Origin of the sequence: Janthinobacterium amylolyticum (assembly GCF_051380655.1) — a bacterium.
Classification (GTDB): domain Bacteria; phylum Pseudomonadota; class Gammaproteobacteria; order Burkholderiales; family Burkholderiaceae_D; genus Janthinobacterium.
Map to the genome: position 1 here is coordinate 1 of NZ_JBNYXL010000011.1, position 114,896 is coordinate 114,896.

Sequence of the window (114,896 nt, forward strand, 5' to 3'; positions counted from 1 at the left end):
GCTAACAGCTTAGCCATATTTCCCCCAGGGGTATGGCGGAAAACAATCCGGAAATAAAAAAAGCCGCTCCAGGCGACTTTGATTATCATGTGATTTCTGCGCTGTTGGTGGAGGTAAGCGGGATCGAACCGCTGACCTCTTGCATGCCATGCAAGCGCTCTCCCAGCTGAGCTATACCCCCCGGGCGCAGAAACACTGCTACTTCTTCACTACAACAACACCAGACTTAACTGGCGTCCCCAAGGGGATTCGAACCCCTGTACTCACCGTGAAAGGGTGATGTCCTAGGCCTCTAGACGATGGGGACCTGGATACTACATTTTACTTCTACAGTTTGCTACTTTACTCCTGCGCTGTTGGTGGAGGTAAGCGGGATCGAACCGCTGACCTCTTGCATGCCATGCAAGCGCTCTCCCAGCTGAGCTATACCCCCCGGGCGCAGAAATAATAAAAGCCGCACTTGGCGACTTTGTTCCACTACTTGCTTTCCATCCAGATTCCGCTTTTTACGGACCTGAACTTACAACAATCAGTACAAACAACTGCCACTACTATACCACAACTACCTGGCGTCCCCAAGGGGATTCGAACCCCTGTACTCACCGTGAAAGGGTGATGTCCTAGGCCTCTAGACGATGGGGACCGCGGAACTTCCTAACAACAACTGCACCACTTCAACAACTAACAAAACCTGACTGCAATTTTGCTGCTGGTGGAGGTAAGCGGGATCGAACCGCTGACCTCTTGCATGCCATGCAAGCGCTCTCCCAGCTGAGCTATACCCCCGTTGGTGCAGAAACAAGAGTATAGCAAAGAAGTTTCACTCTGCAAATACCCTTTTTCGTCTATGAGCAACTTTTCATAGGGACGGTTTCCGCACGCTGTTTCTACGCTGATTTCTACGCGTATTCAATCGCGGCGATTACAGCCACTTTGCCAGGCGCGCCAGCACGGTCTCGCGACCAAATACCACCACCACCTGGTCGATGGCCGGCGTCTGCAGCTGCCCCGTCAGGATCAAACGCAAAGGCATGGCCAGCAGCGGCATCTTGATGGTGTTGGCGGCCAGCACTTCCTTGATCATGGCGGCGACTGCTTCCTTGCTCCACTCCACCGTGGCGATGCGCTCGGCGAACTGCGCCAGCACGGGCTTGATCGCGTCCGTGATGTGCTGCGCCACCAGATCGGCTTCCGGCTGAGGCTCGCGGAAGAACAGCATCGAAGCGGCAGCCAGTTCGTTGACGGTGTTCGCGCGCTCTTTCATCATGCCCAGCACCAGCGCCAGGTCCGGCGCGCCTTCGAAGACGGCGCCAGCTGCCAGCATCTGCGCTCTAGCCAGGTCGGCCAGGCGCGTATTGTCGGCCTGCTTGATGTAGTGGTTATTGAGCCACTTGAGCTTTTCCAGGTCGAACTGCGCGGCCGACTTGGTCAGGTGGTCGAGGTTGAACCACTCGCAGAACTGCTCCACCGAGAACACCTCATCGTCGCCATGGCTCCAGCCCAGGCGCGCCAGGTAGTTCAGCATCGACTCGGGCAGGAAGCCCTGCGCCGGGTAATCCATGACGCTGACGGCATCGCGGCGCTTGGACATCTTCTGGCCATCCGAACCGAGGATCATCGGCAGGTGGCCGTACAGCGGCAGCGGCGCGTTGATGGCGCGCAGGATGTTGATCTGGCGCGGCGTGTTGTTGACGTGATCATCGCCGCGCAGCACGTGCGTGATGCCCATATCCCAGTCGTCGACGGCGACGCAGAAGTTATAGGTTGGCGTGCCGTCCGGACGCGCGATCACCAGGTCGTCCAGTTCGCGGTTCGAAATCGTGATGGTGCCCTTGACAACATCGTCCCAGCTGACGTCGCCGTCGAGCGGATTCTTGAAGCGCACGACAGGCTTGCGATCAGAGGGAACGGTTGGCAGGGTCTTGCCCGGCTCCGGACGCCAGGTGCCGTCATAGCGCGGCTTTTCGCCGGCGGCGCGCATGCGCTCGCGCATCGCTTCGACTTCATCGGGCGACGAGTAGCAATGGTAAGCCGTGCCTTCGGCCAGCATCTGCGCCACCACTTCGCGGTAGCGGTCCATGCGCTGCATCTGGTAGAACGGGCCTTCGTCGTGGTCCAGACCCAGCCACTGCATGCCTTCGATGATGGCTTGCACCGCTTCCGGCGTCGAACGCTCCACGTCCGTGTCTTCAATGCGCAGCACGAAGGTGCCGCCGAAGTGACGGGCAAATGCCCAGCTGTACAAAGCGGTGCGGGCGCCGCCAAGGTGAAGGTAGCCGGTCGGGCTGGGAGCGAAACGGGTGCGGACGGGAGTGGCGGTTGTGGTCATCGAAGTAATCAGGCTTGAATAAGTAAAACGCCATTTTACTACCTAAGCAAAGCCCTAAGGCAAACCCCGGGGTCAGTCACTTCGTGATCAAAATGGGGCCCACTGGGTCCCATTTCCCCTGAGGGTCTGACCCCGGCCCTTCAAGGGGCTTGTCTTATAGTGCCAGCAGCCGCCTTTTCACCTCTTCCGCCTGCGCATGCAGCGCCTGCTCGAACAGGGCCACCAGCTGCGACAGGGGCCGGTGCAATGGCTTGACCAGGTTCACGGTAAACGGCAGCGACACACTGAAGCGGCGGATCTGCAAGCCCTGCCCCGCATAGTCGAGGGCCGTGAGCGGGTTGACGATGGCCAGGCCCACGCCTTCGCGCACCATGGCGCAGACGGAGGCGGCGCTGTGGGTGTCGAGCGCCATGCGCCGCTCCACGCCGGCCTGCGCGAAGATAGCGTCGATCTGCTGGCGATACGGGTCGACGGCGGCCAGGCTGATAAAAGGCTGGCCGGCGAAATCCTCCGGTTGCAGCACGGCCTTGGACGCCAGCGCATGGCCGTCCGGCAGCACGCACACTTCATCGACGGACATCAAGGTATCAAGCACGGTGCCCGGCGGCGCATTGCCCACTTCCGTCAGGCCGATGTCATGGCGCTGCGCCGACAGCCATTCTTCCAGCAGCGGCGACTCCTGCGGCGTAATGCTGATGCTCACCTTGGGGAAATCGGCGACGAACAGTTTGCAGGCCTGCGGCAGCAGCGACTGCGAAAACACGGGCAGGCAGGCAATCGACAGCTGCCCCTGGTCGAACTGGCGCAAAGCCGTCGCCGTGCTGACGATGCGTTCCAGTCCAAAATACGCGCGCTGCACTTCCTCGAACAGCTGCAGCGCCTGCGCCGTCGGGCGCAAGCGCCCCCGCTCGCGCTCGAACAGGGTCAGGCCCGTCAAATGCTCGAGGCGCGCCAACTCGCGGCTGACGGTGGGCTGCGAAGTATGCAGCATGGCGGCGGCGGCCGTCACGCTGCCCGTCGTCATGATGGCGCGGAAGACTTCGATATGGCGCAAAGAGATAGTCATGTCCATATCATAAATGAATAAGGTCAGCTTAAATGGATATTTTATGTTTACAAAGAAAACCCGCATCATGGTCAGCATCGCAGGTCGGATGAACGGGCAAAGCCCGCGTAATCCGACGCCACCCTAAACATGACAAAGACCACCACCATGAAGCCAGTGCCAGACGCCACCCTCGCCCAACTCGCCCAGGAACACGGCACTCCGCTGTGGGTCTACGACGCGGCCACCATCCGCGCGCGCATCAAGCAGTTGGCGCAGTTCGACACCGTGCGTTTCGCGCAAAAGGCCAATTCGAACATCCATTTGCTCACTCTGATGCGCGAAGCGGGCGTGCACGTGGACGCTGTGTCGCTGGGCGAGATCGAACGCGCGCTGCAGGCGGGCTTCACGCCGGCGCAGACCAACGGCGCCGCCGGCGTGGTCTTCACCTGCGACCTGTTCGACCGCGCCACCCTGGCGCGCGTGGCGGCAGCAAAAATTGAAGTCAATTGCGGTTCCGTCGACATGCTGCGCCAGCTGGGGCCAGTGTCGCCCGGCCACCGCGTCTGGCTGCGCATCAATCCCGGCTATGGCCACGGCCACAGCAACAAGACCAACACGGGCGGCGAAAACAGCAAGCACGGCATCTGGCATGAAGAACTGCCGGAAGCGCTGGCCGTCATCCGCGCCCATGGCCTGCACCTGGTGGGCCTGCATATGCACATCGGCTCCGGCGTCGACTACAGCCACCTGGAAACCGTCTGCGGCACCATGGTCGACCTGGTGAAAAACATGGGCCACGACATCGAAGCCATTTCCACGGGCGGCGGCCTGTCGGTGCCTTACCGCGAAGGCGAACAGCCCGTCGACACTGACCATTATTTCCAGCTGTGGGATGCGGCGCGCAAGCAGATCGAGGCGCACCTGGGCCACCCCGTGCACCTGGAAATCGAACCGGGCCGCTTCCTCGTCGCCGACAGCGGCCTGCTGGTGGCCGAAGTGCGCGCCACCAAGCAAATGGGCGGCAACCATTTCACTTTGCTCGACACGGGCTTCAATGAACTGATGCGCCCCGCCATGTACGGCAGCTACCACGCCATGTCGGTCATCGCGCATGATGGCCGCGCTCTGGACGCTAGCCCCGCATGCGCCACCGTGGTCGGCGGCCCCCTGTGCGAATCGGGCGACGTGTTTACCCAGCGCGATGGCGGCGTGGTCGAAACGCGACTGCTGCCTGCGGCGCAGGTCGGCGACTACGTGGTCTTCGAAGGCGCCGGCGCCTACGGCGCGTCGATGTCGTCGAACTACAACAGCCGTCCGCATGCGGCCGAATACCTGGTCGATGGCGAGCAGTCCCGCCTGATCCGCCGCCGCCAGACTGTGGCCGAGCTGATCGCCCTGGAACAGTTCTAAGCCGTTACCAGGCGGTTTCCAATCCGCGCCCGCGTGCGGGCATGCGCATCTGCTACCATCGGCACAACTCGATGAAAGCCCGCCATGCCCGCCACCACCCTCACCTTGCGCCGCAGCGCCAGCTTCGCGCTTCCACTGCTGCTCTCCCTTGTCCTTGCCGGCTGCGCCGCGCTGCCCTCGCTGGAGGGCCGCGTGGCGTCCAGCGTCATCACCGATACGGCCAACACGCAACTGGGTCTGGCCATCGCGCCACTGGCGGCGCAGCATCCGGGCGTGTCCGGCATCTATCCGCTGGCCGACGGGCGCGATGCGTTTGCCGCGCGCGCACTGCTGGCAGGCGCCGCCCAGCGCAGCCTGGACGTGCAGTACTACATCTGGCACAAGGATATTACCGGCACCCTGCTGTTCGACGCCCTGCGCCAGGCGGCGGAACGGGGCGTGCGCGTGCGCCTGCTGCTCGACGATAACAACACGGCGGGCCTGGACCAGACCCTGAGCATGCTGGGCAAGCAGGCGAATATCGAAATCCGCCTGTTCAACCCTTTCGTCCCCCGCTCTCCGCGGGCACTGGCCTTTGCCACGGATTTTTCTCGCCTGAACCGGCGCATGCACAATAAATCCTTCACGGCCGATAACCAGGCCACCATCGTCGGCGGGCGCAATGTGGGCGATGAATATTTCGGCGCGGCCGGCGATGTGCTGTTTGCCGACCTTGACGTACTGGCCGTCGGCCCCGTCGTCAACGACGTCTCGCAGGAATTCGACCGCTACTGGAACAGCCCATCGGCCTATCCGGCGCAGCTGCTGCTGACCAGGGCCGTCGATGGCGACGCGGCCACCATCGCCGCCGAGGCGGACCGCATCGACGATACCAAGGCAGCCGAAGAATATGTGCAGGCACTGCGCACTACGCCCTTCGTCAGGCAGATGATGGAACGCACCCTGCCGTTCGAATGGGCACGCACGCGCATGATCAGCGACGACCCGGCCAAGGTGCTGAACCAGGCAAAACCCGGCAGCAGCGTGGCGGAAAACCTGCAAGACCTGCTGGGGGTGCCGGAAAAGGAACTCGATCTGATTTCGCCGTATTTCGTGCCCGGCAAGTCAGGCACCCAGGCCTTTGCCGACCTGGCGCACAAGGGCGTCGGCGTGCGCGTGCTGACGAATGCGCTGGAAGCGACCGACGTGGCGGCCGTGCATGCCGGCTATGCGAAGTGGCGAAAACCGCTGCTCGAAGCAGGCGTGCTGCTGTATGAATCGCGCCGCTCGTGGGAAGCGGGCGACGCGCGCGAACAGCCAGGACGCTTCGGCAGTTCAGCATCAAGCCTGCACGCGAAGACCTTTTCCGTCGATGACCGGCGCATCTTTGTCGGCTCGTTCAACTTCGATCCCCGCTCCGTCGAATTGAATACGGAAATGGGCCTCGTCATCGACAGCCCGGTGCTGGCCAGCCAGCTGGGCCAGGCCATGCGCACCACCATCCCGCAGCGCGCCTACCAGGTCATGCTGGCAGCGGACGGTTCGCTGTACTGGATCGCCCGCAACGCCAACGGCAGCACCACGCGCTACGACACGGAGCCGGGCACCAGCATCTGGAAGCGCATGGGCGTGGCGATTTTGTCGGTGCTGCCGATCGACTGGCTGCTGTAAGCGGATTGGCCAGCGATGTAATCGGATGACACAGGGTTTTGCCCCGCTATGGCGGCGCCAGTCCAACGCAGGTCGGCTTAGCGCGCAGCGCGTAAGCCGACTGCATCACAGGATGGGCCAACACTGTTGTCGGATTACGCGGGGCGTTGCCCCGCTAAGCCGACCTACGCTCTTCGCCAGGCCAAGGGCGGTCGTATTGGCGGCGGTGCCGACACACAAACAACGGCGGTGGTGTTGGCGGCGGTGCCGACACGCAAACAATGCCGGTGGTGTTGGCGGCGGCGCTGCCGGCACACAAACCACGTAGGTCGGGTTAGCGCGCAGCGCGTAAGCCGACGACACTACAAACCTGGCCAACACTGTTGTCGGATTACGCGGGGCCTTGCCCCGCTAATCCGACCTACGCTCTTCGCCAGGCCAAGGGCCGTCGTATTGGTGGCGGGACCGACACGCAAACAATGCCGGTGGTGTTGGCGGCGCTGCCGGCACGCAAACCTCGTAGGTCGGCTTAGCGCGCAGCGCGTAAGCCGACAACACCACAAGCCGGGAAGCTTACCGCACCGCTTCCGTCAAAATTCGCCCTTCCGACGCCGACGGCTGGCGGATGCGCAGCAGGTGGGCCAGGGTCGGCGCGATGTCGACCACTTCCGCGTATTCGCCATACGCGCCCGGCTTGATCCAGCGCGGGCCGAAGACCATCAGCGGCACGTTGGTGTCATAGGTGTACGGCGTGCCGTGCGAAGTGCCGCCGCTACCCTTGCCGAAGTACCAGGCCGGCTTTGTGACGACCATCAGGTCGCCCGACAACTGGCGATTCCAGGCGCGGCGCATCAAGGTGTCCATGCGCGTGGCCACGGCGCCCGTCTCCATCTGCGTGCGGGTATACACTTGCGCCAGGCCGTCCTGCTGCAGCAGGAAGCGGGCCGCCGTGTCTTCCAGGGCCGTACGATTGACGCCGCGCTTTTCCGCCAGCGCGTAGTCGAGGTAAATGTTCGGCAGCGACGACGTGGTCACCAGCTTGTCGATACCCAGGCTTGCCGCCAGGTGCTGGTTCAGCGCATCGACCAGTTTGGCGCCATCGATGCGTTTGGCCGAGAAGCCGCGCGTTTCGGCGAATTCCGGCACATTGGCAAAGCCATGGTCGGCCGTCAGCACCACCAGCACATTGTCCATGCCGACTTTTTTATCCAGGTCGGAAAAGAAACCGGCCAGCATGCGGTCCAGGCGCTGCAGGTGGTCGTGCGACATCTTGCTTTCCGGACCGTAGGCATGGTTCACATAATCGTGCGCGGACAGGCTCACGCCCAGGATATCGGGCACGCCCGCCGGGTTGCGGCCCAGGTTTTCGCCATCGATGGCGGCACGGGCGAATTCCAGGGTCAGCTCGTCGAGGAAAGGGCCGGACTTCAGGCGGCTGTAGTACTCGCCATCGAGCTTGCCGCTGTCGCTGTAGTAGGCGAACGGGAAGGTGTTGCGCGTACCCGCCTTGGCGGGAACGATGTCGTCGCGCGCGTCATTGGCGTAGGCGCCATCCGCCAGCAGCGGCGTCCAGCTCTTGCCGTAATAGCGGTCCTGCGGCCTGGCCGCCTGGTAGCGCTGCACCCATTGCGGGTGCTGCTGCATATAGTATGTGCTGCTGGCGAAGTTGCCCGTCTTTTCCATGTACATATAGGCGGTGCCGGTTTTCCCGGCCAGCAGGATGGCACCGCGGTCCTTGCCCGACACCGTCACGACCTTGGCCTGGTTGCCCGTCGAGTAGCGCAGCTCGTCGCCCAGGGTGCTGACGCGCAGCTTGGTCGGCGCCGTGCCGTCGTCTGGCTGCGTTTCTTCGCCGATATAGTGGAAATTGCCGTCTTCGGTGCAGTACACGGATTTTTTCGTGACGGGATCGATCCAGTTATTGCCGATCACGCCATGCTGGTAAGGGTAGGCGCCCGACAGCACGGCCGAGTGGCCGATGGCGGTAACGGTGATGCCATGCGCCTGGTGCGCATCGCTGAACCACGCGCCCTGCTCCAGCAGCCGGCGGAAGCCGCCCTGGCCAAACTGGCCGCGGTAGCGCGTCACCTGCTCTTGCGGCAGGCCGTCGACCACCAGCACGACTACCAGCTTGGGCTGCGCCACGGCAGCCGACGCCACAGGAACGGCCTTGGCCGCATGCGCCTGGCATGCCGCCACGCTTGCCACCAGCAGCAGCGCCTGCGCCAGTTGCCGGGAAAGGGAGAAATTCTTCGTCATATCCGCTCGTTTATCAATACACATTATCGGGATGCTATCGGGTAGCCCTATGCTGGCCAGCGGGCAGCATACGCAGACTATATGACGCAATGATGACAATAAGCAACACTATGAAAAAAACAAGGCCGGAATCCCTTGGGAGTCCGGCCTGTCGAGGCGCTGCAAAACTGGCTGGTGGCTACTTGACCGTCACCTGGATGCTTTTGGCCCATTCCGGTCCGTACGACTGATGGGCGCCATTGGCAAATTGCATGGTCAGCGTGTACTGGCCCGGCGGCAACTTGACTTCCGTTTCCGTCTGCCCCTTGCCGAAATGCAGGTGCATATCGTCCATCGGGATCATCTCGCCCGCCTTCATGGCGCCCTTGTTGATCAGCAAATGATGGTGGCCCGTCTTGGCCGTCATGTCGCCGGCCGGCTTGACATCCATGCCCTTGACGGCGAATTTGACCTTGAACGGGCTGCTCACCGTGGCCCCGTCAAGGGGTTCGACGAATGACACGGACTGGGCAAAGGCGCTGGCGGCCAGCAGGCTGCCGGCAATCACGACGCCGGCCCGGCGCAGGAATACGGTAGTCAATTGCATGATGTCTCCTCTTGTTTAATAACAACACGGACTGCATGAAACCATATTCCTGGCGACCATGGCGCCGGGGAGCTGCTGGGGTCAGTCGCTTCGCGATCGGAGCGCATCCCATTGGGATGCACTCCCCCGGCGGGTCTGACCCCATGGTCGATCATCAATCGTTCTTGATCACGATGCTCGGGAACTTGCTCGTCATGTCCTTCGCCTTTTCCGCCACCTTGATGGCGATGGTGCGGGCGATCTGCTTGTAGATCACGGCGACAGGGCCTTCCGGCTCGGCCACGACGGTCGGCGTGCCCGAATCCGTCTGCTGGCGAATCGCCATGGTCAGCGGCAAGGCGCCGAGGAATTCCACGCCAAAATCCGCGCACATCTTCGCGCCGCCGCCGGCGCCGAAGATTTCTTCCGCATGGCCGCAGTTCGAGCAGATGTGCGTGCTCATGTTTTCCACCACGCCGAGGATAGGAATGCCGACTTTCTCGAACATTTTCAAGCCCTTGCGCGCGTCCAGCAGGGCAATGTCCTGCGGCGTCGTGACGATGACGGCGCCCGTGACAGGCACTTTTTGCGACAGGGTCAGCTGGATGTCGCCCGTGCCTGGCGGCATGTCGACGATCAGGTAATCGAGGTCGCGCCAGTTGGTCTGGTCCAGCAACTGCTGCAGGGCTTGGGTAACCATCGGGCCGCGCCACACCATCGGCTCGTCCGGATCGATCATGAAGCCGATCGACGACACTTGCAGGCCGTGGTTTTCCATCGGCTCCATGCTCTTGCCATCGAGGGTCTTCGGCTGGCCGCTGATGCCCAGCATCATCGGCTGCGACGGGCCATAGATGTCGGCGTCCAGCATGCCGACGGTGGCGCCTTCGGCCGCCAGGGCCAGGGCCAGGTTGACAGCCGTCGTCGATTTGCCCACGCCGCCCTTGCCGGAAGCGACGGCAATGATGTTTTTCACGTTGCTCATCGGCTTCAAGCCGCGCTGCACCGTGTGCGAAATGATCTTCGACGACACGCCAACGCTGACATTGCCCACGCCCGGCAGCACCCGCAGCGCGGCCAGCACGGATTTGCGGATCAGGTCGATCTGGCTTTTCGCCGGATAGCCAAGCTCGATATCGAGCGAAATATCATCGCCATCGACCTTCAGATTCTTGACGGTTTTACTGGAAACGAAATCTTTATGTGTATTTGGATCAATAACCTGGGCCAGTGCGGCCTTGACGTCTTCTACTGTGATGCTCATGACAATCTCCGTATGCAATACGCGCAGTCTAGCGTAAATTTGCATGGCGCGATGGAGACAAAAGCACTACTTGCCGGCCCGGCATCTGCTCATATTGCGTTTCCGCTGTTAAAATGCCCTATTATCCATCCCAAAAGTGCATCAATCATGACTCGCAAGCTGTTCGTCACCACTGCCCTGCCTTACGCAAACGCCGCTTTTCACATTGGCCATATCATGGAATACATCCAGGCCGATATCTGGGTCCGGTTCCAGCGAATGCAACGCGATGGCGCAGCCGGCCGTGAAGTGCACTTTGTGGGCGCCGACGATACGCATGGCACGCCCATCATGATCGCCGCCGAAAAGGAAGGCATCACGCCGCAGCAATTCGTCGCCAACATCGCCGCCGGCCGCGCCCAGTACCTGGACGGTTTCCATATCGCCTTTGATAACTGGTATTCGACCGACTCGCCGGAAAACGTCGACCTGTCGCAATCGATCTACCGCAAGCTGCGCGATACGGGCCTGATCGTCACGAAAACCGTCGACCGCTTCTTCGACCCTGTCAAAGGCATGTTCCTGGCCGACCGCAACATCAAGGGCGAATGCCCGAAATGCGGCGCCAAGAACCAGTACGGCGACAACTGCGAAGTGTGCGGCGCCGCCTACCAGCCGACCGACCTGGTCAATCCATTCTCCGTCTTCACCAACGCGACGCCCGTGATGAAGCCGTCGGAACAGTATTTCTTCAAGCTGTCCGACCCGCGCTGCTTCGAATTCCTGAAAAGCTGGCTGAATACACCCGGCCGCCTGCAGCCGGAAATGGTCAACAAGGTCAGCGAATGGCTGGGCGAAGCCGGTGAAAAGCTGGCCGACTGGGATATCTCGCGCGATGCGCCCTACTTCGGCATCCCGATCCCGGACGCGCCGGGCAAGTTCTTCTATGTGTGGATGGATGCGCCTGTCGGCTACCTGGCCAGCCTGAAAAACTATTGCGACAAGAAAGGCATCGATTTCGACGCCCTCCTGAATGACCCGTCGACGGAACAGATCCACTTCATCGGCAAGGACATCGTTTCCTTCCACCTGCTGTTCTGGCCCGCCATGCTGAAATTCGCCGGCCACCCGGTGATCGACAAACTGAAAGTCAATGTCCACGGCTTCCTGACGGTCAACAACGAGAAAATGTCGAAATCGCGCGGCACCGGCATTTCGCCGCTGCGCTACCTGGACCTGGGCATGAACCCGGAATGGCTGCGCTACTACATCGCCTTCAAGCTGAACTCGAAAGTGGAAGACCTGGACTTCAACGGCGAAGATTTTGTCGCCCGCGTGAACAGCGACCTGATCGGCAAATACGTCAACATCGCCAGCCGCTGCGCCGGCTTCATCGCCAAGAAATTCGACGGCAAGCTGGCGTCGACGCTGTCGGACAGCGCGCAAGGCTGGATCAACCGCGCACTGACGGTGGACGTCAACGGCGTCATCGTCGAGCGCCAGGCCAGCATCGCCGCGCACTTCGAGAACCGCGAATTCGGCAAGGCCTTGCGCGAAATCATGGAAATCGCCGACATCACCAACCAGTATGTCGATGAAAACAAACCGTGGATCCTGGCCAAGGATGCGGACAAGACCGCCGAGCTGCACGACGTGTGCACGACGGCCCTGATCCTGTTCCGCCAGCTGACGATTTTGCTGTCGCCGGTGCTGCCGGGCGTGGCGAAGAACGTGGCATCGTTCCTCAACGACGCAGAATTTACTTGGGCCGACACGCAGGTGTTCGGCGACGCCGTCTCGAACAGCATGCTGGGCCGCACCATCGGCGCCTACAGCCACCTGATGACGCGCATGGATGCGAAGATGATCGAAGCGCTGTTCGACGCGCCGCAAGCGGTCCCCGCCATTGCCGCACCGGCAGGCGACGCTGCGAATGACGCCGCTCCAGCACCCGCCGCGGCAGTACCGGCCACGGCCATCGAGGAACTGGCGCCCGAGATCAAGATCGACGATTTCCTCAAGGTCGACCTGCGCATCGCCAGGATCGTCAACTGCGAACTGGTCGACGGCTCCGACAAGCTGCTGCGCCTGACCCTCGATGCGGGCGAAGGCCGCTTGCGCAACGTGTTCTCGGGCATCCGCTCGGCCTACCAGCCGGAAGAACTGGTCGGCAAGCTGACGGTGCTGGTGGCCAACCTGGCGCCGCGCAAGATGAAGTTCGGCATTTCCGAAGGCATGGTCATGGCCGCATCGAGCGCCGACGAGAAGGCCAATCCGGGCATCTACATCCTGAACCCGTGGCCAGGCGCCGAACCTGGCATGCGCATCCGCTAAGCCCGCACAAGGACCGATGATGAATATCGTGGTGCGCGAAGCAACAGATGCCGATGCACAACTGATCGCCGAGCTGACCCGCGCAGCATGGGCCGGCAAGGTGGCCCCGTCGTCGAGCGGGCACCACGAAACAGCCGAACTGGTGGCGGAGCAGTTGCGCCACGGCGGTGGTTTCGTGCTGCTGATCGACGATGTGCCAGCTGGTTCGCTGCGCTGGATGCCACTCGACAGCGATCCCGCCATCTGGAAGATTTCACGCATGGGCGTGCTGCCCGCCTACCGGGGCGGCAACGTGTCGCAGCATTTGCTCGAAGCCATTATTCATCACGGCCTGTCGTGCCAGGCGGAAGAACTGCGCCTGGCCGTGCGGCGCGACCAGCGCAAGCTGATCGATTTTTACGCGGCCTTTGAATTCGACCTGGCCGAGGAACTGGAATATTCGCACGCCAACCCCGCCGAACCGGCGCCGATGGTGATGCGACGCCTGCTAAGGTATTGATTTTTAGCATTTTTGCCCCCGGCTTGCCCATACAACAACCCGCCAGTGCATCCGGCGCGGTAGAATACGGCCGGCTGACCTTACTTATAAGACACTCAGAAGACACTATGAAACTGCCTGCAAAACACAACAACTACGTATCCGACCACACCCTGTTCATCGCTGAACTGAAGGCCAAGAACCCTGGCATGGAAGCGGGCCAGCAAGCGGGCCGCGCCCTGCTGTGGGACAAGCCGCCCGTCAGCATGGATGAGCAGGAACGCCAGATGGCATCGGCCGTCAAGCAACAGGCTTACGTTTACCAGAACAAGAACTAAGAGCTGGAACCGGCACGATGTTGCCTGAAGAGTCTGCAGTCACGCCGGAAGCCGATGCTACCGGCGCCGGCGCAGTCATCGAGTTGCCCGAAGCCGCCGCTGACGGCGACGGCAGCGGCGACCCTGCAGCATCTGCAAGCACGGACGCGGCGCCCGCCGCCGATCCCATCGAAGCCGGCATTGCCCGCCTGTATGGCGAACCGCTGCTGCGCATGCCGACGGACTTGTACATTCCGCCGGACGCGCTGGAAATCTTCCTCGAAGCCTTCGAAGGCCCGCTCGACTTGCTGCTCTACCTGATCCGCAAGCAAAACTTCAACATTCTCGATATCCCGATGGCGCAGGTAACCCTGCAATATCTGAAATATGTCGACCAGATCCGCGTGCGCAACCTGGAACTGGCGGCCGAATATCTGTTGATGGCGGCCATGCTGATCGAAATCAAGTCGCGCATGCTCTTGCCTTCGCGCAAGAGCGACGTCGAGGAAGATGGCGGCGACCCCCGTGCCGAACTGGTGCGCCGCCTGCTCGAGTACGAGCAGATCAAGCTGGCCGCCTACGACCTGAACGCCATCCCGCAGTTCGAGCGCGATTTCGTGCGCACGCAGATCTTCATCGAGCAAAGCCTGACGCCCACCTGGCCCGACGTGGAACCGGTGGATTTGCAGCAGGCGTGGCTAGACGTGCTGAAGCGCGCCAAGCTGACCCAGCATCACCGCATCAGCCGCCAGGAACTGTCCGTGCGCGAGCACATGTCGAGCATCCTGCGCCACTTGCAATCGTCGCGCTTTGTCGAGTTCAGCGAACTGTTCGACATTGCCGGCGGCGTGCCCGTGGTGGTGGTCAATTTCGTTGCCCTGCTGGAACTGGCCAAGGAAACCCTGATCGAAATCACGCAAGCCGAACCGTTTGCACCCATCTACGTCCGGCTGGCCTATTCGCCTGCCTGACTCCCTCCCTTTGTCACTGACCACCGTACAACGGGGTTTTAGCGAAAGCAATCCATGAAAATTATTTCCGACATCGAAGAATTGCGCGACCAGCTCAGCGGACAGCTGCGCACGGCATTTGTCCCCACCATGGGCAACCTGCATGAAGGCCATCTGTCGCTGATGCGCCTGGCACGCAAGCATGGCGACCCCGTCGTCGCCTCGATCTTCGTCAACCGCCTGCAATTCGGCCCGAACGAAGACTTTGAAAAATATCCGCGCACCATGGCCGCCGATATCGCCAAGCTGGAAAAGGAAGGCGTGTACGTGCTGTTCGCGCCGACGGAAAAGGAACTGTATCCGGAACCGCAGGAATACCGCGTGCGCCCGCCCGATGACCTGGGCAATACGCTGGAAGGCGAATTCCGCCCGGGCTTCTTCGAAGGCGTGTGCACCGTCGTCACCAAGCTGTTTTCGTGCGTGGGCCCACGCGTGGCCGTGTTCGGCAAGAAGGATTACCAGCAGCTGATGATCATCCGCAACATGGCGCGCCAGTTCGCGCTGCCGACGGAAATCATCGCCGCCGAGACGTACCGTGCAGACGATGGCCTGGCCTTGTCGTCGCGCAATATGTACCTGTCTGAAAGTGAACGCGCGGAAGCGCCGGAACTGTTCAAGGGCCTTAATTTCGTCGCCGAGGAAGTACGCAAGGGCAACCTGGCCGTGGAAGAACTGGAACAGGCGGCCATGCGGCTGCTGGACGGCCGCGGCTGGAAATCGGACTACATCGCCGTGCGCAAGCGCGCCAACCTGCAAGCGCCGAACGCGGCAGAGCTGGCCGCCGGTGAACCGCTGGTGGTGCTGGCCGCCGCCAAGCTGGGACAGACGCGCCTGATCGACAACCTGGAGATTTGACAGGGTCTTTTCAGCATCACCACGACGGGGCCATACGGCCCCGTTCTCTTATGTGCGCTACTTTTCCAGCCCTACCAGCCTGAGCTCGGCGTACAACGCCTTGCCCCTGCCACGCGCCGCCTGCAGCATGTCATAGCTGGCCGCATCGAGCACGATTTCCTGGCCACCCCACAGCTTGCGCTGGTGCGCGGGCAACCTCAGGCTGCGCAGCATGGCGCGTGCCTGCGCCGGATCGGCAGCCAGCAGGCGGATGGCGCGCGCGTGGCGCCGCATCCCCGTCAGGATGGGCAAGCCGCCCTGCGGGCCGCTCTGGCTCAGGCTGACATAGTCGTGGCCACCCACGCGGTGCAGATAGGCATGCCTGCCATCGCCTTCACCGTCGTTGGCCGGCGGCACGGCGGCTTCCTGGGCATCGGACGGCGGCGCTTCATTGCCGACTGATGCAACAGACGCAACCGGCGCAACCGGCGCGACGGCGGCTTGTTCAAGGCTCACGCCGCAAGCGGCCAGCAAGGCCGTGCTCAGGGCAAAAAATAATACGGGTGCTCGGCGCATGCTGCGCTCCTTCTTGTCGGGGGCGGGGACAAAGGGGAAATACTGCAGCGATCATGGGCCAAATTATTTGACGTGTAAAGTTAACTTTGGGAAATATTTTATTCCTTTGCGCAATCTTGCAGTCGGCATCATATTGCCGGGTCTGCATCAGGCAGCGCAACAATGATTATTAACATAAATTGCACACTGAAGCCAGATACACCATCTTTATCCATCCGAAAATAAAGACCACAATGGCGCTACTGGCTCGTATCCCGGGCCTCCCACCACACAGGAGAAGCACCATGCACACCGCATCCACCCACGCCAAGGTTGCCATCGTCACGGGCGCGTCGCGCGGCATAGGCGCGGCCATCGCCCGCCGCCTGGCACGCGACGGCATGCAGGTCGTCGTCAATTACGCCAGCGGCAAGGTGGCGGCGGAGCAGCTGGTTGCCGCCATCGCCGCCGATGGCGGGCAAGCCATCGCCGTGCAAGCCAACGTGGCCGATGCGGCCGAGGTGCAAGCGCTGTTCGATGCGGCCGTGGCAGCCTTCGGCGGCGTCGACGTGCTGGTCAATAATGCGGGCATCATGCCGCCCACGCTGCCCACCCTGGCCGACACGGACGACGCCACCTTCGACAGCCTGTTCTCCATCAACGTCAAGGGCAGCTTCAACACCATGCGCCAGGCGGCGGCGCGCCTGCGCCACGGCGGCAGCGTGGTCAATTTCTCGACCAGCGTGATCGGCCTGGCCCTGCCCGGCTACGCCGTCTACGGTGCCACCAAGGCGGCCATCGAGACAATGACGAATATCTTCGCCAAGGAATTGCGCGGCAAGCACATCACCGTCAACGCCGTGGCCCCCGGCCCCACGGCCACGGCGCTATTCCTGAACGGCAAGACGCAAGAAACCATCGAACGCATGAGCAAGATGGCGCCGCTGGAACGCCTGGGCACGCCGGACGACATCGCCGCCGCCGTGGCTTTTCTGGCAGGACCGGATGGGCGGTGGGTGAATGGCCAGACTCTGCGCGCAAATGGCGGCCTGGTGTAAGCAAGACGCAAGCTGACGAAAAAAAACGCTGCCAGTTCGCACTGGCAGCGTTTTTCCTGATAACGGTCAGACCCGGATCAAGCGCCGGCTTTTTCCAGCTTCTCGAAAATCTTGTTCAGCTTTTCATCCAGGGTCGCGGCCGTGAACGGCTTGACCACATAACCGCTGGCGCCCGCTTGCGCGGCGGCGATGATGTTTTCCTTTTTCGCTTCAGCCGTCACCATCAGCACGGGCAGCTTGGCCAGTGCCGGATCGGCGCGGATATGCTGCAGCATCGTCAGGCCATCCATGTTCGGCATGTTCCAGTCCGAGACAACGAAATCGTAGGATTCCGCGCGCAGCTTGGCCAGGCCCATGACGCCGTCTTCCGCCTCGTCGACGTTGGCATAACCCAGTTCCTTCAACAGATTCCGGACAATGCGGCGCATCGTCGAAAAATCGTCAACGACTAAAAATTTCATCTTTGGATCAGCCATGAATAACTCCGTTGTTTCTGTAGCGGTTTGTTAATAATATCGACATGAATGCCGACATTATGGTCGACACTACGGCAGCAAGTTGTAGGATAGCATTTTCGTTGCTTTTAGGCGAACAAACTTGCCTCAGATCATATAAAACGTGGCTTACACGCGCAAAGCACGCATGCCATGTGCCGCCAGATGGCCCAGCACCATGCCGGGCAGCGCCGTCAGGGCGCCGACCTCATGTGCAGCACCGATGGCAATCGCCTCGCGCGGCATGCCAAACACCACGCAACTGGCTTCATCCTGGGCGAAATTATACGCTCCTGCGGCCTTCATCTCCAGCATGCCCTGCGCGCCATCCTTGCCCATGCCGGTAAGGATCACGCCGACGGCATTCTTGCCGGCCGATTGCGCGGCCGAGCGGAACAGCACGTCGACGGACGGGCGGTGGCGGTTCACCGGTTCGCCCTGGTCGATCTTGGTCATGTAGTTGGCGCCGCTGCGCGTCAGCGTCAGGTGCGAATGGCCGGGCGCGATGTAGGCGTGTCCCGGCAGCACGCGTTCACCGCCCGCCGCTTCCTGCACCGATATCTTGCACAGCGAATCAAGGCGGCGCGCGAACGAACGGGTAAACCCTTCGGGCATGTGCTGCGTGATCAGGATGCCGGGACAATCGGACGGCATCTGCATGAGGAATTCGCGGATCGCTTCCGTGCCGCCCGTCGAGGCACCCACGATGATCAGCTTTTCGCTCGACGTCAGCGGGCTGCGCAAGGCAGGCAGCGGCGCGGCCGTCTTGTCGCCGGCCGACGGCAGGGTGCGCGCGCGGATGCGTGCTTTCGAGGCGGCGCGGATTTTGTCGGCGATCATGTCCGTGTATTCGCGCATGCCGCTCTGGATCGAAATTTTCGGCTTGGTGACGAAATCGACGGCGCCCAGTTCCAGCGCGCGCATGGTGATTTCCGAACCGCGCTCCGTCAGCGACGACACCATCAGCACCGGCATCGGGCGCAAACGCATCAGCTTTTCCAGGAAATCGAGGCCATCCATCTTCGGCATCTCGACGTCCAGGGTCAGCACGTCGGGATTGGTCTGCTTGATCATCTCGCGCGCCACCAGCGGGTCGGGCGCCGCGCCCACCACTTCCATGTCGGGCTGGCTATTCACGATCTCCGTCATGACGCTGCGGATCAGCGCCGAGTCATCCACGATCAATACCTTGATCTTCATAGTTTTCCTTCCAGGCCTTGCGGCCCTTATTCTTTATTAAATTAGTACACCGGACAAACCGCCGCAAGCCGCACAGCGCGACGCGCAGCAGCTTTGGTCTGGCGTTATCAGAACAGCTCGACCTCGCCGCCGACCGGCGCCACCTTGAGGCGGCTGGCGTAATCGAGTTCGCGGCGGACCAGCGTATCGTTATGCGTCTGCATCAGCTTTTTCACCAGCACCTTGCCGCTGCGGGGGAAAAAATACACTTTTCGGGGGTGGATGTCGTTCAGGTCTTCCGCCACCACGCGCATTTTTTCCGCCTTCAGGTAGTTGATGACGAAGGCAGCATTGCGCTCGCCGACGTTGATCGCCGTGAAGCCGCGCAGCACGGCGCCGCCGCCGAATACCTTCGCTTCCATGTTTTCGCGCCGCGCACCCGCCTTCAGCAGATCATTGATCAGGATCTCCATGGCGTAGGTGCCATAGCGCATGGAGGCCGAGATCGGGCTGTTCGGATCGCTGCCGCCATCCGGCAGCATGAAATGGTTCATGCCGCCCAGGCCAGTCACGCGATCGCGGATGCAGGCCGATACGCAGGAGCCGAGCACGGTAACGATCAGCATGTCCTTGTTGGTGAAGTAGTACTCACCAGGCAGGATCTTGGCGGCGTCACAATTGAACGTCCTGTCGTAATAGACGTTAGTGGCAAATTGCTCTTTGGGTTCCAGGCTCATATTTCACTCTCATGTACGATGCGACGATGCCTTGGGTGCGCTGCCCCGTGGCTGGTCGAGCTCATAGACTGTTTTACCGCGCAGCTTCAATGAATCCGACACGTACAGAAAATTCTCCGAATGTCCCGCGAACAGCAGGGCATCGGGTTTCATCAATGGCACAAAGCGCGACAGGATCTTGCGCTGGGTCGCCTTGTCAAAATAAATCATCACGTTGCGGCAGAAGATGACGTCGAACTGCCCCGTCAACGGCCAGCTGTCGGCCAGCAGGTTGAGCGGCTTGAAGGTGATCATCTGGCGCAGTTCCGGGCGCACCCTGACCTGCCCCTCGCGGTCGCCCTTGCCGCGCAAGAAAAAGCGCCGCGCGCGGTCGGCCGGCATCTTGTCCAGGCGGTCCAGGTTGTAGACGCCATTGGCGGCCGTGGCCAGCACGTTCGTGTCGATATCCGTGGCGATGATGGTCACCGGCGGCGTAAGCGTATTGAACGCCTCGCACACCGTCATGGCGATCGAATACGGCTCTTCGCCGGTGGAACTGGCCGAACACCAGATGGTGATCGGCCCGCTCAGTTTCTTCACATGTTCGGCCAGCAGCGGGAAGTGGTGCGCCTCGCGGAAGAAGGACGTCAGGTTGGTCGTCAGCGCATTCGTGAACGCTTCCCACTCGTCGCCCATGCGGCCCGCTTCCAGGTCGTCCAGATAGCGGACGAACGAGGAAATGCCGGTCGCGCGCAGGCGCCGCGCCAGGCGGCTGTAGACCATCTCCTGCTTGCTGTCGGCCAGCGCGATGCCGGCCCGCTTGTAAATCATGGCGCGGACCCGCTCGAAGTCCTTGCCGGTGAAATCAAATTCCTTGACCGAATCCGTTTTAGTTTGCGGCATTTGTTTTTACCTCTCCATAACTACTCTGAACAATGCCTTTGCAGTATAACTAGCGGGACCGGGAATACCTTAAAACTCTTCCCAATCGTCGCCGCCGGCTGCCGCCAGCTTTTTTGCGGATGGCGGCGTGGCGGTCTTCACCGCCTGCGCCACCCGCTTGCCACTTGCCGCCTTGAGGGCCGGACGCGCCGCCACCGCCTTGACTTGCGCGGGGATGGCTGCCTGCACCTGCTGATGCCCGCTGCCAAGCTTGAAGATGCTGACGGCGTCGGCCAGCTTCTGCGCCTGGTCCTGCATGCTCTCGGCGGCGGCCGCCGCTTCCTCGACCAGCGCCGCGTTCTGCTGCGTCATCTGGTCCATCTGCGCGATGGCCTGGTTCACTTCCTCGATGCCATGGCTTTGCTCCTGCGTCGCCGCCGTGATCTCGCCCATGATATCGGCCACTTGCCGGATCGATGTGACGATCAGGCCCATGGTCTGTCCTGCCTCGTCCACCAGACGGCTGCCGGCGTCGACCTTGTCGACCGAGTCGCCGATCAGGCCCTTGATCTCTTTCGCCGCGCCGGCGGAGCGCTGTGCAAGATTACGCACTTCGGAGGCCACCACGGCAAAGCCGCGTCCCTGCTCACCCGCGCGCGCCGCCTCGACAGCCGCATTCAGGGCCAGGATATTCGTCTGGAAGGCGATACCGTCGATGACACCGATAATATCGACGATCTTGCGCGAACTGTCCTTGATGGAACCCATGGTATCGACCACTTGCGCCACCACCTTGCCGCCCTGCTGCGCCACCGACGACGCCGACACGGCCAGCTGGTTGGCCTGGCGCGCATTGTCCGCGTTCTGCTTCACGGTCGACGTCAGTTCTTCCATTGACGATGCCGTCTCTTCCAGCGAACTGGCCTGCGTTTCCGTGCGCGCCGACAGGTCGGCGTTGCCGCTGGCGATCTCGCGCGATGCCACGGTGATCGTCTGCGTGCCATTGCGCACGTCGCTGACCGTCTTCACCAGGCTCTCGTTCATGTCCTTGAGCGCCTGCTGCAGCGCGCTCGTTTCATCCTTGCCTTCGACCACCACGCGCGAAGTGAGTTCCCCCGCCGCCACTTTCTGCGCCACGGCCAGGGCGCCGGACAGCGGCACCGTGATCGAGCGGGTGATGAAGATGGCGCACCAGGCGCCGATCGCCACCGCCGCGCCGCCCAGGATGAACAGTACCAGCATCAGGCGCGCATCGGCCGCCAGCGAGCCATCCATGAAACTTTGCTGCGCCACGTGCTGCAAGTCGAGCAGCTTGTTGATATCGGCCAGAGTCTTCTTGTTCAAGGGATCGATGCGCGTGGCGATGACCTTGGCCGCGCCTTCGCTGTTAAACGCCAGCACCTGCCCCATCGCCTCCTTGAAGGCGGCATCGACTTCGCCGTCGACCTTGGCGATGTTGGCCAGCAGCGCCTTTTCGCTGTCGGACAGGCCCAGGCTGGCCAGCTTGCCGCGCGCGCCGTCATAGATCTTGCGGTGCTCGCGCACCTTGCCCTCTTCCACCTGCATCAGGCCCACGTCGCCCTGCAAGCCGATATTGCGCATGGCAATACCCGTTTCCAGCATGGCGCTTTTCATCAGCGAGGCCTGCGTATTCTTTTCTCCTGCCAGTGCCAAGCCAGTCAGCAACTCGGCCTTGTTGCGGTAATTCAGCGCATTCGCCGACACGATCACCACCACCAGGATGGCCAGGATGCTGCCAAAACCAATGCCCAACCGCGTACCAATCTTAAAATCGCGCAAACTCATTACAGTCTCCAATATTTATGTGAACGGCGCCCGTTCAACCGGACGGCGCCGTGTTATGGCCTGGTCTCTGACGGACCTTGCAGCCTGCCGGCGCGCCTCAGGCTGATGCCCGCGCCAGTACATGCATATCTGTAGTGATTCTTTGCGTGGCAAAACGGCGGCGCACCCGGCGCCGCCCGCCGGCGTTACGCTGCCAGCTTGTCGATCAGGCCCATCTCGCTGCTCGACATCAGCTTGTCGATGTCGACCAGGATCAGCATGCGCTCGTCGATGGTGCCCAGGCCGATCATGTAGTCGGTCGAGAAGGCGGTGCCCATTTCCGGCGCCGGCTTCACCTGCTCCGGCGTCAGGGTGGTGACGTCGGAAACGCTGTCGACCACCATGCCGACAATGCGCCCGCCGATGTTCAGGATGATCACCACCGTGAACTGGTCGTACACGGGCGTGCCCAGGTTGAACTTGATGCGCATGTCGACCACGGGAATGATGATGCCGCGCAGGTTGATCACGCCCTTGATGAATTCCGGCGCATTGGCGATGCGCGTGACGGCTTCGTAGCCGCGGATTTCCTGGACCTTCAGGATATCGATGCCGTATTCTTCGGAGCCCAGGGTAAAGGCCAGGAATTCACGGCCGGCGATATCCTTGCCGTCGCCCGGTTTGCTGCCGGATGCTTGTTGATTATCTGACATGGTGTGTTTTCCTATCTTGATCTATCGGTGTTACGAAAAAATGGACTCGTCCGCCAGCTGGCGGGAGGAGCGGATCAGTGCGGCGACGTCGAGAATCAGCGACACGCCGCCGTCGCCCAGGATGGTGGCGCCGGAAATGCCCACCACCTTGCGGTAATTCGATTCGAGGTTTTTCACCACGACTTGCTGCTGGCCCACCAGGTCGTCGACGAACAGCGCCGCCTTGCGCCCTTCCGTCTCGAGGATCACGCAGATCCCTTCCGACGGACTGGTAAAGCGCGGCGCGATGTCGAACATCTGGTACAGCGGGATCAGTGGCAGGTATTCGCCGCGCACCTTCACCACCTGGCCGCGGCCAGCGATGTCCTTGATGTCTTCAACGGCCGGCTGCAGCGATTCGATGACAAAGCCCAGCGGTAAAATATACACCTCGTCGCCCACGCGGATCGACATGCCGTCCAGGATGGCCAAGGTCAGCGGCAGCGAGATGGAAATCGTCGTGCCAAAACCCTTGGCCGAGCGGATGTCGACGACGCCGCCCATGGCGCTGATATTGCGCTTGACGACATCCATGCCCACGCCGCGGCCCGACACGTCGGTGACGGCTTCGGCGGTGGAAAAGCCGGGCGCGAAGATCAGCTGCCATACTTCGGCGTCGCTCATCGTGTCCGACACGTCCAGGCCCTGCTGCATGGCCTTGGCCAGGATGCGCTCGCGGTTCAGGCCAGCGCCGTCATCGGACACCTCGATGATGATGTTGCCGCCCTGGTGGCTGGCCGACAGGAACAAGCGGCCCGCTTCCGTCTTGCCGGCGGCCACGCGGGCGGCCGGCATTTCCACGCCATGGTCGATACTGTTGCGCACCAGGTGCGTCAGCGGATCGACGATGCGCTCGATGAGGCCCTTGTCGAGTTCCGTGGCGGCGCCGTTGGTGATGAAATCGACCTTCTTGCCCAATTTGGTGGCCAGGTCGCGCACCATGCGCGGGAAGCGCGAGAAGACGAAATCCATCGGCATCATGCGGATCGACATCACCGCTTCCTGCAAGTCGCGCGTATTGCGCGTCAGGTGGCTGACGCTGTCGAGCAGTTTTTCATGCAGCATCGGATCGAGCGCGCCGGCGCGCTGCTCGATCATGGCTTGCGTGATCACCAGCTCGCCCACCAGGTTGATCAGCTGGTCGACTTTCTCGATCGAGACGCGGATCGACGACGATTCGGCACCTGCCTTGTCGCCCTCTTTCTTGGCCGGCTTCTTGTCCTGCTCCGCGTCGGCGGCAGCCACGACAGCGACCGGCGCCGCAACGGCGGGACTGGCCTTGGCCGCGTCGGCGCGGATCTGCTCCAACGGCTGGAAGAAACCATAGCCGCGTTCGGCGTCGCTCTGCACGCCGGCCGCGGCGCGGATGTCTTCGAGCGGCTGGAAAAAGCCATAGCCGGGGTCCGCCGGCGCCTGCGCGGCCGCTGGCGCACCCGGCAACGGGTCGAAGAAACCGTAGCCCTGGGCTTTTTCCTGGGCCGCGCGGGCCGCATCGGCTTCGCCTGGCGCCAGAGGCGGCGCCTGCGTGATCACCATGTCGTCCGGATTGAGCACGAAGGAGCAGATGGCCAGGATATCGTCCAGGCTTTCATGCGTCGTCACTTCCAGCACCTTGCGCGCGTCGGCCAAGCTTGACACCACGACGTCGCCCAGCAAGCCCAGTTCGGCCGCCAGCGCTTCGACTTCGCGCTCTTCCATCTGCGGCAGCTCGAGGCGGAAACGCTGGCCGCCGGCGTGGCTGACGACTTCCTTTTCCGCCGTGTGGAAAGCCGGCGCGACAGGCGTGAGCGCCGCCATCGGCACATCCTGCGAAAACGACTGCAGCATCATGCGCACATCGGCGACGGCATCCTGGTCGACCGGGCTGCCCAGGCGGTGGCCGTCGAGCTGCATCTTGAGGATATCCTTGGCCGCCAAAAAGGCGTCGACGTGTTCCGCCGTCAGGGCCATCTGGCCCTGGCGGATGCGGTCGAGCAGGGACTCGAGGATATGCGTTACCTCGCTCATGTCGGAGAGGCCGAACGTCGATGCGCCCCCCTTGATCGAATGGGCGGTGCGGAAAATGGCATTCAGGTCTTCGGCGTCGGGCGCCGCAATATCGACGGCCAGCAGCAGCCGTTCTTTTTCAGCCAGCAGTTCTTCGGCCTCATCGAAAAAGACCTGAAAAAACTGGCTAATATCGATGGTCATAGGGTGACTCCGTCATGTGCATCGTTGCGCTGCGCGGCTGGCATCAGCCAATCACCTTCTTGACCACTTCGATCAGGCGTTGCGGATCGAACGGTTTCACCAGCCAGCCATTGGCGCCGGCGGCACGCCCCTTCGACTTCATTTCATCCGACGATTCCGTCGTCAGCATCAGGATGGGCACCTTCTGGTAGGTTGGCAGTTCACGCAGCAGCTTGATCAGCTCCAGGCCGTCCATGCGCGGCATGTTCTGGTCCGTCAACACCAGGTCCACGGTTTGCAGCTTGGCTTTTTCCAGTCCATCCTGGCCGTCAACGGCCTCCACCACCTGGTAACCGGCGGCTTTCAGGCTGAACGCCACCATCTGGCGCAATGAGCTGGAATCGTCCACTGCAAGTATCGTTTTGGCCATCTTTGCTCCCACTTGTTCCGGGCATCCTGCCCGAATATTTGATTAATCAATCCATGCAACCGCAAGCGTTCCGCATCCTCATGCTAGAACAGCTCGATGTCGCCGCTTTCCAAATGCTGTTGACTGACAGCCTTGCGCAGCACGCTGCGCAACTCCAGGCTTTGAATCGCCAGCGCCATGCTGACCCGCCCCAGCAAGGCGACAATCTCTTCGTTGTCGCTCTCCGGCAGCATTTCCGCACCATGCGAACCCAGGGTTCCCAGGAACTCGCGCAAGCCCGTCACGCGCTTCAGGGTGCGTTCGATCAGCTGGCTGGTCATGTCCTGGAACTGCAGGCTGGTGATGGCGGCATTCACATAGCCCCCTACCTCATCCTGCAACGCCAGCAGTTTTTCCCGCTGCTGCGCCGGCGGCACGCCGCCTTCGAGCAGCATGGCGATGGTGTCCTGCTGCGCCGCGACGGCCGCATGGATCGCCATGAAATTGAAGGACAGCTTCTCGATCGCCTCTTCCAGCAAGATGCCGGTCTGCACCAGGTCGGTTTCCACCTCCGTCAAGTGCTTGCGGCCATGGTCCGACACGCCAGACAGCAGGCGCTTTACATGCGAGCCAAGTATTTTCTTTCTTGTCATAAAGGTCTCATTGTTTCAATACACCACGCGTTGACGGGCCTTGCGTGTTATTTTTTCGCCGCTGCCGGGCTGGGGACGGGCGCCGCGGGGGGCGGCGAACCGGCTACCAGCCCGGAAGCCACAGCGGCGGAGGCGGCGTCGGTCACCGGCAACTCCATCGCCGAACCATCGCGCAGGACGTTTTCTTCCGTGCGCTTGTTCATGACGATGATGCTGATGCGCCGGTTGATCGGGTTGAACGGGTCGAGCTTGTCCAGGTGCGCGGCCGAACCGAGCCCCACCACGCGCAAGACCTTGTCTTCAATCATGCCGCCGATTACCAGTTCGCGCCGCGACGCATTTGCGCGGTCGGCCGACAGTTCCCAGTTGCTGTAGCCGGCATCGCTCATGTAAGGCGTCGAATCCGTATGGCCGGACAGGCCGATGCGGTTCGGCACCTCATTGAGCACGGAGCCGATGGCATGCAGGATTTCCTTGGTGTACGGTTGCAGATTGGCGTTGGCCAGCGCAAACATCGGACGGTTCTGCTCGTCGACGATCTGGATGCGCAAGCCTTCGCTGGTGATATCGAGCAGCAACTGGTTCTTGTACTTTTTCAGCAGGGGATTGGCGTCGATGGTCGCTTCGATGCGTGCTTTGAGCGCCTGCAGGCGGCGGCCCTCTTCGCGTTCCAGCGCGGCCTTGGCCGAATTGAGGTCGAACGACTTGCGCTGCTGGTCTTCCTGCGCCTTGCGCACCTGGCCATCCTGGCGCGACAGATCCTGGCCGCCGCCCTGGATCACGGAATTGCTCTCGCCGCTGCCGGAGCCGCCCGCCATCGCCACTTTCAGCGGCGTCTTGAAGAATTCGGAGATGCCGTTCAGGTCGCCCTTCGAGGTGGAACCGAGCAGCCACATCAGCAGGAAGAAGGCCATCATGGCCGTGACAAAGTCGGCGTAGGCGATTTTCCACGCCCCGCCATGGTGGCCGCCAGCCGTCTTCTTGATACGCTTGACGATAATCGGGCGCATGCCTTCATCGGCCATGGCGTCCCCCTTCCGTGTGCTGCAAATGACTCATGATGTCCAAGCGTGTATTCACTGCTTACTTCGTTTTCGATTTCTTGATGTGGTCTTCCAGCTCGTTGAACGTCGGGCGCTCGGTCGAGAACAGCACCTTGCGGCCGAACTCCACGGCCAGCGCCGGCGCATAGCCGTTCAGGCTGGCCAGCAGGGTGACTTTTACGCACTGGAACATCTTGCTAGACTCTTCCAGCTTCTGTTCCAGCAGGCTGGCCAGCGGCCCGACGAAACCGTAGGCCAGCAGAATGCCGAGGAAGGTGCCGACCAGCGCGTGCGCGATCAGCATGCCCAGCTCGGCCGGCGGGATGCCCACCGATTCCATGGTGTGCACCACGCCCATCACGGCGGCGACGATACCGAAGGCGGGCAAGCCATCGCCCACCTTGGCGATCACGTGGGCCGGCACGGCGCCTTCGTGATGGTGCGTCTCGATCTCGTTGTCCATCAGGTTCTCGATCTGGAACGCATCCATGTTCCCCGATACCATCAGGCGCAGGTAGTCGGTCATGAACTCGACGATATGGTGGTCGGCCAGCACGGCCGGATACTTGGAGAACAGCGGGCTTTCCTCCGGCTTGTCGATATCGCCTTCGATCGACATCAAGCCTTCCTTGCGCACCTTGCTGAGCACTTCGAACAGCAGCGACATCAGCTCCATGTACAGCTCTTTGGTATAGCGCGAACCCTTGAACAGGCTGGGCAAGGCGGCGATGGTCGCCTTGATGGCCTTGTTATTGTTACCAACAAGGAAAGCGCCCAGGGCGGCGCCGCCGATCATCAGCAGCTCCAGCGGCTGGAACAGCGCCGCCAGATGGCCGCCCGCCATGGCGAAGCCGCCAAATACCGAGGCGCAAACGATGATGTATCCGATTATGACTAACAAGTGCCCTGACTCCCAAATAAGACCGGGCTTGCGCGCCCGGCATGCTCTAAGCAGTTCCCGGCGGCCTGCGGCTGTGCCGCGGGCGGGGAACAGCGACAAAAAAGTAACCAAAGGTAGATTGAAACGACCTGCATTTCAACACTATCCTGAGAAAATGCCGTGTGGAACTACAATAACGTGAGATTGCCCTACGGGCAAGCAAATAACGCAGACAATTGCTTAAAAGCACCATATGTAGAGCAAGGGGCCACGCTCTGTGGCGGCAATGGTCTTATCGGGTGCACGCGCGGCAATCTTGAATTCGTAACTAAGAAGCATGCTACCGGGCAACATTTCCGCTTCCGCCTTGCGCCACAGGGCCGCCATCGCCGCCGGCGACAGGTAGGCGAACACCGCATCGTACTGGCTGAAATCGAGTGATTCGTAGTCGCCGCGCAGGAAACGCGCACGGCTGCCTGCCAGTTTTGCGCGCAGGCGGCTCACCAGCCACGGCAGCGGCGCCAGTTCGATGCCGTCAAACTGCCCGTCGGGACGGCGCCGCGCCAGGTCCAGCACCAGGCCGCCCAGACCGCTGCCGATGTCGACCACGCGCACGCCGGGCCGCGCGGCGATCAGTTCCGCCACGGCTTGCCACACCTTCGGCCCCGAGGGATAGAACGGCACTTGCGTGCGGAAGGTGGACCAGTACAAGCTCAGAAGAAAGATAAAAGCCAGCAGGAAGACGATGGGGGGCAAGTCCAGCCGGCTGGCGCCCAGCAAGGCGGGCGCGAACAGCAGGCCGATGGCGCACCACCAGCGCGCCAGCCCAGCCCGCCAGGTAATCAGCGCCGCCAGCGCGCCCTGCACACAGGCCACGGCCAGCAGCGACAGCCCGACGCCGGCGCGGGCCAGCGCATACACCAGCAGCAGCATCAGGGGAAAGGCCAGCACCTGGATGAGGATAGCCTTGAGCGCGGGCGCGCGCAGGATCTGTTGCAGCATGGGCAAGTGAATGGAAGAAAACGCCAGTGTAATCGATTGAAGCGTGGCAATGGCGGCAAGAAAAAGCCGGAGCGGTCAGGCGACCGGCTCCGGCTTTCTATATATATGCTGTGTCTATGCTGTGACTCAGGCGGCCACGCCCGGCACCGCGGCGGCCGCTTCGTCGCGCGCCTTCTTGGTCTTGCCGGCACGCGAAGGCATGTGGCACAGGCCGCAGACATAATCGGCGTTGAGGTCTAGGCAATTGACGACAAACTTGCCGCCGCACTTGCCGCACGGCGCCATGTCCAGCATCTTGCTGCTGAAGAAGCGCACGAGGGTCCAGGCGCGGGTCAGCGACAGCAGCGACTCTTCGCCCGCTTCCGGCGGCATTTGTTCCAGGTACAACTTATAGGCCTTCATCACCGCCTCGATGCCGGTGGCGCCGGCGTGGTCGATGAGGAATTTATGGATGTTGATGAACAGCGAGGAATGGATATTCGGCTGCCAGGTGAGGAACCAGTCGGTGGAAAACGGCAGCATGCCCTTGGGCGGCGAGACGCCCTTCAATTCCTTGTACAGATTGAGCAGACGTTCGCGCGACAGCGAGACTTCCGTCTCCAGCAGTTGCAAACGGGCACCCAGCTGTATCAATTCGATGGCCAGCTGGATTTCCTGCGCTTCCGATACGACACTTTTCTTGGCCATGCTAGTTGCTCCGCATTTTACTGATATTGACTACAGGTTTCCGGCAAAATGTTCAGGGCAAGGCGCGCTGCCGAAGCCAGCACAAAGGTACGGCAAGGCAATGCAACGCCGCCATGGACGTCTTGAGGGGAAACCTTAGGCGATTTCTTCGACGCCCTGGCCTGCCATCAGGATGGCGGCATGCGACTGGGCCAGCGAGCGGTCTTTATTGTAGTTCGTCAGCATGCCCAGGATGGCGCTGTCGTCGAAGCGGAAGCGGGCCAGCATCATGTTGCCGCCAGCCAGTTTCAGGATCTGCGCATTGCTCATGCCTTCGATCAGTTCAGCGATGTCGGCGGCAATGCCCAAACGGAAGATGGCGGTCACCTTGTCTGCACGAATCATTTGCTGGGCCAGCATCAGGTAGCTCAGGTTAGCGTCGCGAATCTCGGCCATCATATCGTTAGCAGTCATTTCCATCTCCTCAATCCGTTGAATTCAGCTGGCTTTGTGTGTTGCCAGTGAGATACATTCTGCAGGAGCAACATCAAACGCAACAGAGGCGCAGCTCTGTATTTTTGGTCGGGGAATAGCGGAAAGGACCGTAGGTGTTTGTCTGACAAACACTGCTCGATCATGGTCGCACGCCAGTAACGGCGCGGATTCGGGAGGTATGCAAGGCGTCAGGTTTGACTGACTTTTGACCCGCATTTAATATCACATTTTTACAACAACTTGACCTGAATCAAGCCTATCTACCTATGTAACGGCAGCCTCAACAGGAACTTTAGGGGCTTTTTAAAAAATATTTCAACATTCCGCCTGCGGTGTCCGGCCCGATTTCCGCCGTTCATGTATTCATTGACGGCGGCGTTTGCGAGAACTTTAGGGTTTTCTGAAAATATTTTTAAAAATCGTGATTTTTTTCGTTGACGCCCCGCAGTCAGGCCATTTCCGCAGGCCTTACGTGCTGGAAATCTGGCGTTATCGGCGGGATTTGTTACACTGCCAGCTCTTGCGTGATACTTTAAGCTTCAAACAATATCATGCCATCCAGACAAGTATCAACATGAAAGCCACCATGATTTCTCGACACGATTGCAGTGCGCGCGACCTCGACGACCCGCTGGCGCCCCTGCGCCTGCAGTTCGATTTGCCCGCTGGCGTGATTTACCTCGACGGCAACTCGCTTGGCGCGCGGCCGAAAGCGGCGCTGGCCCGCGCCCAGCACGTCATCGCGGCGGAATGGGGCACGGACCTGATCCGCAGCTGGAACACGGCCGGCTGGTTCGACTTGCCCAAGCGCCTGGGCGACCGCCTGGCGCCGCTGCTGGGCGCCGCCACGGGCGAAGTGGTGATCACCGACACCACCTCCGTCAACCTGTTCAAGGCCCTGGCCGCCGCCCTGCAGATGCAGGCAAGCGATCCGGCACGCGCCGCGCGGCGCATCATCGTCAGCGAACGCAGCAACTTCCCCACCGACCTGTACATGGCACAAGGCCTGGCCGCCTGGCTGGACCGCGGCTACCAGTTGCGCCTGGTCGACAGTCCTGCGGAACTGGCGCAGGCCATCGATGCCGACTGCGCCGTCGCCATGCTCACGCATGTCAATTACCGCAGCGGCTACCAGCACGACATGGCCGCCATCAGCAGCCATTGCCACGCACAAGGCGCGCTGGCGCTGTGGGACCTGGCCCATTCGGCCGGCGCCGTGCCGCTGGACCTGAATGGCGCGGGGGCCGATCTGGCCGTCGGCTGCACCTACAAATACCTGAATGGCGGCCCCGGCTCGCCCGCCTTCATCTGGGTGCCGGAAAAGCACCAGGCGCGCTTCCGCCAGCCGCTGTCCGGCTGGTGGGGCCATGCGGCGCCGTTCGCCATGGAGCCGGGCTTCGCGCCGGCCGACGGCATCGCCCGCGCCCTGTGCGGCACGCAGCCGATAGTCTCGCTGGCCCTGGTCGAATGCGGCCTGGAGATCTTTGCGCAAACCAGCATGGACGCCATCCGCCACAAGTCGCTGGCCCTGACCGATCTGTTCATCGCCCTGGTGGAACAGCGCTGCGCCAGCCATCCGCTGGGCCTCGTCACGCCGCGCGAGCATGCGCGCCGCGGCAGCCAGGTCAGTTTCACGCATCCGCACGGCTATGCCGTGATGCAGGCGCTGATCGCGCGCGGCGTGATCGGCGACTACCGCGAGCCGGCCATCATGCGCTTCGGCTTCACGCCCCTGTACACCAGCTTTGCCGACGTCTGGGATGCCGTCGAGATCCTGCGCGACATCCTCGACACGCAAGCCTACGACATCGCCGCCAAGCGCGATGCCGTCACCTGAATCCCCCCATGAGCGACGACAAGAATATGAACAAGGAAAACACCAGCGGCTGCCCCATGCACGCGGGCAGCCAGGATGCGCAGTGGCATGGCGCGCAGATGGACTTCAGCGAATCGATGAGCTACGGCAATTACCTGGCGCTTGACCGCATCCTGACGGCCCAGCATCCGCTCTCCCCCAACCACAACGAAATGCTCTTCATCGTGCAGCACCAGACCAGCGAACTGTGGATGAAGCTGATGCTGCACGAAATGCACGCCGTGCGCGCCAACCTGCAAAGCGGCGACCTGGCGCCCGCTTTCAAGATGCTGGCCCGCGTGGCGCGCATCATGGACCAGCTGGTGCACGCCTGGGACGTGCTGGCCACCATGACGCCGCCCGAATACACGGCCATCCGCCCCTACCTGGGCGCCTCGTCCGGCTTCCAGTCCTACCAGTACCGCGAAATCGAATTCATTTTGGGGAACAAGAACGCGGCCCTGCTCAACGTGCATGCCACGGCGCCCGAAACCTACAAGGTGCTGGACGCGGCCCTGCGCACGCCATCCGTCTACGATGAATCCATCAAGCTGCTGGCGCGCAGCGGTCTGCATATCGCCCCGGAACGCCTGGACGCCGACTGGACCCTGCCGACCGCCGCCGATGCCACCGTCAAGGCGGCCTGGCTGGAAGTCTACCGCGACCCGTCGAAGCACTGGGCCCTGTATGAACTGGCCGAAAAGCTGGTGGACCTGGAGACGGCCTTCCGCTTCTGGCGCTTCCGCCACGTGACGACGGTGGAGCGCATCATCGGCTTCAAGACGGGTACGGGCGGCACGGCGGGCGTGAGCTACTTGCGCAAGATGCTCGACGTGGTATTGTTCCCGGAGCTCTTTGCCTTACGCACGGAGCTCTGAAAATGCCAGATCAAATCTGCTGCGCGGCGCGTCTTGCGGCCTGCGATGCTCACTGTGCTTGCGCACAGCTGCGCGTCTCGGCCACAATGCGTTGCCGCTCGCTACGATTTTATCAGGCATTATAAAAGGAGAAAAAATGATGTCGCCTCTGGTCCTGACCCTGGCCGGCCTGTGGAATTCCGGGCCGCAGCACTGGCAAACCCACTGGGAAGCGCGCCACCCGCAATGGTCGCGCGTGGATCACGGGGAATGGCAGACGCCGGACAAGGACGCATGGGTGGCCGAACTCGATCGCGCCATCGCCGCCTGCCCGCGTCCACCCGTGCTGGCGGCGCACAGCCTGGCCTGCGTGATGGTGGCCCACTGGGCTGCCAGCGGCTCGCCGCACAGGATCGCCGGCGCCTTTTTCGTCGCCCCCAGCGATGTGGATGCCCCCTCCTACCCCGCCGGCACGACGGGCTTTGCACCGATGCCGATGCAAGCCTTGCCGTTTCCGAGCCTGGTGGTTGCCAGCGGCAATGATCCCTACGTCAGCTTCGCGCGGGCGCGCGCGTTTGCCGCCGCCTGGGGCAGCGATTTCACCATGATCGGCGACGCCGGCCATATCAATGGCGATGCCGGCTACGGTCCCTGGCCGGAAGGCGAACAGCTGCTGCTGGACTTCTGCGCCGCGCACCAGCCCTGAGCAGGGCGCGCACGGGCGCACGATAGACGTGCATACATTTGCCGACAAGGAAGAACGCAGGCAGAATCGTGGCCTTTCCATTGCGGCGCCCCGGCGCCAGCCACACGATGAAACGTCTGCTTCTGCCCTTGCTGCTCTGCTCCGCGCTGGCCCACGGCGCGCCCTTTTACGAAGGCAAGAGCCTTGCCCATCCCGCCATCAGCGCCTCACAGGACAGCGGGCTTGACGTCGCCTTCCTGAAGGAAAAAGATGGCGTGAATGGCTATTACTGCGAGTGCAAGCGCGACACCTCGAAACCCGTCCTGCTCGACCAGTTCGGCAACGCCGTCATCCGCTCCGTCTTCTATGCCTCGCTGGACAAGGAGTCGGACAGCAGCGTGCAGACCATGCTGGTGCTGTTCCGCCAGGATGGCAAGCACGGCTTGCGCGCCTACCGCTACCACCGCGGTTCCGGCAAGTACCGGCGCCTCGATGGCCTGCAGCCGGCACTGGACCGCATCGTGGCGCAAAGCAGCGCGCCCAACGCGGGCCAGGTCAAGGCGGCGCTGGCCAAGCTGGCGCCGATGGACTACAGCGTCGCGCGCGGCAAGAGCGGCAACGCCGACTTCGACGCCATCGATCACACGCAGGGCAGCATCGTCGGCTACTACAACGATGACGGCGAGCCTGTGGCGGCCGGCGGCAAGGACGCCATCACCTACAAGAAAACCTTCCAGAAAAAAGGCGCGCTTTTTCTCACCGCCAGCTACACCCTGTACAGCGACGCGGGCGCGGGCATCCTGCCCAACTACCGCTTGTGGCAAGTGACGTGGGAAACGGCGCCTAAGCAATTCACGGGCAGCGCGGAGGGCCCGTCGGTCATCTACAGCCTGGCCTGGGATGACGGCTCGGTGGTCGAACGGGGCCAGTACCTGAAGGGCAAGCGCCAGGGCCTGTGGGTGCGCGAAGGCATGCACGAAGGCACTGAAAAGGGGCATTTCGTCAACGGCCTGCAAGAAGGCATGTGGTACTTCAACTATCCCAAACAGGGCGAGAGCGGCATGTACCGGGCCGGCAAGCGCGAAGGCCGCTGGACGGTCGTCAATTACGCCGATGCGGAGGAAGTGACGGGTTTCGACACCTACGCGGGCGGCCAGCTGAATGGCCCGCATGAGCGCCGCATGGGCGGCAAGGTGCAAACGCGCGGCAACTACGTCGACGGCTCGCGCCATGGGCCGTGGATCACGGAAGACGGCGACGGCAATTTCATCGAAGGCTTGCGCGACGGGCCGTGGAAGCTCAAGCTCAAGGACAAGGCCACGCAAAGCGTCACTTTCGTGAAAGGCAAAAAACAGGGCGAGGCGGTGGACACGGATGCCCAGGGCGCGCTGCGCCAGCGCGACCATTACCAGGCGGGCGTGCTCGAAGGCAGCCGCACGCGCTATCTGGGCCCGGCGGGCAAGGAATACGTCGTCTACACGGCCACCTACCGCAATGGCCAGCTCGATGGCCGCGAACAGGCGTTTGACGACAGCGGCAAGATCCTGCGCCTCGATACCCTGTGGGACAATGGCAAGAAGCAGGGCCTGGACGCGCGCTACTACCCGAACGGCAAGCCCGAACGCCTGGCCGTCGTCGACAAGGGCCGGCTGCTTACCCACCTGCGCGAATACTATGAAGACGGCCAGCTGCTCAACGACATCCACCGCTGCACCTTCAAGGAATACGGCAGCACGCGCGACGACGTGTGCGAATACCACCACATGTACTACCCGGACGGCAAGCCGCAGTACTACTACGCCTTCCAGTACGGCCAGCGCCAGGAAGGCTATTCGAACTACCCGAATGGCAAGCGCAAGGACGAACTGCTGGTCGACCGCGCCGCCGACACCTCCGTCGTCAACGCGTATTACGAAAGCGGCCAGCTCAAATGCACGGAGCCGCGCAGCGGCCACAGCACGCGCACGGTCAACGGCGAGACCATGATCAGCTACGCGTCGGCCGACCGCGATGGCGACAATATCTGCTACCACCCGAACGGCAAGGTGGCCAGCATCTATACCTTCCGCAAACGCGTGCTGGTCGAGTGCGGCAAGCGCTACGACGAGACGGGCAAGCAGACCTTCCCCGGGCCGGAGGGCTGCCCTCCCCCCAGGAAAGTGGACTATCCGATAGGACTATGACGATGACGCAGACACGGCAGCCGCAGCGCATCCACAACCCGGCCAGCATCGATGCGGCCGCCCTGCACGCCGCCATCGCCGCCGACGGCAAGGTCATCGTGCAGTTCGGCGAACATTTTGATGCGGCACCGCTGCTGGCGGACCTCGATGCGCTGGCGGCGGACTGCGGCGCGGCGCTGGAAATCCGCTTCTACGGCTACCACTTCTCGCCGTTCGACGCCGCCATCCTGCACGCGCTGCCGCATGTGGCCAACCTCTCGCTCGATTGCCATACCAGCGCCATCAACCTGGAGTGCCTGGGCGACCTGCGGCAGCTGCGGCAGCTGCAGCTGGGCGTCTACGAAATGCAGGAACACGACATCCTGGCGCTGGAGAATCTGCGTGCGCTGGAATACCTGAGCCTGGGCGAGACGCGCAAGGCCAACGTCGACCTGGCGCCGCTGCGGCACTGGCCGCAGCTGGCGCAGCTGCACACCACGGGCCACGTGAAAAACATCGCCGCCATCACGGCACTGCCCGCGCTGGCGCAGCTGTCGCTGTCGCAGGTCAAGAGCAAGGACGAGGTAGACTTCATCAGCGCCATGCCGGCGCTGGCGCGCCTGCGCTTCATCCTGGGCGGACGCACGTCGGTCGCCCACGTCACGGCGCCGCTGCTGGAAGAACTGGAAGTGGTGCGCGTGCGGGGCCTGGAAGACCTGGGCGACATCGGCCGCTTCCCGCGCTTGCGGCGCCTGGCGGTGGAAGACCAGATCAAGCTGCAGGAAGTGCGCCTGGGGTCCAACCCCGCGCTGGCATGGCTGGTACTGCGCAACTGCAAGACGCTGGCGCGCCTGCCTGGCCTCGCTGCCCTGCCGGCGCTCGACAACCTGGGCGTGCACCTGACGCAGCTCGACATCGACGCGCTGCTGGCCGATGGCTTGCCGGCGACACTGACCCACTTGACCCTGGCGACGGGAAAAAGAAAGCGTGACGACGAAATCCGCGCCCGGATTGAGCAGGTGGGCTACGCCCGGGCGCGCTTTTACTGACGCAGATATGACGGCAGGCTAGCGGCCGGCGGACAGCTTGCGCTGCCACAAGGCCACGTCGATCATCACGCCATCATCGCCCGTGTTACGGATGTAGACGCGGTAGCTGCCCTGCCCCATGTCGCCATCGAGATAGGCGGTGCGTTCGTTGCGCTGCACCCGCGCGCCCTTGGCCATCTGCCGGTAGCGCTCGACCACCGTATCGAAACTGGCATAGCTGCGCAGCGCCACTTCCAGGTCGCGCGGTGGACGCCCCTCGGCCTGGTCCAGCACATTGTTCTGTTTTTTGCCCTTCAGGGTGAGCGGATAGGCAAACACGCCGGCGCCGGCCGAAGTCAGCACCGTGGATTTATCCAGCAGCAGCGGCAGCAGCGCCGGCGGAAACGCGGGCGGCAACTGGGCGCGGTTCCAGCCTGGCAGCGCGGGCCGCGCCAGCACGTATTCGACAGTGGCGATCTTCTGCCCTTCGGCGGCCGTGTCCTTGTCGCCCGCGATCAGCGCCAGCATGGGCGGCAGCTGCCGGGCCCACGCCAGCAGGGGTGCCGCTTCGCCGACCAGCATGCCCTTGCGGTGAAACACCGTCAGTACCGTGTTCGGATCGGGATTGCAGACCTTGGCCAAGGGCTGCCCCCCGAGGCGGCAATGGCCATTGACGAGGCCAAAGGCGACGACGGTGCCGCGCTTGTCGATCAGCATGGCGCCCCGTTCGCGGCCCTGGTTGCGGTCATTCATCGAGGCCAGCAACTGGCGGCCGTCGGGCAGCATGGTGCGCGTGGCGTCGCGCTTTTCGCTGATGGCTTCGAGCGCTTGCGCCAGCAACAATTCATCGTCTTCCGTATAGCTGCCGCGCGCGTAGCCGAAAAAATCAAACAGCGCGGCGCGCACTTGCGGCTCTTCGCTCAGGCGCGGCAAAGGGCCGCCGGCCAGCAGCGAAGCGAGCTTTTTTCCGGAGGCCGGCGATGCCGCCGTACTGGCGCTGGCTGGCAGGGATAGGATGCTGGCGGCCACCAGCAAGGCGCCGCCCAGGGAACGGTATGTCGATAAAGTGATATGCATGTTTCTGTCTGCCCGGGATCTACCCGTTATTCCGGCCACGCGTGGCGCGTCGGCGATTCTAGCATGGCGCCAGCGCCCACGCCGTGCGGCAGTCGCGCGGTACGCCGGCGCGATGGGCTGCTATGATGGCCGCAATGACGACATCAATGACGACATCGACCGACGCCCCGCCCCTGCTAATCCTGCTGCCCGGCATGGATGGCACTGGCCGGCTGTTCCAGCGCTTTGACGCGGCCATGCGCGCGCGCACAGCCATCGCCACCCAGGCCATCGCCTTCCCCGCCGCCCCGCTCGATTATGCGGCGCTGGAAACCTTCGTGCGCGAACGTTTGCCGCAAGAGCGCCCCTATGTGCTGCTGGCTGAATCGTTTTCCGGCCCTCTGGGGGCAGCTTTGCGCGCCGATCCGCCTGCCGGCATGCGCGCCCTGATCCTGTGCTGCTCCTTCGTGCGCAATCCGCGCCCGATGCTGGCGCCGCTGCGCCACCTGCTCGGTCTTGTGCCCTTCGGCGCCATGCCCGGCATCGCCCTGCGCCAGACGCTGCTGGCGCCATTCGCCACGCCGGCGCTGCAGGCGGAACTGGCCGCCGCGCTGGCGCTGGTGCCGCCAGCCGTGCTGCGCCAGCGCCTGCGCGCCGTGATCGAGACCGACGCCACGCGACTATTTGCGCGTGGCAGCCTGCCCGTGCTGTACCTGCGCGCGCGCCACGACCGCCTGGTGCCGCCGGCGAACGCCATGCAGATACTGCGCCTGGCACCGGGCGCGCAACTGGTCGACATCGCCGCGCCGCACATGCTGCTGCAGGCGGCGCCGGAAGCGGCCACCGTCGCCGTCGCCGACTTTGTCGACAGGCTGTCAGCCGCGCAGACGTTCAGCTAAACGCGCGCTGGCCAGCACGGCCAGCCAGCTCAAGGTGCCCGACAGCACGCTGAAGTAAATCGCCCGCAGCGGATGCTGGGGCAGCAAATAGGCCAGCACGGCCACGCCCAGCAAGGCACACAGCACAGCTTTCCACCTGCCGGGCGGCAGCAGCGCCAGCAGCAGGTTTGTGCCCGCATGCACGTAAAACACCAGCAGCAGCGCCAGGCCGCCCGCCACGCCGCGTGAGCCGAGGCTGCCGAACAGCTGCGTGTACAGGAAAAAACCCAGCCAGCTCAACACAATAAACACCACGCAGCCCAGCGCATGCGCGCCCAGGCCGGCCATCAGGCGGTTCTTCATTATCATCATCCGTATCGTCCCGGGCAAAGCCGCATCATAGCGATTTCGCGGGCGCTGCGACCGGTTGACTAGTCTACCTACTAGATGGTAGACTTATTTCGAAGCCGGCATTTCACCCGGCAATCCTTCCGCGCCACGGCGCATTCGATCCTTTGCGAGGCATTACATGCATCAACTGTTCACTCCCTATGACCTGTCCGGCATTTCCCTGGCCAACCGCGTTGTCATGGCGCCGATGACGCGCACGCGCACCCTCGAAAACAATCCCGATGCGCTCACCGCCCTGTATTACGCGCAGCGCGCCTCGGCCGGCCTGATCGTCACCGAAGGCTTGCCAGTCTCCGATGAGGGCCGCGGCTATCTGTACACGCCTGGCATTTACAGCAGCACCCAAGGCCAGGGCTGGCGCCAGGTCACCGATGCCGTGCATGCCAAGGGCGGCAAGATCTTCGCCCAGCTGTGGCACGTGGGACGCATGTCGCATGTCTCTATCCAGCCTGGCAACGTGGCCCCCGTCGGACCAAGCGACGTGGCGGCGGAAAACACCACGGTGTATGCCTGGATCGAAGCGGGCAAGGCCGGACCGGTGCTGCCCAGCGTGCCGCGCGCGCTGACGGTCGACGAGATCGCGCGCGTCACCGCCGACTTCGTACATGCGGCAAAAGTCGCTATCGAAGCTGGCTTTGACGGGGTCGAGATCATGGCGGCCAACGGTTTCCTGTTAGACCAGTTCCTCAGCAGCGCCGTCAATACGCGCACCGACCAGTACGGCGGCAGTATCGCCAACCGCCAGCGCTTCTTGCTCGACACCATAGACGCCGTGTCGGCCGCCATCGGCAGCGGCAAGGTCGGCGTGCGTATCTCGCCGTTCGGCCGCCTGTACGACATGCGCGCCTATGCGGACGAAGCGCAGGTATGGCGCAGCGTGCCGCAGGCGCTCGATACAAGGAAGCTGGCCTATGTGCACCTGAACTACCAGCCGACCATCACGGCGGCGGAAGTGCCAGCTGGCTTTGGCGCGCGATTCCGCCAGGACTATCACGGCACCCTGATCGGCGCGGGCGGCTTCACGCAGGAACTGGCGCGCAGCGAGCTGGAAAAAGGCGACCTCGATCTGATCGCCTTCGGCATGCCGTTCATTTCCAACCCGGATCTGGTGGAACGCATGCAAAACAACTGGCCGCTGGCCGACAGCGACCGCTCGACCTACTATGGCGCCAGCGGTCCCCTGTCCCACGGTTATACCGACTATCCGACCCATGGCCCGGCGGCCGGCGCCAACATGCTCAATGGCATCAACGTGGAAGCATTGCAGCAATTCGCGCAGGGCGTGGCAAGCCATCCCGACAAAGGCGAAGCGCGTTTCAACGTCAAGACCCGCTGGCAACACCAGACGCGCAGCGTGGCCACCGTCAGCCACTATGTGCTGGGCGGCGAAAAGCATGCGCGCCATTTCGAGATCGCTTCCGACGAACCGCATGAATTGCTGGGCCAAAACACGGCGCCCAATCCGCAAGAGCTGCTGATGGCCGCCCTCAACGCCTGTCTGTCGGTCGGTTACGCGGCCAATGCGGCGGCCATGGGCATCACCGTGCACAGTCTGGAAATCGACACGGACGGCAAGCTGGACCTGCGTGGCTTCCTCGGCCTGGACGAGAACGTCAATCCCGGCTACGACGAAGTCAGCTACGTGGTGCGGCTGCGCACGGATGCCTCGCGCGAGCGTGTCGAAGCGCTGCACCAGGCCGTCACCAAAACGTCGGTCAATCTGGCCAATTTCTCGAAGGCCATCCGCATGCTGCCCACCCTGGAAATAATCGAGGCCTGATTCCCCTCTCTGGAATCAACCCAACCCGCGCGCAAGCGCCTACATAGCGAGGAAATGATGGAAGACTGGAAACAAGCCCGGCAAGATATCAACACGCGCGCGATGCAACTCGCCGCATTGACGCCCGACACCATGAAAGGCATCGCCGCACTGGGCGGCGCCGGCGACAAGACCAACCATCTCGACGCGAAAACGCGGGAACTGATCTCGCTGGCCGTCGCCGTCACCACGCGCTGCGATGGCTGCATCGCCTTCCACGCGGCCGCCGCCAAGAAGCTGGGCATCACCACCGAGGAAATCGCCGAGGCGCTCGGCGTGGCGATCAATCTGAATGCCGGCGCCGCCGTTGTGTACAGCACCCACGTGCTGGACGCGTTCGACAAGGCTTGATAGCGCCGCGTCAGCCGGCCGGGCATGCGCGCACGCCTGGCCGGCCACTCAAGGAGCAACCATGAAAAACAACACACAGGCGCTGGTCGTCGACATCTGGTCCGATTTCGTCTGCCCCTGGTGCTGGATCGCCAAGCGCCGCTTCGAGAAGGCCCTTGCCGGCTTTGAACACAGGGACGCCGTGCAGGTCAGGCTGCGCGCGTACCGCATCGCACCGGACCATCCAGCCGAACCGATCAAGGCAGCCTTGCTGAAAAAGTTTCGCGATCCGCTGGCCGCCGAGGGCATGCTGTACTCGGTGCAGTCGCATGGAGCGGCCGAAGGCCTGGACTACCGCTTCGACACCATGCTGTTTGGCGACACCATGGACGCGCACATGCTGGTCAAGGCCGCCGGCGACACGGCATCGCAGCAGCGCCTGGCCGAAGTGCTGTATGCGCAGAGTATTTCGCACGGCAAGTCGCTGTTCAACCGCGGCTCTCTCGCCGTGCTCGCGGCGCAAGCGGGCGTGCCTGCCGAGGTGGTGGAGCAGGCCTGGTCGACACCGCAATGGCGCCAGCAGGTGCAGGACGATGAGCGCAGCGCCTCGCGCATCGCCTCCGGCGTGCCGCTGTTCGTCTTTGGCAACGGGACGCACATTTCGGGGGCACAGCCGCCAGAAGTTTTCAGGCAGGCGCTGGAAAATCTCCACGCGCAATCGCGGCAGGAGCTGGCCGCATCTTCCGGCGAGGTCTGTGGCCTGGACGGCTGCATCCTCCCTTAGGCGCTGGCGGCAGCTTCCCTGGCAGGTGCCGCCGTGTCCAGGTAGCCGCGGGTCGCGCGTCCCAGGCGCCGCGCAAGCGACGCCATATCCGTTTCTCCCCGCAGCGCCGCGGCGTCGATGATGCCGCGGCATAGCGCAATCACGTCGGCGGCGGCCATATCAGGATCGGCGACGCCATGACGCGCCAGCCGCCCCGCGAGCTGGCCCGCAAGTGCCTGCCGCAAGGCCTCGTCCTCACGCTGCAACGATGGCGACGACGGTGCCGATTCCAGCGCAAGCGCAAGCGCGGGGCGCCTGAACTGGTGCGCCAGACCGGCCAGGACACCTTGTTCTATCGCGAACGGCAGTTCGCCCTCCAGCGCCATGGCTTGCGCCACGTCGTGCAGCAGCATTGCGCGTTCGCGGCGCACCAGTTCGGCCAGCAGCGCCTCTTTCGACGGGAAGTACTGGTACAGGGAGCCGATGCTGGCGCCAGACAGCTCGGCAACGTGATTTGTCGTCAACGCGGCCCATCCCCGCACTTCAATAATGCGAGCAGCCGCCTCCAGCATCGCCGCGACGGTGGCAGCCGACCTGGCCTGGGAAGGCCGTTTGCGGGGCTCCGCATGTGCTGCAGTTTTTGCCATGAATGCGAGTAGCGTAAGTAGGTGGTCAATCTTATTCTAAACGTTCCATAAACAACTGTCCTTGCCGATACGAGAACGCCATGAACACCCATACATTCCTGCTGATACTGCACGTAGTCGCCGCCATCGCCTTCATCGGCCCGATGCTGCTGACGCCGCGCCTGCTGCATCTGATGCGCGATGCCGCCGGCCGCGACACATTACATAAACTCCATCAGCAGATCGCCGTCGCAGGCTGGGCACTGCTTGCCGGCGGGCTGGTCCTGCTGTACCAGCAACAGTGGGCCTGGCTGCAGATGGGCTGGATGCGGCTGTCCCTCGCGCTTTTTATCGGCGCGCAAGCCATCGACCATTTCTGGGCGGACAAGGTGGAAGCGAAGGTAGAAGCGAAGGTGGAACAGGGATACGCGCAGGCGGGCGCCAGGCTGGGAATCTGGCTGTGCATCAAGCTGGCCGTCTTTTTGATCGTCTGCGCACTGATGATCGCCAAACCGGCCCTGTTGGCCTGAACAGGCTGGCCTGCGCTACGCCAGATTGTCGAGCATGTAATGAAACGCTGCCAGCGGATCGGTCGATGGCCCCAGGGCCCAGCCGATGAAGCTGGCGCCCTCCAAGGCGCTGAGCAGCATGAAGGCGTAATCCCTCGCAGGTTTTCGCAGGGTCCAGCCATGCAGCTGCGCCGCCTGTTTGAGATTGCTCTCCATCCAGTCCAGCTGCTGCGCCATCAGCTGCCGGCCCAGGGCCTGCAGCGATCCGGGCAGCGCCGCCATTTCGGCCGCGAGCGCGCCGCACAGCGGCAGCAAATGGTCATTGGCGCTGGCCAGGAACAGCCCTGCGAACTCGCGCAGGCGTTCGACCGGATCGACATGCGCCGCATCGATCGTTTGCAGCTTTTCCGTAAACACCTCGATGTATTGCGTGATCAAGGCCACGCCAAGGTTTTCCTTGGTGGGGAAATGATGGTGGATACTGGCCTTGCGTATGCCGATTTCTTCCGACAAATCGGCATAACTGAAAGCGGCGTAGCCTTTCGAACGCAGGTGGATCTCTGCGCTTTTCAATAGGGCGTCGCGGGTACTCACTGACATGACTGGCTCCTGCACCAACGGCCATGCCGGCCATTGACGGATTAAATTCAACAAGGGGCAATTATGCCTGAAGTAGCTGCAGCCAGGGATCGGGGCACGCGCATGCGGCGCTGAACGGCAGACGTGAAAAAGCCGGCCCTTTCACGAGGTAAGGGCCGGCCTTTGCATCAGCCGCCGTGTCGGATGACGCTTCGCCTCGGCGGCCCCGCCAATCCGAGCCATGCCGACTCAAGGCAGCCCGGCGCATACGCGCCCAGACCTGCAATCAAACGAATTTCATGGTTGATTGAGTACGGGAACGAAGCGGTGACCGCAGGCATGGCACATGAAGGTACGCGCATATTTGTCCTGCAAGGCAGCGGCATCCTTGTCCCAACTGGCGATAAAGGCCGTTTGCGACCAGGCAATAGAGACGACGCCCCCTGCCACAAATATCCAGAACAGGCCATTTGCGCCAGCGCGATAAAAGACGACGGCGGCGATGACAAAAGCGATCACGCCCAACACAATCAGCCCGACCTTCTGGCCTGCCTGCATCGTCGGCCTGGCAGCCTGCCGGGATAGCAAGGTCTGGCTGCGCGTATGCGCATGGCCGTGGATGAAATCACCATCGATCCTGCCCGACATATGCGTGGAGGTGCGGGAAATACCGGAGGCATGCACCATGGAGAGGCGTTGAACGTTGGAACTATCACATGCCGGGCAATGCGCCATTGCTTTTTCCACAAAATAAAATAATCGTCACTGTAGCATAAAAAAAGCCGGCCCTTTCACGAGGAAAGGGCCGGCTTGACTACACCATTCATGCTGCGCTTGTCGGATTACACTTGCGCTAATCCGACCTACATTTCAGGTGCGCGGCGGTGATTACTTCGCCGAATTGAGCAGCAATTCGTTGAGGCGTTTCACAAAACTGGCAGGATCGGCCAGCGAGCCGCCTTCGGCCAGCATGGCCTGGTCGAACAGGATGTTGGCCCAGTCGCCGAACTTGCCGCCTTCCGCGTCTTCGTACTTCAGGCGCGTCACCAGCGGGTGGTTCGGGTTGATTTCCAAAATCGGCTTCGATTCCGGCGCGCTCTGGCCAGCAGCCTTGAGCATGCGCAGCAGGTTGCCCGACAATTCGTTTTCATCGGCCACCAGGCAGGCTGGCGAATCGGTCAGGCGGAACGTCACGCGCACGTCCTTGGCCTTGTCGGCAAGCACCGTCTTCATCTTGCCCACCAGGTCGGCGTACGAGGTTTCCGTTTCTTCGTGCTCTTTCTTTTCAGCTTCGTCTTCCAGCGCGCCCAGGTCCAGGCCGCCCTTGGCCACGGAAACCAGTTCCTTGCCCTCGAAATCCTGCAGGAAGGACAGCATCCATTCATCGACACGGTCCGTCAGCAGCAGCACTTCGACGCCCTTCTTGCGGAAGATTTCCAGGTGCGGGCTGTTTTTCGCGGCAGCATAGTTATCGGCCGTGACGTAGTAAATCTTGTCCTGGCCTTCCTTCATGCGCGCCACGTAGTCGGCGAACGAGGTGATCTGTTCGTCGCTGTCGTTGGCGGTCGAGGCAAAGCGCAGCAGCTTGGCCAGGCGTTCCTTGTTGGCAGCGTCTTCGCCGATGCCCTCTTTCAGTACCTGGCCGAATTCCTTCCAGAAGACGGCGTACTTGTCCTTCTTGTCCTGCTCGTCCGCGTTCGCCAGTTCTTCCAGCATGCCCAGCACGCGCTTGGTCGAGCCTTCGCGAATGACTTTCACGTCGCGCGACTCCTGCAGGATTTCACGCGATACGTTCAGCGGCAGATCGGCCGAATCGATCACCCCGCGCACGAAGCGCAGATAGGTTGGCATCAGCTGCTCGGCATCGTCCATGATGAAGACGCGCTTGACGTACAGCTTGATGCCGCCGCGCTTGTTGCGGTCCCACATGTCGAACGGCGCCTTGGCCGGGATGTACAGCAGCTGCGTGTATTCGCTGCGGCCTTCGACGCGGTTATGCGTATGCGTGAGCGGCGCCTGGAAGTCGTGCGACACGTGCTTGTAGAACTCGTCGTACTGTTCCGGCGTGATGTCGGCCTTGTTGCGGGCCCACAGGGCGCTGGCCTGGTTGACGGTTTCGAATTCGTCTTTCAGGACGGTTTCTTTTTTCTCTTCGTCCCACTCTTCTTTCTGCATCACGATCGGCAGCGAGATATGGTCCGAATATTTGCGGATGATGGATTTGATCTTCCAGCTCGACAGCAATTCGTCTTCGCCTTCGCGCAGGTGCAGGATGATGTCCGTGCCGCGCGATGGCTTGTCGATGCTCTCGATGCTGTAATCGCCTTCGCCGCTTGACTCCCAGCGCACGCCTTCCGAGGCGTCCACGCCGGCGCGGCGCGTTTCAACGGTGATCTTGTCGGCGACGATGAAGCCCGAATAGAAGCCCACGCCGAACTGGCCGATCAGGGCCGCGTCCTGCTGCTGGTCGCCCGACAGCTTGCCGAAAAATTCCTTGGTGCCCGACTTGGCGATGGTGCCCAGGTGCGAGATCGCCTCGTCACGGGTCATGCCGATGCCGTTGTCGGAAATGGTGATGGTGCGCGCATCCTTGTCGAAGCTGACCTTGATCTTCAATTCGTGATCGTTGCCATACAGGGCATCGTTATCGATCGCTTCAAAGCGCAGCTTGTCGGCCGCGTCGGACGCGTTCGAGATCAGTTCGCGCAGGAAGATTTCCTTGTTCGAGTACAGGGAATGGATCATCAGATGCAGCATTTGCTTTACTTCGGTCTGAAAACCCAGGGTTTGCTTTTCGGAGACAGCCATTTTTACCTCATAGTCTTGTGGATGGGACGGATGCTACGGAGTTGGGGATGGTACAAGCGATTTCAAGAGCCCCCGGCAAATGCGCTGTTTTAGCCCAGTGCGCGGGCAAGAAACGCCCAGATGCGCTCGTCCTGCACCGTGGCCAGGTTCAGGCGCATGCGGGTCGACGGCAGCTGGCGCGGCGAGAACAGGCTGCCCGGCCCCAGCACCAGCCCTTCGGCCAGCGCCTGCTCGGCCAGCACATTCGTGTCGCAGCCTGCATCGGCCCAGATGAACATGCCGGCCGGCGCCGGATCGAAGCGCAGGCCGGCCCGCTCGGCGCGCCGGTACGTGCCCTCGCGCACCTTGTCGAGGCGCGCGCGCAGGCGCTCCGCATGCTTGCGGTACAGGCCCTGCGAAAGGATTTTATACACCACCCGCTCGCCGATATCGCTGGTGGTCAAGGTGGCCAGCATCTTGCGGTCGGCCAGTCGCTGCGCCCGTTCCTGTGATGTGGCGATGAAGCCCACGCGCAGATTGGCCGACAGGCTCTTGGAAAAGCCGCCCAGGTAAATCACGCGGCGCAATTGATCCAGCGCGGCCAGGCGCGTGGCCGGCTGCACCGCGCCACCGGGATGCATGTCGCAGTAGATATCGTCTTCGACGATGAGGAAATCGTGCTGCTCGGCCAGGCGCAGCACCTGGAAAGCCTTGGCCGCCGATAGCGAGGTGGAACTGGGATTGTGCAGCACCGAATTGATCACATACAGCTTGGGCCGGTGCACGGCCGCCAGCTGTTCCAGCACGCCGATATCGGGGCCGTCACCCAGGCGCGGGATGCCGATCACCTGCATGCCCATGGCGGCAAAGGCGCCGAACATCAGCCAGTAGGCGGGATCGTCGACGAAAATGGTGTCGCCGGGGCGGGCAAACTCGCGCGCCACCAGGTCCAGCGCCTGCATCACGCCCACCGTGGTGACGATCTGCTCGGGCGGACAGGCGATTTCCAGCCCCGCCAGTTTCAGCTGCAACTGCTGGCGCAATGGCAAAAAGCCCTGCGGCGCGCCATAGCCGAGCAGCAGATTGCCAGGCTGGCGGCTGACGTCGCGCAAGGCGCGCGCCACCAGGTCGCCATCGAGCCATTCGGCCGGCAGCATGCCCGTGCCGGGTGCGGGAATGGCCGGCGTCTGGCGGAACATATTGCGGATCAGCCAGACGACATCCATGGGCTGCGCACCGGCCTCCGGCACGCCGGACGGCGGCATGGGCGTGTTCAGCGGCGCGCGTTCGCGCACGAAAAAACCGGCGCCGCGCCGGGACTCCAGATAGTCACGCGCCACCAGCTTGTCGTAGCTGGCCACCACCGTGGCGCACGACACGTTCATGCTGGCCGCGCACTGGCGGATCGAGGGCATGCGCGCGCCGCCGCGCAGCAGCTTGTCGTCGATGCGCGCCGCCAGCGAGCGCACGATCTGGTCGATCAGGGTTTCGCCCGAGGCGCGCGACAGCAAAGGCAGCGACGGTGATGCGGGTGTATTGCTCATATGGCCATTACAGTATGGGAAATTATGCGTTGAAGTGTATTTGTACTGTACTGCTATTCGACTCTAGGATAACAGTACAGGGCTGATTAATCCATGCCCATGTCCAGTCACGCCAGCCCCGGGAACCCCATGCCTACGCATACCAGCACCAGTACCAGTACCATCGCCGCCAGCCAGCCACCTCGCCTCGGCGCCGACCGCCAGGGCCTGCTGCTGGGATTGATCGCCGTCGCCCTCTTCAGCCTGACCCTGCCCTTCACGCGGCTGGCCGTGGCCGAGCTCGATCCCACCTTTGTCGCGCTGGGCCGCGCCCTGGTGGCCGCCAGCCTGGCCGGCCTGTGGCTGTGGCACCAGCGAGCGCCGCTGCCGCGGCGCGAACAACGGCTGCCGCTGGCGCTCGTGTCGCTGGGCTGCGTGCTGGGTTTTCCCTGGCTGACGTCGATCGCCATGCGCAGCCTGCCCGCCTCGCACGGCGCCGTGCTGGTGGGCATATTGCCGCTGGCCACAGCCGTCTTTGCCGTGCTGCGCGGCAAAGAACGTCCATCGCCCGGCTTCTGGCTGATGGCCGTCATCGGCACGGCGCTGGTGGTGGCCTTCGCGCTGCGCCAGGGCGGCGGCAGCTTCCACGTGGCCGACTGGCTGATCTTTGCCGCCGTGCTGCTGGCGGCACTCGGCTATGCGGAAGGCGGGCGCCTGGCGCAAGCCATGCCGGGCCAGCATGTGATTTCCTGGGCGTTGCTGCTGGCCGTGCCTTTCGTGCTGCCCGTGGTGCTGTGGAACGCCTGGCCGCAGCGCGCGCTGATGGCGCAGGCCAGCGGCGCAGCCTGGCTGGGCTTTGCGTATATCTCCGTGTTTTCCATGTTTATCGGCTTCTTTTTCTGGTACCGGGGCATGGCGCTGGGCGGCGTGGCGCGCGTGGGCCAGACGCAGCTGCTGCAGCCCTTCCTCACCCTGCTGGGCGCCGCCGTGCTGCTGGGCGAGCCATTGACGGCGGACAGCCTGCTGTTCGCGGGCGCCGTGATCGCCGTGGTGGCGGCCGGGCGCAAGCTGAAATAGGCGGCGATGACGCCCGTTTGCAACGCTGTTTTCGCGTGCGGATGGGCAGACCGGCTTGCAAGCCGTACAATACCCCGGCACCATGGCGGCGCCTATCCGGCACCGCTTGCGCAAGCACCGCCACAAGCGGGCCAACAAAACCAGCCGGCGCAGCTCGGCATCTTCCGTGAGACTCGCATGAAAATTGAAAATCCGAATCCGATCCAATGGCGCTTTGCCGAACGCGCGGAACAGCTGCAAAGCTCGTTCATCCGCGAAATCCTGAAGATCACGCAGCGCCCTGAAATCATCTCGTTTGCCGGCGGCCTGCCCTCGCCCGCCACCTTCCCCGTCGAGGAAATGAAGACGGCCTTCGACAAGGTCCTGTCGGACCATGGCAAGGTGGCACTGCAATACGGCCCCACCGACGGCTACCTGCCACTGCGCCAGTGGATCGCCGACTCGCTGTCCAGCCAGGGCAGCACGATCGCGCCGGAACAGGTGCTGATGACGTCCGGCTCGCAGCAGGCGCTGGACTTGCTGGGCAAGGTCCTCATCGACGAAGGCAGCCGCGTGCTGGTGGAAACCCCCAGCTACCTGGGCGCCCTGCAGGCGTTTTCCGTCTACCGTCCCGAATTCGTGTCCGTCGATACCGATGACGAAGGCCTGGTGCCATCGTCCATCGACCCCGTCGCCGATGGCGCGCGCCTGCTGTACGCGCTGCCGAACTTCCAGAACCCGACGGGCCGCAGCCTGTCCGTGGCGCGCCGCGTGGAACTGGTGGAAACCTGCGCCCGCCACGGCCTGCCGCTGATCGAGGATGATCCCTACGGCGCCCTCAGCTACAGCGGCGAGCCGTACCCGAAGATGCTCAACATGAATCCGGACGGCGTGATCTACATGGGATCGTTCTCCAAAGTGCTCACTCCCGGCATCCGCCTCGGCTACGTGGTGGCCCCGCCGCCGCTGGTGCGCCGCCTGGAGCTGGCCAAGCAGGCGGCCGACCTGCACACCTCGCAGCTGACGCAGATGGTGGTGCATGAAGTGATCAAGGACGGCTTCCTGGAACGCCACATCCCCAGCATCCGCAGCCTGTACGGCAACCAGTGCCAGGCCATGCTGTCGGCCCTGGAGGAGCATTTCCCGGCCGACGTGAGCTGGACGAAGCCGGAAGGCGGCATGTTCATCTGGGTCACCCTGCCGAAACACATCGACGCCATGAAGCTGCTCGACGAAGCCATCGCCAACAAGGTGGCCTTCGTGCCGGGCGCGCCGTTCTATGCGAATACGCCGGACACGCACACCCTGCGCCTGTCGTTCGTGACGGTGCCGCCGGAACGCATCCGTGAAGGCATCGCCATCCTGGGCAAGCTGATCGCCGCAAAAATGTAATACCGCTGCACGCCCCGCCTTGCGCGGGGCTTCCCTCCTGCCCGGAATGCCTGACGACGGGTACGCGCCTTTTTCCACTAAAAACAGTCTTTACGGCAACAACTCCGTGTATTTATTTTTAAAAATAGTATAAAAATAATAGTTTACTGCGGCGCAGAGCATCGATTTTTCACCCAAAAAATTGGCAAAGCGGTATGATTTGACCAAAGTGTCAGATTTGAATCCGGTCAGCCTTTGACTACACGTGTACATGCGCTCACGGTCCGCGGTCTGCGGCCAGGGCGACACTCCCGGCGCCAACCTGCCCCGCCGCTACCTGCGGGCGCGGCTTGCCGGGCTTCGGCATCTCCGAAAGTGCAGCAAACGCTGGCCCCGCGCAGCACATCCGAAAGGCCGGTAGCAATGAGTCCAGGCAGTGTGGGGTCTCCCCAACGGCGCGAAGCCGCCATATTGATTGTCGATGATGCGCCGGCCAACCTTGAGCTGTTGCGCAAGCTCATGAGCGAACAGGGTTATCAAACCTACGTCGCCACGTCCGGCGAACGGGCGCTGGCGATCGCCCAGCGCGCCCATCCCGACCTGATCCTGCTCGACGTGCTGATGCCGGACATGGACGGCATCGAAACCTGCCGGCGCCTCAAGCAGCACCCGCTGACGCAGCGCATCCCCGTCATCTTCATGAGCGCCAAGACGGAAACGGACGATGTGGTGGCCGGCTTCGACTGCGGCGCCGTCGACTACATCAGCAAGCCGCTGCGCATGGCCGAAGTGTGCGCCAGGGTGCGCGCCCAGCTGCAAATCCGCAGCAACAATGAAACCCAGCAGGAGCAGGCCGAGCGCCTGCGCACCATCGTCAACAACATGGCGGAGGGCTTGCTGATCATCGAGGCCGACGGGCGCATCCAGTACACCAACCCGGCCTGCGACCAATACCTGGGCTACCGCGAAAATGAACTGGCGGGGCGTTCGATCGGCGAGCTGCTCAGCCCCATGGTGACGCAGGAATACCTCGATTACTTTGCCAAGTACGCGGCCAGTCCGGAAACGGCGCATAACCACGGCACGCGCGAAGTGGCGATCCGCCACCGCAATGGCGAAGCCCTGAGCATGGACCTGACCCTGACGCCCATGTATCTGCGCCAGCCCCTGTATATCGGCCTGCTGCACGACATCACGCACCACAAGCAGTCGGAAGACGCACTGCAGCGGGCCGCCTATCTCGATCCGCTGACCAAGATCGCCAACCGCCGGCATTTCGACAGCTTCCTGGAAAAAGAATGGCAGCGCGCCGTGCGCCATGGCGGTGCGCTGTCGCTGGTGGTGCTCGACGTCGACCATTTCAAGCTGTACAACGACAGCCTGGGCCATCCGGCCGGCGACAGCTGCCTGCAGCAGGTGGCGCAAGCCATCGACGCCCACGCCGGCCGCCCGGGCGACCTGGCGGCGCGCTACGGCGGCGAGGAATTCGTCATGCTGCTTGCCGACACGGACGCCGCCAGCGCCCTGGCCCTGGCCGAAACCATCCGCGCGCATATCGAAGCGCTGCAGCTGCCGCATCCGCGCTCTGGCACTTCGCCCTGGATCACCGTCAGCATCGGCGTGGCCACCATCGAACCGCACCAGCTGGACGACCGCAAGGCGCTGTTCGTCGCCGCCGACCGCGCCATGTATGTGGCCAAGGAAGGCGGCCGCAACCAGGTCTGCGCCACCCACTCGGGCAGCACGGCCTGGGAGACGGTCAAAGCGTTGGTGCTACGTTAAGGATACGGCGAACCGGGAGTAGGCCCAAGTCACAAAAAAAGGCACCCCGGGCCAAGCGGGCGTCTCCGGCCCGCCATTCTTAAAACTGATCAAAACTTACGCGACACGCTCAATTTCGCATTCCTCCCCACACCGGTAACCGCTTCACTCAGATACGGCATGTAATTGCGGTTGAAGATATTGTCCACCGTCAGCCGCACTTCCGTGCCGCGCCAGATGCCTTGCCGGCCATTCCACGAGGCGAACAGGGTATGCAGCGCATAGCCTTTCGACGGCGGCAAGCGGTACACATTGCCCACCGGCAGCACGCGGTCCTGCTTGGCGACGAAGCGGCCCTGCCAGCCGATGCTGGCGCCAAGGTCCGGCATGCGCCAGCCCAGGCCCGCCATCAGCTTGTCCGGCGCAATGGTCGACACGGGTTCGTCCTGGCCCCACGGGTCGCGCTGGGACCCGCTGCGCGTGCCGCGCTGCTTCGACAGCGAAGCGCTGGCGAACAGGCGCGGCGAGTTGTAATAGGACTCCACTTCCACGCCCCGGGTGTGGAAGCCGGCCAGGTTGCGGTAGGACGACAGGGCCGGCGGCACCTTGCCCGATCCCGGCACATAGCCTTCGATCAGGATGCCCAGGCGCGGGCCGATATTGTCGCTGACGCGGTTCTGGTAAGCCGTCAGGCGCAGCTGCACGTCGTCGCGCTCCATGAGCACGTTCTGCCGGTGCAGCATGACACCCGCGCGCACGGCCGTCACCCGCTCCACGGCCAGGTCGCGGCTGGTGCCCGGCGTCGAGGAGCCGAGCCGCGACGAAACATAGTATTCATTCGAATACATCTCGTCGATGGTCGGCGCGCGCCAGGTGCGGCTCAAGTCGCCGAACAGCGCCACCGCGCTGGACGCCTTCCAGAACAGGCCCAGGCGGGGCGACCAGTCGGCATGGACTTTCTCGCTGAAGTCATGGCCTGCCGCCGCCAGTGGGCTGTTGTAGCGCGACGCCTTGTTCGGCACGCCCTCGGAAACGACACGGTCGTGGCGCAGCGCCGCCGTCAAGGTCACATCGCCATACGTCATCGCATCCTGCAAGTATAAGCCCGTGGTTTCCTGGCGCCCGGCCGGCATGTAGTAGGGCTGGAAATAACCGTAGTTGTATGTCGGGTCTTTCAGCGCCGTCGACGACGGGTAGTACATCAGGGTGTCGCGCACGTTCTTGTGCCATTGCAGGCCCGTTTGCAGCACGTGCGAGATGCCGCCCGTGCTAAATACGCTTTCGTTGCGCACTTCGGCAATGCGATCCACGTACGAGGCCCAGCTCTCGTTGCCCAGGGAGCCCAGGTAGGAACCCAGCGAAGCCGAAGGCAGGCGCTTGTCATGCTGGTCCGTGTGCGAATAGCCGGCGCTGGCCGTCAGCTTGATCCACGGATTATTCTGCGGCGCGTACTGCCATTTCACGGAATACGTGTCGTCGTTCTGGTCGCGGTAGACAGCCTTGCGCTGCCACGCTTCTTCCAGGCCGTACTTCCTGATTTCCGCCTCCGTCGGCGTGGGCACGTCTTCGCCCATGGCGGCGAACGGGCCCCAGCCCGTGCTGCCGCTCTTCATCGCCGTCAGGGTCAGCAGCTGCTCGGGCGTCAGACGGATATTCAGTTTCGCCAGGCTCGATGGCGCGTCGATGGCGGAAAAGCGGAATGGCTTGCCATCGGGTTTGCGCAAATCGTCGGACTTGCGCCGCGTGGTGAAGGCCATCGCGTCATAGCGGCCATCTTCCGAGCGGCCATACACGGCCACGGTGGCATCGTTTTCCGCGTTGTTCGAATGGCGCGAATACTTGAGCATGGCGCCGATTTTCTCGTCGCCTTCGAGCATGTCCTTGGCATCCTTGGTTTCGACCGTGATGACGCCGCCAAAGCCGCCATTGCCATACAAGCTGGTATGCGCGCCCTTGTTCACTTCGATCTGCTTGATCAGTTCTGGCTCGATGAAGATGGAACCCTGGCGGTATTTTTCAAAGCCCTTCGGTACGCCGTCGAGAATCACCTTCACGTCCTGTACTTTATTAAAACCCCAGATATTCAGGCTCTGGCCGCTGGGGCGGGCCGTGCCGGCCAGGTCCACGCCAGGCAGGGTGTCGAGCAGGGAGGCGACGTTGTCGGCCTGCTGGCGCTCGATGTCTGCGCTGCTGATATACGAGCGCCCGGCCGTGCCGGCGCTGATGGCGTCGCCAAAGACGCTGATGGCGGGCATCTGCGTGGCGTTGTCCGGATTGGTGGCATCGGTGGCATTTTCGGCGCGGGCGCTGCCGCCCATGCTGGCCAGTACCAGCGCCAGTGCGGCGGCCATCGGGGTTAATGCGCTGGCGCGCATGCGGTGCTTGCGGTTCGTCTTCATTGCTGTCCTTGCCGGCTACTTCATGCTTGTGGAATGAAAAACGCAGGGCAGAGAAAACAGACTGTGCACGATCAAGCGGCGGCGTTGAAGGAAGCGTTGCGGCGGAATTCTGCCCGCGCGGACGCGCCGCCGGCGCATGGCCGGCGGCGCACTGCAGTCACCGGGATAAGTTGCCTAAGTGAAATGCGGAGCACATCATATAATAGATGCGAATGATTCGCAATACGATTTAATGCGCGGCTATTCCGGATAGCCCGTGATGGCCGCGATCTCGCGGTACAGGGGCTGCAGCCGCGCATACATCTTCTGGTACACGCGCCGGTACAGCTGCTCGTAGATCTTGCGGTGCTCGGGATGGGGCTGGAACACCTTGCCCTTGCGCGTCATCGCCTGCACGGCGGCGGGGAAATCCGCGTGCCAGCCCAGGCCCACGCTGGCGGCGATGGCCGCGCCCAGGCCCGAGCTTTCATAGACGTGTGCGCGCGCGGCCGGCAGGCCGAAGATGTCGGCCGTCAGCTGCATGGCCGCGTCGCTTTGCGAACCGCCGCCCGCGATGCGCAGCTCCGTGATGGCGATGCCGCTGCGCCGCTCGATGCGCTCCTTGCCTTCGCGCAGCGCATACGCGAGGCCCTCGAGGATGGCGCGGTAGATGTGCGCGCGCGTATGCACGTCGCCAAAGCCGATCATGGCACCCTTCGCTTCCGGCCCCGGCACCTTGATGCCGGGGCTCCAGTATGGCTGCAGCATCAGGCCCATGGAACCGGGCGGCACGGCGTCGACCAGGCGGTCGAACAGCGCTTCTGCCGACAGGCCCGTGCCGTCTTCGGCGGCCGCCGCCCGCTCACGGTCGCCGAACTGCTCCTTGAACCAGTTGACCATCCAGTAGCCGCGAAAAATCTGCACTTCCGTGCTGTAGGCACCCGGCATGGCGGCCGGATATGGCGGAATGAAGCGCGTCACTTCCACGTACTTGCGGTTGGTGGTGTTGATGGTGGCCGTGGTGCCGTAGCTGAGGCACGCCACGTGCGGCTCGACGCAGCCGGCGCCCAGCACTTCGCAGGCCTTGTCGGCGGCGGCCGCCAGCAGCGGTGTGCCCTCCAGGATGCCCGTCGCGGCAGCGGCAGCGGCCGTGATGGCGCCCATGCGCGTGCCCGGCGTCACCAGCTCGGGCAGCATGGCGCGGCGAATGGCCAGCGCCTGCCACTTCCAGTCGAAGCGCCCGGCCCACGCATGGCGCTTGTAGTCGAACGGGATGTACGCCACTTGCGAGCCGGTCGAATCGACGTAGTTGCCGCACAGGCGATGGTTCAAAAAACCCGACAGCAGCAGGAATTTGTGCGTGCGGCGCCAGATATCGGGCTGCCGCGCGCTGATCCAGTTGATCTCCGCTTCGCGGCGGAAGTAGGCGATGGTGCCGTCGAGCCGCGTGGCGCGGAAGATGGCGCGCCACCACGGCGCCAGGTGCGGAATCTCGCGCGTGCTGCGCTGGTCCAGCCAGGTGATCGCGGGGCGCAAGGGCTGGCCATCTTCGTCCACGTTGACGACCGTGCCGCGCTGCGTGGTGACGGCCACGCCGGCAACCGACGATTTATCGATGTCCGTGCCGCGCCACAGCTGCTGGCACGCTGCGCACACGGCTTGCCAGTAGCCGTTGGCGTCGTGCTCGGCCCAGCCGGGGTGGTCCGAGTAATACGCTTCCAGGAACACTTGCGCCTTGGCCGCCAGGTTGCCGTCCCGGTCGAACAGCAGCGCGCGCACGCTTTGCGTGCCATTGTCGATGGAAAGGATATACGGCCCGGGGCCGGGTAGGCTGGCCATGGCCTTAGCCCGCCTGAGTCAATGCGGCCAGCGCGGCGCGCAGCGCCTGCAATAGCGCCTGCGGATCTTTTTCCGGCCGGGCGCTGAACACCGGCGCTTCCCAGTCCTGGCCGCGCACGGCCACCACGCGCAAGCGCCCCTGTTCATTCCATGCCGGGTACCAGCCCACGTCGACGATGTCGCCGTTCGCGCAGGTGATTTGCAGCAGGTCTTCGCCCAGGTCGTCGACGATGGCGTGCACCGGCTGGCGCAAGTCCAGCGGCGACAGGCTGTCATAGGTGATGCGGGCGTCGCCCAGTTCCAGGCTTTCGCCAAACACGGTGGTCTCGATGATGCTCTCCTCTGGTTTATTCTTATGTTTTTACGCGCCCTGCGGCACGCTGTAGTGGCGCTGCCACAGCGCCAGGTAGCGCAGCTGTTCCGCGTCCCAGCGCGCATCGTCCCAGCCCAGCTCTGTCTGGCAAATGGCACGCAGGCGCGGCATGATAGCAAGCGCGCCGCCTGCCAGCTGCAAACCGAGGCGCGTGCGCCGCAGCAGCAAGTCGTCCAGGTGCCGCACATCTTCCATGCGCGCGCCCCAGCGCAGTTGCGCCCACAGGGTCTGCGTGCCCGGTATCGGCAACAACTCGCCATCGTGCGCCGCGTCGCACAGCGCTTGCGCATCCGCGCCGTGGCGGCCCAGCAGGCGTTCGCGCTGCTGCGCGTCAAGCACCAGGGCCTTGCCCGACAGCGGCGGCGCCGCGTCAAAAATGGGCAGCGGACGCAAATCCGCCTGCCAGCCCGGCAGCAGCGGCGCGGCGCGGCGCAATGCGTCGAGCGCGATCACGCGGAAAGTCGTCAGCTTGCCGCCGGCCACCGTCAGCAAGCCGTTTTCCAGCCACAGCGCATGTTCGCGCGCTTCCTTCGACGGGTCAAGCTGGCCGCTGTCGATCACGGGCCGCACGCCGGCAAACGTGGCCAGCACATCATGTTCACCCAGGTCGAGGCCGGGAAACTGCCAGCGCAGCGCCACCAGCAAATAATCGAGTTCGCCGCGGGTGATGGCCGCCTCGCTGTCCAGCCCCCCCGCATGGTCGACATCGGTGGTACCCACCAGGCTCACGCCCTCCCACGGATAGGCAAACACGGGCCGGCCATCGTGCGGGTGCATCAGGCTGACGGCCTGCGCCAGCGGCAGCCGCCAGGCCGGCAGCAGCAGATGGCTGCCGCGCAAGGGCCGCAGTTTCGGCGCTTGCCCCACCTGCCCGCGCAGCTTGTCGGCCCAGGCACCCGTGGCGCTGATCACCAGGCGCGCACGCACGGCAGGCGCCGTGCCATCGGCCGCATCGTGCAAGGTGGCGCCGACGACCTTGTCGCCCTCGCGCAGCAGCGACGCCACGCCCAGGTAATTGACGGCCACGCCGCCATGGCGCCGCGCTTCCCGCAGCACGCGCAGCACCAGGCGCGCGTCATCCGTCTTCGCATCCTGGTACAGCATGCCGCCGCGCAGCCCCGCGCGTTCGATGTGCGGCGCCAGCATGGCAAAATCCGCCGCCTCCACATAGCGGCGCGCACGCCGGCCCGCCATCACGTCATAGATGGCCAGCCCCAGCATGAACTGGCGCCGGCCCGGCTTCCGGCCCGCGTAGTCGCCAAAGGCGAAGCCCTGCGGTTCGACCAGCCCCGCCGCATCGGCCAGCAAGGCTTGCCGCTCGTGCACGGACTCGCGCGTCATGCCGAACTGGCCCTGCTTCAGGTAGCGCAAGCCGCCATGCACCAGTTTGGAGGAACGGCTCGACGTCCCCCAGGCGAAATCGCGCTGCTCCACCAGCAGCGCCTTCAAGCCGCGCCGCGATGCTTCCAGCAGGATGCCGGCGCCCGTGATGCCGCCGCCGACGATCAGCACGTCCCACTCGCGCGCCAGGATGCCAGGCAATTCCTCGCTGCGCGCGACGGGATTCACAATATGCCTCCCGCCTCGGGTAGCAGCTTGCCGGGATTCATCATGCCCTGCGGGTCCACCTGGCGGAACAGCGCGCGCATGGCGGCGATGCCGAGATCGCCCTTTTCCGCCGCCAGCCATGGCGCGTGGTCGGTGCCCACGCCATGCTGGTGGCTGATGGTGCCGCCATTGGCGACGATGGCGGCACTGGCGGCATCCTTCAGGCTGCGCCAGCGCGCCATGTTTTCCTCGTACGTGGACGCCAGCCGGTACACATACGTGGTGTACACGCTGGCGCCCTGCGCATACACATGCGACAGATGCGTGTACGCGTGCACCTGCTCGCCGTGCTGCGCCAGCGCGCCGACGCCCGCACGCTCCAGCGCCGCCATCATGAGTGTCACGCGGGGCCAGTCGACGGCCGTTTCCACCGTGTCGATCACATAGCCATGTTCCCAGGCGCCATTGCGCAAATACACATTGCGAAAGCGCCCCTGCTTCCACTTGTCGCCCATGTGCCGTCCCACGTGCACGCCGCCATGGCGGCGCGCCAGCGCCAGGGCGGCGCGCAAGGCTGCGCGCGCGCCTTTCGCTTCGCCGCTGACGCCCACCATCAGCATGCACTTGCCGTCGCCGCAGCCGCGCAGCGACAGGTAGCGCTCCAGCAAGCCCACGAGTTTCTTGTGGCCTGCCAGGGTCAGCATGGTTTGCGTCTCGAGCGCGTTCGACAGGCGCAGCATGGACAGCTGCAGCCCGGCCTGCGCCAGCGCCCGCACGGCCGCTTGCGCCTGGCCCCAGTCGGCAAAGAACACGGCGTGGAAGGCTTCGTAGGGCGGCAGCGGCGAGACGCGCACGGTCGCCTGCGTCAGGACGCCCAGGCGGCCTTCGGAGCCCAGCACCATTTCGCGCAGGTCGATGCCGGCCGCCGAGGCGGGAAAGGTGGGAATGCTCAAGGTGCCGGCCGGCGTTTCCACTTCGCCGCCGGCGAACAGCTGCTCGATGCGGCCATAGCGCAACGACTGCTGCCCCGACGAGCGCGTGGCGATCCAGCCGCCCAGGGTCGAATACTCGAACGATTGCGGATAGTGTCCCAGGGTGTAGCCGTGCGCGCGCAGCTGCGCCTCCAGGTCGGGGCCATACACGCCCGCGCCAAACGTGGCCAGCTGCGCTTCGCGGTCCAGGTGGCCCAACGCGCACAGGCGCGCGAGGCTCAGCACCAGCACGGGACGGGGCCCCGGCGCCACCGTCAAATGCCCGGCCACGCTGGTGCCGCCGCCGTAGGGAATCACGGCCACGCAAGCCTGGCGCGCGTACTCGAGCAGCTGGCGCACCTGCTGCGCGCTGTCGGGAAAGGCCACGCCATCGGGTACCGCGCCGATGCGGCCATGGCGCAGCTTGAACCAGTCGGGCAGGCTCTGGCCCAGGGCATGGCGCACGCGCGTGGCCGGCTGGGTATCGATCAGCGGATGCGGCGCCAGGCGCGACGTGGGCACCTGCGCGCAGGCGCCGTCGAACGTGGCGTCCACCATGGGGCTGCCCGGCCCAAGGCGCGCGCCCAGGAATGCCAGCGCCTCGTCGCTCAGCGCATACACGATGTTTTCATCTCCCCAGCCATTCCAGCGTTGCATCGATTTCCCCTTGATTGGTCCAGGCGCGCCCAGTTGCGCGCCACGGCGGCTTGCTATACTGTTCTTGCTGATCTCTTGCCAGATCAATAGCATATGCCGCCACAGACCACGGGTATTGGTTTTTCATGACAATCGTATTGTTCCATCATGCCAGGCACTGACGGCCGCCACGCGGAAGGCCGGGTGGCCATCGCCTATCTGCAGCCGCTGCTGGAAGCGGCCAGCGCGCATGGCATCGCCTGCGCTACCCTGGCGCAGGCGGCGGGCGTGCCGCCGCACAGCCTGGAAGCGCCGGCGGCCACCCTGGCCGCGCGCGATTACGTGCGCCTGCTCGACGCGGGCGCGCGGCTGGCGGGCGACGCGCATTTCGGCCTGCACGTGGGCCAGCGCGCACGCATGGGCACCTACAGCGCGTATGGCTTGATTTTGCTCAGTTGCAAGGATTTTGGCCAGGCGCTGGAACAGACGGCCCGCTATGAACGGCTGGCGCACGACCTGGGCCGCTCAACCCTGCAGCGCGACGGCGCCATCGCGCATTACCGCTGGACCAGCAACTTCCCGGGCGCCAGCCGCCACCTGGTCGACAGCGTCTTTGCCGGTGTCAAGGTGTGCGGCGACTGGCTGGCAGGCATGCCGCTGCCGCCGGCCCAGCTGGCGTTCAGCCACGATGGCGGCGGAGAGCTGCTGCGCCACGCGGCGCACCGCGACGAATATGTGCGCGTACTGGGCAGCCTGCCGGCCTTCAACGCGGGCGCCAACGCGGCCACGTTTGATGCGCGCCTGCTGGACTGGCCCGTGCCCAACGCCGACGTCAGCCTGTACCCGGTGCTGTGCAGGCATGCGGAACAGCTGCTGGCGCAGCGCCATGGCGAAGTGCACGCCGATGGCGCGCGCGGCATCGAAGCGCAAGTGCGCTCGGCCATCGTGGCCGGCCTGCGCCACGGTGCGGCCAAGCTGGCCACCATCGCCGCCGCCCTGGCCGTCACGCCGCGCACCCTGCAGCGCAAGCTGGCCGACGCCGGCACCAGTTTCCAGGCCGTGCTGGACCAGGTCCGCTTTGGCCTGGCGCGCGACTACCTGCGCCAGCCGGAGCTGTCGCTGGTCGACATTGCCTTCCTGCTCGGCTACCAGGAGCAAAGCGCGTTCAACCATGCGTTCCGCACCTGGGCCGGCACCAATCCCGGCGCCTGGCGCCTGCAGCAAATGCTTGAGCGGCGGCTTGACGGCCAGCAAGTTCCCTAGGCGCGCGCGGGGCATGCACGGCGCGTTTTCTGGCTATACTGGCATAGTCAGGTTTTCCATGATCACTCCAACCCGCAATGCAAAGGATTAATATGCAACTCAAAGACAAAGTCGCACTGATTACCGGCGCCGCCAGTGGTATCGGCAAGGAAATGGCTATTGAATACGCAAAACAAGGCGCCAAGGTCGTCATCGCCGACCTGGCCCTGGAAGCGGCCAGCAAGACGGCCGAGGAAATCAAGCAGTCGGGCGGCCAGGCGTTTGCCGTCGCCATGGATGTCTCCAGCGAAGCGCAAGTCGACAAGGGCGTGGCGGATGCGGCGGCCCACTTCGGCGGCATCGATATCCTGATCAGCAACGCGGGCATCCAGATCATCAGCCCCGTCGTCGACTATCCGTTCGATCAATGGAAAAAGATGCTGGCCATTCACATGGACGGCGCCTTCCTCACCACGCGCGCCTGCATGCGCGAAATGATCAAGGCGGGCCGCGGCGGCGCCATCATCTACATGGGTTCCGTGCACTCGCACGAAGGCTCGCCGTTCAAGAGCGCCTACGTGGCCGCCAAGCACGGCTTGCTGGGCCTGGCCAAGGTGGTGGCCAAGGAAGGCGCAAAGGACGGCATCCGCGCCAACGTCATCTGCCCCGGCTTCGTGCGCACGCCGCTGGTCGACAAGCAAATCCCCGAACAGGCGGCCCAGCTGAACATCAGCGAGGAAGACGTCATCAAGAAAGTCATGCTGAAAGACACCATCGACGGCGAATTCACCACCACGCAGGACGTGGCGCAAACGGCCGTGTTCCTGGCGGCGTTCCCGTCGACGGCCCTGAGCGGCCAGTCGATCGTCGTCAGCCACGGCTGGCACATGCAATAATAGTCACGCCCGCCCACATCGGCTGCGCGGCACCCTGTGCGGCCTGCGATGCCCGCTGTGCTCCAGCACAGCTGCGCGTCCCGGCCACACGTCGCTGCCGCTCGCGATGATGTGGACGGACGTTGCAGCGTAGGCTATCTCCTCCGTTCCATTTCCGAAAGCTTTTCCATTGCACGACAACACTTACCGCCACCCGCGCGCGGGCTGGCCGGGGCGGCTCTTTGCCGCGCTCGCCAACTGCACGCGCCTTGCCAACGTGCGCCAGGCCATCCTGTCCCGCCTGCCCTTCCTGACCCTGCATAGCGACGTGCGCGATGTCGTGTACGTGAGCTGGCTGGTGGACGCCGCTGCCGCGCAGCGCTTGCTGCCGCCCGGCGTGGTTCTGTGGCAGCGCGATGGCAAGACCCCATTCACGGTGCTGACCTACCGCCACGGGCATTTCGGCCCGGCCCTGCCGGGTCCGCTGCGCCGGCTGCTGCCGTCTCCGCTGCAAAGCAACTGGCGCTTGTATCTGCACCACACGCCGCCAGGCGCGCCCGCCGTGCCCTGCGTGTATTTTTTGAAAAATATCATGGACAGCTTGCCGCACGCGCTGGGCACGCGCCTGTTCAGCGATATCCTGCCGACACACGTGGCCGCCGGCATGACGCTGGACGTATCCGCCACGCAGGCACGCTGCGCGATTGCACCCGGCGCCGGCAGCGCGCCATCGCTGGACGTGCAGGCGGACATCGTTGCGGAACAGGTCCTCGATGCGGATTGGCAAGCGCTCTTCGGCAACTGGCGCGACGCCGTCGCATTCCTCGCCTGCCAGGATGCGGCCATCGCCCACGTGCCGCGCAACGGCAAGCTGGTCTTCGGCGAGATCGACCTGCCCGTCAACCTGGATCAGGTGCAAGCGCTGGCAGCGCCGCACGCGCAGTGCGGCTTGCTGGCGCAATTGCCGCCCCAGTCCACGCCGTTCGCCTTTCTCGTACCCGGGGTCGCCTTCAAGGCGCTGTCAGAGCGCCTGCTGTAGCACGGCGGCGCTCGGCCAGCCGCACAGGCACAGGGCCGCCGCGCCGCCGTTCCAGCTTGAACAGGGCCATCGCCTGCTCCAGCTGCAAGGTCTGGTCTTGCAGCGAGGCGGAAGCGGCAGCCGATTCCTCCACCAGCGCCGCATTCTGCTGCGTCACTTCATCCATCTGCGTGACGGCCATATTCACTTGACCGATGCCGTGGCTTTGCTCGCGCGAAGCTGAAGCGATCTCTTCCATGATGCCGTGCACGCCCTGCACGGCGCCCAGCATTTCCGCGCTGCTGGCGCCCGCCTGCTCCGCCAGCTTCGCGCCCGCCTGCACCTGCGCCAGCGACGCCGTGATCAACTGCTTGATTTCCGTGGCGGCCGAGGCGCTGCGCTGGGCCAGGCTGCGCACTTCGCCCGCCACCACGGCAAAGCCGCGGCCCTGGTCGCCCGCGCGCGCCGCTTCGACGGCCGCGTTCAAGGCAAGGATATTCGTCTGGAAGGCGATGCCTTCGATGATGCCCGTGATGTCGCCGATCTTCTTCGATGAGGCGTTAATTTCCGCCATCATCGTGACCACCTGGCCGACGATCTCGCCGCCGCGCCCGGCCAGGCCGTGCACCTTGCCCGCCATGTCGCTGGCCTGTATGGCATTGCCGCTGTTTTGCTGCACCGTCGCGGCCAGCTGCTCCATGCTCGACGCCGTCTGCTGCAGGGCCGAAGCCTGCGCTTCCGTGCGGCCCGACAAGTCCATATTGCCGGCGGCAATTTCCTGGCTGGCCGTGCTGATGCGCAGGAAGTTGCCGCGCACGTCGCCAACGATGGAATGCAGATTCACGCGCAGCTGGCGCAGGGAGCGCAGCAGCTGGCCCATCTCGTCGCGCCGCGTCGTATCGAGTTCGCCCGTCAGGTCGCCGCCCGCCATCACGTCGCAGGCCTGGCGCGCCTGGCGCAGCGGCTGCAGCACGGCGCGGTGCAGGCTGTACCAGAAATACAGGGTGGTCAGCACGGCCAGCACGGACAGGCCCGTCAGCCAGCCGTGAGCGGCGGTCGGCAGCACGCCCGCGTTCCACGCCAGCTGCAGCAACAACACCAGGGTCAGCAAACCCAGGTTCCAGCCGATGCGCTTGGCCAGCGCCAGGTCGCGCAGCGCCGCGACACGCGCCAGCCAGCCCGTGCGCACGGCCGCGCCCTGGCTGATGACGACGCCATCTGCCTGCCCCGCCTTGATGCGCGCGTACAGGGCGGACGCCTGCGCCACCTGCTGGCGCGTGGGTTTGGTGCGCACGGACATGTAGCCGACGGCCACGCCATCTTCCACCACGGGCGTGACGTTCGCCAGCACCCAGTAGTAATCGCCATTCTTGCAGCGGTTCTTCACCATGCCGCTCCACGAGCGGCCCGAGCGGATGGTGGCCCAGAAATCGGCGAACGCTTCGACCGGCATGTCCGGGTGGCGCAGGATATTTTGCGGCGCGCCGATCAGTTCCTCCGCGCTATAGCCGCTGACGGCGATGAAATATGGATTCGCATATGTGATATTGCCTTGCAAGTCGGTAGTCGAGACAATGGTCTCGGTATCGCTCAGATTGATCTCGGTATCGCTGACGGGAAGATTAAGTCGCATGGTCGGATCCTTGGCTGTCGCCCTTGCGGGCACGGGGAAGCGGGCAAATGCCGGACGGCGGGAAGCCGGCGGCAGCCTGCACCGTTACATTAATTTTAATATTGAATTATTAATTTATATGGGCAATTTTTACGGGCGAAATTGCCTTGCGAATCTGCAAATATTGCAGAGGCCGTGTGGCCGCGGGAAGGTGGTGAACGCAGCGCCGGGACAGCGTGGCTGTCCCGGCGAGAAACACGTCAGGGTTTAGCGGGGCACGTAGCGCCAGCCGCCGTTCTCGAGCATGAAGCTCAGTTCCGTCTTGATGCCGTCCGGGCGGCTCGGCACGCTCAGTTCCGTATCGCATGCCAGGTAGCCCGTCTTGCGCTTGACGTCGCACTCGTTGATGGCTTTCACCTGCATGGTGGACTGCGCTTCCTGCATCTGCACGTCCTTGGCCGCTTCCGGGTCGCGCGCCACTTCTTCCTTGGCCCACGCGCGTATCATCGCTTGCGCCTCGGCTGGCGACGGTCCCGCGAATTTGGCGTGCTTGCGCTCGACGCCGACCCAGGTACCGTTCTCGTTACGCAGCGGCAGCACGGTAAAACCGTCGCGCATGCCGGCGCTCATGCTCACCAGGCATACCACCTCGCCCGCCACTTCCTGCGAATCCTGGCAGCCGGCCAGGCTGGTGACCTTGATGGCGAACGGCATCGGCGATTGGGTCTTCGCCTGAGTCTTGGCCACGCCCGCCTGCACGGCGGCGTGGATTTGTTCGAGCGTCGGCATGGTAGCGGCATGCGCAGGCAAGGTGGCGAACAGGACGGAGGCGGACAGGGCGAGGGAAGTCAGGCGCATGGCAAGTAAGGGCAGTGATCAAAGGTCGGCAGTCTAGCACTTTACATAAAAACAGTTGTTTCTGTAGAGACATCTAGCCGGCATCGGGCGCGAGAAAGGCGCCACCCGCGTCCGCCTGACCCCGCAGGCGCAAGCCGATGGCCCGCAGCATCTCGACCAGTTCGCGCAGGCGCAGCCCCTCGTCCGTCAGCCGGTATTCGACCTTCACGGGCACTTGCGCGTAGACGGTGCGCGTGAGCAAGCCCGCGTCTTCCAGCGCACGCAGGTCCAGGGTCAGCATGCGCTGCGAAATGTTCGGCACGGCGCGGCGGATTTCGCTGAAACGCTTCGGCTCCGCCATCAGGTAGCTGAGCAGCACGACTCTCCAGCGCCCGCCCAGCAGGCGCATGGCTTCTTCCACGGCACAGCCGGAGACATTGTCTTTCATGGTACGCCTTCGACATGGTATAAAAAATGTACCTATACCACATTATTCTGCCTTCTTCCAAATAGTAACCATAGCGGCTAGACTGCCCTTCCCTCAGCTCATACGGAAGTCCAGCATGGAAACCACCCTGATCTACAGCGTGCCCTTCGGCTGCTCGTTTGCCGCCATCGCCGCCCTCGAATGGAGCGGCTTGCCGTTTCACCTGGCACGCGTGGAAGCGCGCGACCCGGCCAGCAAGCAGCATCCGGCCTTTCTCGCCATCAATCCCCTGAGCCAGACGCCGGCCCTGCTCACGCACACGGGCGCGCCGCTGCTGGAAAGCATGGCGATCCTGCTGCATATCGCGGCCCGCACGCCAGGCAGCAGCCTGGGTTTCATGCAGGGCACGCCCGAATACGACCGCCTGAACAGCGTCCTGTCGTTCCTGCACACGAGCTTTCACGCGGCCTTCATGCCCGCCTTCCAGGCCGCGCGCGCGGCGGACAACGATGCACGCGCCGCCGTCTGGCGCGAGATGGCCATCGAGAAGGTAAATAAATGCCTGGCGCACCTGGAGCGCCTGCTGATGGGACGCGCCTGGCTGGCCTCGGACACGGCGCCGGGCATCGCCGACGCTTACCTGGCGGCCACGGCGCGCTGGGCCGAACCGCTGCAGCTGGCGCAGCTTCGCGACTATCCCGACGTGGCGCGCCTGCTGGCGGCACTGGAACAGGACCCCGGCATCCGCTTCGCCCACGCCATCGAAAACGGCTTGCCTGCGGCCAGCCAGGGCGGCTTCCGCGGCCACGTGGCGCTCGACCAACTGGCAGTGCCGGCAGGCTAACCGGCGGTCAACTCCCGCAGCAGCCCCATCTTTATTGCTATGATGTCGGCCTGCCGGCGGTACAGCCGGCCACGTTCATACCACATCGACAACGTCGCAATAACATTGGGAGTTTGAATGAGTTTACGTCTGCTGCTCTTGGGAGCATTCAGTGCCGCCATGGCCACCACTGCCGCCGTGCCGGCATTGGCCGCGCCGCGCGGTTTCACCGTCGAAGACATGGTTGCCATGGAGCGCGTGGGCAGCCCCGTGCTGTCGCCGGACGCCACGCGCGTCGTCTACACGGTGCGCACCACCAACCTGGATAAAAACCGCGGCAACACGCAGCTGTGGATGATCGACCTGCGCGCGCCGAACGCGGCGCCACGCCAGCTCACGCGCGGCGATGCCAGCGCCAGCGACCCGCAATGGTCGCCGAACGGCGACGCCATCTACTTCCTGTCCGGCCGTTCCGGTTCCTCGCAAGTGTGGCAGCTGCCCCTGAACGGCGGCGAAGCGGCCAAGGTCACCGACCTGGCGCTGGACGTCGACACCTACCGTCTGTCGCCGCAGGGCGACCGCCTGGCCTTCAGCATGGGCGTCTTCCTCGATTGCGCGGACATCGCCTGCACGAAGAAGCGCCTCGATGAAAAAGCCAGGAACAAGGCCACCGGCATGGTCTACGATGAGATGTTCGTGCGCCACTGGGATACCTGGGCCGACGGCCGCCGCAATGCGCTGTACTCGGCGCCCATCGACGCCACCGGCAAGGTCAGCGCCACACCCGTCAGCCTGAGCGGCACCCTGAATGGCGATGCGCCATCGAAGCCGTTCGGCGACAACAGCGAATACAACTTCAGCCCGGACGGCAAGAGCGTGGCCTTTTCCGTGCGCGTGGCCGGCCGCACGGAATCGTGGTCGACCAACTTCGACGTCTACACGATACCCGCCACCGGTGGCCAGGCGCCGCGCAATCTGACCAGCGACAATCCCGCCTGGGATGCGAAAGCGACCTACTCGCCGGACGGCCGCACCCTGGCCTATGTCGCCATGACCCGCCCCGGCTTCGAGGCGGACCGTTTCCACCTGGTGCTGATGGATGTCGCCACCGGCAAGAAGCGCACCGTCGCCGATGACTGGGACCGTTCCGTGTCCGACTTCCGCTGGACGCCGGACGGCAAGGCCTTCCTGGTGACGGCCGACGACGTGGGCCAGCACCGCTTGTTCAACATCGACGCGGCCAGCGGCAAGGTCACCGCCCTGACGGGCAAGGGCGCCGTGGCTGGATTCGACGTGCGCGGCAACACCATCGTGCTGGCGCAAGCGAGCCTGACGTCGGGCGCGCAGCTGTACACGCGCAAGCTCGACGCCAGGTCGGAAACGGCGCCGATGGTGCAGCTGACGAAACAGAATGCAGCGGCCCTGGCTGACGTGCGTTTCGGCGAGTACGAGCAGTTCTCGTTTGCCGGCGCCGATGGCGCCACCGTGTATGGCCACGTGATGAAGCCATGGAATGCCAAGGCCGGCGAAAAGTATCCGATCGCCTTTTTAGTCCACGGCGGCCCGCAAGGCAGCTTCGGCAACAGCTGGAGTTACCGCTGGAATCCGCAGGTGTATGCGGGCGCCGGCTACGCCACCGTCTTCATCGACTTCCATGGTTCGACCGGCTATGGCCAGAAGTTCACGGACTCCATCAGCGGCGACTGGGGCGGCAAGCCGCTGGTCGACCTGCAAAAAGGCCTGGAAGCGGCCACCAAGAAGTTCGCCTGGCTGGACCGCGAACGCAGCTGCGCGCTGGGTGCCTCCTACGGCGGCTACATGATGAACTGGATCGCCGGCAACTGGCCGGACGGCTTCAAGTGCCTGGTCAACCACGATGGCGTGTTCGACAACCGCGGCATGGCTTACGCGACGGAAGAACTGTGGTTCACCGAGTGGGAAAACGGCGGCACCTACTACGACGCGCCGGCCAAGTACGAACAGTTCAATCCCGTGAACTACGTGAAGAACTGGAAGACGCCAATGCTGGTGGTCCAGGGCGACCTCGATTTCCGCATCCCGACCACGCAAGGCCTGGGCACCTTCACGGCGCTGCAGCGCCAGGGCATCCCGAGCAAGCTGCTGGTCTTCCCGGACGAGAACCACTGGGTGCTGAAGCCAGCCAATTCGCTGCTGTGGCATCACACCGTTTTGGATTGGTTGAATACCTACACGAAGAAGTAAGCGGATACATGTCGGATTACGGCCTTCGGCCTCGGCGGCCCCGCCTAATCCGACCTACGTAAAAAAGCCGCGCGGTGCATTTCTGCACCGCGCGGCTTTTTGTCATGTAGGTCGGATTAGCGCCGCACAGCGGCGCGTAATCCGACATCACCACTACCCTCGCTCAATACGTATTAAGCGCCTTGGCAAACTTCACGATCCACAAGCGGCTAGGACGCTCGCGGTCGTCGCCGCGCGCCACGCGGATGGTGTTGGCAGCGTTGCAGCCGGCCGCGCTGCTGGTAACGATGGCGCCGTTCGCGTCGACCGTGCACTTGGTCACGTCGGCATCCTTCACTTCCACGCCAGCGGCGTCATACACCTTGGTTTTCAGGCCGAAGTCATTGTCGTTGGCCAGCGCGATGGTGGACTCGTCGATCAGGGTCAGGCCTTCGGCCTTTTCCGCCGCCCAGCCGATGGCGTTCAAGTCCAGCAGCAGGGTTTTCTTCAGCGGCGTGACGGCGGCCCAGTCGGCGCCGTTGACGGCCACGCCGCCCATGCTGCTTTTTTCCAGGTCCGAGGTGGTGGCGTTGAAGGCGGCGGCCGCGATATCCGTGGCGGACTTCAGTTCCACCAGCATCAGCTTGTTGAACACCTTGCCCGATGGCGCGGCGCCCTGCTCGATGACGAGGAACTTGCCGCCGCCCAGCGCTACCATGTCGCCCAGCTTGGCATTGCCCGTGCGGCCATCCTGGTAGTCGGCCGCGTCCAGCGGATACGCATACATCTTGCCGCTCGTGCCTGTCGTTGGGTCAAATTCGATCCAGCGCGTGAAGCGGGCGAAGCGCTCTACCTGCTCGGCCTTCTTGGTGACCGAATACATGGCCGTGCCATCGCTCAGGGGGCTTTGCAAAAAGGCGTACAGCTTGTCGTTGCTGGCGTCCAGCGTCATGCCTTCCATGCCGCGGTTGGCGCGGCGCTTGGCGAACAGCGCCGGCAAGCCCTTGCCCGGTTCGTACTTGGCCTGGATGATGCCGGTGGCCGCATCGATCTTGACAATGAAAGGACCGTATTCATCGGAGACCCACAGCGCATTGCGCTTGGCGTCAACGACGATGGCTTCCGAATCGAGGCCGCCCGCATTGAAGACAGCCTTGCCAGCGGCGTCGAACTTCATCGCATCCATGACGGGAATCTCGGCCGAATTGCCGACCGCGCCCACGGGCACGGGCAAGCCCGAACTGCTGACGGTGGCCGACACCTTGATCGGCGTCGACGAGGCCAGCACGGCGCCGCCCTTGCCCACGGTGATCACGCCGAACGATGGCGTAAAGCTCGGTGATGGAAAAATCTTGCTGCCGATCGTGCCCTTGCCCGCCGGGTCGGGCACCAGCGGGCCGTCGCCGTTCGGGCCGCGGTCCGTCAGACCATAGAATTCCAGGTCGCCCGCCGCGTTCTTGCCCTTGTAGGCCAGGCCCGAGCCGTACGACGGCAGGAAGCCGTTCGGGAATTCGCCCTTGATTTTCGCGTTCGCGCCTTCGTACGGCACGTAGAATTTATCGGCCGCCTGGATCTGGTAGCGCGTCACGGTGACTTTCACTTCGCCCACCGGGTTGGCCTGCGTCAGCGCTTCGTTGACGGGCGCGCCGATTTTCGACGCCAGCGTGTCTTCGAAATGTTCGCGCGCCAGGGCGCGGCGCTCCGCATCGACCGTGCGGCCGGCGAATTTACCGCCCAGCGCCGCCAGATGCGCGGCCAGCGCCGTATTGAAGGTGGCCGGAGCCGCATTGAAGTCCAGGGTCTTGCCGGCCAGCGCTGCCTTGACTTCGGCCGTGAGCTTGATGCCGTTCGACGGGTCGCTGTCGTCGTCGAGCAGTTGCAGCGCCAGCAGGCGGTTGACGACCTTGTCGTCCTGCACATTGGCCGTGGCGGCCAGCGCCAGCGGCGTGATCAGGGTGCCGCACTGCGAAGTGCCCAGCGCCAGCCCGCCCACGCTGAAGGTCAGCGTATCGCCTGGCGCGCAGGTGAATTCGCCCTTGGCATTGGTGCTGGCCTTGGCCGCGCTGCCCGCCACGTAATCGAGGCCTTCCACCGCGCCGTCGAGGAACACGCCCGTCAGTGCCACCGGCTTGGCCGGTTCATCATGGCTGTCGCTGCCGCCGCAGGCGGCCAGGGCCAGTCCGGCGGCGATGGCAAGTACGGACAATTTCGGGATCGGTTTCAAGACACGGTTCATCAGCTTCCTCGGGTTTGGGATGGTCAAATGCGAGGAGTGTATCTGGCAAAAGTGACAAGCGCGTTACAGTTTAACAAGTAGTTTCAAATAAGCAACATAGATCAAGTCGTTGAAAAATGTGTTGCTGAGGCAACATCCAGGCGTTCCGGGCCGCCGATGCCGCCGAAACGGCCATCGGCCTGGCGCCGGAATTCCTTCGGCGTGACGCCCTTCACCTGCAGGAAGCGGCGGTTGAAATTGGCCACGTTCTGGAAGCCCACGTCATAGCAGACGTTCGACACGTATTGATCCGTGTCCATCAGCAGCTGGCACGCCTTGTTGATGCGCAGGCGGCTGATGAAGTCCGTAAAACTGTTGCCCGTCGCCTTGCGGAAGAAGCGCGAGAATTTACTCAGCGACATGCCCACCTGCTCGGCCAGCATTTCCGCCGAAATCGGTTCGCGGTAATTCTCCGTGATGTAGTTGAGGACGGAATTGACCTTGGCCAGGGTGGCGTCATCGTCGTAGGAACGCAGGGACGCGCTCGACAGCAGGCGGTAGTTGGCCGTGCGCGCGAGTTTGCTCATCAGCTGCACAAATGCGGCGAAGCGTTCGGCGCCATGCGTGGCGCGGATGCGCGCCAGGTGCTGCTCCGCCTCGGCCCCCATGCCGAAAAACTCCACGCCATAGCTGGAACGCTCGAGCAGCGGCAGCAGTTCGCGCAATTCCGGGATGACGCGCGCGGCGCCGGCCAGCGGCGCGTGGGCGAATTGCACGATCATGTCGCGCAGGGCCACGCCGCCTTCCGGCATGACGTTCGAGATCCAGTTGTGCGGCAGGCGCGGTCCTGTCAGCACCAGGTGGCCGGGCGAGAATTCGCCGATGTAGTCGCCGACGAACAGCCGCCCGCTGGTGGCGACAATCAGGTGCAGCTCGTATTCCTCGTGGCAGTGCCAGCGCACGCGCGAGCTGGGATAGCCGTGTTCCAGGTAATTGATGATGCCGTCGTAGCTTTCGCGTTCCAGCTCGGGCGCCTTGCGCTCGCTGTCACGGTAGCCGTTCTGCCATGTGTGTTCCATGTTCGTCTCTTTGCAGGCTGTCTCCCGCCTTTGCCGTCCAATGTACCCCAATTTCCCTTATTCGCCAAAGCGGCCCAGCGCCTGCTGGCGGAACTCCTTCGGCGTCATGCCTTTCAGTTCCAGGAAGCGCCGGTTGAAATTGGCCACGTTATTAAAACCCGCCTCGTAGCAGATGTTGCTCACATACCTCTCCGTCTCCATCAACAGCTGGCACGCCTTGTTGATGCGCAGGCGGTTGACGAAATCCGTGAAGCTGTTGCCGGTGGCGCTGCGGAAAAAGCGCGAAAAGGTCCGCTCCGGCATGTCCACCTGCTCGGCCAGCTGTTTCAGCGAGAACTGGCTGCTGTAATTGTGCACAATGAAGTTGATGGCTGAACTGATGCGCGCCAGGGCCACGTCGTCGTCGCTCGACTGCATGGGCACCGTCGACAGCAGCTGGTAGTCGCTGGTCTGCGCCAGCTCGCCCAGCAAGGTCAGGAACTCGATGAAGCGCGGCAGGCCGTTGTTGTCGCGGATGCGCTGGAAGCGACGCAGCGACTGTTCGCTGACGCCGAAAAATTCCACGCCGTGCAAGGCGCGCTGCAGCAGCGGGAAAATGCCTTTCAATTCCGGGATGACGGCCGCCATCGAGGCCAGCGGCGGATGCGAAAACTGGATCACCATGTCGCGCAGCGCCACGCCTTCGGGCGGCGTGTCGAGCGAGACCCAGTTGTGCGGCACGCGCGGCCCTGTCAGCACCAGATGGCCGGGCGTGAACTGGCCGATATAGTCGCCGACAAACACCTTGCCGCTGCTCTCGACGATCAGGTGCAGCTCGTACTCGTCGTGGTAATGCCAGCGTACCAGCGAATTCGGAAAGCCGTGCTCCAGGTAGCGGATGAAGCCGAAACTGCCTTTCGGCTCGAAACCGGGCGTGGCGTCGCGCTGCTGTTCCAGCTCCATCTGCGGTTGTGGATATTCGGCCTTGCGTTGCATGGCGCCCTCCCCTGTCAGGCCACGCGCTGTTCGAGCGCCGCGCGCGCACCCAGTCCATACAGGCTGGCCAGCGCCTCGCCCACCGCCTGCGTGAATGCGGGCGCGTCGCTCAGGTCGCCGAACAGCTCGCGCAGAGACAGCAGCGCCGTGGCATCGGCGCCGCCCTGCAGCGCCAGCGCGCGCAGGCGCGCCGCGTACGGATCGTTCAGCGGCATGTCGCGCCCCTGCTCGTCGTGACCTTCCAGGTAGCGGAACCAGCACGCCACCGTGAAGGCCAGCAGCTTGATGGCGCCGCCCTGGGCCAGCGCTTCGCGCACGGAGGGCAGCACGAATTTCGGGATGCGCGCGGAACCCTCGGTGCCGATGCGCGCCAGCTGGTCGCGCACGGCCGGATTCGAAAAGCGCTCAATCAGGGTATCTTTATAGCTGGCCAGGTCGATGCCTTCCACTTCGTCCAGCAGCGGCGTGACCTCGTCATCCATCATGCGCCGCACCAGCGCGCGAATACCGGCGTCGCTCATCGCTTCGTGCGCGTAGGTGTAACCGAGCTGCATGCCGATATAGCACAGGGCCTGGTGGCTGGCGTTGAGCAGGCGCAGCTTCATCTTTTCATATGGCAGCACGTCGTGCGTCATCTGCGCGCCCACTTTTTCCCAGGCCGGCCGGCCCTGCGGGAATTCATCCTCGATCACCCATTGGCGGAACGGTTCGCACACGACGGGCCAGGCGTCGACGATGCCGAACGTATCGCGCACCAGCGCCCGGTGTTCATCCGTGGTGGCCGGCGTGATGCGGTCGACCATGCTGTTGGGGAAGCTGCAGTGCGCGGCCAGCCAGCGCGCCAGTTCCAAATCGCGCAGGGCGACAAAGGCCAGCAGCATCTTGCGCGTCACGTCGCCATTGTTTTGCAGGTTATCGCAGGACATGATGGTAAATGGCGGCAAGCCCCGCTGGTGGCGCAGGGCCAGCGCGGCGGCCAGGTAGCCGAACGAGCAGCGCGGTGCGTCGGGATGCGCCAGTTCATGGACGATATCGGGGTGTTGTGCGTCGAATTCGCCCGTGCCCTGGTTCACGTAATAGCCGCCTTCCGTGATGGTCAGCGAAACGATGCGCGTGCCAGGATCGGCCAGTTTTTCCAGCACGGCTTGCGGATCGTCGGGCGCATACAGATAGTCGCCCACGCAGCCGATGACGCGCGCAAAGTCGCCCGCCGCGCTGCGCTCGACCACCGTGTACAAGCCGTCCTGCGAGCGCATGGCGTCGCGCATGGCCGCGTCGTGTGCCAGCAAGCCCACGCCGCAATAACCCCATTCGGCATTCCCCGGCAGGGCCAGCAGATCATCCAGGTACACCGCCTGGTGGGCACGGTAAAAACCGCCCACGCCGATATGCACGATACCGGGCACGAGCGACTCGCGCGCATACGCTGGCACGGCGATGGTGTCCGGCAGCTGCGCCAGGTTTGCCTGTTTCAGTGCGATGGCATCCATTACAGCGCTCCTTTCGCCGCCGCGTAGGTCTTGCCGGCGCGGTCAAAATAATGCACGAAACCCGGTTCGAACGTCAGGTGCGTCTGCTGGCCCGGCTGCAGGCTGCTGCGTTCCGCGCCGCGCGAAACCACCTGCACATTGTTCGGCAGGCGCACATAGGTCAGGGTTTCCACGCCCAAGGATTCCACCAGGTCGACGGTGACGGGCAAGCTGCCCGGCTGCGCCGCGCCCAGGTGCACGTGTTCGGGGCGGATGCCGACAAAACCATCGGCCTGCGCCGCGCTGCCCGCCTGCGCCAGCAACTGCGGCGCCGCGTCGGCAGGCACCACGTTCATGCTGGGCGTGCCGATGAATTGCGCGACAAAACGGTTGGCCGGACGGTCATACAATTCCAGCGGCGAGCCATGCTGCTCGATCTGCCCGTCGCGCAGCACCACCACCCTGTCGGCCAGGGTCATCGCTTCGACCTGATCATGCGTGACATAGATGGTGGTGGCGCCCAGCTCGCGGTGCAGCTTGGCGATCTCGATGCGCGTCTGCACGCGCAGGGCCGCGTCGAGGTTCGACAGCGGCTCGTCGAACAGGAACACTTTCGGGTCGCGCACGATGGCGCGGCCGATGGCCACGCGCTGGCGCTGGCCGCCCGACAGTTCCTTCGGCGTGCGCTCCAGGTATTTGCCCAAATCGAGGATGGCGGCCGCCTTGTCGACTTTCTCGCGGATGATGGCCGGATCGACACCGGCCAGCTTCAGCGCGAACGACATGTTCTGGAACACCGTCATGTGGGGGTACAGCGCATACGACTGGAACACCATCGCCAGGTCGCGCTTGGACGATGGCAGGGCCGTGATGTCGCGCCCGTCGAGCGACAGTTGGCCGCCGTCGATCGGTTCCAGGCCCGCGATCAGGCGCAGCAGGGTCGACTTGCCGCAGCCGGACGGTCCCACGAAGACGACGAACTCGCCCTGCTGGATTTCCAGGTCGATGCCCTTGATGGCGCGGTGCTCGCCAAAGAATTTTTCGATATTGCTCAGTTGAAGGTAAGCCATGATAGTCTCATTTTTAAATTGTATTCGATGCTTTCAGAAACCGTAGCGAGCGGTTCAAGTTCGGTTTGAGTAGCGGAGCTGTGCGGATGCACAGTGAGCAACGGAGAGCCGAAATTGGGGCGCGCAGTAGGTTTATGGAGGCATCATTTACTTGACGGCGCCAAAGGTCATGCCCTGGACCAGTTGCTTTTGGCAGAACCAGCCCAGCGCCATGATGGGCGCGATGGCCATCAGCGACGCGGCCGACAATTTGGCCCAGAACAGGCCTTCCGGGCTGGAATACGAGGCGATGAGCCAGGCCAGGGTGCCCGCGTTGGAGGCGCCCAGGTTCAGCGACCAGAACGATTCATTCCACGACCACACCATGCACACCAGCGCCGTGGAAGCGATGCCGCCCACGGACAGGGGCAGCACGACGTGGCGGAATTCATCCCACACGGTGGCGCCATCCATGCGCGACGCTTCGAGGATTTCGCGCGGCAGCTCCTTCATGCTGGTGTACAGCAGCCAGATCATGATGGGCAGATTCATCAACATGAACATGATGGTCAGGCCGATGCGCGTATCGAGCAGGCCGAAATACTGGTAGCAGATATAGATCGGCATCAGGGCGCCCACGCCGGGCATGTAGCGCGAGCTGAGCATGAACTTCAGCAAGCCGATGGTGCCGCCCGTGGGGAAAAACGCCATCGAATAGGCGGCCGGAATGGCGATCAAGAGGCCGATGGCCGTCGAGACCACGCTGGTAAACAACGAGTTCCACGCGTAGCCGAAGTAATTGTCGCGCGCCAGTACTTCGCGGAAGCTGTCGAGTGTCGGCGTGAAAAACAGCAGCGGCGGCGTGGATATCGCTTGCCCTTCCGTCTTGAAGGCCATCAGGCCCAGCCAGAAGATGGGAAAGAACAGCAGCAGCGCGAACAGCCAGGCGGCGGCCGTGCGGCCGTACAGATTGAGTTTGCTATGCATCAAGGTCTCCTTATTTCGACAAGTTCTTGCCGATGACGCGCATCAGGAAGAAGGCGGCGATGTTGGCGATGAGCACGGCGAACAGGGCGCCGGCCGAGGCCGCTCCAATGTCGTAGGACAGCAGTGCCTGCTGGTAAATCATGAAGGTGATGGTGGTCGTGTCGAAGCCGGGACCGCCGCCCGTGGTGGTAAAGATTTCCGCAAAGATCGACAGCAGAAAGATCATCTCGATCATCAGCACCACCGAGACGGCGCGGCCAAGGTGGGGGATGTAGAGGTAGCGCAGTTGCTGCAGATAGGTGGCGCCATCCATGCGCGCCGCTTCCAGCTGTTCGCGGTCCATCGATTGCAGGGCCGTCATGAAGATCAGGCAGGCAAACGGCAGCCATTGCCACGAGACCATCATGATGATGGAAAACAGCGGATGGGCCGACAGCCAGTCGACGGGCGTGGCGCCAAAAAAGATGCTGATCTGCGCGAACAGGCCGTAGATCGGGTTGAGCAGCATGTTCTTCCACATCAGGGCATTCACGGCCGGCATGACGAGGAAGGGCGAAATCAGGAGCACGCGCACGATGGCGCGGCCCGGGAACGCTTCATTGATCAGCAAGCCCAGCGCCGTACCCAGCACCACGGTGATCAGCATGACGGAAAACAGCAGGGTAAAAGTATTCTGCAATGCCGGCAAAAACGAGGCATCGGTAAAGAAAAAGTGGAAATTGGCCAGGCCATGGAAAGGATGGCCGCTCGGATCGAGCATGGAATAACGCACGAACGAGTAATACAGGGTGATCAGCAGCGGGATCACGGAAATGACGGAGACGGCAAGCACGGCCGGCGTCAGCAAAGTCCGGGGGATAATGCGTTTCATAATGTTCTCTTGGGGCGTGAGGTGAGTGAGTGATCTTGCGCAATAGCAAGGCCAGTCACGTCACCTGTTTTACAAACCAAACGGCACAGCAAAGATGCCTGGCAAAACCGTAGCGAGCGGCAGTGATTTGTGGCCGAGAAGCGCAACCGTACTGTAGTACGGTGAGCATCGCCGGCCGCAAAGCGCGACGCGCAGTAGGTTTGGTCAGGCTATCTTCCTACTTGTAGTACCCACCCTTGCGCATCTCCCGCTCCGCCGTCTGCTGCGACAACTCCAGCGCCTGGTCCACCGTCACCTTGCCCAGCAGTGCTGCCGCCATCTGCTGGCCGGCGGCCACGCCGATGACCTGGAATTCGGGGATGGAGGCGAATTGCACGCCCACGTACGGCGATGGCGGCAAGGTGCTTTGCACGGCGCGCGTGGTGGCCAGGGCCTTGCCCTCGGCGGCGGCGAATTTCGCCGCTTTCTGGAACTCGGGGCTGGCATACGTGGACTTGCGCGTGCCCGTCGGCACGTTGGCCCAGCTGGTTTCCTTGGCCACCAGTTTCACGTAGTCGGGCGAGGTAGCCCAGTTGATGAAGCGTTGCGCTTCGTTCGGATGCTTGGAACTGGCGGGAATCGCCAGCGACCAGATCCACAGCCAGTTGGCGCCCCGCTCCGTCACGCCCACGGGCGACTGGGCGAACGCGACCTTGTCGGCCACCTTGCTTTGCTTGGGATCGGTAATGAAGGAGGCGGCGATCGTCGCGTCGATCCAGATGCCGCACTTGCCCTGGTTAAACAGCGCCAGGTTCTCGTTGAAGCTGTTGGCGGCCGCGCCCGGCGGGCCGTATTTCTTCATCAGGTCGACGTACATATTGACGGCGTCCTTCCACGGCTTGCTGGTGAATTGCGGCTTCCACTGCATGTCGAACAGCTGGCCGCCATACGAATTGGCCATGGTGGTGATGAGCGCCATGTTGTCGCCCCAGCCTGGCTTGCCGCGCAGGCAGATGCCGTACACGCCGTTGGCCGGATCGTGCAGCTTGGCCGCCACGTCGCGCAGTTGGTTCCAGGTGGGACGGTCTTCGATGCTCACGCCCGCTTTTTTGACCAGGTCGCTGCGGTACATGATCATCGAGCTTTCGCCATAGAATGGCGACGCGTACAGCTTGCCGTCGCCGGACAGGCCCTCGCGGATGGCGGGCAGCAAATCGTCGATATCGTACTTGGCGTCCGGCTTGATGGGAATCAGCCAGTTTTTCTTGCCCCAGATGGGCGTTTCATACAGGCCGATGGTCATCACGTCGAACTGGCCGCCCTTGGTGGCAATATCGGTCGTCATGCGCTGGCGCAAGACGCCCTCTTCCAGGGTCACCCACTTGAGCTTGATGTCGGGATTGGCTTGCTCGAAGAACTTGCTGAGCTTTTGCATTTCGATCATGTGGCCGTTATTGACGGTGGCAATGACCAGGTCGGTTGCGGCGAAGGCGGACGAGGCGAAGCAGAAGGCGCCGGCGCACAGCGCGGCAATGGCGGTACGTTTCATTGTGTGTCTCCAGTGTTTTTTGTCGTTGGCAATGCGTGAATACTTAGCACCACGACCACAATGTAGCACCGGAGTTTGATACTTTCTGATACTCCAAAACCGCAATTCAATACTCTTTTGCAAGACCGCTATGCGCGAGAGTATCGACATTGAGTAAAAACAACACTTTGAAAGAAAGTATCGCGACTTGTTCGTTTTGTATCAGGGTGGTTAAAAATGCGCTGCTAGACTTGGTTTTCGGCATTAGACCGTGCGCGGTGGCGGCCCTTCCGGGACGCCACCGCTACCACCTACATTCTTCTGGAGACCGCATGAACCGTACTGCATTGAAAGTTTTGCCTGCCCTGCTCCTGGCCATCGCCAGCACGTCCGCCATGGCCGACCCGATGTACCCTTCCGACGCCGAAGGCTTCCACGGCTACCTGCGCGCCGGCGCCGGCAGCAATACCTCCGGTGACGGCGGTTCGCAAGGCTGTTTCGGCCTGGGCGGCAACACTATGAAATACCGTCTGGGCAATGAGTGCGACGCCTACACGGAATTCGGCTACACCAAATCCATCGCCAAGTCCGGCGGCGTGAACTACCTGGCCACTATCTGGGTCAATGCCTATGCACCGAACTCCGATTTCGGCGACCGCAAGCTGGGCATCGTCAAAGCCTACGTCGAAGCACAGGGACTCGATTTCCTGGGCGGCGGCACGGCCTGGGTCGGTAAACGTTTCTACTACCGTCCCGACATCCACATGCTGGATCTGCAATACATCAACATGAATGGTACCGGTGCCGGCCTGGACCGCATTCCTGTCGGCCCGGGTAAATTCTCGTATGCCTTCTTCAAGGATAACGACATCAATGCCCGCGATCCGAACACGGGCGCCATCCTTGGCACCCGTTCGGCCGTGCGCCAGAACTTCATCTACGGCGAAATTCCCGTCAACACCAACGGTACCCTGGACCTGGCCGCCACCATCATCACGGCAGAAGGCAAGGATACCGATATCTACGGCCCGAAACATAACGGCTGGCAACTGTCGGCCTTCCACCGTCAAGGCAAGGTCTTTGGCGGCGGCAATACCTTCGGCGTGCAGTACGGCGTCGGCCCCGGTGTCGGCGGCGACGGCAACGGCCAGTTCGGTGCTTCGGGCAACACGGCCTTCGGTTCGGACCGCAAGCGCACGCGCGTCTTCAATGACATGGCGATCCAGCCGATGGAAAACTTCGGCATGGAATTTGTCGCCCTGTGGCAAAAAGACGAGTCGAACGCCACCGGTTCCTCGACCTGGACCTCGGTCGGCGTGCGCCCTGTGTACGCGTTCACCAACAACTTCAAGCTGGTGGGCGAGCTGGGCACGGACCGCGTGACGCAAGCGGGCGGCCTGCCGGCCAAGCGCCTGACCAAGCTGACCATCGCGCCGACGATCTCGGCCGGCCCTGGCCTGTGGTCGCGTCCTGAACTGCGCGCTTTCGTGACGTACGGCAAATGGAACGATGCGGCCACCGCTTCGGTCAATGCGTCGAACAACGGCGGCCCGATCTACAACAACAATACCAGCGGCACGTCGTATGGTTTCCAGGTGGAAACCTGGTTTTAAGCTGAAACAACCCAGAAGCGAAGGCTGGGGTCAGTCACTGGGCGATTGGAATATTACCCATTGGGTAACATTCCCCCAACGGGTCTGACCCCGGAAAAAGGGCGGAACCTCGGTTCCGCCCTTCTCTGTTTACCCTGCCGTATTCATCTTACGGCAGCGCCACCGGCAGTTCCGGATACTCTTGCGTCAGCGCATACTTGGTGCCGCCCACGGTGACCGTGTAGTTGGCCGGCCCCGAAATCGGCAGCCGGTAGTTCAAGGTCAATGCCACGGAGCCGCCTGGCGCCAGCGATTGCCAGGCGGGGATCGCGAAGCGGGCCCGGTTGTAGTTCTTCGTGAAACCGCCGATGTTGTTCGGCCCCGTGTAGCCGGCATTGATTACCGTCAAGCCGAAGCCGGACTGGTCGCTCATGTCCGACGGCGCGGAAACGGGGTAGTCGAACTCCACCACGGTGCCGCCCGGCAGGGTCGTGGCCGTGTTGTTCTTCACCGTCATTACCGGGTTGATGGGGAAGTTGCTGTCGCCCAGCTTCCAGCCGCCGAGCGTGATGCTGACGTTGGCCGTCGTGCCCGGCATGGCGATTTCGGCGCGTTTGTTGCCATACGCGCCGGCCGTGCGGAAAGCCTGGTACAGCACGTCCGTCAAGGTGGTGCCCATGAAATACTCGCCCTTGCCGCCGTTGCGCGTGGCATCCCAGGCATAGTCGCCTGCCATTTCCCAGATCATCACGCCGCCAATATTGTTGTTGACGATGTACTGGGCCTTGGCCCCGATGGACTGCGTGGTTTCCGTGGAAATGAACACTTTCTTGGTCGCATTCCACAGCCACGGCGCCACCATGGTGCTGCTGTAGTACGGCACATAGCTGCCTACCAGCGCCTTGTCGGTGACTTTATACGCGTCCAGGTAGCTCGGCACGATACCGTTCTGCAAGTTCAGCGCATGCCAGATCGGGTTGCCGCCGCCCGGCGTCGGCTTGCCTTGCGTATCGAGGTCGTACCACACGTTATCGATGCCGGTGGCGCCCGTGCCGCAAGTCTTGGTGCCGGCGCAGGTGACAGTCGAGCTGATCAACGGCGTCGTGCCCCACAGGCCATTGGTGCCGCCCGTCACATCTTTCCAGCCCCGCGTGTAGAACGGCACGCCGATATTGATGCGTCCCGCCTGCATGGCGCCACGGTAGTAGCGGTAGGCCCAGTCCGTGTTCAGGTAGCCGATGTTCTGGAACTGGTAGGCGTTACCGGCACGCAATTCGCCGTCGTTGCCATCGTCAAACAGCGCCGCGTTCGGTCCCACGTACTGGTTCCACGCGCCGTGCAAGTCATAGCTCATCAGGCTGGCATAGTCGAGGTATTTCAAGCCCGACATGTTTTCCTCGCCGCGCAAGACCCAGCCAGAGGCGGAGCCGGCGATGGTGAGCAGGTAATACTTGTTGTCCTGCACGGCCGCTTCATCGAGCTTCTGGCGCAGCACTTTCAGCAGCACGTTGTAGCTCGTCATCAAGCCAGCCAGGCGCGGCTTCGAGACGGCGAAGTCGTTCGGATTGCCCGCTTCATTGTTGGTGGTCGGATGTTCGTAATCGACATCGACGCCATCGAAGAAGTTATATTGGCGCACGAAGGCCACCATGGAATCGGCCAGGGTGTTGATGCCGGCCGTGTTGACGCTGCCGTCCGCATTCGTCGTGGCCGTGTAGAAGCCGCCGCTGCCGGCCCAGCCGCCCACGGAAATCATCAGCTTGACGCCCGGATGCTTCTTCTTGTGTTGCGCAAGCAAGTTGAAGTGGCCCTTGTATGGCAAGGACGGGTCCATGGCCGCCGCCGGCACGTTCGGCCACGTGAGGCCCGTGTCCGGATTGGCCGCGCCGCTGCCGATGGCGATTTTTGACGTCGCCGGATCGACGGAGGCAAACGCGTAGTTCAAGTGGGTGATCTTGTCCCACGGCAGGTTGTTCACCAGATAGGTCGGACTGCCATCGACGCCCGTGCGCCAGCTGGCGAAATAGCCGACGATGCGGCGGTTCAGGCCATTGGTCAGCACTTCGCGGCCATTCGCGTCATACACCTTGCAATACGGCACATTCGGCACGGCCGAGATCAAGCCGTCCGGACGGCAAGCCGTTGGCGTTGGCGTCGGCGTTGGCGTCGGAGTCGGGGTTGGCGTCGGAGTCGGAGTCGGGGTCGGGGTCGGCGTCGGCGTTGGGGTCGGGGTCGGGGTCGGGGTCGGAGTCGGCGTCGGCGTTGGGGTCGGCGTTGGTGTCGGGGTTGGCGTGTCGACTACGGCCCATGGTCCCCACTGGTCGGCGGCGCTGGGGACATTGCCCTGCGTCCACCACTTGGCCTTGTAATTGACGCCCTGGTACACCACGCACTGGCCGCCCGTGTAGACGGTGGCGGCGTCCCAGACGGCGCACGCTTCCACGGCGGCCAGCAGGGTGTTCGGGGTGGCGGTCGTGCCCTCCTGGCCGCCGCCGCAAGCGACGAGTACGCCGCTGAGCAGGGCCATCAATAATGCATTCGATTTCATGTCGTGGTGTCTCCGTTATGGTTGTATGTCGAGAGCTGTTGCAGGCCCCTCAAGGGGCTCTTGTCAACTGTTATCCCTGGCTGGCTAGTACTGCTTTTGCTGCTACTGCAACTTCACATTCCAGTTGGCTTCCACGCATTTCACGTAGTTCCCGGCCAGCAAGGCGCTGTACGGGGTTTGATAGCTGACCAGCTGGCATTGGTTTTCGCCACCCGCGCTCCAGTTCTTTTCCCAGTAAATGTTGTAGGAAGCGGAACTGGCCGGGGTAAAGCGCTGCATGTTGGCGCAAGACAATTGTTCGCCGGAATAATCCCAACCCATGTCGGCGGCAAACTGCTTGTAGTAATCGATGCGGTTTTGCGCGGCCTGCTTTTCCGTGCCCTGCCCGCATTCGGCATTGATGATCATGATGGTGGTGGCAAAGTTGTTGCCCGCACCAGCTGTCGTATCGGCCGCGTTCGGCACCCACGTGCCGTCGAGCACGTGCAGCATCGACGGTTTCGGCGGTTGCGGATAGACAAAGAAGAAGGTGGCGGAAGCCAGGTTCAGCCACGTCGAGGCCACCAGGTCCGGATTCTTCAGCAGCACGGACTGGTCGCCGTCATGCATGGCTTGCGAAAACGGCCCGTAGTTGTAGTTGTAGGAAAGCTGCTTGGCGCCGCGCCCGAAATACTTCTTGAAGCTGCCGTCCGCATTCGTGCCGCAAGTCCACACCTTGTTGAAGACGGGGTCGGCGCACTCGACGTTGTAGCCGCAACCAGCCCCCGTCTCGTCGCAGCCCAGTTCGCGCAAATACTTCAAGCCCTGGCGCCATTGCGGCAGCGGGCTGCTGGCGTTATGGTCGCCCGTTTCCTGCACGAAATGGGCAAACATGGTGGAGAGGCTGTGGCGGCAGATGGCGTCCGCATTGCGCCCGTCGCTGTAGTCGTCGCACACGGCGGGGAACTTGGCCACCGCTTGCAGGAAGCGCCGGTAGGTATAGCTGGCGTCGCGCGCGGCAAAATAGTGATCCCACTTGGCCGCTGGCAACAGGCGTTCGACCCGCTTGACGTTGAGCGGATTGCTGGCCAGGCCAGGTTGCACGGCCTCGACCGCCGTGTTGCCCAGGGTCCGGATGGACGCCTTGACCTTGCGGAAGAAATCATTGTTCGTCAGCGCCGCCTCGTTGGCTTCGGCCTGGGCCTTGGTGGGGATGCCCGGCGTGGGCGTTGGCGTTGGCGTTGGCGTTGGTGTCGGCGTTGGTGTCGGCGTTGGAGTGGGCGTTGGCGTCGGGGTTGGAGTGCTCGTATCGAGGCTCCACGGTCCCCACTGGTCGTTGTTCGGCGCCGTGCCCTGTACCCACCACTTGGCGCGGTAGACCTTGCCGTCGTAGACGGCGCACTGGCCCGCCGTATAGACGGCAGCGGCGCTCCAGGCAGCGCAAGTGTCGCTGGCGGCCGTGGCGGCCAGCAGGGTTGATGGGGGTTCGGTGGTGGAATTGCCGCCGCAAGCGAGCAGCGCGCTGCCCAGCAGGCCAGCCATCAAAGGCGAGGCCAGCCGGCTAATTTGCCGTGTCTTCACAATGTCTCCTGAACGTTATACGAAAACTATCGAAGTAGCTTTTATGTTGTACGTAAAGAAAGCACAGCGAAGCATCGGCTTTCTGCCTAGAGAATGCGACGGCGAAAATTGGTAGTCAAGTGGTTTTGTATAACGGCGTTTTTTGTAGTACCAGTGATATTAATCACGGCACAGGCGCACGCGGCGGCGGCGAATGAGGCGATGCAGGAAACGGGTAATGCGGTACGCCGGACGGCAATACCGCGTGGCAGCCGTGGCCTGAAGTGGTATTAGGGGTGGCCGCGCGCCTTGCGCGATGCACGCAAGGCGCGCGGCAAGCGGGAGTGGAAGACGCGACTATCTGGACAGCACGTATCTGGCCAGGCTGGCCGCATCGGCTTCGCTGAGCTGGCTGAACGGCGGCATGGGCACGGGTCCCCATTTCCCGCTGCCGCCCTGGCGGATATGCGCCGCCACGGCCGCGACGCTCTCCTTGCCCTTGTACCTGGCCGCCACTTCCGCAAAGCCGGGGCCGACCACTTTCTGGTCGAGCGCGTGGCACGCCATGCAGCCGTTTGCCGCCAGCAGGCTCTTCACATCCTTGCCGCTGGTAGCCGGTACGGCGGCGACCGGCTTTGCGGCGGCCGCGACAGGCATGGCCGCGCTCCGCTCCGCGCCATAGGTTTTCACCAGGTAATCGACCATGGCAGGCACGTCCTCATCGGCAAACTGCGCGCCGAACGGCTTCTTCATTTTCTTGACGGTCGCTTCCCAGTAGGCGCGCGGCGAGGCCGGCGGCTGGCTCGATGCATACTGTGCCGCGTGGCACGTCATGCAGTTGCGCTGCACCAGCTGGTAGCCGGGCAAGGCGCTGTCCTTGTAGGTCGCCGTTTCCGGCGGCAACTGGATGTCCAGCGCGCACGCGCCGCCCGCAGCCGCCGACAAGGCCAGCGCGGCAATCAAACTGTTCATTCGCATGTGAATCTCCTCAGACTGCCTGGATGCGCGTGGTTTCCACCACATTGCGCATGTAACCCATGGGATTCCACAGGGCTTTCATGGGCTGGCTCTGGCCGATGCGGTTGACGGCGCGCACCATCAGCATGTGCTTGCCCTTGCGCGGCGCCTTCATGAGCATTGTCCACTCGCGGAACGAAAAGCGCCCCAGGTCCTTGCCCAGGGTGGCTTCCTGCCATGTCTGCCCGCCGTCCACCGACACGGTCACTTCGCTGATGCCCTGGCCGCTATCGAAGGCGATGCCGCGCAAGGCCAGGTCGCGTCCCGCTTTCACCTGGGCGCCATCGTGCACGCTGGTGATGAAGGAACGCACGTTCAGGCGGCTGATCGGCGTCGTCTTGCCCACCGCTGCACCGGGCTCGACAAAGCCGGAGCCATTGTCGGGAATACGGTAGCCCGTACTCATCCAGAAGCCGTCAAACGGCTTGTCCAGCACCGTGATGTCGCTCAGGTGCTTGACCCAGTAGGTGCCATAGAAGCCTGGCACGATCAGCCGCAGCGGATAGCCGTTGAGAAAAGGAATGTCCTCGCCATTCATGGCCCAGGCCAGCATTACGTCGCCCGCCATGATGTGCTCGACGGACAGCGCCTTCTGGAAATCGGGACCGTCGCCCACGGGCGGCGTTTCCAGGCCGTTGAAGGCCACTTGCACGGCACCAGGCTGTATCCCCGCCTTTTCCAGCACGGTTTTCAGGGCGATGCCGGTCCAGCGGGCATTGCCCATGGCGCCGTTGCCCAGCTGTCCGCCGTTGGCGCGCGGCGCGAAAAAGCCCCGGCTATTGCCCGAGCATTGCGTCACGGCCACCACATCGACGGGCTGGGCCAGCTGTTTCAGCTCGGCCAGCGACAGTTCCAACGGCGTCTTCACCAGACCGGAAATACGCAGGCGGTAGCTGCCGGTGTCTATGCTGGTGGGCAAGCCGCTCCAGTGGTAGCGCACGAAAAACGCGTCATTGGGCGTGATGGCGCCTTCGCTGAAGACGCTGAACGGCGTTTCCAGCTGGGGCGGTCGGCTGGTCAGCAGGATCAGCGGGCGCTTTTGCGGAAACGCCACCAGTTCGCGCTCGCCGTTTTCAAACGGCAAAGTCACGGACTCTGCCAAGGTTGGCCCGGCCACGACGGCGGCGCCCAGGGCCGCCGTATTGCGCAGGAAACGGCGCCGGCTTGCAGGCAAGAAGGTCGTGTCAGACATGCTTGAGCTCCACCTTGGCTTCGTTGCCGCCGTTGCGGTCGTCATTGACGAGTTTCTTGATGTAGTACATGACACTCATGATGACCACGCTCAGCAGGCCGAACCAGAACGACACGCGCTGTTCCGTATCGGACGACACGCTCATGGCGCCGAGGATCACCAGCATGGCGAAGATGGTGAAATACGTCAGGTAAGGGAACAGCCACATGCGCACCTTGATACGCTCCGGGCATTCGCGTTCCAGGCGGCGGCGCAAACGCAATTGAGATATCGCAATGAGCAGGTACACGAACAGGATCAGGATGCCGTAGGAATTGACGATGAAGGGGAAGACCAGGTCGGCCGACACATACGACACGGCAATGGCAAAATAGGCGAACAAGGTGCTGAACAGGATGGCGCGGATCGGCACGCCATTCTTGCTCAGCTTGACCAGGCCCGTCGGCGCATCGCCGCGGCGCGTCAGCGCAAAGATCATGCGCGACGAAGCATACAGGCTGGAATTCAGGGCCGACAGCACGGCCGTCAAAATGATGGCGTTCATGATGTGCGCCGCGTACGGAATGTTCATGACTTTCAGGGCGCTGACGAATGGCGTGGCGATGGCCGGCGAATCCCAGGGCACGATGCAGACGACGACAAACATGGAACCGACATAGAACATCAGCACGCGCGTGATGACGGAATTGGTGGCGCGGGCAATGGCCTTGGCCGGGTCCGACGTTTCGGCGGCAGCGATGGTGACGATTTCGGCGCCCGAATAAAAGGCGGTGGCGGCGACGGCGCCGCTCAGCACCGGTCCCCAGCCGTGGGGCATGAAGCCGCCATTGCTAGTCAAAAAGCCCAGGGTCGGAATGCTGTTAGGCAAGCTGCCCGTGATAAACAGGGCGCCGACGAACAGGAAGACGATAATGGCGACGACCTTGATCGAGGCGAACCAGAATTCGAATTCGCCGAACGCCTTCACGGAAAACAGGTTGAGGATGGTCATCGACACCAGCAGCACCAGGCTGATCGACCACGACGGCACGTCGGGCAGCCAGAAGTTGACCAGTTTCGCGCCGGCAATCGCTTCCAGGGCGACGACGACGACCCAGAAATACCAGTACATCCAGCCGCTCATGAAGCCGAGGAATTTCGACACTTTCGGCTTGTCATCGAAGGCCAGGCGCGCATATTCGTAAAACGAGCCGACCACGGGCAGCGACGAGGCCAGTTCGCCCAGCATGCGCATGATCAGGACGACCAGGCCGCCCGTGAGCAAAAAGGAAAGGATGGCGGCCGGGCCGGCGGCCTTGGCGATCACGCCGCTGCCGACAAAGAGGCCGGCGCCGATCACGCCGCCGATGGCGATCATGCTCATGTGGCGTTGCTTGAGCGAGTGCTGCAAGCCGGTACTGTTATGCGATTCGCTAATCATGTTTTGTCTCCTGAAAATCTCTGAAGCCCGGTGCGCCCTCGCCTGCTGCGGCTTGCTGCTGCCGCGCGGCTTGTTTTATTTTAGGCAACGCCGTCAAGCAGCATCGATACATCGTGTGAATCAGTCTGGTTGGCCGCATTCCATAAGTCAATCTGGAAATGCAGCGGCCCGGCGCGGCAGCCAGGGGCCGGACGCGCTGGAGGGTAAGTACGGGGTATTGCGGGGTTATTGCTGAGTTATTGCTGCTTAAAAAAATGGGAGCGGCGGCAACACTTGTGGCGCCGGCGCCACTCCCGGGAACGTCTTACACCTTGCCCTTCCATGGCACGAGGGTACGTTCGAGGTAACGCATCATCAAATCAAACAGGAAAGCAAAGAAGCCGATCACGATAATGCCCATGATCACTACGTCGCTGGCCAGGAACTCGGACGCGCTGAGCACCATGTAGCCGAGGCCGCGCGTGGCCGCCACCATCTCGCCCGCCACCAGGGTGGTCCAGCCCACGCCGATGCCGATGCGCATGCCGGTGAGAATCTCCGGGATGGCCGCGCGCAGGATCACGTGCACGATCACCTGGAAACGCGTGGCGCCCATCGAATAGGCCGCGTGGATTTGCTCCAGCGACACGGAGCTGACACCGGCGCGTGCCGCGATGGCCATCGGCGCGAAGATGGCCAGGAAGATCAGGTAGACCTTCGAGAACTCGCCGATGCCGAACCAGATGATGACCAGTGGCAAGTAAGCGAGCGGCGGCAGCGGACGGTAGAACTCGATCAAGGGATCGAAAATGCCGCGCGCCACGCGGTTCACGCCCATCATCACGCCAATGGGAATGGCGAACAAACAAGCCAGGCCAAAGGCGCCGAACACACGCACCAGACTGGCAACGGTGTGTTCCCACAGGGTGGCGCCACCGAAACCGGTGGTCGCCGCCATGATGAACTTTTCATACACGGCTTGCGGCGATGGCAAGAACAGCGGTTTCACCATGCCGCTGGCCGTCACGCCAAACCACAGCAACAGCACGGCGATGACGGTAACGGTGGCGATGCGGCTGGAATTGCCCTGCCCCGGCGCGCCGAACGCTTCGCCGGGCATGGCACAGCGGGGGGCGAACAGGCGGCCAAAGAAACCGGCGCGCTTGGCGCTGGCGGGAGGAAATCCCACGACGGATGGGCTATGCATGGGACACCTCCAGCTCTTTATTGACGGCGCGTTCGTCGCCATAAATGATGTTGAGCACCGTTTCGCGCATCTTGATGAAGTCCGGACTCGATTTCACGGCACGCGCATCGCGGCACTCCAGGAAGCGCTTGTTGAAATCGAGTTCATAGGTGTGCGTGATGCGGCCCGGACGGGGCGACATGACGATCAGCCGGTTCGCCAGGAACAGCGCCTCGTCGACGCTGTGGGTAATAAAGAAGAACATGGTGCTGGACTTGGCCCAGATATCGAGCAGCAACTCCTGGATGGTTTCGCGGGTCAGCGCATCGAGCGCCGCCATCGGCTCATCCATCAGCAACATGGCCGGGTTGCTGGTGAGCGCGCGGGCGATGCCAACCCGCTGCTGCATGCCGCCCGACAATTGATAAATCATATTGTCGTGAAAGTCCTTCAAGCCCACCAGCGCCAGGTTCTTCGCCGCCTGCTCGCGCCGCACGGCTTTCGGCACGCCTTGCAGCTTCAAGCCGAATTCCACGTTTTCCATCACATTCAGCCAGGGCAGCAAGGCATGCTTCTGAAACACCACGCCACGGTCGGCGCCCGGCCCTTCCACCTTGGTATCGCCCAGCATGATCTCGCCCTTGGACGGGGCGATGAAGCCCGCCATCAGGCTCAGCAAGGTGGTCTTGCCGCAACCCGATGCGCCCAGCGCAACGACGAAATCGCCGCTATTGATGGTGAGATTGATATTATTTAAGGCATGTACGCGTTCACCGGCCGTCTTGCCCGGATAAATCACGCTGACATCCTTGACGTAGAGATTTTCCATCATGTGCCCCGCATAAGTGTAGTCACTTCAGTTCAACGCATCCTGTTCAGTCAGCGCGCCCGCAGGCGCGCCGTCACACAACGTTTACTTCAGCAGGCCGGCGGCCTGTGCATACTTGGGTGTCACATACTTGGCGTAATCAGTTGCCAGGGTGTCGATCTTGCCTTCGCCCTTGAGGAATTGCGCCGTGGCCAGCAAGGCTTGTGCCACGCCGCCTTTCGCGCCGCCCCCCAACCAGGCCGGCGAAGCCTGTTCCTGCAACGATGGGTAGGCGTACAGGGCCACGGAAGCGGCCACGTCTTTGGCGGCCGCGCCCGAATGCTTGACGTTGGCTTTGACTTGCGGGGAGTCAATGGTCCACGCCTTGGGATTGGCGCGGTAGTCGGCATCAAAGGCGGCCATCACCTTGACGAACTTGGCCATGAAGTCGGCATTCGCCTCGCCCCAGGCGCGCTCGACGGCCATGCCGTCAAACGTGGCCTTGCCCTTCTTGCTCAGCTCGCCGGAGGTGACGAGCACCTTGCCGTTTTGCTTGAGCTTGCTCAAGGCCGGGTCCCACACGAAGGCCGCATCGATATCGCCACGCTCCCAGGCGGCGGCGATCTGGTTCGGCTGCATGTTGAGCAGTTTCACTTCGGATGGCTTGATGCCCCAGGTTTCCAGCGCGAACATGGTGTGGAAGTGGGTGGTGGAAACGAAAGGCACGGCGATCTTCTTGCCGCGCAAATCCGCCGGCTTGCTGATGCCGGCGCCGTTGCGGGCCACCATCGCTTCGGCTTCGTTGATGTCGTCGATGATCCAGAACAGTTGCAAGTCGACGCCGCGGCTGACGGCCGCCGTCAGGGGGCTGGAACCGATGACGCCGATCTGCACGTCGCCGGACGCCATGCCGGTGGCCACCTTGGCGCCCGAGTCGAACTTGCGCCAGTTGATTTTATAGCCGGTGGTTTTCTCCACTTCGCCGCTGGCAATGGCCACCAGGAAGGGACCATTGATTTCCTGGTAGGCAATCGTCACTTCCTTGCTTTGCGCGAAGGCCGTGCCGCTGGCAGCAACGGCGACACCCAGCATCAGGGTGCCGAGGACGGCGCGGCGCATTGTTGAAAAAATCGTTTTGCTCGGGGTTTTGCTCGTGTATGTGTTCATGTCTCACTCCAAGTTTATTGTTATGTGTGAACGTGCGGGCAATATCTGCTCCTTGCGGAACAGGCGCCATTGACCGGTCTTTGCCGGTGCATATGGCGACTGGAACGACAGTGCTGCTTTTAAAAAACTTCATCCTTCAAGTGATACCAGCGGTACAGGAAGCGCTGGCCCAGGCGGCGGAACGGGGCGAACGCTTGCGACTCGACCATTTCCATCATGTTGGGATACGGCAGTTTGGAGTTGAAGATCGGCAAGCCCGTGTCGCTGGGCTTGCCGGCGATGCGCTCGGCCATGCGCCGTCCCGCCTGCGCCGAATACATGACGCCGTTGCCTCCGTAGCCGAGTGAGTAAAAGATCGATTGCTTCGGGTCAGGCTGCACGATGCGCGGCATCATGTCGTGGCTGACGTCGACCCAGCCCCACCACGAATAATCGATGGCTATGCCCGTCAGCGCGGGGAACTTGCGGTGCAGGTCGTTGATCAAACCCTGTTCATACTTGCCCTGGGGTGCATCGGCGCCCGTGATGGCGCTGCGGCTGCCGATCTGCACGCGGTTGTCCGGCATCAAGCGGTAGTAATGGCGCAGGATGCGCGTATCCGTGATCACCTGGTGCGTGCGGAAGTTGCACGCCTCGATTTCCGCCGGGGTCAAGGGCCGCGTGACGAGCGAGTTCGACAAAATCGGCAGCAAGCGGTTCTTCACTTGCGGGTGCAAATGGGGCGAGGTGTAGCCGCCCGTGGCGACGGCCACGGAACGGGCACGCACCACGCCGCCCGGCGTTTGCAGGTAATGCACGCCGTTGCGCGTTTCCCAGCCCATCACGGGGCTCGATGGGTGCACCTTGGCGCCCAGCGCGCGCGCCTTGCGCAGGTAGCCGAAGGCCAGCTTGCCCGCGTGGATGCCGATGCCTTCCGGCTCGTGCAGCGCACCGGCCGCTTCCTTGTCATCCACATACTCGCGCTTGACGGTATCGGCGTCGAGGATGCGGGCGTCATAGTGGAAGATCTCGCGCATCACTTTGGCTTCTTTTTCCAGCGCAGGCATGGCTTTCGCCTTGTGGGCGATGTACAGGTGGCCGCCCGGCTGCGGGTCGCAATCGATGTCGGCCGTGATCTTCTTGAACGTTTCCATCGCATCGCACACTTCCGTATGCAGCTTGAGCGCGGTTTCCAGGCCGTAGCGGTCTATCCACTGCGAGCGCTTCAGGCGGCCCGTCGTGCATTGCGCCTGGCCGCCATTACGCGTGCTGCAGCCCCAGCTGACCCGGTTCGCTTCCAGCACGGTGGCCTTGATGCCGTGTTCCTGGGCCAGGAAGATGGCGCAGGACAGGCCCGTGAAACCGGAGCCGATGATGGCCACGTCGACGTCGATGTCATGCGTGATGGGGCCGTCGTCGGCCGGCGGCTCGCCCGCCGTGCCGATCCAGTAGGTGGGCGCGTAGGCATTGCCGTGGCCGGGGCGCTGGGCCACCAGCGGATCGTAGGCGGGATCGTAAGGCGTGCGGGCCGCGGTGCTGCTACCCAGTACGCCAGGTGGAGTATCGACAGGTTTGTTCATGGTCATTCCTGGTGAACTTGCTGGCTCAGGCTTGGGTGGTGGCGCTGACGACCGGTGGACGGTCCTTGCGGAAAGCATTCTTCACGGCGATCTTGCCATCGCGGAAGGTAAAGATATCCACCATGCGCGCTTCGATGCGCGTGCCGTCCGCCTTGGTGCCCGCAAAGGTCGACTCCGTCACGCCGTGCTCGCCGCTGACGAAATGCACGGGGTTGAGCCAGGCGGCGTCAGGGAAGGTTTGCCAGGCCAGCTCGAAGCCGGCGCGCACGGCGTCACGGCCAATGAAACTTTTGCCCAGCAAGTCAGGACCGGCGACGGCGTGGAATTCGCAGTCATCGGCCATGGCGGCCATCAGGGCCTCGATATCGTGGCGGTTCCAGGCATCGCCGAACGCTTGCAGGAAGTCGGTGGTAACAGCATCTGTCGGTACTCGTGTGTTCATTTTTGTCTCCGTGAGTCGAATTTGGTACTTTTCGTTCCGTTTTTTAGTATTTTTATTGAATTTAAGCTGAATGCCTGTGCTTGTCAAATCAAATAATCCAAATACCGGGACGCTTTGTATTCTTTATTGAAATAGCGATGCAGAAGTGACAATGTGTGAGAATTTCGTCACAAGGTGGTGCTGGATGACGCCGGGCCTGGCGGATCTCAGCTGCACACTTGTTGATTGCGCAGGTGGCGTCGGATTACGCCGGGCTTGCGCCCGGCTAATTCGACCTACGCCTAATCCGACCTACGCATTCGATACGTGCTACACGTAGGTTGGATTAGCCCAGAGGGCGTAATCCAACAACATCAGCGCATCAAACATAGTCTTTATACTTATCCAAATGCCGCACTGGTTTGCTCAGCGCATCGCGGCGGAACGGGTCGCCCAGCTCGCGCGTGCACATGATTTCGATGATGGTGGTCTTGCCTTCATTCATCTGCATGTCGATCGCCTTCTTCAAGGCCGGGCCCACGTCTTCCAGCTTGTCGACCGTGATGCCTTCGGCACCCATGGCACGCGCAATCTCCGCAAAGCTCTGGTTGTCGAGTTCACCGGCGACAAAGCGGCGGTTGTAGAAATCCACCTGGTTTTTCTTTTCCGCGCCCCACTGGCGGTTGTGGAACACCACGGCCGTCACGGGAATGTTGTGGCGCACGCAGGTCATGGTTTCCATCAGGCTCATGCCCCAGGCACCGTCGCCCGCATACGACACGGCTGGACGGTGCGGCGCGGCCACCTTGGCGCCGATGATGGTCGGGAACGCGTAGCCGCAGTTGCCAAAGCTCATCGCCGCAAAGAAGCTGCGCGGCTTTTCAAAGCGCAAATAGCTGTTCGCCACCGAGTTGATGTTGCCGATGTCGGTCGACACCATCACGTCTTCCGGCATGGCTTTTTCCAGCTCGCGCAAGACCTGGCGCGGGTGCAGATAGTTGCCCGGCTCTTTCTTCTGCTCTTCGATCATGTCCAGGCTGTACGCATCTTTTTCATGCGTCCAGTTGGTCAGTTCCTCTTCCCATGCCGCCTTTTCCGCCTGCACGGTGGCATAGCGCTCTTCGCGCGTCGCGTCGCAATCGAGCGTCTTGCCGTCCAGGCGGGAAAGAATCGCTTTCGCAGCCGCCTTGGCGTCGCCGCAGATACCGACGGAGATTTTCTTGACCAGGCCCAGCATCTTGTTGTCGGCGTCGATCTGGATGATCTTCGCGTTCTTTGGCCAGTAATCCATGCCGTGCTGCGGCAAGGTGCCGAACGGGCCCAGGCGCGAACCCAAAGCGACGACGACGTCGGCCTGGGCGATCAGTTTCATGGCCGCCTTGGAACCCTGGTAGCCGAGCGGACCGCACCACAGCGGATGGCTGGCGGGGAAGGAATCGTTATGCAGATAGCTGTTCACCACGGGCGCGCCCAGGCGCTCGGCCAGCGCCTTGCACTCTTCGATCGCTTCGCCCATGACGACGCCGCCGCCCGAAATGATGACGGGAAACTTGGCTGTCGCCAGCAGTTCGGCCGCATCGTTGAGGCTTTGCTCGCCGCCGGCGCCACGGTCCAGGCGGTTCGGCTTGGGAATCTCAGCCTTGATTTCGCCATAAAAATAGTCGCGCGGGATGTTCAGTTGCGTCGGCCCCATTTCCGACATGGCACGGTCAAAGCAGCGGCCCGTGAATTCCGCCATGCGGGCCGGATTGGTGACGTGGCCCTGGTACTTGGTAAATTCCTCGAACATCGGCAACTGGTTGGCTTCCTGGAAGCCGCCCAGGCCCATGCTCATGGTGCCCGTCTCCGGCGTGATGATGACGACCGGGGTGTGCGCCCAGTAGGCGGCGGCAATGGCGGTGACGCAATTGCTGATGCCGGGGCCGTTCTGGCCGATGACGACGCCATGGCGGCCCGAAACGCGGGCGTAACCGTCAGCCATGTGGCCGGCGCCCTGCTCGTGCACGACGGGAATCAGACGGATGCCGGCCGGGGCAAAGATATCCATCGGGTCCATGAAGGCCGAGCCCATGATGCCGAACATGTCGGTCACGCCATTGGCGGCCAGGGTTTCCACGAACGCTTCGGAAGGCGTCATTTTTTGCGGGCCAACGGGAGTGGCTGCGCTGGCCGCAGCGGCGGCGGCTTTTTGTTCGGTCATGTCATTCACGGGTGTCTCCTGGTCTGTAGTGATGGCGGCTGTTGAAATGATCAACTTATTTATCAAAAATCGGTATATTTTGTTCCGAAATTTGATATACAATTCAATTTAAGCGTTCGACGTGCAAAAGTCAAACAGATTTTCAAGGAAACGGTACAATTTGAGTTCGAAAATGAAATAAACACAGACACCACACCGAGGCCACCATGGACATGATTTCATCCCCAAAACTTGAGCCGGAAAAACTGGAAGGCGACACGCCCACGATGCGTTTGTTTGCTTTGCTGGAAGTGATTGCCGAGAAAGACCAGTTGCTGTCGCTGCAAGCGCTGGTGGAAGAAACGGGCCTGCCCAAGCCCACCCTGCACCGCATGCTGCAACAGCTGGAAAGCGTGGGCGTGCTGCAGCGCGAAAGCGATGGCCGCCACTACAGCACGGGCGTGCGCCTGCGCCGCCTGGCGTCTAACCTCTTGATTAACAACACTTTCCATGGCGCCCGCCGCATGGTCTTGCGCCAGCTGGTCGAGGAAGTGGGCGAAAGCTGCAACCTGACGGCCTTCAGCGGCAGCGAAGTGGTGTACCTGGACCGCGTGGAAACGGCGGCGCCCCTGCGCTTTTATCTGCATCCAGGATCGCGGGTGCCGGCCCATTGCTCGTCGAGCGGCAAATTGTTCCTGGCGCAAATGACGCCCGTACAGCGCCGCCGCCTGCTGGGCCACATGGAATTGACGCGCTTTACGGACAAGACGGAAACGGATCCCGTCAAGCTGGAGCGCGAACTGGAAGTGGTGCGCCGCAACGGCTATGCGCTGGACGACGAGGAATTCCTGCCCGGCCTGCTATGCGTGGCCGTGCTGGTGCCGAACCCGAACGGCCGCTCGAACCTGGCCGTGGCTATCCAGGCGCCCATCATCCGTCTGACGCACGACAAGGCTTTACATTTCTTGCCTGCATTGCAGCGCGCCGCGCAAGCCCTGGCCGCCATCGAATCGGAAACCATGCCGACGTCGGGCGGGGACGACGACGCATTGCAGTCAAGTAACTCCGCAACTCACACATAACCGCCGCGGCGCCCCAGCTGCGGTTTCACAGGAGAACAAGGTGCCAGATTCACGCCAACATCCCCCCGCCGCAGCGGCGCAAACCTTGCAGTCCGTGCGCAGCCTGTTCCATATCGACAGCGACCTGCAGGTGCCCGTGTTTACGGAACGCGACCCGCACGTGCCCGACATCGATCCCGCCTACCGCTTCAACAAGGACGTCACCCTGGCGATACTGGCCGGTTTCACGCACAACCGCAGGGTGATGGTGCAAGGCTTGCACGGCACGGGCAAATCCACGCATATCGAACAAGTGGCGGCGCGCCTGAACTGGCCTTGCGTGCGGGTCAACCTCGACGGCCACATCAGCCGCCTCGACCTCGTCGGCAAGGATGCCATCGTGCTGCGCGAGCAGCAGCAAGTGACGGAGTTTCAGGAAGGCATCGTGCCGTGGTCCTTGCAAAGGCCCGTGGCCCTGATCTTCGACGAGTACGACGCTGGCCGCCCCGACGTGATGTTCGTCATCCAGCGCATCCTCGAGCGCGACGGCAAGTTCACCCTGCTCGACCAGAACCGGGTCATCACGCCGCACCCGCACTTCCGGCTGTTCGCCACCTCGAACACCGTGGGCCTGGGCAACCTGAACGGCATGTACCACGGCACCCAAGTGCTCAACCACGCGCAGATCGACCGCTGGAACATCGTTGCCACGTTAAATTATTTGCCGCAGGACGAGGAAACCGACATTGTGCTGGCGCGTGTTCCCGCCATGAACGACGAGGCGGGCCGCCAGCTGGCCGCCCGCATGGTGGCCGTGGCCAGCCTCACGCGCCACGGTTATGCGGCGGGCGACCTGGCTTGTTTGATGTCGCCACGCACCGTCATTACCTGGGCGGAAAATTGCCAGATCTTCCGCGATCCGGCACTGGCCTTCCGCCTGTCCTTCCTCAACAAATGCGACGAGGCCGAGCGGCCCATGGTGGCGGAGTACTACCAGCGCTGTTTCAATGAGGAATTGCTGGCGAGCCAGGCATGAACGCCGAAGCCATCGTTCCTGCCGCCTACACGCGCGAGCAGCAGGAAACGGACGAGTTGTGCGCGGGCGCCATCCGCGCCCTCAGCGGCTCACCCTTGATCCGCTACCGGGGCCGGCGCCTGCACGACGGCCACCGCCCGCTGCCCATCCATGCGGCCCATTTGCAGCCCGATGCCGCGCTGCAGGATTTGCCGTCCTTGCGCGGCGCGGCCGACAGCGTGGCCCTGCGCCTGCTGCATACAGACGCCAAGCTGCACCGCACACTGTGTCCGGCCGAACCGGTGGCGCGCCTCGTCTTTGAATTGCTGGAACAGTTAAGGGTGGAAACCCTGGCGCCCGAGCAGCACGCCGGTATCACCGGCAACCTGCGCCACCGTTTCACGGCCTGGTCGCATGCGTTTTACGATTCCGGCCTGGCCGAAGGCGCGTCCGGCTTGCTGCTGTACACGGTATTCCAGATGTGCTGGTCACGCCTGACGGCCAGGCCCGTGCTGGAAAAGACGGAAGATTTTATCGAGGCCACGCGCTGGTCGCTTTCCTCGCCACTGGGCGCAGACCTGGCCGGCTTGCGCCGCCAGCGCCTGGACCAGGCCGCCTTTGCGCATCACGCGCTGGCCATCGCCCATGCCGTCGATGCCATGCTGAAAGACGCGCAAGCGGCGCAGGATGACCAGCAGGACGCGGCTGGCGATGCGAAAGCACAGGCGGCCTTCAAGCTGCTGCTCGATTTCGACAGCGATAACGACCATCTGCCCGACGCCGCCCCGCTGGGCGCAAGCCGCGCCTTCAGCGATGGCGATGGCGGCTACAAGGCGTACTCCACGACCTACGACCGCGAAGAAAAAGCGGGCGAACTCGTGCGCCGCGCCCTGCTGCTCGAATACCGCGAACGCATGGATGCTCGCATCGCCAGCCTGGGCATCAACACGGCCCGCCTGGCGCGGCATTTCACGCAATTACTGGCCGTGCCACAGCGTGAAGGCTGGTCGTTTGGCGAAGAAGAGGGTTATATCGACGGGCGCCGCCTGGCTCAGCTGATCAGCTCGCCGTCCGAGCGCAGGCTGTTCCGCAAGGAGCAATTTTTACCGCAAGCCGATTGCCTCGTCACCGTTCTCGTCGATTGCTCCGGCTCCATGAAGACGCATGCGGAATCCGTGGCCGTGCTGCTCGACATTGTGCTGCGCGCACTGGACCAGGCTGGCGTTGCCACCGAGTTGCTGGGCTTTACGACGGGCGCGTGGAACGGGGGAAGAGTCAAACGCGACTGGATGCGCGCCCGCTCGCCGGCGAATCCGGGCCGCTTGAACGAACTCGTGCACATGGTCTTCAAGGATGGCGATACCAGCTGGCGCCGCGCGCGGCCCGACATTGCCGCCCTGCTGAAGGCGGACCTGTACCGCGAAGGCGCCGATGGCGAAGCCGTGGACTGGGCCTGCACGCGCATGCTGGCGCGCCCGGAACGGCGGCGCATACTGCTCGTCGTCTCCGACGGTTGCCCCATGGACACGGCAACGAATCTGGCCAACGACGAGTTTTACCTGGCCCAGCATCTGAAACACGTGGTGACGCGCCGCGAAGCGCAGGGCGCCGTGGAGATTTGCGGGCTGGGGCTGGGCCTGGACCTGGGCGCCTACTACAGCCGCAGCCTGGCCACCACCCTGCCCGCCTCGCTGAACAATGAACTGTTCAGCGAGATCGCGCAGTTGCTTGGTGGCCGCAAACGCTAGCGTTCAGCCCACCTCGTAGCGCACCGTGTGCGCCTCCATCGGCAGCGGGATTTCCCAGTTCCACAGCATCGCTTGCAGCTTTTTGTTGCTGAGCGACGTGTCGCGCTGGCCGTTGCGCCGCAGCAACTCCTTGCGCGGCTGTTCCAGGTACACGAGTTCCACCTGCGCGTGATATTTGTACAGCAGGTTGAGCGTCTTTTCGCGCATCAGCTTGGACAGATGCGTGGCGTTCCAGACGAACGGCTCACCCTTGCGCAACAGTTCGCGCGCCCGCTCTTCCGCATAGTCGCCCACCAGTCCCTCGTTCTTGCCGTGCTTCAAGCCCAGGGCCGTGCGCGCATCGTCGAAAGACACGACGGGCAGGCGCGGATGGTGCTTCTCCACCCACGTATTCTTGCCCGACGCGGGCAAGCCCGACATGACGATCACGTGCGAACCCGGCTCCTGGAACAGGGAATAATCGGGATGCGCCTCGACGCCGCGAAAATATTTCACACGCGTGTGATCGTCGACAAACACCCTGCGCTGGCCATAGCAGCCTTCCTCGCGCGCCAGTTCGCGGAACAGCTCGATGGCATCCAAAATGCGCTGCGGATCGGGACAGATGCGTCCGCGGATATCGGCCTCGGCCAGCATGGCCAGCAGCCGGATATCGACTTGCCACGACAGCTCGCGCACGGTGAACTCGGGCGTCACGCCGCGCCGCGATTGTTCCAGCGCAAAGAACGGCACCTGGTGCACATTGATCAGGCGGCAGATTTCCTCGCGCGCGGCAAACGGCACGTCGCAATCCCACAGGGCGATGCGCGCATCGAGGGCGCCCTTGCGCGAGTGGCCGGGCTGGCCGATGGCGCCCGTCACCGGATCGATCACCGTCGTGCTGCACTTGGCCACGTCGTGCAGCAAGGCGGCGAGAAACACGATTTCCTGTTGCGCCCGCGTGGCTTGCCGGTAGTCGGGCATGGCCAGCAGGGATTCCACCACCATCATGGTATGCGTCCACACATCGCCTTCCGCGTGGTAGACGGGGTTTTGCGGCGTCGTCTTGGCCAGTTCCAGCTGCGGGAAGGCGGCCAGGCAAGCATTGAAATCGGGCGACCGGCCCGCTGGCGGCACCAGTTGCTGCAGGGTTTTCCAGTGCATCATTTTGTATTCCTTGAAAAAACTGCCAGTTCGTCGAGCGACCGGCAGGTGTGCAAACCCAGGCTTTCCCACGTGACCAGCGGCTGCGGCGCATACAGGTCGACGCCGTCGGCAAGCTGGTTGGGGATCAAGGGCCGCGTGCTGTGGTGCGAGCCGCTGTCGAGGATGGTTTGCGTAAAGTCATGGCGCACCAGCTTGTAGCGGGCCAGCACTTGCTCATCGTCCTCCACCTTCAGGTACAGGCCTTCCGCGTGGTCGGACTTGTCCGTCTGCTTCCAGCACAGGTCCAGCGGCAGGCGTTCGCGCGCCACCGCGTGTTCAAACGTGTCGCGCCACAGACGGGACTTGGCCAGTGAATGGCGCAGCAGCTGCCACAGCTGTTTCGGCGTGGCGGGCATCAATCCCGCATACAGCACGGGGACGGACAGCACGGGCGAGCCGGCCAGCATGGCGTGACGGCGCGCCGTCGACAAAAACATCTGGCTGCGGCGGCAATACACGTCGAACTCGTTGAAGTAATGGGGCAGCCGGTCGTAAAACACGGAATGCTTGCTGTACGACCATTCGCCAAACAGCACATACTGGTCTTCCAGCAAGCTCAGCAAGGCGTGTTCGTGCGCATGCGCCCACGGTTTCAGCAGGTTGAACTGGCGTTCGCTGCCGCCGCCCGCCAGGTAATGGCCACGTGACTGCAGCAGCACTTCGCCCGCATCGCTGAACGACACGGCGGAGTTCGCGCCATCGATTTTTTCCTCGATGACGACGTACTGGCCGGCCAGCTTTTTCAGGGGCATCTGGTCCGAGCCGTCGTCGCCCTCCTGCAGGCGCGAGCCTTCCAGGTGCGGCGTGCGCGGGTATTTGAATAAGGGTAAAGATTGTAAAAACATAGCGTCCCACGCCGCGTTCACCGCAGGCGTGTCCATACAGGGTCAGGGGTGCTGACGACGTGTTCGGGCGTGGACGATCGAGACTAAAGTCTCGGATACGTGTGCGGGGGGAGTAAAAACAGTGCCGCAGCAATCGGGGGCGTCAACGCGCCGAACGATGCTGCAGAGAGCATTTCGTCAGCGTTAGCAGGTGATGGCGAAGAAGCGAGGCACTTTTGGCTCCAATAAGGAAGAGGTTCTAGAAAGAACCGAGAATATAAAGGCTGTTTGCATATTTTGCAAGCGCCGCACGCTTGCAAACTAGCCCAGCAGTTGCGGCACGGCCGCCACCATCAGCGAAATGCCGATGGCGGTCAGCACGGCAAACGCGATGCGGCGCATGCCGCGCTGGGCGATCGGCGGCGGATAGCGTTTCCCGGCCATCGTCGCCAGCACGCCCACGGGCAAGGCCAGCGCGCACAGCAGCAGCACTTTCGCATCGAGCTGGCCCTGGCTGCCCGCCATCAGCGAGCGCCCGCCCGCGCTGATGGCGAACAGGAAGATCAGGCTGTAGCGGATGGTTTTCAGGCTCATTTCCTGGCGGTAGAACTGGTACACGAGCGGCGGGCCGGCCAGCGAAAACAGGCCGGAAAACAGGCCGCCGCACACGCCGCTGATGAAGAAGCTGCGCTTGTCGGCAGCACCGGGGCCCGGCGGCGCCTGTAGCAAGATGCTGACGCCGCCATACACGATGGCCGCGCCCAGCAGCAAATGCAGCAGCGGCGCATAGGCCTGGTCCAGGTAGCCGAGCAGCAAGACGCCGGCCGCCATGGCCGGCAGCAAGCCGATGCTGGCGGCGCGGATGGCGCGCCAGTCCAGGTGGTGCAAGGCACCTGGCAAGGCCACCAGGCAGTTGGCCAGCGACAATAAACTGACGAGCGCCGCCAGGGCCGGCACGGGCGCCAGGCCCAGGCCGCTGGCCACGCCCATGACGATCATGCCCAGGCCAAAGCCCGTGACGGTCTGGAAATACGTGCCCGCCGCCACCACGGCCAGCAGCGCCAGCACGGGCAGGCTGAACAGAAAGTCAGCGTCCACCCTGGGCCTGCACGGCCGTGACCGCAATGACGTTGTACACATCGTCGGCGCTGCAGCCGCGCGACAGATCGTTGGCGGGCTTTTGCAAGCCTTGCAGCAAGGGGCCGATGGCGACGGCGCCGCCCATGCGCTCGGCCAGCTTGTAGCCGATATTGCCCGCGTCCAGGTTCGGGAACACCAGCACATTCGCGCGGCCGTTGACGACGGAATCCTTGACTTTGCGTTGCGAAATCTCGGCCACGATGGCCGCGTCCAGCTGCACGTCGCCATCGATGGCCAGCAGCGGGCGCTGCGCCTTGACCCTGTCGGTGGCCGCATGCACCTTGTCGACGGCCGCGTGGTGGGCGCTGCCGCTGGTGGAAAACGACAGCATGGCGACGCGCGGCTCTTCCATCAGCAAGGCTTGCGCGCTGTCGGCCGCGGCCATGGCGATGTCGGCCAGTTCCTCCGCTTTCGGATCGACCACCAGGGCGCAGTCGGAAAAGATGAAACCACCCTTCAGGCTGTGGAAAGGTTCGCACAGCATCATGAGGAAAAAGCTCGACACCAGCTTGAAGGCGGGATCGACGCCGATGATCTGGATGGCGCTGCGCACCACATTGGCCGTCGTGTGCACGGCCCCCGCCACGCAGCCGTCCGCGTCGCCCAGGCGCACCATCAGGTTGGCGTAGCACAGCGGATCCTGCACGGCGATCCTCGCTTGCTCCACCGTCATGCCCTTGGCCTGGCGCAGCAGGAACAATTGCTGGGCATAGTGCTCCGCTTCGCTGGAAGTGGCAGGGTCGACCAGGCGCACGCTGCCCAGGTCCAGGTTCTGTTCGTTCGCCAGGGCCAGGATGGCGGCCGGCTGGCCGACGATGGTGATGCGCGCCAGCCCTTCAGCAGCGGCACGCGCGGCCGCCTGCAGCACGCGCGCGTCGTCGCCCTCGCACAAGACGATGTTTTTCGGCACGGCGCGGGCTTGCGCGATGATGCGGTGCAGGGCTTTCATGGCGACTCCAATTCGGTAAAAAAATGCCGGAACCATGGAAGCACAAAGATGGTTCCGGCACATAAAACCCGGCATGGCCGGGGTCATACAAGGATCGGTCAGAGTGGTGTCGGATTACGCCGGGCCAGGGCCCGGCTAATCCGACCTACGCATTCGATACGTGCTACACGTAGGTTGGATTAGCCCAGAGGGCGTAATCCAACAACATCAGCGCATCAAACATAGTCTTTATACTTATCCAAATGACGCACTGGTTTGCTCAGTGCATCGCGGCGGAACGGGTCGCCCAGCTCGCGCGTGCACATGATTTCGATGATGGTCGTCTTGCCTTCATTCATCTGCATGTCGATCGCCTTCTTCAAGGCCGGGCCCACGTCTTCCAGCTTGTCTACCGTGATGCCTTCGGCACCCATGGCGCGCGCGATCTCCGCAAAGCTCTGGTTGTCGAGTTCACCGGCCACAAAGCGGCGGTTATAGAAATCCACCTGGTTTTTCTTTTCCGCGCCCCACTGGCGGTTGTGGAACACCACGGCCGTCACGGGAATGTTGTGGCGCACGCAGGTCATGGTTTCCATCAGGCTCATGCCCCAGGCGCCGTCGCCCGCATACGACACGGCCGGACGGTGCGGCGCGGCCACCTTGGCGCCGATGATGGTCGGGAACGCGTAGCCGCAGTTGCCAAAGCTCATCGCCGCAAAGAAGCTGCGCGGCTTTTCAAAGCGCAAATAGCTGTTCGCCACCGAGTTGATGTTGCCGATGTCGGTCGACACCATCACGTCTTCCGGCATGGCTTTTTCCAGCTCGCGCAAGACCTGGCGCGGGTGCAGATAATTGCCCGGCTCTTTCTTCTGCTCTTCGATCATGTCCAGGCTGTACGCATCTTTTTCATGCGTCCAGTTGGTCAGCTCTTCTTCCCACGCCGCCTTTTCCGCTTGCACGGTGGCATAGCGCTCGTCGCGGGTCGCGTCGCAGTCGAGCGACTTGCCATCGAGGCGCGCCAGGATGGCTTTCGCAGCTGCCTTGGCGTCGCCGCAGATGCCGACGGAGATTTTCTTGACCAGGCCCAGCATCTTGTTGTCGGCGTCGATCTGGATGATCTTGGCGTTCTTTGGCCAGTAATCCATGCCGTGCTGCGGCAAGGTGCCGAACGGTCCCAGGCGCGAACCCAAGGCGACGACGACGTCGGCCTGGGCGATCAGTTTCATGGCTGCCTTCGATCCCTGATAGCCGAGCGGACCGCACCACAGCGGATGGCTGGCGGGGAAGGAATCGTTATGCAGATAGCTGTTCACCACGGGCGCGCCCAGGCGCTCGGCCAGCGCCTTGCACTCTTCGATGGCCTCGCCCATGACGACGCCGCCGCCCGAGATGATCACGGGGAACTTGGCTGTCGCCAGCAGTTCGGCCGCATCGTTAAGGCTTTGCTCGCCGCCGGCGCCACGGTCCAGGCGGTTCGGTTTTGGAATCTCGGCCTTGATTTCGCCATAAAAATAGTCGCGTGGGATGTTCAGTTGCGTCGGGCCCATTTCCGACATGGCACGGTCAAAGCAGCGGCCCGTGAATTCCGCCATGCGGGCCGGATTGGTGACGTGGCCCTGGTACTTGGTAAATTCCTCGAACATCGGCAGCTGGTTGGCTTCCTGGAAGCCGCCCAGGCCCATGCTCATGGTGCCCGTCTCGGGGGTAATGATCACGACCGGGGTGTGCGCCCAGTAGGCGGCGGCAATGGCGGTGACGCAATTGCTGATGCCGGGGCCGTTCTGGCCGATGACGACGCCATGGCGGCCCGAAACGCGGGCGTAACCGTCAGCCATGTGGCCGGCGCCCTGCTCGTGCACGACGGGAATCAGACGGATGCCGGCCGGGGCAAAAATATCCATCGGATCCATGAAGGCCGAGCCCATGATGCCGAACATGTCGGTCACGCCATTGGCGGCCAGGGTTTCCACGAACGCTTCGGAAGGCGTCATTTTTTGCGGGCCAACCGGGGTTGCAGCGGTGGCGGCAGCGGCGGCGGCTTTTTGGTCGGACAAATCGGTCATGGCTCAGTCTCCTTACGGTTTTATAAAAAATCGGTATATTTTGTTCCGATATTTGAAATACGTGTTCAATTTAACGGTTGCGAAATGCGCTGTCAATGAAATTTCATGAAAAATCGGACTGTTTCATTCCTGAATCCGGAATCCGTGACTTTGAGCCACTCCTGAAACAACAATGGCGGGCTATCCGCAACAGACAGCCCGCCATCGCTTCGTCCTGCGCCGCGTCTTAGAACTTCAAACGCATGCCGGCCGTAAAGGCGCTCGAGTCATGCCCAGGCAAGGGCACGCTGCCGCCGCTGGAAGCGTCGCCGACGAAGTTGGTGCCCGCGCCATCGTTGTTGATGCGCCCGTACGAGGTGTACAGATTCGTGCGCTTGGACAAGGCATAGGTGTAGCCGATGGCCAGCTGGCGCCCGCCGCGGCGCGCATTCGTGCGGTCATCCTTCTTGATGTAGGACGCCATCACGCTGCCGGCCGCACCCACGGGGGCCGATGCGCCCAGCATGTAGCTGCGGAAATCCGTGCCCGCGTCATCCTTGTCCGTCTCATACGCGGCGTGCAGCTTGGCCGGGCCGAAGTCGTAGGTGCCGCCCAGCAAGGTGACCTTGGCCGTGTTCAGCGGCGTGTCCTTGCGGTTGTCGTGCGCCAGGGTCAGTACCAGCGGGCCATTCGCGTAATCGATGGAAAAGTCGATGGTGCGACCCAGGGTATTGCTGTCCGGCTTTTCGCCGAGGCCATACATGATGGCGGCCGACAAACCGTTCACCTTGGGTGTCTCGTACATGATGGAGTTTTTCGTGCGCAGGCTGGCCACGCTCATCAGGTTGATCGACGCGCCCGTCATGCCCGTCTCGAACGGGTCAATATTGTCCAGCGCGGTAAACAGCGGGTTGTGCTGCAAGCCGATATTCACGGCACCGAAGCCACCCGACAGGCCCACGTAGGCCTTGCGTCCGAACAAGGCGCCCTGGCGGTAGGCGCCCGTGTCGAGGTCGAGGCCGTTTTCCAGCAGGAAGTTGGCCTTCAGATTATTGCCCAGGTCTTCCGTGCCCTTGAAGCCGATGCGGCTGCCCGACTGCACGCCGGTGGCCAGCTTGGTGACGGAGCCTTCCGCGCCGCCATGCTCGGAGGTCAGGCCCGCGTCGAGCAAGCCGTACACGGTGACGGACGACTGGGCGCTGGCGTTGCCGGCAACAAAGGAGGCCAGGATGGCGGCCGCTACGAGTGTGTGTTTCATGTCATCTCCAGGTATTGTGGTTTTTATAAACGCTTGAAACGATAATCAACTGCCTTGCTGCAAATCTGGCTCAGGCGATCAGCCCGGCCATCGGTGACGAGGCCGAGGCGCGCATGGCACCCGGCTGCGTCATACTTTTCGGCATGCGTCCGGCCAGGTAAGCCTCGCGTCCGCCCTGCACTGCCAATTTCATGGCGCGCGCCATGCGGATGGGTTCGCGCGCCGCGGCAATCGCGGTATTCATCAGGATGCCGTCGCAGCCCAGTTCCATGGCGATGGCCGCGTCCGACGCCGTGCCGACGCCGGCATCGACCAGTACGGGCACCGTGGCTTGCTCGATGATCAGGGACAAGTTCCATGGGTTCAAAATGCCCATGCCCGAGCCGATCAATGACGCCAGCGGCATGACGGCGATGCAGCCGATGTCTTCCAGCATGCGCGCCTGGATGGGGTCATCGCTGCAATACACCATCACCTGGAAGCCGTCGCGCACCAGTTCCTGCGCCGCCTTCAGCGTTTCCGGCATGTTCGGGAACAGCGTCTTTTCATCGCCCAGCACTTCCAGCTTGCACAGCTGATGGCCGCCCAGCAGTTCGCGTGCCAGTTGCAAGGTGTAGACGGCGTCGCGCGCGTTGTAGCAGCCGCCCGTGTTGGGCAGAATCGTGTATTTCGACGGTAGAATAAAATCGAGCAAGTTCGGCTCGCCTTTTTCCTGGCCGATATTCACGCGCCGTATCGTGACGGTGACGATCTCGGCGCCGCTCTCCTCGATGGCCAGGCGCGTTTCCTCGAAATCCTTGTATTTGCCGGTACCTACAAGCAGGCGCGACTGGTAGGTGGTGCCGGCCAGGGTCAGGCCGGCCGGTGTTGGGCTGGGGGCGGTGGCGTCTCTCATCTTGATCTCCTGTGCAATTCATTTAAACCAGAAGCAAAATCCGGGGTCGGCCCCTGAGGGGGAACGTGGCCCAATGGGCCACATTCCGCTCCCGGTGGGACCGACCCCAGCCTTTTTCCTTGGGTTTCCCCGCAAAACGCAAAATCGACGTCAGGTCGCCGCCCGGATACGAGGTCGGCGATCGCCCTGCCCGCGCCGCAGCCCATGGTCCAGCCCAGGGTGCCGTGGCCCGTGTTGAGGAAGAGCTGGCGGTAGCGCGTGGCCCCGATATACGGCACGTTCGATGGCGTGAGCGGGCGCAAGCCGGCCCAGTAGACGGGGTCGCCGTAATCGCAGGCATCAGGGAACAGCGCTTGCACGCGGCGCGTGATGGCGGCGCAGCGCACGGGATTGAGTTCGCGCGTGTAGCCGTTCAGCTCGCACGTACCCGCCACGCGCAGGCGCGATCCCAGGCGCGAAAACACCAGCTTGTGGCCGTCGTCAGTGAGCGACACGGTCGGTGCGCTGGCGGGGTCGAGTATCGGATAGGTTGCGGAATAGCCTTTGCCCGGATACAGCATCAAGCGCATGCCCAGCGGGCGCAGCAGGGGCGCGGAAAAGCTGCCCATGGCCACCACCACGGCATCCGCATATTCGCTGCGGTGGCGCCCCTGCGCATCGATGCATTCCACGCCAGTCACTCTTTCGCCGTCCAGCAGCAAGCGGGTCACCGTCGTGCCAAAGCAGAAATCCACGCCGGCCGCCGCCGCGCGGGCCGCCAGCGCCGTGGTAAACAAGTGCACGTCGCCCGACTCGTCGCTGGCCGTAAAATCGCCGCCGACGATCTGGCCCCGCGCATGCGCCAGGGCCGGCTCGATGCGGATGACTTCATCGGCGCTGACGGTATTGCGCGGGCAGCCCAGCTCGCGCAAGAGCGCCGCGCCGGACTGCGATTTATCGAACTCCTGCTGGTCCGTATAGAAATGCAAAATGCCCCGCTCCAGGTGGTCATACGCGATGCCCGTTTCGCGCCGCAAGGCTTGCAGGCTCTGCCGGCTGTACTCGGCCAGGGCGACGATCTGGCGCATGTTGCGCGCCACCCTCGATGGCAGGCATTCGCGCAGGTAGTGCAGCGCCCACCGCCATTGCAGCGGGTCGAGGCGGGGACGGAACAGCAGCGGCGCATCGTCCTTGCCCAGCCATGTCAGCACCTTGCGCAGGGTGGCGGGATTGGCCCACGGTTCCGCGTGCGAGACGGAAATCTGCCCGCCATTGCCGAAGCTGGTTTCCTGCGCCGCGCCCGCCTGGCGCTCCAGCACGCGCACGTCGTGGCCCGCCTGGCGCAAATACCAGGCCGTGGCCGTGCCGACCACGCCGGCGCCGAGAACGAGGACTTTCATGGCGGGCCTGGTGCGCTTAGCGCGTCAGCAGCACGGCGATGGCGACAAAGGCGGCGATCCACACCGTTTCCATCACCAGCATGACCACGGGACGCCAGCCCAGCGAGGCCAGCGACTGGAACGAGGTCTTGACGCCCAGCGCGGCGATGGCGATGACGAGGCAGGCGCGCGAGGCATTGTTGATCCAGCCATTCACTTCCTGCGGGATCAGGCCCAGGCTGTTGGTGATGACCAGCCAGACAAAGCCGATCAGGAAGAAAGGCACCAGCGGCGGCGCATCGACTTCGCTCTTGCCGTCCTTGCGCTTGAACATGATCGACAGGCCCAGCACGACAGGCACCAGGCAGGCCACGCGCGTCAGCTTGACGAAGGTGGCGACGTCGCCCGTGTGGTTGCTGACCAGGTAGCCCGCGCCCACCACTTGCGCCACGTCATGGATCGTGCCGCCGATAAACACGCCCGCTTCCGTCGGGTCAAAGCCCAGCAGCTTGACCAGCAGCGGATAGACGATCATGGCCAGGGTCGACAGGGTCGTCACGCCCACCACCGTCAGCAGGGTGAATTTTTCGTTTTCCTTGGTCTGCGGCAGCACCGCCGAGATGGCCAGCGCGGCCGAGGCGCCGCAGATGGCCACCGAACCACCGGACAAAATGCCTTCCGTGATGGGCCGTTTCAGCCACCTGGCCAGCAGGTAGCCGAAGCCCAGCGTCGCCACCAGGCCGCCGACGACAATCAGCAAGGGCGTCACGCCCACGGAAGCGATCTGGTTGAAGGTAATGCGCGCGCCCAGCAGGGCCACGCCCGTGCGCAGTAGAATCTTGCTGCAAAACTCGATGCCGGGCTTGCAGGTGGGGTCGGCTGCCAGGAAGTGGAAGGCCAGGCCGAAGAACAGCGCGTACAGCAGTTGCGGGCCGCCGTAATTGCTGGAAATGAAAGTAGCCGACAGGGCGATCACCAGCGCGATCGCCACGCCGGGCCAGCTGCGCAGCACGGCGCGGGGGCGCCAGATGGCGACAGCGGAAGAGAGATAGGGAATGTTCTTGTCGACAACGCGTGTTATCGCTGAGGAGTTGGTTTTCATGCGGGTCCGCTCGTAATGTTTTAAAAATTGGGACATTTCATCTCGTTTTTTAATAATACACGATGAGACCGCGAAGTCCATGCTTTTCCATGAAAATCGAAACCGGATGTTCCGGAAACTGACGTTTTTTACTTTTCGCTCCCGCAAACGACAAGCGGCGCGGCCCTTTGCAGGGACGCGCCGCTCGCTACTGACGAATTAAATTTTACTTTTTGTTCAGGCGGGTAATCAGGCTGGACGTGTCGTAACGGTTACCGCCCGCCTGCTGCACTTCGCCATAGAACTGGTCGGTCAAGGTCGTCACGGGCAGGTCGCTGCCATTGCGCTTGGCTTCGGCCAGGCAGATGCCCAGGTCCTTGCGCATCAGGTCGACGGCGAAACCGAAATCGAACTTGCGCTCTATCATGGTCTTGCCGCGGTTTTCCAGCTGCCACGACTGTGCCGCGCCCTTGGAAATCACGTCGACCACCAGCGCCGCGTCCAGGCCCGCGTTTTCCGCAAAGGCGATGCCTTCGCTCAGGGCTTGCACCAGGCCGGCGATGCAGATCTGGTTGACCATTTTTGTGAGCTGGCCCGAACCGGAGGCACCCATGTAGGTGACGGCACGCGCAAACAACGCGATGACGGGCTCGGCGCGCGCATACGCTTCGGCATCACCGCCCACCATCACCGTCAGCTTGCCATTTTCCGCACCCGCCTGGCCGCCGGACACGGGCGCGTCCAAGAAGAACACGCCTTTTTCTTTTGCCGCTGCATGGATGGTGCGCGCCGCTTCAGCCGAGGCCGTCGTATGGTCGATCAGGATGCTGCCCGGCGCCATGGCGGACAGCAAGCCGCCCTCTTCCAGGATGACTTGATACAAATCATTGTCGTTGCCGATGCAGGTGAAGACGAACTCGGCACCCGCGGCAGCGGCGGCCGGCGTGGCGGCGCTGCTGCCCTTGTGCTGCTCCAGCCAGGCTTGCGCGCGGGCCGGGTTGCGGTTGTACACGGTGACGTCGTGCCCGCCCGCCGCCAGATGGCCTGCCATGGGGAAACCCATGACGCCCAAACCGATGAATGCCACTTTTGCCATATTGTCCGTCCTGTCGATGAATGAATCCGATTATTGTTGCACAAATGGCCCCTGGCGGCAGCATGGCGCTGCCCTGTGCGCATTTTGAGGCACTAGCAGTGGCAACAGGGAAACATCCGTATTTCAGCTATACAAGGCGGAAATTATCATAAAGAACTTTGTATTGCATTTTTTTCTAGTTAATATTATATTGAACTGGCATTATAAATAAGTAAACATTTTGCCGCATCCTTTTCCCAACCCTTGTGAAGGAGTCGATCTTGCAAACCACTTTCTCCCGCCTGAAAATCATCAGCGCCGCCGCCCTGCTGCTCGCCGCCAGCGCCGCACACGCCGACATCACGGTCTTCACCAGCCAGTCCGCCTATCTGGCAGCGGCCGGTAATACCGGTGTCGATACCTTTGACGATTTGCCGATCGATGCGCTTGACAGCCCGCTGAGCCGCAACGCCGGCAACTACAGCTACACGGTCAGCAGTGTGGGCGCCTCGCCCATCCTGTATGGCGCCGGCACGGGCAGCGACAACTGGCTGAGCACCAATAGCCGCGACGACAGCGTGCTGTTTTCTAACTTTTCCAGTGACGTGCGTGGCGTGGGCGGATTCTTCTTCGGCTCGAACGTCCAGGGCGGATATGCCGCAGCCCAGAGCGTCACCCTGACAGCGCGCAATGCGCTGGGTGAACTGCTCACCTACGAACTGGCGCTGCCGACACAAGGCTCGTTCATCGGCTTCCTGTCGACGGGTGCCTTCTCGGACCTGGCCGTCAGCACGGCAGGACAGGTCGGCATCTGGCCGACCATCAATGACTTTTCCGTGTCGGCCGTACCGGAACCAGCCACCTACGGCATGCTGCTGGGCGGCCTGGGCTTGCTGGGCTTCATGACCCGCCGCCGCCGGGCCAGCCAGCACTAGGCAAACTGGCACCTGGTACGGCTGCCGGCAGCCGTACCAGGCCTGCCATCCAAGACACGATCTCGCGCCAGATTGAAAGCTTTTTCCATCCTGTTCATCATGCTACCGCTTGCATCCATTCATTGACGCGCAATGGCCGTGCATGACGGCACGGTTACCAGCGCCCGATGGGCCTAAAGCGCCTGCCGGCGCAGGCGGCGCAAGCGGCTGATGGTGCGCCAGATCAGGTAGGACATGGGCACGACCAAGGCCAGTTGCCCCCCCGTCAGCACCATCCGCAGCGTGTCCATCTCGCGGTCGCGGCTGCCCAGCAGGTTGAATATCAACAGCAAACCGGTCAAGCCGAAATACATCAGCAAGCGCTGCTGCCTGGCAATCTTCGATGCCGTATCCGTGTAAATTTCATTCGGCTGGCCGTCTGCCGCAGGCTTGCGCCAGCAATAACTGCCCCACCAGTAAAACACCAGCTCCCAGCCGGCATCCTGGCACAGCTGGTCATAATCGGCGCTGCGCTTCCAAGCCGGAAAAGAGTCGAAACGGTAGACCTCATCGGAGGGTTCGCCCCGGACAAACGTAAACCGGCAAGGCATGAGAAAACCCTTCAAATGCCAGCCTGCCAGGGCTTGCGAACGCAGCCATTGCTCGATCTCGCCATCATCAAGCTCGATGAACCATTTATAGACATGCGACCGTTGCTCACTCATGCTGTTTCACCTCAATATTTTGCTAAAAAAGGCGCACTCGCCTCGCCCACGCGCACCATCAACCGCAAGCGTCGCAATTGTGCCAGCAGCACATGGCGCCCCATCTCCGTCATGGTGTAGACCTTGCGACGCTCGGCTTCCCTCACCATCACGATCAAGCCCTGCTTTTCCAGGTTGGCAAACGCCCCGTACATGGTGCCCGGCCCGATCTTGACGGCGCCCTCACTGATGGCCTCGACTTGCTGCATGATGGCGTAGCCATGCGCCGGCTCGTTCAAGGCCAGCAAAATGTAGTATGTGGCTTCCGACAAGGGCAGCAGCTTGTCTATCGATGCATCCATATTCCTCCCCTATTGCGATAGCCGATATAGCGCAGATCGCTATATCAACTGGTGATATATCGACTTACGTCATAGTAACATGCCAGGTTGGCATGTCTACACTTTTTGATAGGCTCTGAAAGAATTGGCGCCACCGCCGCCATGGGCAGTGGCCGCTACAAAGGAAAGGAATTACAACAAGGCACGCAGGGCCGCCATCAGGGCCGCGCACTCCCCCACGTTACCGATGCTGATGCGCAAATACTGGCTGATGCGTGGCGCGTTGAAATGGCGCACGATCACCGATCTGGCGCGCAAGCCGGCTGCCAGCTGCGCCGCGTCATGCCGCGGGTGGAGGGCAAAGACAAAGTTGGCCACCGACGGCAGCACCTCGAAACCCAGCGCCGCCAAGTCCGCCGTCAGCTGTTCGCGGCTGGCGATCACGGCCTGGCGCGTCTGCTGGAAATACGCTTCATCGCGCAGCGAGGCGACGGCGCCGGCCAGCGCCAGCCGATCCAGCGGATACGAGTTGAAACTGTTCTTCACCCGTTCCAGCGCCTCGATCAGGTCCGCATGCCCGAAAGCACTGCCGACGCGCAAGCCCGCCAGCGAGCGCGACTTCGAGAACGTCTGCACCACCAGCAAGTTCGGATAACGCTCGACCAGGGCCACGGCGCTCTCGCCGCCGAAATCCACATACGCTTCATCGACCACCACCACGGTGTCGGGATGCGCGCGCAGCATGGCTTCCACGCCGGCCAGCGGCAAGTCCACGCCCGTCGGCGCATTCGGATTCGGGAAGATGATGGCGCCGCATGGCCCCTGGTAGTCTTCCGGACGGATGCGCATGGCATCGTCGAGCGGTACGGTGCGGTAATCGATGCCGTACAGCTTGCAATACACGGGGTAGAAGCTGTAGCTGATGTCGGGGAACAGCAGCGGCGCATCGTGCTTGAGCAAGGCCATGAAGGCCAGCGCCAGCACTTCGTCGGAACCATTGCCGACAAACACTTGCGCGCTGTTCAGGCCGTGGTAATCAGCGAGGGTTTGCTTCAGTTCGCTGGCGGATGGATCGGGGTACAGGCGCAGGCTGTCATCGGCGGCTTCGCGCAGCGCGGCCAGCACCTGCGGCGACGGGCCGTAGGGGTTTTCGTTGGTGTTCAGTTTGACCAGGCCGGGCAGTTTTGGTTGCTCGCCGGGGATGTAAGGGGTCAGCTCGCTGACGATGGTGCTCCAGAATTGGCTCATTGCATTTATTGGTGGGGGCGGGATGGGAGGAGGTAGATTACCATGGCTGAGCCGGGGAAAGGTGGACTCTGGCGCGAGGGGTGGGCTGGCCACTCAAGCTTGAATGGAGGAAAAATCGCCTTGCGCTGCGCGCTTTGGGCGGCTTTTCTGCCTGGACTTTGCGCCGCTGGTTTTTTGATCTTGCGGGCATAAAAAAAGCTCCCTTGCGGGAGCTTCTCTTATGTATTCTGGCGGAGAGGGTGGGATTCGAACCCACGGTACGATTTAACGTACGCTTGATTTCGAGTCA

The 114,896-nt window shown here is 62.9% G+C and carries 98 protein-coding genes, 6 tRNA genes and 1 pseudogene (1 of these 105 running past the window's edge); 32 read left to right on the forward strand and 73 right to left on the reverse strand.

Annotated features, from left to right (window positions below; all coding sequences use genetic code 11):
* Positions 1-105: 105 nt before the first annotated feature.
* The 7 genes from ACQ4WR_RS22060 to ACQ4WR_RS22090 form a co-directional block, all read right to left on the reverse strand.
* Positions 106-181: transfer RNA gene (locus tag ACQ4WR_RS22060), tRNA-Ala, on the reverse strand.
* A 50-nt stretch (positions 182-231) separates the two neighbouring features.
* A tRNA-Glu gene (locus ACQ4WR_RS22065) sits at positions 232-307 on the reverse strand.
* Positions 308-357: 50 nt separating this feature from the next.
* Positions 358-433 (reverse strand) — tRNA-Ala (locus tag ACQ4WR_RS22070).
* Between the two features lie 134 nt (positions 434-567).
* Positions 568-643 (reverse strand) — tRNA-Glu (locus tag ACQ4WR_RS22075).
* Between the two features lie 67 nt (positions 644-710).
* A tRNA-Ala gene (locus ACQ4WR_RS22080) sits at positions 711-786 on the reverse strand.
* 136 nt (positions 787-922) lie between these two features.
* A complete protein-coding gene (gene gltX / locus ACQ4WR_RS22085; protein WP_436489930.1) occupies positions 923-2,329 on the reverse strand; it encodes a glutamate--tRNA ligase in 1,407 nt (468 codons plus the stop codon).
* Positions 2,330-2,483: 154 nt separating this feature from the next.
* Positions 2,484-3,395, reverse strand: a complete 912-nt coding sequence (locus ACQ4WR_RS22090) for a LysR family transcriptional regulator (RefSeq protein WP_436489931.1) — start codon at positions 3,393-3,395, stop codon at positions 2,484-2,486.
* Positions 3,396-3,542: 147 nt separating this feature from the next.
* On the opposite strand from ACQ4WR_RS22090, the gene lysA reads away from it, so the two are divergent.
* Positions 3,543-4,787 (forward strand): diaminopimelate decarboxylase, encoded by a 1,245-nt coding sequence (lysA, locus tag ACQ4WR_RS22095; RefSeq protein ID WP_436489933.1) that lies wholly within the window; start codon positions 3,543-3,545, stop codon positions 4,785-4,787.
* Between the two features lie 84 nt (positions 4,788-4,871).
* A complete protein-coding gene (locus ACQ4WR_RS22100) occupies positions 4,872-6,437 on the forward strand; it encodes a phospholipase D family protein (protein WP_436489935.1) in 1,566 nt (521 codons plus the stop codon).
* A gap of 552 nt (positions 6,438-6,989) precedes the next feature.
* Here ACQ4WR_RS22100 and ACQ4WR_RS22105 read toward each other — a convergent pair.
* The 3 genes from ACQ4WR_RS22105 to apbC all read right to left on the reverse strand — a co-directional run bounded on the left by ACQ4WR_RS22105 (position 6,990) and on the right by apbC (position 10,504).
* Entirely contained in the window at positions 6,990-8,675 is a 1,686-nt protein-coding gene (locus ACQ4WR_RS22105; RefSeq protein WP_436489937.1) for an alkaline phosphatase family protein, read from the reverse strand.
* A gap of 178 nt (positions 8,676-8,853) precedes the next feature.
* On the reverse strand, positions 8,854-9,261 hold the full coding sequence (locus ACQ4WR_RS22110; protein WP_102293936.1) for a DUF4399 domain-containing protein: 408 nt from the start codon (positions 9,259-9,261) through the stop codon (positions 8,854-8,856).
* Positions 9,262-9,415: 154 nt separating this feature from the next.
* The gene (gene apbC / locus ACQ4WR_RS22115) at positions 9,416-10,504 is read right to left on the reverse strand and encodes an iron-sulfur cluster carrier protein ApbC (RefSeq protein ID WP_034758315.1); all 1,089 of its coding nucleotides are present in this window, start codon (positions 10,502-10,504) and stop codon (positions 9,416-9,418) included.
* A 147-nt stretch (positions 10,505-10,651) separates the two neighbouring features.
* Here apbC and metG point away from each other — a divergent pair, with 147 nt between their 5' ends.
* The 5 genes from metG (at position 10,652) to panC (ending at position 15,477) form a co-directional block, all read left to right on the forward strand.
* Positions 10,652-12,817, forward strand: a complete 2,166-nt coding sequence (gene metG, locus ACQ4WR_RS22120; protein WP_436489939.1) for a methionine--tRNA ligase — start codon at positions 10,652-10,654, stop codon at positions 12,815-12,817.
* A 19-nt stretch (positions 12,818-12,836) separates the two neighbouring features.
* Positions 12,837-13,316, forward strand: a complete 480-nt coding sequence (locus tag ACQ4WR_RS22125) for a GNAT family N-acetyltransferase (RefSeq protein WP_102294026.1) — start codon at positions 12,837-12,839, stop codon at positions 13,314-13,316.
* A gap of 107 nt (positions 13,317-13,423) precedes the next feature.
* Positions 13,424-13,633 (forward strand): DUF3460 family protein, encoded by a 210-nt coding sequence (locus ACQ4WR_RS22130; protein WP_102293938.1) that lies wholly within the window; start codon positions 13,424-13,426, stop codon positions 13,631-13,633.
* Between the two features lie 17 nt (positions 13,634-13,650).
* A complete protein-coding gene (locus ACQ4WR_RS22135) occupies positions 13,651-14,583 on the forward strand; it encodes a segregation and condensation protein A (RefSeq protein ID WP_436489942.1) in 933 nt (310 codons plus the stop codon).
* Between the two features lie 54 nt (positions 14,584-14,637).
* Positions 14,638-15,477, forward strand: a complete 840-nt coding sequence (gene panC, locus ACQ4WR_RS22140; RefSeq protein WP_102293939.1) for a pantoate--beta-alanine ligase — start codon at positions 14,638-14,640, stop codon at positions 15,475-15,477.
* Between the two features lie 57 nt (positions 15,478-15,534).
* Here panC and ACQ4WR_RS22145 read toward each other — a convergent pair whose 3' ends face one another.
* Entirely contained in the window at positions 15,535-16,032 is a 498-nt protein-coding gene (locus ACQ4WR_RS22145) for a hypothetical protein (protein WP_102293940.1), read from the reverse strand.
* A gap of 284 nt (positions 16,033-16,316) precedes the next feature.
* On the opposite strand from ACQ4WR_RS22145, the gene ACQ4WR_RS22150 reads away from it, so the two are divergent.
* Positions 16,317-17,069: an SDR family oxidoreductase gene (locus tag ACQ4WR_RS22150; protein ID WP_436489944.1), complete on the forward strand. Its 753-nt coding sequence runs from the start codon at positions 16,317-16,319 to the stop codon at positions 17,067-17,069.
* A 77-nt stretch (positions 17,070-17,146) separates the two neighbouring features.
* On the opposite strand, the gene cheY is transcribed toward ACQ4WR_RS22150, so the two are convergent.
* The 14 genes from cheY to flhD all read right to left on the reverse strand — a co-directional run bounded on the left by cheY (position 17,147) and on the right by flhD (position 30,173).
* On the reverse strand, positions 17,147-17,545 hold the full coding sequence (cheY, locus tag ACQ4WR_RS22155; RefSeq protein ID WP_010396677.1) for a chemotaxis response regulator CheY: 399 nt from the start codon (positions 17,543-17,545) through the stop codon (positions 17,147-17,149).
* A 147-nt stretch (positions 17,546-17,692) separates the two neighbouring features.
* A complete protein-coding gene (locus ACQ4WR_RS22160; protein WP_102293942.1) occupies positions 17,693-18,763 on the reverse strand; it encodes a protein-glutamate methylesterase/protein-glutamine glutaminase in 1,071 nt (356 codons plus the stop codon).
* Positions 18,764-18,870: 107 nt separating this feature from the next.
* Entirely contained in the window at positions 18,871-19,479 is a 609-nt protein-coding gene (cheD, locus tag ACQ4WR_RS22165) for a chemoreceptor glutamine deamidase CheD (RefSeq protein WP_102293943.1), read from the reverse strand.
* Positions 19,480-19,488: 9 nt separating this feature from the next.
* Entirely contained in the window at positions 19,489-20,361 is an 873-nt protein-coding gene (locus ACQ4WR_RS22170) for a CheR family methyltransferase (protein ID WP_102293944.1), read from the reverse strand.
* A gap of 69 nt (positions 20,362-20,430) precedes the next feature.
* Positions 20,431-22,146, reverse strand: coding sequence for a methyl-accepting chemotaxis protein (locus tag ACQ4WR_RS22175; RefSeq protein WP_436489949.1), 1,716 nt, complete (start codon positions 22,144-22,146; stop codon positions 20,431-20,433).
* A 185-nt stretch (positions 22,147-22,331) separates the two neighbouring features.
* Positions 22,332-22,838, reverse strand: a complete 507-nt coding sequence (locus tag ACQ4WR_RS22180; protein WP_102293946.1) for a chemotaxis protein CheW — start codon at positions 22,836-22,838, stop codon at positions 22,332-22,334.
* 30 nt (positions 22,839-22,868) lie between these two features.
* Complete coding sequence (gene cheA, locus ACQ4WR_RS22185; protein WP_436489951.1) at positions 22,869-25,067, reverse strand: chemotaxis protein CheA; 2,199 nt, start codon at positions 25,065-25,067, stop codon at positions 22,869-22,871.
* 43 nt (positions 25,068-25,110) lie between these two features.
* On the reverse strand, positions 25,111-25,476 hold the full coding sequence (locus ACQ4WR_RS22190; protein WP_034758362.1) for a response regulator: 366 nt from the start codon (positions 25,474-25,476) through the stop codon (positions 25,111-25,113).
* Positions 25,477-25,559: 83 nt separating this feature from the next.
* Positions 25,560-26,108: a chemotaxis protein gene (locus ACQ4WR_RS22195; protein ID WP_102293948.1), complete on the reverse strand. Its 549-nt coding sequence runs from the start codon at positions 26,106-26,108 to the stop codon at positions 25,560-25,562.
* 47 nt (positions 26,109-26,155) lie between these two features.
* Entirely contained in the window at positions 26,156-27,133 is a 978-nt protein-coding gene (gene motB / locus ACQ4WR_RS22200) for a flagellar motor protein MotB (protein ID WP_102293949.1), read from the reverse strand.
* 58 nt (positions 27,134-27,191) lie between these two features.
* Positions 27,192-28,052, reverse strand: a complete 861-nt coding sequence (gene motA / locus ACQ4WR_RS22205) for a flagellar motor stator protein MotA (RefSeq protein ID WP_034758373.1) — start codon at positions 28,050-28,052, stop codon at positions 27,192-27,194.
* Positions 28,053-28,271: 219 nt separating this feature from the next.
* A complete protein-coding gene (locus ACQ4WR_RS22210; RefSeq protein ID WP_436489953.1) occupies positions 28,272-29,033 on the reverse strand; it encodes a class I SAM-dependent methyltransferase in 762 nt (253 codons plus the stop codon).
* Positions 29,034-29,159: 126 nt separating this feature from the next.
* Positions 29,160-29,720, reverse strand: coding sequence for a flagellar transcriptional regulator FlhC (gene flhC, locus ACQ4WR_RS22215; RefSeq protein ID WP_436489954.1), 561 nt, complete (start codon positions 29,718-29,720; stop codon positions 29,160-29,162).
* A gap of 135 nt (positions 29,721-29,855) precedes the next feature.
* Positions 29,856-30,173, reverse strand: coding sequence for a flagellar transcriptional regulator FlhD (flhD, locus tag ACQ4WR_RS22220; protein WP_010396649.1), 318 nt, complete (start codon positions 30,171-30,173; stop codon positions 29,856-29,858).
* 607 nt (positions 30,174-30,780) lie between these two features.
* Here flhD and kynU point away from each other — a divergent pair.
* The 5 genes from kynU to ACQ4WR_RS22245 all read left to right on the forward strand — a co-directional run bounded on the left by kynU (position 30,781) and on the right by ACQ4WR_RS22245 (position 36,802).
* Entirely contained in the window at positions 30,781-32,031 is a 1,251-nt protein-coding gene (gene kynU / locus ACQ4WR_RS22225; protein ID WP_436489957.1) for a kynureninase, read from the forward strand.
* An 8-nt stretch (positions 32,032-32,039) separates the two neighbouring features.
* Positions 32,040-32,927: a tryptophan 2,3-dioxygenase gene (kynA, locus tag ACQ4WR_RS22230; RefSeq protein ID WP_436489959.1), complete on the forward strand. Its 888-nt coding sequence runs from the start codon at positions 32,040-32,042 to the stop codon at positions 32,925-32,927.
* Positions 32,928-33,063: 136 nt separating this feature from the next.
* Complete coding sequence (locus tag ACQ4WR_RS22235) at positions 33,064-33,612, forward strand: RBBP9/YdeN family alpha/beta hydrolase (RefSeq protein ID WP_308410578.1); 549 nt, start codon at positions 33,064-33,066, stop codon at positions 33,610-33,612.
* Between the two features lie 107 nt (positions 33,613-33,719).
* The gene (locus tag ACQ4WR_RS22240) at positions 33,720-35,774 is read left to right on the forward strand and encodes a toxin-antitoxin system YwqK family antitoxin (protein WP_436489961.1); all 2,055 of its coding nucleotides are present in this window, start codon (positions 33,720-33,722) and stop codon (positions 35,772-35,774) included.
* A gap of 2 nt (positions 35,775-35,776) precedes the next feature.
* A complete protein-coding gene (locus tag ACQ4WR_RS22245) occupies positions 35,777-36,802 on the forward strand; it encodes a leucine-rich repeat domain-containing protein (RefSeq protein ID WP_436489963.1) in 1,026 nt (341 codons plus the stop codon).
* A gap of 18 nt (positions 36,803-36,820) precedes the next feature.
* Here the strand turns inward: ACQ4WR_RS22245 and ACQ4WR_RS22250 are convergent, their stop codons facing one another.
* The gene (locus ACQ4WR_RS22250; protein WP_436489964.1) at positions 36,821-37,858 is read right to left on the reverse strand and encodes a hypothetical protein; all 1,038 of its coding nucleotides are present in this window, start codon (positions 37,856-37,858) and stop codon (positions 36,821-36,823) included.
* A 146-nt stretch (positions 37,859-38,004) separates the two neighbouring features.
* Between ACQ4WR_RS22250 and ACQ4WR_RS22255 the strand changes: the two genes are divergently transcribed.
* On the forward strand, positions 38,005-38,736 hold the full coding sequence (locus ACQ4WR_RS22255) for an alpha/beta fold hydrolase (RefSeq protein ID WP_436489966.1): 732 nt from the start codon (positions 38,005-38,007) through the stop codon (positions 38,734-38,736).
* Here the strand turns inward: ACQ4WR_RS22255 and ACQ4WR_RS22260 are convergent.
* Positions 38,713-39,078, reverse strand: a complete 366-nt coding sequence (locus tag ACQ4WR_RS22260) for a hypothetical protein (protein WP_436489968.1) — start codon at positions 39,076-39,078, stop codon at positions 38,713-38,715. The genes ACQ4WR_RS22255 and ACQ4WR_RS22260 overlap by 24 nt on opposite strands.
* 166 nt (positions 39,079-39,244) lie before the next feature.
* Here ACQ4WR_RS22260 and ACQ4WR_RS22265 point away from each other — a divergent pair.
* The 4 genes and pseudogenes from ACQ4WR_RS22265 to ACQ4WR_RS22280 form a co-directional block, all read left to right on the forward strand.
* Positions 39,245-40,336 (forward strand): annotated as a pseudogene (locus tag ACQ4WR_RS22265) (alkene reductase); the annotation flags it as partial.
* Between the two features lie 24 nt (positions 40,337-40,360).
* Positions 40,361-40,906, forward strand: coding sequence for an OsmC family protein (locus ACQ4WR_RS22270; protein WP_436490174.1), 546 nt, complete (start codon positions 40,361-40,363; stop codon positions 40,904-40,906).
* 57 nt (positions 40,907-40,963) lie between these two features.
* Positions 40,964-41,296, forward strand: coding sequence for a carboxymuconolactone decarboxylase family protein (locus tag ACQ4WR_RS22275; RefSeq protein WP_102294029.1), 333 nt, complete (start codon positions 40,964-40,966; stop codon positions 41,294-41,296).
* 61 nt (positions 41,297-41,357) lie between these two features.
* Positions 41,358-42,059: a DsbA family oxidoreductase gene (locus ACQ4WR_RS22280; protein ID WP_436489970.1), complete on the forward strand. Its 702-nt coding sequence runs from the start codon at positions 41,358-41,360 to the stop codon at positions 42,057-42,059.
* Here the strand turns inward: ACQ4WR_RS22280 and ACQ4WR_RS22285 are convergent.
* A complete protein-coding gene (locus ACQ4WR_RS22285) occupies positions 42,056-42,685 on the reverse strand; it encodes a TetR/AcrR family transcriptional regulator (protein ID WP_436489972.1) in 630 nt (209 codons plus the stop codon). The two genes, ACQ4WR_RS22280 and ACQ4WR_RS22285, sit on opposite strands and share 4 nt — an antisense overlap.
* An 80-nt stretch (positions 42,686-42,765) precedes the next feature.
* On the opposite strand from ACQ4WR_RS22285, the gene ACQ4WR_RS22290 reads away from it, so the two are divergent.
* Positions 42,766-43,194 (forward strand): hypothetical protein, encoded by a 429-nt coding sequence (locus tag ACQ4WR_RS22290; protein WP_102293962.1) that lies wholly within the window; start codon positions 42,766-42,768, stop codon positions 43,192-43,194.
* A 15-nt stretch (positions 43,195-43,209) separates the two neighbouring features.
* On the opposite strand, the gene ACQ4WR_RS22295 is transcribed toward ACQ4WR_RS22290, so the two are convergent.
* The 4 genes from ACQ4WR_RS22295 to ACQ4WR_RS22310 form a co-directional block, all read right to left on the reverse strand.
* Positions 43,210-43,773 (reverse strand): TetR/AcrR family transcriptional regulator, encoded by a 564-nt coding sequence (locus ACQ4WR_RS22295; protein ID WP_436489974.1) that lies wholly within the window; start codon positions 43,771-43,773, stop codon positions 43,210-43,212.
* Positions 43,774-44,049: 276 nt separating this feature from the next.
* Complete coding sequence (locus ACQ4WR_RS22300) at positions 44,050-44,487, reverse strand: hypothetical protein (protein ID WP_146012332.1); 438 nt, start codon at positions 44,485-44,487, stop codon at positions 44,050-44,052.
* A 153-nt stretch (positions 44,488-44,640) separates the two neighbouring features.
* Positions 44,641-46,560 (reverse strand): molecular chaperone HtpG, encoded by a 1,920-nt coding sequence (gene htpG, locus ACQ4WR_RS22305; RefSeq protein ID WP_102293965.1) that lies wholly within the window; start codon positions 46,558-46,560, stop codon positions 44,641-44,643.
* Between the two features lie 89 nt (positions 46,561-46,649).
* Positions 46,650-48,083 (reverse strand): aminotransferase-like domain-containing protein, encoded by a 1,434-nt coding sequence (locus tag ACQ4WR_RS22310; protein WP_436489976.1) that lies wholly within the window; start codon positions 48,081-48,083, stop codon positions 46,650-46,652.
* A 129-nt stretch (positions 48,084-48,212) separates the two neighbouring features.
* On the opposite strand from ACQ4WR_RS22310, the gene ACQ4WR_RS22315 reads away from it, so the two are divergent.
* The 3 genes from ACQ4WR_RS22315 (at position 48,213) to ACQ4WR_RS22325 (ending at position 52,271) form a co-directional block, all read left to right on the forward strand.
* Complete coding sequence (locus ACQ4WR_RS22315) at positions 48,213-49,139, forward strand: DMT family transporter (RefSeq protein ID WP_436489977.1); 927 nt, start codon at positions 48,213-48,215, stop codon at positions 49,137-49,139.
* Between the two features lie 177 nt (positions 49,140-49,316).
* Positions 49,317-50,510, forward strand: a complete 1,194-nt coding sequence (locus ACQ4WR_RS22320; RefSeq protein ID WP_436489979.1) for an aminotransferase-like domain-containing protein — start codon at positions 49,317-49,319, stop codon at positions 50,508-50,510.
* A 402-nt stretch (positions 50,511-50,912) separates the two neighbouring features.
* Complete coding sequence (locus ACQ4WR_RS22325; protein WP_102293969.1) at positions 50,913-52,271, forward strand: diguanylate cyclase domain-containing protein; 1,359 nt, start codon at positions 50,913-50,915, stop codon at positions 52,269-52,271.
* 89 nt (positions 52,272-52,360) lie between these two features.
* Here ACQ4WR_RS22325 and ACQ4WR_RS22330 read toward each other — a convergent pair whose 3' ends face one another.
* The 5 genes from ACQ4WR_RS22330 to ACQ4WR_RS22350 form a co-directional block, all read right to left on the reverse strand.
* Entirely contained in the window at positions 52,361-54,649 is a 2,289-nt protein-coding gene (locus ACQ4WR_RS22330) for a TonB-dependent hemoglobin/transferrin/lactoferrin family receptor (RefSeq protein ID WP_436489981.1), read from the reverse strand.
* Between the two features lie 240 nt (positions 54,650-54,889).
* Positions 54,890-56,467, reverse strand: a complete 1,578-nt coding sequence (locus ACQ4WR_RS22335; protein WP_436489983.1) for an FGGY-family carbohydrate kinase — start codon at positions 56,465-56,467, stop codon at positions 54,890-54,892.
* Positions 56,468-56,471: 4 nt separating this feature from the next.
* The gene (locus tag ACQ4WR_RS22340) at positions 56,472-56,786 is read right to left on the reverse strand and encodes a hypothetical protein (RefSeq protein WP_102293973.1); all 315 of its coding nucleotides are present in this window, start codon (positions 56,784-56,786) and stop codon (positions 56,472-56,474) included.
* A gap of 42 nt (positions 56,787-56,828) precedes the next feature.
* The gene (locus tag ACQ4WR_RS22345; protein WP_436489985.1) at positions 56,829-58,409 is read right to left on the reverse strand and encodes a glycerol-3-phosphate dehydrogenase/oxidase; all 1,581 of its coding nucleotides are present in this window, start codon (positions 58,407-58,409) and stop codon (positions 56,829-56,831) included.
* Positions 58,406-60,016 (reverse strand): FAD-binding oxidoreductase, encoded by a 1,611-nt coding sequence (locus ACQ4WR_RS22350; RefSeq protein WP_436489987.1) that lies wholly within the window; start codon positions 60,014-60,016, stop codon positions 58,406-58,408. Before ACQ4WR_RS22350 ends, ACQ4WR_RS22345 begins: the two co-directional genes overlap by 4 nt.
* Positions 60,017-60,163: 147 nt before the next feature.
* Between ACQ4WR_RS22350 and ACQ4WR_RS22355 the strand changes: the two genes are divergently transcribed.
* The 3 genes from ACQ4WR_RS22355 to ACQ4WR_RS22365 all read left to right on the forward strand — a co-directional run bounded on the left by ACQ4WR_RS22355 (position 60,164) and on the right by ACQ4WR_RS22365 (position 63,151).
* Positions 60,164-61,258: an AraC family transcriptional regulator gene (locus ACQ4WR_RS22355; protein ID WP_436489989.1), complete on the forward strand. Its 1,095-nt coding sequence runs from the start codon at positions 60,164-60,166 to the stop codon at positions 61,256-61,258.
* A gap of 92 nt (positions 61,259-61,350) precedes the next feature.
* Positions 61,351-62,133 carry a 3-hydroxybutyrate dehydrogenase gene (locus ACQ4WR_RS22360; RefSeq protein ID WP_102293977.1) on the forward strand — a complete coding sequence of 261 codons (783 nt, stop codon included), beginning with the start codon at positions 61,351-61,353 and terminating at the stop codon, positions 62,131-62,133.
* 169 nt (positions 62,134-62,302) lie between these two features.
* Positions 62,303-63,151, forward strand: a complete 849-nt coding sequence (locus ACQ4WR_RS22365) for a DUF2071 domain-containing protein (RefSeq protein ID WP_436489990.1) — start codon at positions 62,303-62,305, stop codon at positions 63,149-63,151.
* On the opposite strand, the gene ACQ4WR_RS22370 is transcribed toward ACQ4WR_RS22365, so the two are convergent.
* From ACQ4WR_RS22370 to ACQ4WR_RS22380, 3 genes are all read right to left on the reverse strand, one after another.
* Positions 63,123-64,763 (reverse strand): methyl-accepting chemotaxis protein, encoded by a 1,641-nt coding sequence (locus ACQ4WR_RS22370; protein ID WP_436489991.1) that lies wholly within the window; start codon positions 64,761-64,763, stop codon positions 63,123-63,125. The two genes, ACQ4WR_RS22365 and ACQ4WR_RS22370, sit on opposite strands and share 29 nt — an antisense overlap.
* Positions 64,764-65,009: 246 nt before the next feature.
* The gene (locus ACQ4WR_RS22375; protein ID WP_436489993.1) at positions 65,010-65,600 is read right to left on the reverse strand and encodes a hypothetical protein; all 591 of its coding nucleotides are present in this window, start codon (positions 65,598-65,600) and stop codon (positions 65,010-65,012) included.
* 73 nt (positions 65,601-65,673) lie between these two features.
* Entirely contained in the window at positions 65,674-66,027 is a 354-nt protein-coding gene (locus ACQ4WR_RS22380) for a winged helix-turn-helix transcriptional regulator (RefSeq protein WP_436489995.1), read from the reverse strand.
* Positions 66,028-66,142: 115 nt separating this feature from the next.
* Here ACQ4WR_RS22380 and ACQ4WR_RS22385 point away from each other — a divergent pair, with 115 nt between their 5' ends.
* The gene (locus ACQ4WR_RS22385) at positions 66,143-66,850 is read left to right on the forward strand and encodes a glutathione S-transferase family protein (protein ID WP_436489997.1); all 708 of its coding nucleotides are present in this window, start codon (positions 66,143-66,145) and stop codon (positions 66,848-66,850) included.
* Between the two features lie 117 nt (positions 66,851-66,967).
* Entirely contained in the window at positions 66,968-69,052 is a 2,085-nt protein-coding gene (locus ACQ4WR_RS22390; RefSeq protein WP_436489998.1) for a S9 family peptidase, read from the forward strand.
* Positions 69,053-69,215: 163 nt separating this feature from the next.
* On the opposite strand, the gene ACQ4WR_RS22395 is transcribed toward ACQ4WR_RS22390, so the two are convergent.
* The 8 genes from ACQ4WR_RS22395 to ACQ4WR_RS22430 all read right to left on the reverse strand — a co-directional run bounded on the left by ACQ4WR_RS22395 (position 69,216) and on the right by ACQ4WR_RS22430 (position 79,204).
* A complete protein-coding gene (locus tag ACQ4WR_RS22395) occupies positions 69,216-71,267 on the reverse strand; it encodes an esterase-like activity of phytase family protein (protein WP_436490000.1) in 2,052 nt (683 codons plus the stop codon).
* 101 nt (positions 71,268-71,368) lie between these two features.
* Positions 71,369-72,325 (reverse strand): helix-turn-helix domain-containing protein, encoded by a 957-nt coding sequence (locus ACQ4WR_RS22400; RefSeq protein WP_102293985.1) that lies wholly within the window; start codon positions 72,323-72,325, stop codon positions 71,369-71,371.
* Positions 72,326-72,382: 57 nt separating this feature from the next.
* Positions 72,383-73,300, reverse strand: coding sequence for a helix-turn-helix domain-containing protein (locus ACQ4WR_RS22405; RefSeq protein WP_436490001.1), 918 nt, complete (start codon positions 73,298-73,300; stop codon positions 72,383-72,385).
* A gap of 14 nt (positions 73,301-73,314) precedes the next feature.
* Positions 73,315-74,790: a mannitol dehydrogenase family protein gene (locus ACQ4WR_RS22410; RefSeq protein ID WP_436490002.1), complete on the reverse strand. Its 1,476-nt coding sequence runs from the start codon at positions 74,788-74,790 to the stop codon at positions 73,315-73,317.
* Positions 74,790-75,839 carry an ABC transporter ATP-binding protein gene (locus ACQ4WR_RS22415; RefSeq protein WP_436490004.1) on the reverse strand — a complete coding sequence of 350 codons (1,050 nt, stop codon included), beginning with the start codon at positions 75,837-75,839 and terminating at the stop codon, positions 74,790-74,792. The genes ACQ4WR_RS22410 and ACQ4WR_RS22415 overlap by 1 nt, the downstream gene beginning before the upstream one ends.
* Positions 75,840-75,986: 147 nt before the next feature.
* Positions 75,987-76,805, reverse strand: coding sequence for a carbohydrate ABC transporter permease (locus tag ACQ4WR_RS22420; RefSeq protein WP_071324500.1), 819 nt, complete (start codon positions 76,803-76,805; stop codon positions 75,987-75,989).
* Between the two features lie 10 nt (positions 76,806-76,815).
* Positions 76,816-77,676, reverse strand: a complete 861-nt coding sequence (locus ACQ4WR_RS22425; protein ID WP_102293988.1) for a carbohydrate ABC transporter permease — start codon at positions 77,674-77,676, stop codon at positions 76,816-76,818.
* 217 nt (positions 77,677-77,893) lie between these two features.
* Complete coding sequence (locus tag ACQ4WR_RS22430) at positions 77,894-79,204, reverse strand: ABC transporter substrate-binding protein (protein WP_102293989.1); 1,311 nt, start codon at positions 79,202-79,204, stop codon at positions 77,894-77,896.
* Between the two features lie 311 nt (positions 79,205-79,515).
* Here ACQ4WR_RS22430 and ACQ4WR_RS22435 point away from each other — a divergent pair, with 311 nt between their 5' ends.
* Positions 79,516-80,796 (forward strand): maltoporin, encoded by a 1,281-nt coding sequence (locus ACQ4WR_RS22435; RefSeq protein WP_102293990.1) that lies wholly within the window; start codon positions 79,516-79,518, stop codon positions 80,794-80,796.
* A 148-nt stretch (positions 80,797-80,944) separates the two neighbouring features.
* Here ACQ4WR_RS22435 and ACQ4WR_RS22440 read toward each other — a convergent pair whose 3' ends face one another.
* The 11 genes from ACQ4WR_RS22440 to xsc (ACQ4WR_RS22490) form a co-directional block, all read right to left on the reverse strand.
* Positions 80,945-83,323: a chitinase C-terminal domain-containing protein gene (locus ACQ4WR_RS22440; RefSeq protein WP_436490007.1), complete on the reverse strand. Its 2,379-nt coding sequence runs from the start codon at positions 83,321-83,323 to the stop codon at positions 80,945-80,947.
* 102 nt (positions 83,324-83,425) lie between these two features.
* Entirely contained in the window at positions 83,426-84,883 is a 1,458-nt protein-coding gene (locus ACQ4WR_RS22445; RefSeq protein WP_436490009.1) for a glycoside hydrolase family 19 protein, read from the reverse strand.
* Between the two features lie 336 nt (positions 84,884-85,219).
* A complete protein-coding gene (sorB, locus tag ACQ4WR_RS22450) occupies positions 85,220-85,840 on the reverse strand; it encodes a SorB family sulfite dehydrogenase c-type cytochrome subunit (protein WP_436490011.1) in 621 nt (206 codons plus the stop codon).
* Between the two features lie 10 nt (positions 85,841-85,850).
* On the reverse strand, positions 85,851-87,071 hold the full coding sequence (gene sorA / locus ACQ4WR_RS22455; RefSeq protein ID WP_436490013.1) for a SorA family sulfite dehydrogenase catalytic subunit: 1,221 nt from the start codon (positions 87,069-87,071) through the stop codon (positions 85,851-85,853).
* The gene (locus ACQ4WR_RS22460) at positions 87,064-88,491 is read right to left on the reverse strand and encodes an amino acid permease (RefSeq protein WP_102293343.1); all 1,428 of its coding nucleotides are present in this window, start codon (positions 88,489-88,491) and stop codon (positions 87,064-87,066) included. Before ACQ4WR_RS22460 ends, sorA begins: the two co-directional genes overlap by 8 nt.
* 304 nt (positions 88,492-88,795) lie before the next feature.
* Positions 88,796-89,590, reverse strand: coding sequence for an ABC transporter permease subunit (locus ACQ4WR_RS22465; protein ID WP_051959683.1), 795 nt, complete (start codon positions 89,588-89,590; stop codon positions 88,796-88,798).
* Between the two features lie 79 nt (positions 89,591-89,669).
* On the reverse strand, positions 89,670-90,485 hold the full coding sequence (locus ACQ4WR_RS22470; protein WP_436490176.1) for a taurine ABC transporter ATP-binding protein: 816 nt from the start codon (positions 90,483-90,485) through the stop codon (positions 89,670-89,672).
* 84 nt (positions 90,486-90,569) lie between these two features.
* Positions 90,570-91,631 carry a taurine ABC transporter substrate-binding protein gene (tauA, locus tag ACQ4WR_RS22475; protein ID WP_436490015.1) on the reverse strand — a complete coding sequence of 354 codons (1,062 nt, stop codon included), beginning with the start codon at positions 91,629-91,631 and terminating at the stop codon, positions 90,570-90,572.
* A gap of 119 nt (positions 91,632-91,750) precedes the next feature.
* Entirely contained in the window at positions 91,751-93,190 is a 1,440-nt protein-coding gene (locus ACQ4WR_RS22480) for an NAD(P)/FAD-dependent oxidoreductase (RefSeq protein ID WP_436490017.1), read from the reverse strand.
* Positions 93,191-93,215: 25 nt separating this feature from the next.
* Entirely contained in the window at positions 93,216-93,632 is a 417-nt protein-coding gene (locus ACQ4WR_RS22485; RefSeq protein WP_102293340.1) for a nuclear transport factor 2 family protein, read from the reverse strand.
* 361 nt (positions 93,633-93,993) lie between these two features.
* Entirely contained in the window at positions 93,994-95,811 is a 1,818-nt protein-coding gene (xsc, locus tag ACQ4WR_RS22490; protein WP_436490177.1) for a sulfoacetaldehyde acetyltransferase, read from the reverse strand.
* Between the two features lie 212 nt (positions 95,812-96,023).
* On the opposite strand from xsc (ACQ4WR_RS22490), the gene ACQ4WR_RS22495 reads away from it, so the two are divergent.
* From ACQ4WR_RS22495 to ACQ4WR_RS22505, 3 genes are read left to right on the forward strand one after another with little or no spacing between them, the layout of a single operon-like run.
* Positions 96,024-96,872 carry an IclR family transcriptional regulator gene (locus ACQ4WR_RS22495; RefSeq protein ID WP_374755275.1) on the forward strand — a complete coding sequence of 283 codons (849 nt, stop codon included), beginning with the start codon at positions 96,024-96,026 and terminating at the stop codon, positions 96,870-96,872.
* 40 nt (positions 96,873-96,912) lie between these two features.
* Positions 96,913-97,887 (forward strand): AAA family ATPase, encoded by a 975-nt coding sequence (locus tag ACQ4WR_RS22500; RefSeq protein ID WP_180979575.1) that lies wholly within the window; start codon positions 96,913-96,915, stop codon positions 97,885-97,887.
* Positions 97,884-99,614 carry a cobaltochelatase CobT-related protein gene (locus tag ACQ4WR_RS22505; protein ID WP_436490020.1) on the forward strand — a complete coding sequence of 577 codons (1,731 nt, stop codon included), beginning with the start codon at positions 97,884-97,886 and terminating at the stop codon, positions 99,612-99,614. The genes ACQ4WR_RS22500 and ACQ4WR_RS22505 overlap by 4 nt, the downstream gene beginning before the upstream one ends.
* A gap of 3 nt (positions 99,615-99,617) precedes the next feature.
* Here the strand turns inward: ACQ4WR_RS22505 and ACQ4WR_RS22510 are convergent, their stop codons facing one another.
* The 10 genes from ACQ4WR_RS22510 to ACQ4WR_RS22555 all read right to left on the reverse strand — a co-directional run bounded on the left by ACQ4WR_RS22510 (position 99,618) and on the right by ACQ4WR_RS22555 (position 111,421).
* Complete coding sequence (locus ACQ4WR_RS22510; protein WP_436490179.1) at positions 99,618-100,757, reverse strand: AAA family ATPase; 1,140 nt, start codon at positions 100,755-100,757, stop codon at positions 99,618-99,620.
* A complete protein-coding gene (locus tag ACQ4WR_RS22515) occupies positions 100,757-101,644 on the reverse strand; it encodes an RNA ligase family protein (protein ID WP_436490022.1) in 888 nt (295 codons plus the stop codon). Before ACQ4WR_RS22515 ends, ACQ4WR_RS22510 begins: the two co-directional genes overlap by 1 nt.
* 300 nt (positions 101,645-101,944) lie before the next feature.
* Entirely contained in the window at positions 101,945-102,721 is a 777-nt protein-coding gene (locus ACQ4WR_RS22520; protein ID WP_436490024.1) for a TSUP family transporter, read from the reverse strand.
* Complete coding sequence (gene pta / locus ACQ4WR_RS22525; RefSeq protein WP_436490026.1) at positions 102,711-103,712, reverse strand: phosphate acetyltransferase; 1,002 nt, start codon at positions 103,710-103,712, stop codon at positions 102,711-102,713. Before pta ends, ACQ4WR_RS22520 begins: the two co-directional genes overlap by 11 nt.
* Before the next feature lie 215 nt (positions 103,713-103,927).
* Complete coding sequence (xsc, locus tag ACQ4WR_RS22530) at positions 103,928-105,754, reverse strand: sulfoacetaldehyde acetyltransferase (protein WP_436490027.1); 1,827 nt, start codon at positions 105,752-105,754, stop codon at positions 103,928-103,930.
* A gap of 226 nt (positions 105,755-105,980) precedes the next feature.
* Positions 105,981-106,991 carry a porin gene (locus tag ACQ4WR_RS22535; protein WP_436490029.1) on the reverse strand — a complete coding sequence of 337 codons (1,011 nt, stop codon included), beginning with the start codon at positions 106,989-106,991 and terminating at the stop codon, positions 105,981-105,983.
* 70 nt (positions 106,992-107,061) lie between these two features.
* The gene (locus ACQ4WR_RS22540; RefSeq protein ID WP_436490031.1) at positions 107,062-107,886 is read right to left on the reverse strand and encodes a thiazole synthase; all 825 of its coding nucleotides are present in this window, start codon (positions 107,884-107,886) and stop codon (positions 107,062-107,064) included.
* On the reverse strand, positions 107,883-109,265 hold the full coding sequence (locus ACQ4WR_RS22545) for a D-amino acid dehydrogenase (RefSeq protein WP_436490032.1): 1,383 nt from the start codon (positions 109,263-109,265) through the stop codon (positions 107,883-107,885). Before ACQ4WR_RS22545 ends, ACQ4WR_RS22540 begins: the two co-directional genes overlap by 4 nt.
* A gap of 16 nt (positions 109,266-109,281) precedes the next feature.
* On the reverse strand, positions 109,282-110,346 hold the full coding sequence (locus ACQ4WR_RS22550) for a YeiH family protein (RefSeq protein ID WP_102293335.1): 1,065 nt from the start codon (positions 110,344-110,346) through the stop codon (positions 109,282-109,284).
* A 205-nt stretch (positions 110,347-110,551) separates the two neighbouring features.
* Positions 110,552-111,421, reverse strand: a complete 870-nt coding sequence (locus ACQ4WR_RS22555) for an NAD(P)-dependent oxidoreductase (RefSeq protein WP_436490033.1) — start codon at positions 111,419-111,421, stop codon at positions 110,552-110,554.
* A gap of 260 nt (positions 111,422-111,681) precedes the next feature.
* Here ACQ4WR_RS22555 and ACQ4WR_RS22560 point away from each other — a divergent pair, with 260 nt between their 5' ends.
* Entirely contained in the window at positions 111,682-112,335 is a 654-nt protein-coding gene (locus tag ACQ4WR_RS22560; RefSeq protein WP_258002827.1) for a PEP-CTERM sorting domain-containing protein, read from the forward strand.
* Positions 112,336-112,508: 173 nt separating this feature from the next.
* On the opposite strand, the gene ACQ4WR_RS22565 is transcribed toward ACQ4WR_RS22560, so the two are convergent.
* The 4 genes from ACQ4WR_RS22565 to ACQ4WR_RS22580 form a co-directional block, all read right to left on the reverse strand.
* A complete protein-coding gene (locus tag ACQ4WR_RS22565; protein ID WP_436490035.1) occupies positions 112,509-113,039 on the reverse strand; it encodes a DUF2812 domain-containing protein in 531 nt (176 codons plus the stop codon).
* Positions 113,040-113,050: 11 nt separating this feature from the next.
* Positions 113,051-113,380 (reverse strand): PadR family transcriptional regulator, encoded by a 330-nt coding sequence (locus tag ACQ4WR_RS22570; protein WP_102293332.1) that lies wholly within the window; start codon positions 113,378-113,380, stop codon positions 113,051-113,053.
* Positions 113,381-113,551: 171 nt separating this feature from the next.
* Positions 113,552-114,607 carry a histidinol-phosphate transaminase gene (gene hisC / locus ACQ4WR_RS22575; protein WP_436490037.1) on the reverse strand — a complete coding sequence of 352 codons (1,056 nt, stop codon included), beginning with the start codon at positions 114,605-114,607 and terminating at the stop codon, positions 113,552-113,554.
* A gap of 228 nt (positions 114,608-114,835) precedes the next feature.
* Positions 114,836-114,896, reverse strand: a tRNA-Ser gene (locus tag ACQ4WR_RS22580); it runs 29 nt beyond the window's last position.

Bases quoted from the DNA above. Each gene is read 5' to 3' on its own strand.
- gltX (WP_436489930.1), bottom strand. From the start codon at position 2,329: ATGACCACAACCGCCACTCCCGTCCGCACCCGTTTCGCTCCCAGCCCG.
- ACQ4WR_RS22090 (WP_436489931.1), bottom strand. From the start codon at position 3,395: ATGACTATCTCTTTGCGCCATATCGAAGTCTTCCGCGCCATCATGACG.
- lysA (WP_436489933.1), top strand. From the start codon at position 3,543: ATGAAGCCAGTGCCAGACGCCACCCTCGCCCAACTCGCCCAGGAACAC.
- ACQ4WR_RS22100 (WP_436489935.1), top strand. From the start codon at position 4,872: ATGCCCGCCACCACCCTCACCTTGCGCCGCAGCGCCAGCTTCGCGCTT.
- ACQ4WR_RS22105 (WP_436489937.1), bottom strand. From the start codon at position 8,675: ATGACGAAGAATTTCTCCCTTTCCCGGCAACTGGCGCAGGCGCTGCTG.
- ACQ4WR_RS22110 (WP_102293936.1), bottom strand. From the start codon at position 9,261: ATGCAATTGACTACCGTATTCCTGCGCCGGGCCGGCGTCGTGATTGCC.
- apbC (WP_034758315.1), bottom strand. From the start codon at position 10,504: ATGAGCATCACAGTAGAAGACGTCAAGGCCGCACTGGCCCAGGTTATT.
- metG (WP_436489939.1), top strand. From the start codon at position 10,652: ATGACTCGCAAGCTGTTCGTCACCACTGCCCTGCCTTACGCAAACGCC.
- ACQ4WR_RS22125 (WP_102294026.1), top strand. From the start codon at position 12,837: ATGAATATCGTGGTGCGCGAAGCAACAGATGCCGATGCACAACTGATC.
- ACQ4WR_RS22130 (WP_102293938.1), top strand. From the start codon at position 13,424: ATGAAACTGCCTGCAAAACACAACAACTACGTATCCGACCACACCCTG.
- ACQ4WR_RS22135 (WP_436489942.1), top strand. From the start codon at position 13,651: ATGTTGCCTGAAGAGTCTGCAGTCACGCCGGAAGCCGATGCTACCGGC.
- panC (WP_102293939.1), top strand. From the start codon at position 14,638: ATGAAAATTATTTCCGACATCGAAGAATTGCGCGACCAGCTCAGCGGA.
- ACQ4WR_RS22145 (WP_102293940.1), bottom strand. From the start codon at position 16,032: ATGCGCCGAGCACCCGTATTATTTTTTGCCCTGAGCACGGCCTTGCTG.
- ACQ4WR_RS22150 (WP_436489944.1), top strand. From the start codon at position 16,317: ATGCACACCGCATCCACCCACGCCAAGGTTGCCATCGTCACGGGCGCG.
- cheY (WP_010396677.1), bottom strand. From the start codon at position 17,545: ATGGCTGATCCAAAGATGAAATTTTTAGTCGTTGACGATTTTTCGACG.
- ACQ4WR_RS22160 (WP_102293942.1), bottom strand. From the start codon at position 18,763: ATGAAGATCAAGGTATTGATCGTGGATGACTCGGCGCTGATCCGCAGC.
- cheD (WP_102293943.1), bottom strand. From the start codon at position 19,479: ATGAGCCTGGAACCCAAAGAGCAATTTGCCACTAACGTCTATTACGAC.
- ACQ4WR_RS22170 (WP_102293944.1), bottom strand. From the start codon at position 20,361: ATGCCGCAAACTAAAACGGATTCGGTCAAGGAATTTGATTTCACCGGC.
- ACQ4WR_RS22175 (WP_436489949.1), bottom strand. From the start codon at position 22,146: ATGAGTTTGCGCGATTTTAAGATTGGTACGCGGTTGGGCATTGGTTTT.
- ACQ4WR_RS22180 (WP_102293946.1), bottom strand. From the start codon at position 22,838: ATGTCAGATAATCAACAAGCATCCGGCAGCAAACCGGGCGACGGCAAG.
- cheA (WP_436489951.1), bottom strand. From the start codon at position 25,067: ATGACCATCGATATTAGCCAGTTTTTTCAGGTCTTTTTCGATGAGGCC.
- ACQ4WR_RS22190 (WP_034758362.1), bottom strand. From the start codon at position 25,476: ATGGCCAAAACGATACTTGCAGTGGACGATTCCAGCTCATTGCGCCAG.
- ACQ4WR_RS22195 (WP_102293948.1), bottom strand. From the start codon at position 26,108: ATGACAAGAAAGAAAATACTTGGCTCGCATGTAAAGCGCCTGCTGTCT.
- motB (WP_102293949.1), bottom strand. From the start codon at position 27,133: ATGGCCGATGAAGGCATGCGCCCGATTATCGTCAAGCGTATCAAGAAG.
- ACQ4WR_RS22210 (WP_436489953.1), bottom strand. From the start codon at position 29,033: ATGCTGCAACAGATCCTGCGCGCGCCCGCGCTCAAGGCTATCCTCATC.
- flhC (WP_436489954.1), bottom strand. From the start codon at position 29,720: ATGGCCAAGAAAAGTGTCGTATCGGAAGCGCAGGAAATCCAGCTGGCC.
- flhD (WP_010396649.1), bottom strand. From the start codon at position 30,173: ATGACTGCTAACGATATGATGGCCGAGATTCGCGACGCTAACCTGAGC.
- kynU (WP_436489957.1), top strand. From the start codon at position 30,781: ATGATTTCTCGACACGATTGCAGTGCGCGCGACCTCGACGACCCGCTG.
- kynA (WP_436489959.1), top strand. From the start codon at position 32,040: ATGAGCGACGACAAGAATATGAACAAGGAAAACACCAGCGGCTGCCCC.
- ACQ4WR_RS22235 (WP_308410578.1), top strand. From the start codon at position 33,064: ATGATGTCGCCTCTGGTCCTGACCCTGGCCGGCCTGTGGAATTCCGGG.
- ACQ4WR_RS22240 (WP_436489961.1), top strand. From the start codon at position 33,720: ATGAAACGTCTGCTTCTGCCCTTGCTGCTCTGCTCCGCGCTGGCCCAC.
- ACQ4WR_RS22245 (WP_436489963.1), top strand. From the start codon at position 35,777: ATGACGCAGACACGGCAGCCGCAGCGCATCCACAACCCGGCCAGCATC.
- ACQ4WR_RS22250 (WP_436489964.1), bottom strand. From the start codon at position 37,858: ATGCATATCACTTTATCGACATACCGTTCCCTGGGCGGCGCCTTGCTG.
- ACQ4WR_RS22255 (WP_436489966.1), top strand. From the start codon at position 38,005: ATGACGACATCGACCGACGCCCCGCCCCTGCTAATCCTGCTGCCCGGC.
- ACQ4WR_RS22260 (WP_436489968.1), bottom strand. From the start codon at position 39,078: ATGAAGAACCGCCTGATGGCCGGCCTGGGCGCGCATGCGCTGGGCTGC.
- ACQ4WR_RS22270 (WP_436490174.1), top strand. From the start codon at position 40,361: ATGCTCAATGGCATCAACGTGGAAGCATTGCAGCAATTCGCGCAGGGC.
- ACQ4WR_RS22275 (WP_102294029.1), top strand. From the start codon at position 40,964: ATGGAAGACTGGAAACAAGCCCGGCAAGATATCAACACGCGCGCGATG.
- ACQ4WR_RS22280 (WP_436489970.1), top strand. From the start codon at position 41,358: ATGAAAAACAACACACAGGCGCTGGTCGTCGACATCTGGTCCGATTTC.
- ACQ4WR_RS22285 (WP_436489972.1), bottom strand. From the start codon at position 42,685: ATGGCAAAAACTGCAGCACATGCGGAGCCCCGCAAACGGCCTTCCCAG.
- ACQ4WR_RS22290 (WP_102293962.1), top strand. From the start codon at position 42,766: ATGAACACCCATACATTCCTGCTGATACTGCACGTAGTCGCCGCCATC.
- ACQ4WR_RS22295 (WP_436489974.1), bottom strand. From the start codon at position 43,773: ATGTCAGTGAGTACCCGCGACGCCCTATTGAAAAGCGCAGAGATCCAC.
- ACQ4WR_RS22300 (WP_146012332.1), bottom strand. From the start codon at position 44,487: ATGGCGCATTGCCCGGCATGTGATAGTTCCAACGTTCAACGCCTCTCC.
- htpG (WP_102293965.1), bottom strand. From the start codon at position 46,560: ATGGCTGTCTCCGAAAAGCAAACCCTGGGTTTTCAGACCGAAGTAAAG.
- ACQ4WR_RS22310 (WP_436489976.1), bottom strand. From the start codon at position 48,083: ATGAGCAATACACCCGCATCACCGTCGCTGCCTTTGCTGTCGCGCGCC.
- ACQ4WR_RS22315 (WP_436489977.1), top strand. From the start codon at position 48,213: ATGCCTACGCATACCAGCACCAGTACCAGTACCATCGCCGCCAGCCAG.
- ACQ4WR_RS22320 (WP_436489979.1), top strand. From the start codon at position 49,317: ATGAAAATTGAAAATCCGAATCCGATCCAATGGCGCTTTGCCGAACGC.
- ACQ4WR_RS22325 (WP_102293969.1), top strand. From the start codon at position 50,913: ATGAGTCCAGGCAGTGTGGGGTCTCCCCAACGGCGCGAAGCCGCCATA.
- ACQ4WR_RS22330 (WP_436489981.1), bottom strand. From the start codon at position 54,649: ATGAAGACGAACCGCAAGCACCGCATGCGCGCCAGCGCATTAACCCCG.
- ACQ4WR_RS22335 (WP_436489983.1), bottom strand. From the start codon at position 56,467: ATGGCCAGCCTACCCGGCCCCGGGCCGTATATCCTTTCCATCGACAAT.
- ACQ4WR_RS22350 (WP_436489987.1), bottom strand. From the start codon at position 60,016: ATGCAACGCTGGAATGGCTGGGGAGATGAAAACATCGTGTATGCGCTG.
- ACQ4WR_RS22355 (WP_436489989.1), top strand. From the start codon at position 60,164: ATGCCAGGCACTGACGGCCGCCACGCGGAAGGCCGGGTGGCCATCGCC.
- ACQ4WR_RS22360 (WP_102293977.1), top strand. From the start codon at position 61,351: ATGCAACTCAAAGACAAAGTCGCACTGATTACCGGCGCCGCCAGTGGT.
- ACQ4WR_RS22370 (WP_436489991.1), bottom strand. From the start codon at position 64,763: ATGCGACTTAATCTTCCCGTCAGCGATACCGAGATCAATCTGAGCGAT.
- ACQ4WR_RS22375 (WP_436489993.1), bottom strand. From the start codon at position 65,600: ATGCGCCTGACTTCCCTCGCCCTGTCCGCCTCCGTCCTGTTCGCCACC.
- ACQ4WR_RS22380 (WP_436489995.1), bottom strand. From the start codon at position 66,027: ATGAAAGACAATGTCTCCGGCTGTGCCGTGGAAGAAGCCATGCGCCTG.
- ACQ4WR_RS22385 (WP_436489997.1), top strand. From the start codon at position 66,143: ATGGAAACCACCCTGATCTACAGCGTGCCCTTCGGCTGCTCGTTTGCC.
- ACQ4WR_RS22390 (WP_436489998.1), top strand. From the start codon at position 66,968: ATGAGTTTACGTCTGCTGCTCTTGGGAGCATTCAGTGCCGCCATGGCC.
- ACQ4WR_RS22395 (WP_436490000.1), bottom strand. From the start codon at position 71,267: ATGAACCGTGTCTTGAAACCGATCCCGAAATTGTCCGTACTTGCCATC.
- ACQ4WR_RS22400 (WP_102293985.1), bottom strand. From the start codon at position 72,325: ATGGAACACACATGGCAGAACGGCTACCGTGACAGCGAGCGCAAGGCG.
- ACQ4WR_RS22405 (WP_436490001.1), bottom strand. From the start codon at position 73,300: ATGCAACGCAAGGCCGAATATCCACAACCGCAGATGGAGCTGGAACAG.
- ACQ4WR_RS22410 (WP_436490002.1), bottom strand. From the start codon at position 74,790: ATGGATGCCATCGCACTGAAACAGGCAAACCTGGCGCAGCTGCCGGAC.
- ACQ4WR_RS22415 (WP_436490004.1), bottom strand. From the start codon at position 75,839: ATGGCTTACCTTCAACTGAGCAATATCGAAAAATTCTTTGGCGAGCAC.
- ACQ4WR_RS22420 (WP_071324500.1), bottom strand. From the start codon at position 76,805: ATGCATAGCAAACTCAATCTGTACGGCCGCACGGCCGCCGCCTGGCTG.
- ACQ4WR_RS22425 (WP_102293988.1), bottom strand. From the start codon at position 77,676: ATGAAACGCATTATCCCCCGGACTTTGCTGACGCCGGCCGTGCTTGCC.
- ACQ4WR_RS22430 (WP_102293989.1), bottom strand. From the start codon at position 79,204: ATGAAACGTACCGCCATTGCCGCGCTGTGCGCCGGCGCCTTCTGCTTC.
- ACQ4WR_RS22435 (WP_102293990.1), top strand. From the start codon at position 79,516: ATGAACCGTACTGCATTGAAAGTTTTGCCTGCCCTGCTCCTGGCCATC.
- ACQ4WR_RS22440 (WP_436490007.1), bottom strand. From the start codon at position 83,323: ATGAAATCGAATGCATTATTGATGGCCCTGCTCAGCGGCGTACTCGTC.
- sorB (WP_436490011.1), bottom strand. From the start codon at position 85,840: ATGCGAATGAACAGTTTGATTGCCGCGCTGGCCTTGTCGGCGGCTGCG.
- sorA (WP_436490013.1), bottom strand. From the start codon at position 87,071: ATGTCTGACACGACCTTCTTGCCTGCAAGCCGGCGCCGTTTCCTGCGC.
- ACQ4WR_RS22460 (WP_102293343.1), bottom strand. From the start codon at position 88,491: ATGATTAGCGAATCGCATAACAGTACCGGCTTGCAGCACTCGCTCAAG.
- ACQ4WR_RS22465 (WP_051959683.1), bottom strand. From the start codon at position 89,590: ATGCCCGGCGAAGCGTTCGGCGCGCCGGGGCAGGGCAATTCCAGCCGC.
- ACQ4WR_RS22470 (WP_436490176.1), bottom strand. From the start codon at position 90,485: ATGGAAAATCTCTACGTCAAGGATGTCAGCGTGATTTATCCGGGCAAG.
- tauA (WP_436490015.1), bottom strand. From the start codon at position 91,631: ATGAACACATACACGAGCAAAACCCCGAGCAAAACGATTTTTTCAACA.
- ACQ4WR_RS22480 (WP_436490017.1), bottom strand. From the start codon at position 93,190: ATGAACAAACCTGTCGATACTCCACCTGGCGTACTGGGTAGCAGCACC.
- ACQ4WR_RS22485 (WP_102293340.1), bottom strand. From the start codon at position 93,632: ATGAACACACGAGTACCGACAGATGCTGTTACCACCGACTTCCTGCAA.
- xsc (WP_436490177.1), bottom strand. From the start codon at position 95,811: ATGACCGAACAAAAAGCCGCCGCCGCTGCGGCCAGCGCAGCCACTCCC.
- ACQ4WR_RS22495 (WP_374755275.1), top strand. From the start codon at position 96,024: ATGATTTCATCCCCAAAACTTGAGCCGGAAAAACTGGAAGGCGACACG.
- ACQ4WR_RS22505 (WP_436490020.1), top strand. From the start codon at position 97,884: ATGAACGCCGAAGCCATCGTTCCTGCCGCCTACACGCGCGAGCAGCAG.
- ACQ4WR_RS22510 (WP_436490179.1), bottom strand. From the start codon at position 100,757: ATGCACTGGAAAACCCTGCAGCAACTGGTGCCGCCAGCGGGCCGGTCG.
- ACQ4WR_RS22515 (WP_436490022.1), bottom strand. From the start codon at position 101,644: ATGTTTTTACAATCTTTACCCTTATTCAAATACCCGCGCACGCCGCAC.
- pta (WP_436490026.1), bottom strand. From the start codon at position 103,712: ATGAAAGCCCTGCACCGCATCATCGCGCAAGCCCGCGCCGTGCCGAAA.
- xsc (WP_436490027.1), bottom strand. From the start codon at position 105,754: ATGACCGATTTGTCCGACCAAAAAGCCGCCGCCGCTGCCGCCACCGCT.
- ACQ4WR_RS22535 (WP_436490029.1), bottom strand. From the start codon at position 106,991: ATGAAACACACACTCGTAGCGGCCGCCATCCTGGCCTCCTTTGTTGCC.
- ACQ4WR_RS22540 (WP_436490031.1), bottom strand. From the start codon at position 107,886: ATGAGAGACGCCACCGCCCCCAGCCCAACACCGGCCGGCCTGACCCTG.
- ACQ4WR_RS22545 (WP_436490032.1), bottom strand. From the start codon at position 109,265: ATGAAAGTCCTCGTTCTCGGCGCCGGCGTGGTCGGCACGGCCACGGCC.
- ACQ4WR_RS22550 (WP_102293335.1), bottom strand. From the start codon at position 110,346: ATGAAAACCAACTCCTCAGCGATAACACGCGTTGTCGACAAGAACATT.
- ACQ4WR_RS22555 (WP_436490033.1), bottom strand. From the start codon at position 111,421: ATGGCAAAAGTGGCATTCATCGGTTTGGGCGTCATGGGTTTCCCCATG.
- ACQ4WR_RS22565 (WP_436490035.1), bottom strand. From the start codon at position 113,039: ATGAGTGAGCAACGGTCGCATGTCTATAAATGGTTCATCGAGCTTGAT.
- ACQ4WR_RS22570 (WP_102293332.1), bottom strand. From the start codon at position 113,380: ATGGATGCATCGATAGACAAGCTGCTGCCCTTGTCGGAAGCCACATAC.
- hisC (WP_436490037.1), bottom strand. From the start codon at position 114,607: ATGAGCCAATTCTGGAGCACCATCGTCAGCGAGCTGACCCCTTACATC.